At 29.8% G+C, this 89,226-nt stretch carries 78 protein-coding genes, 1 pseudogene and 1 riboswitch; of the genes and pseudogenes, 54 read left to right on the top strand and 25 right to left on the bottom strand.

The features are described from left to right. Nucleotides 1-49 precede the first annotated feature (49 nt). On the top strand, nucleotides 50-556 hold the full coding sequence (locus HMPREF1552_RS04430; protein ID WP_021743897.1) for a hypothetical protein: 507 nt from the start codon (nucleotides 50-52) through the stop codon (nucleotides 554-556). Between the two features lie 35 nt (nucleotides 557-591). Here the strand turns inward: HMPREF1552_RS04430 and HMPREF1552_RS04425 are convergent, their stop codons facing one another. From HMPREF1552_RS04425 to HMPREF1552_RS04415, 3 genes are all read right to left on the bottom strand, one after another. Then, a complete protein-coding gene (locus HMPREF1552_RS04425) occupies nucleotides 592-1,155 on the bottom strand; it encodes a DNA-3-methyladenine glycosylase I (protein WP_021743896.1) in 564 nt (187 codons plus the stop codon). A gap of 64 nt (nucleotides 1,156-1,219) precedes the next feature. Beyond that, nucleotides 1,220-2,315 (bottom strand): peptide chain release factor 2 gene (gene prfB, locus HMPREF1552_RS04420; protein ID WP_196808120.1). Its coding sequence is split into 2 segments (ribosomal slippage): nucleotides 1,220-2,242 and nucleotides 2,244-2,315, totalling 1,095 coding nucleotides; the frame shifts between segments, so codons are not numbered across the junction. Between the two features lie 329 nt (nucleotides 2,316-2,644). After that, nucleotides 2,645-3,685, bottom strand: coding sequence for a 2-hydroxyacid dehydrogenase (locus HMPREF1552_RS04415; protein ID WP_021743894.1), 1,041 nt, complete (start codon nucleotides 3,683-3,685; stop codon nucleotides 2,645-2,647). A 191-nt stretch (nucleotides 3,686-3,876) separates the two neighbouring features. On the opposite strand from HMPREF1552_RS04415, the gene HMPREF1552_RS04410 reads away from it, so the two are divergent. From HMPREF1552_RS04410 to HMPREF1552_RS04375, 8 genes are all read left to right on the top strand, one after another. Beyond that, entirely contained in the window at nucleotides 3,877-5,091 is a 1,215-nt protein-coding gene (locus HMPREF1552_RS04410; protein ID WP_021743893.1) for a saccharopine dehydrogenase family protein, read from the top strand. A gap of 699 nt (nucleotides 5,092-5,790) precedes the next feature. Further along, nucleotides 5,791-12,111 (top strand): autotransporter-associated N-terminal domain-containing protein, encoded by a 6,321-nt coding sequence (locus HMPREF1552_RS04405; protein WP_021743892.1) that lies wholly within the window; start codon nucleotides 5,791-5,793, stop codon nucleotides 12,109-12,111. A 269-nt stretch (nucleotides 12,112-12,380) separates the two neighbouring features. Then, complete coding sequence (locus HMPREF1552_RS04400; RefSeq protein WP_021743891.1) at nucleotides 12,381-13,421, top strand: BMP family protein; 1,041 nt, start codon at nucleotides 12,381-12,383, stop codon at nucleotides 13,419-13,421. A 198-nt stretch (nucleotides 13,422-13,619) separates the two neighbouring features. Further along, nucleotides 13,620-14,924, top strand: coding sequence for a thymidine phosphorylase (locus HMPREF1552_RS04395; protein WP_021743890.1), 1,305 nt, complete (start codon nucleotides 13,620-13,622; stop codon nucleotides 14,922-14,924). Between the two features lie 214 nt (nucleotides 14,925-15,138). After that, nucleotides 15,139-18,279, top strand: coding sequence for a DNA polymerase I (polA, locus tag HMPREF1552_RS04390; protein WP_039901158.1), 3,141 nt, complete (start codon nucleotides 15,139-15,141; stop codon nucleotides 18,277-18,279). A 100-nt stretch (nucleotides 18,280-18,379) separates the two neighbouring features. Beyond that, a complete protein-coding gene (locus tag HMPREF1552_RS04385) occupies nucleotides 18,380-19,099 on the top strand; it encodes an AzlC family ABC transporter permease (RefSeq protein ID WP_021743888.1) in 720 nt (239 codons plus the stop codon). 31 nt (nucleotides 19,100-19,130) lie between these two features. Continuing rightward, nucleotides 19,131-19,478 carry an AzlD domain-containing protein gene (locus HMPREF1552_RS04380; protein WP_369750435.1) on the top strand — a complete coding sequence of 116 codons (348 nt, stop codon included), beginning with the start codon at nucleotides 19,131-19,133 and terminating at the stop codon, nucleotides 19,476-19,478. Nucleotides 19,479-19,538: 60 nt separating this feature from the next. Continuing rightward, nucleotides 19,539-19,886 carry an inorganic diphosphatase gene (locus tag HMPREF1552_RS04375; RefSeq protein ID WP_021743887.1) on the top strand — a complete coding sequence of 116 codons (348 nt, stop codon included), beginning with the start codon at nucleotides 19,539-19,541 and terminating at the stop codon, nucleotides 19,884-19,886. A gap of 16 nt (nucleotides 19,887-19,902) precedes the next feature. Here HMPREF1552_RS04375 and HMPREF1552_RS04370 read toward each other — a convergent pair whose 3' ends face one another. After that, the gene (locus HMPREF1552_RS04370; RefSeq protein ID WP_021743886.1) at nucleotides 19,903-20,412 is read right to left on the bottom strand and encodes a DUF1439 domain-containing protein; all 510 of its coding nucleotides are present in this window, start codon (nucleotides 20,410-20,412) and stop codon (nucleotides 19,903-19,905) included. 280 nt (nucleotides 20,413-20,692) lie between these two features. On the opposite strand from HMPREF1552_RS04370, the gene HMPREF1552_RS04365 reads away from it, so the two are divergent. Genes HMPREF1552_RS04365 through HMPREF1552_RS04350 form a run of 4 tightly spaced genes read left to right on the top strand, consistent with a single transcriptional unit; the run spans nucleotide 20,693 to nucleotide 23,805 of the window. Then, nucleotides 20,693-21,430 (top strand): amino acid ABC transporter permease, encoded by a 738-nt coding sequence (locus tag HMPREF1552_RS04365; protein ID WP_021743885.1) that lies wholly within the window; start codon nucleotides 20,693-20,695, stop codon nucleotides 21,428-21,430. Continuing rightward, the gene (locus HMPREF1552_RS04360) at nucleotides 21,423-22,151 is read left to right on the top strand and encodes an amino acid ABC transporter ATP-binding protein (protein WP_021743884.1); all 729 of its coding nucleotides are present in this window, start codon (nucleotides 21,423-21,425) and stop codon (nucleotides 22,149-22,151) included. Before HMPREF1552_RS04365 ends, HMPREF1552_RS04360 begins: the two co-directional genes overlap by 8 nt. Nucleotides 22,152-22,209: 58 nt before the next feature. Beyond that, entirely contained in the window at nucleotides 22,210-22,953 is a 744-nt protein-coding gene (locus HMPREF1552_RS04355; RefSeq protein WP_021743883.1) for a basic amino acid ABC transporter substrate-binding protein, read from the top strand. A 33-nt stretch (nucleotides 22,954-22,986) separates the two neighbouring features. Beyond that, nucleotides 22,987-23,805: an OmpA family protein gene (locus HMPREF1552_RS04350; RefSeq protein WP_021743882.1), complete on the top strand. Its 819-nt coding sequence runs from the start codon at nucleotides 22,987-22,989 to the stop codon at nucleotides 23,803-23,805. Nucleotides 23,806-23,808: 3 nt separating this feature from the next. On the opposite strand, the gene ytvI is transcribed toward HMPREF1552_RS04350, so the two are convergent. Then, nucleotides 23,809-24,969: a sporulation integral membrane protein YtvI gene (gene ytvI, locus HMPREF1552_RS04345; RefSeq protein ID WP_021743881.1), complete on the bottom strand. Its 1,161-nt coding sequence runs from the start codon at nucleotides 24,967-24,969 to the stop codon at nucleotides 23,809-23,811. A 345-nt stretch (nucleotides 24,970-25,314) separates the two neighbouring features. On the opposite strand from ytvI, the gene HMPREF1552_RS04340 reads away from it, so the two are divergent. From HMPREF1552_RS04340 to nspC, 5 genes are all read left to right on the top strand, one after another. Beyond that, nucleotides 25,315-26,592, top strand: a complete 1,278-nt coding sequence (locus HMPREF1552_RS04340) for a TolC family protein (protein WP_021743880.1) — start codon at nucleotides 25,315-25,317, stop codon at nucleotides 26,590-26,592. Between the two features lie 50 nt (nucleotides 26,593-26,642). Further along, nucleotides 26,643-27,998 (top strand): efflux RND transporter periplasmic adaptor subunit, encoded by a 1,356-nt coding sequence (locus HMPREF1552_RS04335; protein WP_021743879.1) that lies wholly within the window; start codon nucleotides 26,643-26,645, stop codon nucleotides 27,996-27,998. Nucleotides 27,999-28,025: 27 nt separating this feature from the next. Continuing rightward, nucleotides 28,026-28,718, top strand: coding sequence for an ABC transporter ATP-binding protein (locus tag HMPREF1552_RS04330; protein ID WP_021743878.1), 693 nt, complete (start codon nucleotides 28,026-28,028; stop codon nucleotides 28,716-28,718). Nucleotides 28,719-28,723: 5 nt separating this feature from the next. Next, nucleotides 28,724-29,935 (top strand): ABC transporter permease, encoded by a 1,212-nt coding sequence (locus HMPREF1552_RS04325; protein ID WP_039901157.1) that lies wholly within the window; start codon nucleotides 28,724-28,726, stop codon nucleotides 29,933-29,935. 164 nt (nucleotides 29,936-30,099) lie between these two features. Next, nucleotides 30,100-31,287, top strand: a complete 1,188-nt coding sequence (gene nspC, locus HMPREF1552_RS04320) for a carboxynorspermidine decarboxylase (RefSeq protein WP_021743876.1) — start codon at nucleotides 30,100-30,102, stop codon at nucleotides 31,285-31,287. Nucleotides 31,288-31,392: 105 nt separating this feature from the next. On the opposite strand, the gene trpA is transcribed toward nspC, so the two are convergent. The 10 genes from trpA to HMPREF1552_RS04265 form a co-directional block, all read right to left on the bottom strand. Beyond that, a complete protein-coding gene (gene trpA / locus HMPREF1552_RS04315; RefSeq protein ID WP_021743875.1) occupies nucleotides 31,393-32,166 on the bottom strand; it encodes a tryptophan synthase subunit alpha in 774 nt (257 codons plus the stop codon). Further along, nucleotides 32,159-33,406, bottom strand: a complete 1,248-nt coding sequence (trpB, locus tag HMPREF1552_RS04310; RefSeq protein WP_021743874.1) for a tryptophan synthase subunit beta — start codon at nucleotides 33,404-33,406, stop codon at nucleotides 32,159-32,161. Before trpB ends, trpA begins: the two co-directional genes overlap by 8 nt. A gap of 34 nt (nucleotides 33,407-33,440) precedes the next feature. Next, nucleotides 33,441-34,154 (bottom strand): phosphoribosylanthranilate isomerase, encoded by a 714-nt coding sequence (locus tag HMPREF1552_RS04305; RefSeq protein WP_231370748.1) that lies wholly within the window; start codon nucleotides 34,152-34,154, stop codon nucleotides 33,441-33,443. Between the two features lie 116 nt (nucleotides 34,155-34,270). After that, on the bottom strand, nucleotides 34,271-34,996 hold the full coding sequence (gene trpC / locus HMPREF1552_RS04300) for an indole-3-glycerol phosphate synthase TrpC (RefSeq protein ID WP_021743872.1): 726 nt from the start codon (nucleotides 34,994-34,996) through the stop codon (nucleotides 34,271-34,273). 446 nt (nucleotides 34,997-35,442) lie between these two features. Then, complete coding sequence (locus HMPREF1552_RS04290; protein WP_021743870.1) at nucleotides 35,443-36,654, bottom strand: ATP-binding protein; 1,212 nt, start codon at nucleotides 36,652-36,654, stop codon at nucleotides 35,443-35,445. 124 nt (nucleotides 36,655-36,778) lie between these two features. Beyond that, nucleotides 36,779-38,425, bottom strand: a complete 1,647-nt coding sequence (gene trpD / locus HMPREF1552_RS04285) for an anthranilate phosphoribosyltransferase (RefSeq protein ID WP_021743869.1) — start codon at nucleotides 38,423-38,425, stop codon at nucleotides 36,779-36,781. Next, nucleotides 38,426-39,760, bottom strand: coding sequence for an anthranilate synthase component I family protein (locus tag HMPREF1552_RS04280; RefSeq protein ID WP_021743868.1), 1,335 nt, complete (start codon nucleotides 39,758-39,760; stop codon nucleotides 38,426-38,428). It abuts the gene before it with no gap. Nucleotides 39,761-40,129: 369 nt separating this feature from the next. After that, the gene (gene celB, locus HMPREF1552_RS04275) at nucleotides 40,130-41,422 is read right to left on the bottom strand and encodes a PTS cellobiose transporter subunit IIC (protein ID WP_006803813.1); all 1,293 of its coding nucleotides are present in this window, start codon (nucleotides 41,420-41,422) and stop codon (nucleotides 40,130-40,132) included. 151 nt (nucleotides 41,423-41,573) lie between these two features. Then, nucleotides 41,574-41,879 (bottom strand): PTS sugar transporter subunit IIB, encoded by a 306-nt coding sequence (locus tag HMPREF1552_RS04270; protein ID WP_021743867.1) that lies wholly within the window; start codon nucleotides 41,877-41,879, stop codon nucleotides 41,574-41,576. Nucleotides 41,880-42,127: 248 nt separating this feature from the next. Beyond that, nucleotides 42,128-43,327, bottom strand: a complete 1,200-nt coding sequence (locus HMPREF1552_RS04265) for a replication initiation protein (RefSeq protein WP_039901156.1) — start codon at nucleotides 43,325-43,327, stop codon at nucleotides 42,128-42,130. 297 nt (nucleotides 43,328-43,624) lie between these two features. Here HMPREF1552_RS04265 and HMPREF1552_RS04260 point away from each other — a divergent pair, with 297 nt between their 5' ends. From HMPREF1552_RS04260 to metK, 26 genes and pseudogenes are all read left to right on the top strand, one after another. Then, complete coding sequence (locus HMPREF1552_RS04260; protein ID WP_026746104.1) at nucleotides 43,625-43,951, top strand: PTS lactose/cellobiose transporter subunit IIA; 327 nt, start codon at nucleotides 43,625-43,627, stop codon at nucleotides 43,949-43,951. Nucleotides 43,952-44,260: 309 nt separating this feature from the next. Beyond that, a complete protein-coding gene (locus HMPREF1552_RS04255; protein WP_021743865.1) occupies nucleotides 44,261-45,697 on the top strand; it encodes a 6-phospho-beta-glucosidase in 1,437 nt (478 codons plus the stop codon). 221 nt (nucleotides 45,698-45,918) lie between these two features. Continuing rightward, nucleotides 45,919-46,959, top strand: a complete 1,041-nt coding sequence (locus HMPREF1552_RS04250) for a Gfo/Idh/MocA family oxidoreductase (protein WP_039901155.1) — start codon at nucleotides 45,919-45,921, stop codon at nucleotides 46,957-46,959. Between the two features lie 24 nt (nucleotides 46,960-46,983). Then, on the top strand, nucleotides 46,984-47,343 hold the full coding sequence (locus HMPREF1552_RS12760) for a maltose acetyltransferase domain-containing protein (protein WP_021743863.1): 360 nt from the start codon (nucleotides 46,984-46,986) through the stop codon (nucleotides 47,341-47,343). A 30-nt stretch (nucleotides 47,344-47,373) separates the two neighbouring features. Continuing rightward, nucleotides 47,374-47,524 (top strand): annotated as a pseudogene (locus HMPREF1552_RS13005) (DapH/DapD/GlmU-related protein); the annotation flags it as partial. A gap of 1,070 nt (nucleotides 47,525-48,594) precedes the next feature. Beyond that, the gene (gene pyrB / locus HMPREF1552_RS04240) at nucleotides 48,595-49,524 is read left to right on the top strand and encodes an aspartate carbamoyltransferase (protein ID WP_039901168.1); all 930 of its coding nucleotides are present in this window, start codon (nucleotides 48,595-48,597) and stop codon (nucleotides 49,522-49,524) included. A gap of 49 nt (nucleotides 49,525-49,573) precedes the next feature. Next, nucleotides 49,574-50,065 carry an aspartate carbamoyltransferase regulatory subunit gene (gene pyrI, locus HMPREF1552_RS04235; RefSeq protein WP_006803821.1) on the top strand — a complete coding sequence of 164 codons (492 nt, stop codon included), beginning with the start codon at nucleotides 49,574-49,576 and terminating at the stop codon, nucleotides 50,063-50,065. A 34-nt stretch (nucleotides 50,066-50,099) separates the two neighbouring features. Next, entirely contained in the window at nucleotides 50,100-50,399 is a 300-nt protein-coding gene (locus tag HMPREF1552_RS04230; RefSeq protein WP_021743860.1) for a hypothetical protein, read from the top strand. 103 nt (nucleotides 50,400-50,502) lie between these two features. Then, nucleotides 50,503-51,243: an orotidine-5'-phosphate decarboxylase gene (pyrF, locus tag HMPREF1552_RS04225; RefSeq protein WP_021743859.1), complete on the top strand. Its 741-nt coding sequence runs from the start codon at nucleotides 50,503-50,505 to the stop codon at nucleotides 51,241-51,243. Nucleotides 51,244-51,343: 100 nt separating this feature from the next. Beyond that, nucleotides 51,344-51,769, top strand: a complete 426-nt coding sequence (locus tag HMPREF1552_RS04220) for a hypothetical protein (protein ID WP_021743858.1) — start codon at nucleotides 51,344-51,346, stop codon at nucleotides 51,767-51,769. A 111-nt stretch (nucleotides 51,770-51,880) separates the two neighbouring features. Then, nucleotides 51,881-53,152: a dihydroorotase family protein gene (locus HMPREF1552_RS04215; protein ID WP_021743857.1), complete on the top strand. Its 1,272-nt coding sequence runs from the start codon at nucleotides 51,881-51,883 to the stop codon at nucleotides 53,150-53,152. Nucleotides 53,153-53,232: 80 nt separating this feature from the next. Beyond that, nucleotides 53,233-53,862: an orotate phosphoribosyltransferase gene (pyrE, locus tag HMPREF1552_RS04210; protein ID WP_039901153.1), complete on the top strand. Its 630-nt coding sequence runs from the start codon at nucleotides 53,233-53,235 to the stop codon at nucleotides 53,860-53,862. 30 nt (nucleotides 53,863-53,892) lie between these two features. Further along, complete coding sequence (locus HMPREF1552_RS04205; RefSeq protein WP_021743855.1) at nucleotides 53,893-54,135, top strand: hypothetical protein; 243 nt, start codon at nucleotides 53,893-53,895, stop codon at nucleotides 54,133-54,135. Nucleotides 54,136-54,280: 145 nt separating this feature from the next. Then, a complete protein-coding gene (locus HMPREF1552_RS11575) occupies nucleotides 54,281-55,153 on the top strand; it encodes a hypothetical protein (protein ID WP_021743854.1) in 873 nt (290 codons plus the stop codon). 68 nt (nucleotides 55,154-55,221) lie between these two features. Beyond that, nucleotides 55,222-56,076 (top strand): hypothetical protein, encoded by an 855-nt coding sequence (locus HMPREF1552_RS04195; protein ID WP_021743853.1) that lies wholly within the window; start codon nucleotides 55,222-55,224, stop codon nucleotides 56,074-56,076. A gap of 265 nt (nucleotides 56,077-56,341) precedes the next feature. Beyond that, a complete protein-coding gene (locus HMPREF1552_RS04190; protein WP_039901151.1) occupies nucleotides 56,342-57,106 on the top strand; it encodes an SIMPL domain-containing protein in 765 nt (254 codons plus the stop codon). A gap of 92 nt (nucleotides 57,107-57,198) precedes the next feature. Beyond that, nucleotides 57,199-57,771: an elongation factor P gene (gene efp / locus HMPREF1552_RS04185; RefSeq protein WP_021743851.1), complete on the top strand. Its 573-nt coding sequence runs from the start codon at nucleotides 57,199-57,201 to the stop codon at nucleotides 57,769-57,771. 114 nt (nucleotides 57,772-57,885) lie between these two features. Then, nucleotides 57,886-58,194: a DUF4298 domain-containing protein gene (locus HMPREF1552_RS04180; protein ID WP_039901149.1), complete on the top strand. Its 309-nt coding sequence runs from the start codon at nucleotides 57,886-57,888 to the stop codon at nucleotides 58,192-58,194. Nucleotides 58,195-58,272: 78 nt separating this feature from the next. Next, nucleotides 58,273-59,271 carry a hypothetical protein gene (locus tag HMPREF1552_RS04175; RefSeq protein WP_021743849.1) on the top strand — a complete coding sequence of 333 codons (999 nt, stop codon included), beginning with the start codon at nucleotides 58,273-58,275 and terminating at the stop codon, nucleotides 59,269-59,271. Nucleotides 59,272-59,316: 45 nt separating this feature from the next. Continuing rightward, nucleotides 59,317-60,348, top strand: a complete 1,032-nt coding sequence (locus HMPREF1552_RS04170; RefSeq protein WP_021743848.1) for a hypothetical protein — start codon at nucleotides 59,317-59,319, stop codon at nucleotides 60,346-60,348. Between the two features lie 19 nt (nucleotides 60,349-60,367). Continuing rightward, a complete protein-coding gene (locus tag HMPREF1552_RS04165) occupies nucleotides 60,368-60,937 on the top strand; it encodes a hypothetical protein (RefSeq protein ID WP_021743847.1) in 570 nt (189 codons plus the stop codon). Between the two features lie 22 nt (nucleotides 60,938-60,959). Beyond that, nucleotides 60,960-61,841 (top strand): endonuclease/exonuclease/phosphatase family protein, encoded by an 882-nt coding sequence (locus HMPREF1552_RS04160; protein WP_021743846.1) that lies wholly within the window; start codon nucleotides 60,960-60,962, stop codon nucleotides 61,839-61,841. 412 nt (nucleotides 61,842-62,253) lie between these two features. Further along, nucleotides 62,254-63,621, top strand: coding sequence for an MATE family efflux transporter (locus tag HMPREF1552_RS04155; protein WP_021743845.1), 1,368 nt, complete (start codon nucleotides 62,254-62,256; stop codon nucleotides 63,619-63,621). A gap of 81 nt (nucleotides 63,622-63,702) precedes the next feature. Further along, the gene (locus HMPREF1552_RS04150; protein WP_021743844.1) at nucleotides 63,703-65,346 is read left to right on the top strand and encodes a phospholipase D family protein; all 1,644 of its coding nucleotides are present in this window, start codon (nucleotides 63,703-63,705) and stop codon (nucleotides 65,344-65,346) included. 73 nt (nucleotides 65,347-65,419) lie between these two features. Further along, entirely contained in the window at nucleotides 65,420-66,604 is a 1,185-nt protein-coding gene (locus HMPREF1552_RS04145; protein WP_021743843.1) for a sel1 repeat family protein, read from the top strand. 119 nt (nucleotides 66,605-66,723) lie between these two features. Further along, nucleotides 66,724-66,820: riboswitch (SAM riboswitch) on the top strand. Nucleotides 66,821-66,950: 130 nt separating this feature from the next. Further along, the gene (metK, locus tag HMPREF1552_RS04140; protein WP_021743842.1) at nucleotides 66,951-68,105 is read left to right on the top strand and encodes a methionine adenosyltransferase; all 1,155 of its coding nucleotides are present in this window, start codon (nucleotides 66,951-66,953) and stop codon (nucleotides 68,103-68,105) included. A gap of 40 nt (nucleotides 68,106-68,145) precedes the next feature. Here metK and HMPREF1552_RS04135 read toward each other — a convergent pair whose 3' ends face one another. The 7 genes from HMPREF1552_RS04135 to HMPREF1552_RS04105 all read right to left on the bottom strand — a co-directional run bounded on the left by HMPREF1552_RS04135 (nucleotide 68,146) and on the right by HMPREF1552_RS04105 (nucleotide 73,151). Then, a complete protein-coding gene (locus tag HMPREF1552_RS04135) occupies nucleotides 68,146-68,760 on the bottom strand; it encodes a DJ-1/PfpI family protein (protein WP_039901148.1) in 615 nt (204 codons plus the stop codon). Between the two features lie 133 nt (nucleotides 68,761-68,893). After that, nucleotides 68,894-69,406, bottom strand: a complete 513-nt coding sequence (locus HMPREF1552_RS04130) for a ClbS/DfsB family four-helix bundle protein (protein WP_021743840.1) — start codon at nucleotides 69,404-69,406, stop codon at nucleotides 68,894-68,896. Between the two features lie 10 nt (nucleotides 69,407-69,416). Beyond that, on the bottom strand, nucleotides 69,417-70,049 hold the full coding sequence (locus HMPREF1552_RS04125) for a GyrI-like domain-containing protein (RefSeq protein WP_021743839.1): 633 nt from the start codon (nucleotides 70,047-70,049) through the stop codon (nucleotides 69,417-69,419). A 19-nt stretch (nucleotides 70,050-70,068) separates the two neighbouring features. After that, on the bottom strand, nucleotides 70,069-70,542 hold the full coding sequence (locus tag HMPREF1552_RS04120; protein WP_039901147.1) for a GyrI-like domain-containing protein: 474 nt from the start codon (nucleotides 70,540-70,542) through the stop codon (nucleotides 70,069-70,071). 175 nt (nucleotides 70,543-70,717) lie between these two features. Continuing rightward, nucleotides 70,718-71,389, bottom strand: a complete 672-nt coding sequence (locus HMPREF1552_RS04115; RefSeq protein WP_021743837.1) for a hypothetical protein — start codon at nucleotides 71,387-71,389, stop codon at nucleotides 70,718-70,720. Between the two features lie 79 nt (nucleotides 71,390-71,468). Further along, a complete protein-coding gene (locus HMPREF1552_RS04110) occupies nucleotides 71,469-72,362 on the bottom strand; it encodes a YafY family protein (protein ID WP_021743836.1) in 894 nt (297 codons plus the stop codon). A 261-nt stretch (nucleotides 72,363-72,623) separates the two neighbouring features. Next, complete coding sequence (locus tag HMPREF1552_RS04105; RefSeq protein WP_231370749.1) at nucleotides 72,624-73,151, bottom strand: C40 family peptidase; 528 nt, start codon at nucleotides 73,149-73,151, stop codon at nucleotides 72,624-72,626. Nucleotides 73,152-73,941: 790 nt separating this feature from the next. On the opposite strand from HMPREF1552_RS04105, the gene serA reads away from it, so the two are divergent. The 6 genes from serA to HMPREF1552_RS12510 all read left to right on the top strand — a co-directional run bounded on the left by serA (nucleotide 73,942) and on the right by HMPREF1552_RS12510 (nucleotide 77,930). After that, a complete protein-coding gene (gene serA / locus HMPREF1552_RS04100; protein ID WP_021743833.1) occupies nucleotides 73,942-75,534 on the top strand; it encodes a phosphoglycerate dehydrogenase in 1,593 nt (530 codons plus the stop codon). 27 nt (nucleotides 75,535-75,561) lie between these two features. Beyond that, nucleotides 75,562-76,236, top strand: coding sequence for a hypothetical protein (locus HMPREF1552_RS04095; RefSeq protein WP_039901146.1), 675 nt, complete (start codon nucleotides 75,562-75,564; stop codon nucleotides 76,234-76,236). Between the two features lie 31 nt (nucleotides 76,237-76,267). Continuing rightward, on the top strand, nucleotides 76,268-77,161 hold the full coding sequence (thrB, locus tag HMPREF1552_RS04090) for a homoserine kinase (RefSeq protein WP_039901145.1): 894 nt from the start codon (nucleotides 76,268-76,270) through the stop codon (nucleotides 77,159-77,161). 78 nt (nucleotides 77,162-77,239) lie between these two features. Beyond that, the gene (locus HMPREF1552_RS04085; RefSeq protein WP_021743830.1) at nucleotides 77,240-77,422 is read left to right on the top strand and encodes a type II toxin-antitoxin system HicA family toxin; all 183 of its coding nucleotides are present in this window, start codon (nucleotides 77,240-77,242) and stop codon (nucleotides 77,420-77,422) included. A gap of 43 nt (nucleotides 77,423-77,465) precedes the next feature. Next, nucleotides 77,466-77,738: a type II toxin-antitoxin system HicB family antitoxin gene (locus HMPREF1552_RS04080; RefSeq protein WP_021743829.1), complete on the top strand. Its 273-nt coding sequence runs from the start codon at nucleotides 77,466-77,468 to the stop codon at nucleotides 77,736-77,738. Nucleotides 77,739-77,765: 27 nt separating this feature from the next. After that, nucleotides 77,766-77,930 carry a hypothetical protein gene (locus HMPREF1552_RS12510; protein WP_021743828.1) on the top strand — a complete coding sequence of 55 codons (165 nt, stop codon included), beginning with the start codon at nucleotides 77,766-77,768 and terminating at the stop codon, nucleotides 77,928-77,930. Between the two features lie 172 nt (nucleotides 77,931-78,102). Here the strand turns inward: HMPREF1552_RS12510 and HMPREF1552_RS04075 are convergent, their stop codons facing one another. From HMPREF1552_RS04075 to metH, 3 genes are all read right to left on the bottom strand, one after another. Beyond that, a complete protein-coding gene (locus HMPREF1552_RS04075; RefSeq protein ID WP_021743827.1) occupies nucleotides 78,103-78,480 on the bottom strand; it encodes a hypothetical protein in 378 nt (125 codons plus the stop codon). Beyond that, nucleotides 78,468-79,007, bottom strand: coding sequence for a hypothetical protein (locus HMPREF1552_RS04070; RefSeq protein WP_039901144.1), 540 nt, complete (start codon nucleotides 79,005-79,007; stop codon nucleotides 78,468-78,470). The genes HMPREF1552_RS04075 and HMPREF1552_RS04070 overlap by 13 nt, the downstream gene beginning before the upstream one ends. A gap of 76 nt (nucleotides 79,008-79,083) precedes the next feature. Continuing rightward, a complete protein-coding gene (gene metH, locus HMPREF1552_RS04065; protein ID WP_021743825.1) occupies nucleotides 79,084-82,593 on the bottom strand; it encodes a methionine synthase in 3,510 nt (1,169 codons plus the stop codon). A 190-nt stretch (nucleotides 82,594-82,783) separates the two neighbouring features. On the opposite strand from metH, the gene asnS reads away from it, so the two are divergent. The 4 genes from asnS (at nucleotide 82,784) to topA (ending at nucleotide 89,058) form a co-directional block, all read left to right on the top strand. Beyond that, entirely contained in the window at nucleotides 82,784-84,172 is a 1,389-nt protein-coding gene (gene asnS, locus HMPREF1552_RS04060; protein ID WP_021743824.1) for an asparagine--tRNA ligase, read from the top strand. Nucleotides 84,173-84,367: 195 nt separating this feature from the next. Then, complete coding sequence (locus HMPREF1552_RS04055) at nucleotides 84,368-85,057, top strand: lipopolysaccharide assembly protein LapB (protein WP_021743823.1); 690 nt, start codon at nucleotides 84,368-84,370, stop codon at nucleotides 85,055-85,057. 18 nt (nucleotides 85,058-85,075) lie between these two features. After that, on the top strand, nucleotides 85,076-86,167 hold the full coding sequence (dprA, locus tag HMPREF1552_RS04050) for a DNA-processing protein DprA (RefSeq protein ID WP_021743822.1): 1,092 nt from the start codon (nucleotides 85,076-85,078) through the stop codon (nucleotides 86,165-86,167). 506 nt (nucleotides 86,168-86,673) lie between these two features. Further along, a complete protein-coding gene (gene topA, locus HMPREF1552_RS04045; protein ID WP_021743820.1) occupies nucleotides 86,674-89,058 on the top strand; it encodes a type I DNA topoisomerase in 2,385 nt (794 codons plus the stop codon). Nucleotides 89,059-89,226: the final 168 nt, after the last annotated feature.

Below are 89,226 nucleotides of genomic sequence, written 5' to 3'. Positions count from 1 at the left end.
TTTTTAGTTTGTCGCAATATATTATACAATCTATAATATAAAAAGAATAATGTCAAAAAATTATAGTTTTTTAGATGATGAATTGCCTAAATTGTCATTTGATAGAATAGACTATACTTTAAGGGATTTGTTTAGGCAGAAAAGAATTTCACATAAAGACGTAAGAGAAATAGTTAATAATCTAGCGGTATATCAAAATAAATTATGCTTTAATTCTTTAGAAATTGGAAAATGGTTTCAGAAATTATATTTTCAGGAAGTAGTAGAGTATTTTCAAGATCCGTTAAATATGTATATAAACACGATGTTATGCAATTTACTGACTTCAGCTTTGAATGAAGAAATTATTCAGCTTCAGGATTTTAATTTTACAGATGAATATATAATAAAAAAAATAAATTCTTCGTCCAAAAAGAAAGAATTGGAAGATATAATAAATAAGAAAAAATTTGATGAATTTTTATTGTTGAAAGAAAAAATAAAAGTAAAAAAAAGATATATAGATCCTTATATACTCGTAAATAACGAAATAAAAAGGATCTCTGAAGTCAAATAAAATATAAAATTTATTTTACAAAATTTTATAAATAATTATTTAGCTGACTTTTTATAAGGACAACTAATTAAATGATCATCAACTATTCCGATTGCCTGTAAGAAAGAATAAACGATTGTAGAGCCAACAAATTTAAAGCCACGTTTTTTCAAATCTTTGCTGATTTTATCAGATAATTCTGTAGTAGCAGGTGCTTCTGATATCTCTTTCCAGTTATTAATAATTTGCTTGTTATCTGTAAAATTCCAAATGTACTTGTCAAATGAGCCAAATTCCTTTTGTACTTCCATAAATGCAAGGGCGTTTTTAACAGAAGCGGCTATTTTTAATTTATTTCTCACAATTCCATCATTTTGAGCCAGTTCAGCCAACTTAGTTTCATCATATTTTGCAATTTTTTTATAATCAAAATTATCAAAAGCCTTTCTAAAATTTTCTCTTTTATTCAAAATAAGATTCCAGCTAAGTCCTGCCTGAAAGCCTTCCAATATTAGCATTTCAAAAAGATAATTATCATCGTGGGAAGGTACTCCCCATTCAGTATCATGATAGACAATGTCATTTTCAGATTTTGCCCATGGACATCTAGTTTTTTTCATAATCTAATCCTTTCAATTTTTTTAGTTAGTATAAGTAAAATTATTTTAAATTTTAAACATGTTATTAGGATTTAGCATATTTTAAATATTCGTTTATAAATAAGTCAATGTCTCCATCCATAACTTTTTCCACATTTCCTTCTTCTGCCTTTGTTCTGTGATCTTTTACCATTTTATAAGGCTGGAAGACATACGAACGGATTTGACTTCCCCATTCGATTTTTGATTCTGTTCCCTTTAATTCTGCCATTTCCTTCTCACGCTTTTCTAGTTCCAGCTCGAATAATTTTGATTTTAATATTTTCATTGCAGTTTCACGGTTTTTTAGCTGTGAACGTTCATTTTGGCATGTAACTACTGTGTTTGTAGGAATATGAGTGATTCTAACGGCTGAGTCTGTTGTGTTTACGTGCTGTCCGCCTGCGCCACTTGCCCTGTAAGTGTCAATTTTCAAGTCCTCTGTACGAATATCAATTTCAACGTCATCTTCTATTTCTGGAGTAACATTAACTGCAGCAAATGAAGTATGTCTCCTAGCATTAGAGTCAAATGGAGAAATTCTGACAAGTCTGTGTACCCCTTTTTCTCCTTTTAAATATCCATAAGCATAATTCCCTTTTATATTTAATGTTACACTTTTTATTCCAGCTTCTTCTCCAGCTAGGCTGTCAAGGATTTCAACTTTAAAATCATGCCGGTTTGCCCATCTGTCGTACATTCTGTAAAGCATTTCAGCCCAGTCACAAGCTTCAGTTCCACCAGCCCCTGAATTTATTGTAAGAATCGCATTATTCATGTCGTATTCCTCATCTAGAAGTAATTTTGTCTTAAAATTATCAATTTCATTTGTCAAATCTTGTGCCTTCTGTTCAAGCTCATTTTCAAACGAATTGTCCCCCATCTCAATAAACTCAATAATAGTGGAAACATCTTCAAAAAGTCCATTTAATTTCTCGTATTCTTCAAGCAACTTTTTCTTTGCACTAATAGTCTTTAATATTTCCTGACTGTTCTCACTGTTCCAGAAATCTGCTTCAAATGTCTTTTTTTCCAAGCCATCAATTTCATTTTTTAAATTTTCAATGTCAAAGATGCCTCCTAATTTCTTCAATGTTAATTTCATTTATTTCATTTTGTTTTTTTATTTCAAATAAATCCATATTTTTAAACCTTTCTTTATACATTCAAATTTTTATCTTTAACTACAAGTAAAATTTTTTTCAAGAAAAAAAATAATTGTTAATTAAATAAATTTATAGTAAAACTTATTTAAAACTAAACTCAAAAGCGATGACTATTTTACTCAAACCATTAATTTATATAATTTTAGCAGTTTAATTTAAAATAGGTTTGAGTATATAATACAAAAAATCTTTTGAATTGAGACTTTAAGTATTTTTAGGAAAATATTAAAAGAAGCTGCTTTTTAAAACAGCCTCTCGTAAAGTTTTCTGATAGTAAAACTTTATATCAAAATTTTAAATAATAATTATTTTTGAACTCTGACACCTTCAACGATTTTATCATTTTCTTCATCGTACCAAACTTCATTTTGTAAAGTTTCTTCTTTTACATAAGATAAAATGTTGTTAAATGTAGCTTCGGCAATGTTATCTAATGCTTCATTTGTTAAGAATGCTTGGTGAGATGTCAATACTACATTGTTGAATGATAGTAATCTTGCTAAAACATCATCTTCTAATACTTGGCTAGATTTGTCGTCAAAGAAGTAGCTTGATTCATTTTCATAAACGTCAAGTCCAACTCCACCAACTTGTTTAGATTTTACAGCGTCAAGCAAGGCTTCTGTCTCAATTAATCCACCACGTGCAGAGTTTATAATAATAACCCCTTTTTTAACTTTTGCAAGGCTTTCGGCATTGATAATATGTCTAGTTTGCGGTGTTAATGGGCAATGAAGTGAAAGAACATCGGCTTTTTCAAGTACTTCATCCAAAGTTGCGTAAGTAAAGTTTTCTTCTTTTGCAGCTTGTTCATTTGGATATAAATCGTATGCAATTACGTTCATTCCAAGTCCATTTAATATTTTTATAAAAATTCTTGCAATTTTTCCAGTACCGATAATTCCAGCAGTTTTACCATGCAAGTCAATACCAGTTAATCCAGCAAGACTGAAGTTTCCTTCACGAGTTCTATTATATGCTTTATGTGTTTTTCTATTTACAGTCATAAGTAATGCTAAAGCATGTTCAGCCACAGCAAATGGTGAGTAGGCAGGTACTCTTAAAACAGTAATTCTGTTTTCACGGGCAGCCTTTAAGTCAATATTGTTATAACCAGCACATCTTGCGGCAATAACTCTTACACCATTTTTTGCAAGTATATTTAATACTTTTGCATTTAAGTCATCATTTACGAAAGTACAGACAACATCTTGGTATTTCGTAAGCATCACATTTTTTAAGCTTAATTTTTCTTCAAAATATGTAATATCTGCTCCAAATTTTTCGTTCCATTTGTCGAAAAATTCAATATCATAAGGTTTTGCATCGAAGACTACAATTTTCATTTTTACATTCCTCCTAAAATTTATTATCTTTTAATTTATTATAGCAAATAAAAATAGCCTAAGTCAAATGATTTTACAAGATTTTTAAAAAAGTAATTTACAGAATAAAAATTTTACAGTATAATAATGTTGAGAAAAAATTCAGAATTAATAAATAAAAAAATAAAATAAATTTGAGGAGGCGAAAATTAATGGAAAAAAAAGCATTAGTAATCGGAGCTGGAGGAGTGTCAAATGTAGTGTGTCACAAATGTGCACAAAATTCAGAAGTATTTAGTTCAATTATGATAGCTAGCCGTACAAAGGCAAAATGCGATGAAATCAAGGAAAGAATTGAAAAAAGTAAATATGCTGGAAGAATTGAGATTCAGACTGCAAAGGTGGATGCAAATAATGTGTCTGAGTTAGTGGCATTGATTAATGAATATAAGCCTGATATTGTGATAAATGTGGCTTTACCATATCAAGATTTGACAATTATGGATGCTTGTCTTGAAACTAAGACTGATTATTTGGATACAGCAAATTATGAGCCTTTGGACACAGCCAAATTTGAGTATAAATGGCAATGGGCGTATAAGGAAAAATTTGAAAAGGCTGGGATTACTGCTATTTTAGGAAGTGGATTTGATCCAGGTGTTACTGGAGTATTTTCGGCATATGCACAAAAGCATTATTTTGATGAAATAAATTACATTGACATTCTTGATGCAAATGCAGGAGATCACGGTTACCCTTTTGCAACAAACTTTAATCCAGAAATTAATATTAGAGAAGTTACAGCTAATGGAAGTTACTGGGAAGATGGAAAATGGGTAGAAACAGAACCGATGGAAATTAAAAGAGTGTACAATTTCCCACAAATTGGTGAAAAGGATATGTACTTACTGCACCATGAAGAATTAGAATCGCTTGCAGTTAATATTAAAGGTATTAAAAGAATTAGATTCTTTATGACTTTTGGACAAAGTTACCTGACTCACTTAAAAGTGCTTGAAAATGTTGGGATGACTTCAATTGAGCCAATAGAATTTGAAGGAAAGAAAATTGTTCCGTTACAATTTTTGACAGCTGTGTTGCCTGATCCGGCTTCGCTTGGGCCTAGAACAAAAGGTAAGACAAACATCGGAAATATTTTTAGAGGTAAAAAAGATGGTGTAGAAAAAACTTATTACGTATACAATGTTTGCGATCATGAGGAATGTTACAAAGAAGTTAGTTCACAAGCTATTTCTTACACAACAGGAGTACCTGCAATGATAGGAGCTGCAATGGTACTTACTGGTGAATGGAAAAAGCCAGGAGTATTTAACGTAGAAGAAATGGATCCAGATCCATTTATGGAAGCATTAAATAAATTTGGACTACCTTGGGTTGAAGACTTTAATCCAACGTTAGTTGACTAATAAAGAAAATATATTTACAGTAAAATAATTTTTTCAAAATCAAACTACTAATTTAAAATTCTTTTGTAGTTTGATTTTTTTTTGACTTTTTAGTGTAATAATTCTTTTTAATAATACTATATCTCCATTTAAATTAATAAATTTTGAAATATAGTTTTTATTTTTTCTAATGGGATTTAGTATCAGATATTTTATTTAATAACAGCTTTTACTATTTTTATTATATTTTTCTCGCAGAATTGCTCATTTCTATAAATTTTACAACTATAGATAGATTATTTTTTATTTGTCTTATTTCAAAACATTTTCTTTAATTTAGAAAAGTTTGTAATAAATTCGTTATTTTAATAGGGATTAGCATAAAATATACAAATAGACAAATATAAATTATTAATAAAAATTAATTTTTTAATTAATAACATAGAAAAATTATTAGGAAATATTAAGTGAAAAGATAAAGTTTTTGGTAAATAATAAAAAAATGGCGTTTATTATTAATAATAGATTAATAAATTGATGTTTTTTCTTAAAAATACTTGATTTTTTTAAGATATGATGTTATTATGAATTTGATTATGATAACATTAATGGAAATCATTATTTAACAGTTATTTTAAAGGGAAATTAAATATTATAGTTCATAGTAAATTCTTACTATGTTTGAATAATTTATAATATATCAAGAAAGGTTTGAAACAAATGTCAAATGAATTAAAGCAATTGAGAAAAAACTTAAAAAGTTTTGCAAAGAAATGCAAGAACTTTAAGTATACAGATTCGGCATTACTCACATTTTTATTGTGTGGAACAGTAATGTCAAATAATTTTTTAACAGCAGAAACAAAGGAACCTTCTGTTGAAAATTATAGATATGAATTTTTAAAATCTATAAATAAAATGCAGGAAAATGTGAAAAAATCAAAAAAAGAAAACAAGCGATTGTTAAATAGCTCAAATTTAGAATTAATTCAATTAATGGAGCAGGGAGACCATGTTGTAAAATCACCTTGGATTAATTGGCAATTTGCTAATGGTGGATATTATAACGATTGGCACGAAGCTTATAAAGGGATTGGAGACAAGAATGAAAAATATCCGTACGAAGGAATATTTGAAAGAAGTCTGAATCTTTATGAAAGAACAATATCTCCAAATAGTGATAATTATGAGCTGCTTGAAAGGACAAGAAGATTAGCTTCTGCTACAGGATTAGCAAATGGTTACGGACTTATAAGTGTATATTCAGCTACCGAACCATTAGTAAGTTTTGAAATAAGTGCCGGAATCAGGCCAAGAAGAGTTAATAAATCTCCACTTTCAATAGCTGATAAAACAGCAATCATACCTATATTACCAGAACCTATCAGATTTACGCCACCAAAACCAGTAATAAAGTTACCAGTACTACCAGATCTACCAGCACCTCCAACTTTTAACATACAATTAGGTTCTTATCAAAATCCTATGGGATACATTACACTGCCCGGAATAAACGGTTCATTTTATAATAATCCTGCAATTGGAACACCTAGAACATATACTCAAGCAAATACCAGTATAAATGATATTACAACAAATAATCCCTCTTTAAGGTATGGATGGGCTTCTCAAGCTGGTGGAAAAAGTGCGCTTTTTTTCATTCATTTTGATGTTATATCAAATGATACTAATGGTTCTACTGTTCAATTAAATAATAATTTAACTGTAACTTCTAAAAACCCACTTAATACCAGTCAAAGACAGGACGAGATCAATGCGGGAAGAAATTATAATGGTCAAGACTTCTTGGTTGGTGGTTCAAGAGCTGCTACAGTAGATAATGTTATTGATGTTGATTTGGAGAATAATAGTACTATAAATTTAATAGGACCCTTAGTTGTGGGATTTGAAGCTCAGACGGATACTTATTTGAAACAAACTCGAAATTTTGATCAAAAGGAACGTAAGATAACGAATGGTAACGGTGGAGTAATAACAGATGCTTTGGAACCAAGCGATAGCGAATTGCAATCTTTGATTCCATTAAATACAGAAAGATCATTAATTCCTGGAATGTTTGCAAACCGTCCTGCGTCGATTGAGATAAAAAATAAAAACGGATATGTGGGACATAAAGTAGGATTAATACTGACTTATGAAAATAGAGACGAATATCCTAATTCGAATTATTTTTTGACAAATAATGGAATAATAAGATTTTTTGGTGAAAAATCAATTGGAATGCAAGTATTTGCACTCTCTTCTCCAAGCAGAGTCACAATGTCAAATACTGGCTCAGGAACAAAAGGAATGTTTATGGGTGGTATTGAAAGTTATGCCATGAAATGGTCATCACGAGTTGCAAATAATAGTACAATGAACAATAGTGGTACTATTGAAATATCAGGAGATGCAGGCACACACACTTCAGCTGGAGTTACAACAGTTTTAAATTCATTGTCATCAGGAATGGCAGTTATAGAAAATGGAATCACTGAAGGAAAAGCAGCATTTTCTATAAGAGGATATAATGGAAAAGTTACAAATAGCGGAACAATTAATGTTTCTGGTGGTAAAGGAAATACTGGAATGGTTCTAATTGTAAATGCAGCAGACGACATAACAAATGCATCAAAGGGGACAATTAATGTTAGTAGTGTAGCAGGAAGACAAAATATTGCTATGAGAGTGGATAAAGGAACAGTCACGACAGATGCTCCTGGAACACCTAAAGCAATAAATGACGGTAATATTTATTTAGATGGAGATTCTTCGATGGGAATTGTTGGAACAAATGCTGATGTTAAGAATAATAATGGTAAAAAGATTGCAACAAAGACAAATCTGACAATTATTAATGGAGTTGGAATGGCAACTCGTGGTGGAAACCTTGAAAATGAAGGTGAAATTGATTTAGAAGGAACAGGAGTTTCGACTAATATTGGTGTTTATATGACAAAAGGTACTAATAATCCAACTGGAACATTTTCTAAAACAAGTGTTATCAAAGTAAAGGGAAATGATTCGACAGGAGCGTTAATATCGAATGGTACATTAAATTATGGTGGAAATATTACAGCTGTAGGAGATGGAGTTTCTGGATTAATAATAGGAGATAACAAATCAAATACTGCTGATGTGACAGTAAAAGCTAATGGAACAATAACCGTAAATAACGGATTGCAATCTGCTGGAATTTATACTTATACTGACAGTTCATCAGGAAAATCTGTAACTGTAAAAAAAGGATCTTATGGAATTGTTGTTGGTAAAAATTCAAAACTTGTAAGTGATGGAAAAAATAATGTTGATGTGAATGTAAGTGTTAAAGGGGCAGAATCAATAGGGCTGTATGCTGGAGAGAATGCTAAGCTGGAAGTCAAGGATCATACTGTAAATGCAGATGATGGAGCGGTAAATTATGATGCTGATAAAAATTCAACTTTGACATTAAAAGGAACAGGAACAGCGCGTACAGGGAAAAAATCATTATTATTTTATCTTGGAGAAAATGGAACCGGTAAAATTTCATTGGGTGGAACTATGAACGCAACTATTGAAGGAGGAACGACTCCTGTGGAAAGAGGTAACGCATTTTATTATGTAGGAAATGGAACTACATTTGGTACCTCAGAAATTGAAAACTGGGCAAAAAATAATTTTGGAGATGGTAATACTTCAACTTTAGGGAATTTAAATTTGACAATGAATACAGGTTCAAGGCTGTTTATAGCACAAAATGTTGGGATGAACTTGTCTGATACAACAGGAGACACAATTTCAAGTGCTACTGGAGCTAACATAACTGGGACTGATTATAAAACGTTTATGCTTTATTTAAGCAAATTAACAATTAATCAGAATGTAGATTTGGACGATACTTCTGATGCATATAATCATTTGGAAATTTCAAATTCATCAATAAAAAATAAAACTGCTAAAGTTATGGCAGGAACAAATGATAATCAGGTTGCAATGGCTCAGGAAAATAATAAAGATCTATACTTACGAAATAAAGTTACATTGGAAAATGAAGGCGAAATTAACTTAAGTGGTACGAGGTCTACAGGAATTTATGCGAAATTTGGAGAACTTTATAATAAGGCATCAGGTGTTATTACAGTAGCTAATAAATCAACTGCAATGTACGGAGTAGGTGATTCTTTGCTTGAAAATATTGGTAAAATATCAATAGGAACTAATTCAATAGGAATGTATTCGGAAGGCTCTACGACACAGGCTATGAAAAATAGTGGAATTATTCAGCTTTTTCAGACTGACTCAGTTGCAATGTCATACAAGCCTGATTCATCACTTGCCGCTGGGACAATAGTTGAAAATGTGGGAAAAATAGAACTAACAGGTGATAGAAATACTGGAATCTATGCTTCAGGAACATCAGCATACAAAGCTAGAAATAGTGGAATTATAACGTTATCGGATTCAGCTGTAATCAATAATCCCAATGTAGGATTATACACTAATAATAAAGCTGCAACTCTTGAGAATACAGGGGTATTAAATATTGGAAAAAATTCAATTGGAATTTATGGATACGAAGCTAAAAACAGTGGAAAACTAAATGTTGGAAATGCTGGAATTGGAATCTATTCTCAAAATGGTGATATAAGTTTAACTAATGGAAAAATCACAACTGGAACAGATGAAGCAGTAGGAGTTTACACAGTAGGAACTAGTCAAAATATAACAAATATGGCAACTTCTTTTGAAATTGGAGATAATTCATTCGGATTTGTAAATGTTGGAACAGGAAATAAAATAACTTCAAATATAGCAAATGTAGGACTTGAAAATAAAAATGTGTATGTTTATTCAAATGATACAGCTGGATTAATTTTGAATAATACAAATATTACATCAACAGGAGAAGAGAATTACGGGATTTATTCAGCAGGAACAGTAATAAATAATGGAAATATAAATCTATCAAGTGGTAAAGGAAGTGTTGCAATTTACAGTATTAGAGGAGGAACTGCGACAAATACAGGTATAATCAATGTAGGTGCTTCTGATGTAGTGAATAAGCTTTATTCAGTAGGAATGGGTGCAGGATATGGGACAACAGATACTGGAAATGTTGTAAATAGAGGAACGATTAATGTAAATGGTAAAAGTGGAATTGGATTGTATGCAAGTGGTTCTGGAAGTACAGCAACAAATACAGCAATAATCAATCTAAACGAAAACAATACAACAGGAATTTATGTTACAGATGGGGCGGCAGCTGTGAATAGTGGTACAATAACTACTGGACCTGGAACTTATCGTAATGTTGTTGGAGTTTATCTGGGAGAAGGTTCTACACTTAATAATACTGGTACAATAAATATAAATGCTAGAAATGGTAAAGGAGTTTATTTAAAAGGTGGAACGGTAATTAATTACGGAAATATAACGGTAAATGGTGAAACAGATATAAACAGGACTGTAGTCCCATTTACAACACCAGATACAGGAAAAGAACTAGGGGGACTTATAGTTACAGCACCATCTGGAGTTTTATCTGCTACAATTACCGTAAATGGAGTTCCTCAAATACCAGTAGTCATAAATACGGAAGCTAGAAATCCAATATCAGTATCAGCTTCAAGTATCGGAATGTATGTAAACACTTCTGGAATAAGCTTTACAAATGTAATAAATGGTTTGGAAAATCTAACAAGTGAGGCGGATTTAATAATTGGTACCGAAGCAGCAGAAATTACAAATAGTAAATATATCCTGATAAATGATCCAAGAATATTGGATACCTATAGAAATGCAATGGAAAATAACCCAAATATAAAATGGACTGTTTATTCATCTTCATTGACATGGATGGCTACCCCGACACTAGAATTAGGAACAAACAGAATAACAAGCCTATACTTGGCAAAAGTGCCTTATACAGCATGGGCTGGTAGAGAATCAACGCCTGTAAAAAGTACAGATACATACAATTTTGCAGATGGATTGGAACAAAGATACGGTGTAAATGCTTTAGGAAGTAGAGAAAGAGAAATATTTACAAAGCTAAATTCAATTGGGAACAACGAAGAAATTCTATTGTATCAAGCATTTGATGAAATGATGGGACATCAATATGGAAATCTTCAGCAAAGAATTAATTCGACGGGAAATACTTTAAATAAAGAATTTGAACATTTACAAAAAGATTGGAGAAATCCATCAAAACAAAATAGCAAAATTAAGATATTTGGAATGAGGAATGAGTATAATTCAGATACAGCTGGAATAATTAATTATACAAGTAATGCCTATGGTGTAGCCTATGTTCATGAAAATGAAACGCTAAAACTTGGAAATTCAGTTGGCTGGTATGCTGGAGCTGTAACAAATAAATTTAAATTTAAAGATATTGGACATTCAAAAGAGAAGCAAACAATGGTTAAAGCAGGGATTTTCAAGACAATATCACCAAGTTCTGATTATAACGGAGTATTAAAATGGAGAATATCAGGAGATATATTTACTGGAATTAATGAAATGAATCGGAAATATTTAGTTGTAGATGATGTGTTTGAAGCAAGTTCAAATTATAATTCTTATGGTATGGCAATTAAAAATGAACTGGAATATGACATAAGAATGAGCGAGAAAATACACTTACGTCCATATGGCTCAATAAAAATGGAATATGGAAGATTTAATAGCATAAAAGAAAGAAGTGGACAAATGAAGCTGGAAGTAAAAGGAAATGATTATATTTCAGTAAAACCAGAAATTGGAGCAGAATTTAAATATATTCAGCCATTGGCAGTAAGAACTAATTTATCAATAGGATTAACAGCGTCTTATGAAAACGAATTAGGAAAAACAAAAAACAATAAAGGAAGAGTAAGAGGTACACAAGCAGACTGGTTTGGAATAAGAGGGGAAAAAGAAGATAGAGATGGAAATGGAAAATTCGATTTAAAAGTAGGGATAGATAATACAAAATTTGGAATAACGCTAAATGCTGGATACGATATAAAAGGAAAAAATACTAGAGGTGGAATTGGATTTAGAGCTATTTACTAATAGTTTGATTATTTTAGAATGATAAACATAAAAGATCGGAAGAATTGTTTAAAAAGTATAGATTGTCTTCCGATTTTTTATGATAAAAATATTATAAAATTTTAGAGTTATCTGATTTTATCAACTTAATATAAAAAAAGTCTTTATAATTTTAAAGAAATTTTAGTATACTTAAAAAATTTTTGAAAAATTTATGAGACACTATTTTAAAATTTAAAAAAATAGGGTATAATAAAACATAAGAAAATAAAAATTTTTAGGAGGAGAAAATGAAAAAAATTATAACAATTTTTAGTGTAATTTTTGCATTAATGTTAGTTGTAGCTTGTGGAAATAAACCAGCTACAGGAGAGCAGGTAAAAGATGGTAAAACATCTGCAGATGCAACAAATTCTAAAAAGGCTGTTGCAGTAGTTTATTCTACTGGTGGGAAAGGTGACAAATCATTTAATGATGCGACTTTTAGAGGTTTAGAAAAGGCTCAGAAAGAATTAGGAATTTCTTTTAAAGAATATGAGCCAAAAGACCCATCAACAGAAGCAAAGAATGCTTTAACACAATTTGCAGAATCTGGAGAATTTGAGTTGATTATTGCGGTTGGATACAGCATGAAAGATTCATTAGTTGCTGTAGCTCAAGCTTTCCCTGATCAAAAATTTGCAATAATTGATGAAACTGTAAATGGATTGCCAAATGTTGCTTCTATTTTGTTTAAAGAACAAGAAGGTTCATTCTTAGTAGGAGCGTTGGCTGGAATGATGGATAAAACAGGAAGTATTGGATTTGTGGGTGCAAACGAATCTGAATTAATTAAAAGATTCTATGCGGGATATACACAAGGTGCAAGATACGTAAAACCAGATATTAAAGTTTTACCTGTATACATTGGAGGAAACAACTCATTTAACGACCAGGCATCAGCAAAAGCTAAAACTGAAACACTAATCCAACAAGGTGCGGATGTTATTTATCATGCTGCTGGAGCAAGTGGACTAGGAGTATTCCAAGCAGTTAAGGAAAAAAATGTTTATGGAATTGGTGTGGATTCTAACCAAGATAATTTGTATCCAGGAATAATTTTGACGTCTATGATGAAATATGTTGATAATGCAGTATTCGATGTTGTAAAATCTTCTATAGATGGAAAATTTGAAGCAAAATTACAAGTTTTTGGAATCAAGGAAAATGGAGTAGGAACAACTAACTTTGAATTTACAAAAGATAAAATTGGAGAAGAAAACATCAAACGTCTTGAACAAATTAAACAAGATATTAAAGATGGTAAAATTCAAGTGAAACCTACATTGTAATTATAAATATTTTTCAAAGTGCAAAAATTTATAAAAATGGTTGTTTGAGAATTGATAAATTAAATATCATTCTTTTACAACCTTTTTATCTTTTCTTTAATTTTTTATATTTACAATTTTTTATTGGACTAGTAATTTATGATTTGGAATATTTTGATTTCCAAGCCATAGTTTAAGAAATATTTAGGAGATGATTTTATGAGAGCAGTTGATATAATTGAGAAAAAACGTGACAACCTTAAACTATCTGATACAGAGATAGAGTTTTTATTAAATGAATATTTGGCTGGAAATATTCCTGATTATCAGATGTCAGCATTTCTTATGGGAGTTTACTTTAATGATATGACACAGGAAGAACTGTTGAAATTTACAATGGTAATGAGAGACTCTGGAGATGTGATAAAATTTGATGAGATAGATAGATTTCTTGTGGATAAGCATAGTACAGGAGGTGTTGGAGATAAGGTTACAGTAATACTTTCCCCTATTTTATCAGCACTTGGGATGGGAAATGTGAAGTTATCTGGAAAAGGACTTGGGCATACTGGAGGAACAATTGACAAGTTTGAGTCAATTAAAGGATTCAAGTTTTCAACGACAAAAGAGGAACTTGTAAAAATTGCTAATAAAACTGGAGTTGGGCTGATGGGATACAGCGACAAGATAGTTCCGCTTGACAAGAAACTATATTCTTTACGTGATGTGACTGCAACTGTTCCAAGTATTCCGTTAATTGCCAGCAGTATTATGAGTAAGAAATTAGCAATTTATTCAGATGTTATAATTCTTGATGTAAAAGTTGGGGATGGAGCCTTTATGAAAGATTTGGGGCAAGCTAAAAAATTGGCTGAAAGAATGATTGAAATTGGAAAAGGTGCTGGAAGAAAAGTTAAGGTTGTACTTAGCAATATGGATGAACCGCTTGGGCATGCAATTGGAAATGCAAACGAAATTATAGAAGCAATTGAATTTTTAAAGGGAAATGGTGCTTCTGACGTAAAAGAAGTTGTTTATACGATTACAGGACTTGCCTTGAAAGAAAAAGGTGAAATATCAGAATTGAGTGAGGCAAAAGAAAAAATTGATGAAGTAATAAAAAACGGAACAGCATTAAAGATATTGGCAGAATTTATTGGGGAAAGTGGTGGAAACAAAGACCTTATAAATGACTATGGATTACTTCCAAAAGTTAGATATGTAATGGAAATTTTTTCTGAAAATGAAGGATATATAAAAAAAATAAAAACAGAAGAAATTGGAAAAGCAGCAATGATTATTGGTGCAGGCCGTGCTAAAAAAGAAGATGAAGTTGACCATGCAGTTGGAATAAATATCTTTAGAAAAGTTGGGGAAAAAATAGAAAAAAATGAAAAAATTGCTGAAATTTACTATAATGATGATAAAAATGTGAACGAATCTAAAAATATGGTTATAGATGCATTTGTAATAACATCAGAAAAAGTTGAAGAGCCAAAGGCAATTTTTGAAATAATAGAATAATTTGCTTATAAGAAGGGCTGGCTTAGGATAAAATCTAAGTACAGCCTTTTTATAGATTAAAAATTACTAATTTGAATATATAAAATAAAATTATTAAGATTTAGGCTGTTCTATTAAATTAAGAAAAAATGCTTTGAGAAAAAATGTAAAAAATGGTAAAATATATAAATATAAATATTGTTAAAATTAAAAAAAGAAATGAGGAATAATTAAGTTGAAAAGAGCGGTTATATTGGATACGAGTGCGATTATGTATAGAAGTCATTTTGCACTAATGGGAATGAGAAATAGTAACGGAATGTCTACTGGAGCAACATTTGGGTTTATTAATACGCTGGAAAGTGTGATTAGGGAGTTTAGGCCTGATTATTTAGTGGCTTGTCTAGATGTGAAAAGAAGTGAGCTGGATAGAACTGGGGAGCTGGAAACGTATAAGGCACATAGGGAAAGTATGCCTGAAGAACTGGTTATGCAGATTGATACTATTATGAAGGTATTGGATGGGTATAGAATTCCGAAATATAAGAAAGCTGGGCAGGAAGCGGATGATGTTATTGCCACTTTTGCCACTAAATTTTCTAATGATGAAGATGAGCAGATTGAGGTTTTTGTAATAACTGGGGATAAGGATTTGGCACAGCTTGTAGATGGAAAAATTAACATTGCCTTGCTTGGAAAAGGGGATAAAAATTCTGCATTTAAACATATAAAGACGGATGAAGATGTAGTTGAATATTTGGGAGTTACACCTGATAAGATTCCTGATTTGTTTGGGCTTATGGGAGATAAGTCGGATGGGATTCCGGGAGTTGCTGGGATTGGGCCTAAAAATGGAGTGAAACTTATTACGACTTATGGAAATTTGGAAGGAATTTACGAAAATATTGACGAAATAAAAGGGAAACAGAAGGAAAAATTGATAACTGATAAGGAAAATGCCTTTATAAGTCGGGAACTTGCAACTGTGAAAAGGGAGCTTGATGTTGAATATGATAAAAATAAATTGAAATTTGAGGAAAAGGATTTTGACAGTCTTTTAAAACTTTATGAAGAGCTTGATTTTAAAAGATTTTTTAAAGCTGTTGAAGAAGAAAAGGAAAGATTCTTGCAAAACGGTAATCAGAAGGAACTTACTGAAGAAGAGAAGTTAGTTTTAGAAAAAAATAAAAAAATTACTGAAGAAAAATTGGAAAAAGAGAGACTTGAAAGAGAAAAAATTGAAAAGCAGGAATTGGAGTATGATAAGGAAAATCCGATTTTTGATGGAATTTCACATTTTTATGAGCATGTGGAGTATGAGCATAATTCAGAAATAGACAAAAAAATTGATGAAATTCAAGTTTTAAAAGAAAAATTGGCAATGGAATACGAGGCTCAGAAGAAAAAGCAGGAAGAGACCGCACTAGAAAATCAGAAAACTGAAAAAACCAAGAAAATTAAAGATGAAAAAGTGTATTTTGAGAAAAATTATGGAAAAGTTGTGAGCTGGAATGATGCTTATTCTGTGATTGAGAAAATGGATAAAAAAGTAGCAATTTTTGAGAATATGCTTGGACTTTCTATTTGTGATGAAAAAACGAATATTGTGCTTTTGGATAGTGAATTGAAAAATATTTTACAAAATGAAAATCACGAAAAATCAGGAGCTGGAGTTCAAATTAACTTGTTCAGTTTAGGTGAGAATACTTATGAAAAGGAAGATAATAAAAAAAATATTGAGGATATTTATAAATTATTGAGTGAGAAAGAAATTATTGCCTATAATGTGAAAGAGTATATGAAAAATGGGGAAAGTGAGTATTTTGGATATTCTGTTGGTGGAAAAACTTATGGGATAAATGAAGAGAGATTCGGGATAAAATGTACGGAATATTTTGATATTTTGCTTGCAAGATATGTACTTGGGACAGAAAGTTTGCAGGAAATCGAGGAAATAATTTTAGATGAGTTTGGTGTTGAGATTGCAACTTTTGAGGAGCAATTTAAAAAGGAACGAAGAAAGAAGGATTTTAGCGATGTTTCTGATGATGTGGTTTGTGAGTTTTTATCGAAGAGAACATTCTTTATTTATAAATTGGAAACAATTTTTAGAAATAGGTTACAAAATGAGCAGTTTCTAAATATATTTGACAAGCTGGAAAGTCGATTAATACCAGTATTGGCACAAATGGAAGAAACTGGAATAAAAATTGATAAAAAATATTTCAGTGAATTTCAGAATGAGCTGGAAGAAAAGATAAATATGCTTCAAAGTGATATTTATAAACTTGCTGATGGAGAATTTAATATTGATTCGCCACAACAATTAGGGGAAGTTTTGTTTGAAAAATTGCAGATTCCGTCGGGGAAAAAGACAAAGACTGGATATTCAACAAATGTGGAAGTTCTGGAAATGATTGCAAACAATGGAGAATTGACAGAAGACAAACGGATGATTGGGAAAAAGTTGCTGGAATACAGGGCTTATAAGAAATTATTGTCAACATACATTGAGCCAATTCCAAAACTGGCGGATAAAGAGGAAAGGATTCATACTACTTTTAACCAAAATGGGACATCTACTGGACGGCTTTCGTCAGCAAATCCAAATTTACAGAATATTCCTGTGAGAACAGATGATGGAATAAGGATTCGTACTGGTTTTGTTGCAAAGAGAGGGCATAGCTTGATTTCATTTGATTATTCACAAATTGAATTGAGAGTTCTGGCTGAATTATCAAAAGACAGGCATTTAGTACAGGCGTATCAGGATAATCAGGATTTACATGACTTAACGGCAAGAAAGATATTTTTCAAAACCGAAGAAGATGAGATTTCACGGCACGAGAGAAGTATTGCAAAAGTAATTAATTTTAGTATCCTGTATGGAAAAACACCGTTTGGACTGTCGAAGGAACTAGGGATTACAGTTCAAGAGGCTTCTCAATATATAACGACATATTTTGAGGAATATCCGAGAGTCAGAAAATTTTTGGATATTGTGACAGAAACGGCTAAGCTTCACGGTTTTGTAGAAACTTTTTACGGTACGAGAAGATACATTAACGGAATTAATTCAACAAATAAAAATGTACAGGCACAGGCTGTAAGAATGGCGGTAAATACTGTTGTTCAAGGAACAGCGGCAAATATTATAAAAAAAGTTATGATTGAACTTCATGAGGAGTTTAAAAATGATGAAAATATAAAAATGCTTCTTCAAGTTCACGATGAACTGATTTTTGAAGTTCGTGATGAATTTGCTAAGGAATACATGGAAAAAATTGAAAAAATTATGGAAAATACTGTTGAATTTAAGAAAGTTCCATTAAAAGCGAATGGAAGTGTGGCTAAAAATTGGGGATTATTAAAATAATAATATATTTTATATATGATAGAAATATATATTATATATTTGACTAATTGTTTTGAAATTGTTAGAATAATACTATATAAGGAAGGAATCAGAACAAAAAATGGCACAAATAAGAAAACTGGAAAATTATTTAAAGGGATTAAAAGACGGTACTGGAATCGGAATTGCCTATATACCCTTTGGAGTTGCAATTGGACTGATTTCAGCCAAAAGTTTTTCCCAAATTTTGCCAATGATTGGGCTTACATCGTTTGGAATGTATGCAGGAGGGGCTCATTCATTACTGTTAAAGGTACTTTATGTGATGAAGTCGCCTCCAGTTGAAGTGATTTTATCTATTGTTCTTATCAATTTAAGATATTTATTGTTAAATATTGTTATTTTTAGACAGCTTGGTGAAAAAACTCCTATTTTTCAGAAGTTTCTGGTAGGCGTGGGGCTTACTGATGAAACTGTAACATATCTGACATTGAAAAAGGCAACAAATGCGTGGTATATGATGGGAGTAAATACAATTCCATATTTTTGCTACTGTTTTGGTACAATTTTTGGAGCAATATTTGGTGAAAAATTGCCAGAATCACTTATGACTAGTATGAATTTTGTGCTTTATTCAATATTTTTCAGTATGTTAATAATGGCTTTAAGCCAAAATTTTAAATATATAAGAATTGTTTTGCTGGCACTTGTTATAAAAATGGCATTTTCATTTTTGCCTATTTTAAATAAGGTAAGTTCAGGATGGGTTATGATTTTAACGATGTCTTTGGCAAGTTTTATATATGCGCAGCTTTATTATAATGAAAATCCTGAAAAGTAGGAAAACGATTAAATTAATAAAGGGAAAGGAAGTGATAAGATTGAATTATAACGAAAATTTAGGGATTTTAACAATGATTTTGATGACACTCATAATCATGACGGTAATACTGAGGACATTGCCAATATTTGTAAAAATTCCAGAAAACAACCTAAAAGTTAATAAATTCTTTGAAGCACTTCCTTATACAGTACTGACAGTATTAGTATTTCCAGATATTTTTACTTCTACTGGAAGTACAAATTTTGACATAATAAGAGTTCTGATTGGAATGGCAATCGTGGCATATTTAACTTTTAGGAAGACGAATCTGGGAATAATAATAATTGTTTCTATTGCAGTGATATATTTTTTAGGAATGTTAAAAGGAAGTTTTTAAATAAAAACAGAAAAATTTTAAAGAAATATAAATTAAAATTGATATTTAAAAAGGATTTTTATGAGTTTAGATAATTATAAAAAATTTTTAGGACAAAAAATACATGTAAAGATGGATAGAAAAATGGGAGAAAGGCATCCTAAATATAATTTTTTATATCCAGTAAATTATGGATATATTCCAAATACTATTAGTGAAGATGGAGAAGAAATAGATGTGTATATTTTGGGAGTTTTTGAACCTGTTGATGAATTTTGTGGAATATGTAGAGCTATTGTGTATAGGTATGATGATGAAGAAAATAAACTTATAGTAATTCCAGATGGGAAAAATTATACAGTTTCCCAAATGGAAGTACTGGTTGAATTTCAGGAACGTTTTTTCAAACATAAAATTTTAACTGAATAATAATTAAAATTATTTTTTATTTAACAACAGTCAATTTATTATTTTCAATTTTTATATCCTTTATCATTTGAAATTTTTCAACTCCTGATAAATTCAGAATTTCTTTTTTTTCAAGCTGACTAAAAGCATAATTTAAGCCTGTTCTGATAATAGGTTTTTTATCAAGATCAATTTCTTTATTTTCTTTTGTAAGTCTTACAATTTGGAAGTCCTCGAGATAAAGATTTGATTTCATTGGATCATAACGAATGTCAGTTGCAAAGGTCATTGTTCCGCTAATCTGATCATTTAATGCATCATTTAGGTATTCTGCTTCAATAATTAACTTATCATTCTCAAAATGTACTTTTGGATTAAATAGTTTAATTTTTCCAAGGGGATAGGATTTTTCTATTGGAAATTTCGAAGCAACAGCACTTTTTACCATAGAATCTGGAATTTTTAACTGATTTTGAGTGTAAATGTAGTAACCTAAGCCTGCAATTAATACAATAACTGAAAAAAATAAAAATTTAAATAATTTCATAGTTATAACTCCTTTTTAAATTAATTTTCGTTTTGGAAATTTTACTGAATTTATAAACATCATTTCCAAAATCAAGTAACTATATCACTTAATTATTTAAAAATATTTTGAAAAAATATTTAATCTTCTTTGAAAATGAATAAAGATAAGAAAAGTACTAAATTAAATAATAAAATAAAAACTTTTTATTGAAAAACCTATAAATATTAGGTATAATAATATTATAATAATTTTTAATGGTAAGGAGGATATGAACAAAAATTAAAGTTCATTAAATATAATGGAAGAATTGGAAAAAACACGAAAAATAGTAAAAACATCATTTTTTATAGCAGTTGTAACTGTTGCTGTACTTCTTGTGTTTCCATATGATATGAAACCAAAAGAGTGGCAAATTTATGCGAACAGTTACTTTATAACTACATTGGGGCTTACAGTTGGAGGAGCTGCTATTGGTATTCTTTTGGGAATGTTTTTAGCATTTTTAAAATTTCAGAAAACCAATATAGAAGTTTTAGATATGATAAAAGACGTTATTATTGATGAATATGTTGATATAATGCGAGGAACTCCTATGGTTTTGCAACTTTTGACACTATCTTTTGTAGTTGTGATATTTAATAATTACTGGATTGCATTAATTGCTTTAGGACTTAATAGTGCAGCTTATGTAGAAGAGACAATCCGTTCTGGAATTGAAAGTATAGACAAAGGACAAATGGAAGCTGCAAGAGCAACTGGGATGCCTTATAGAATGGCAATGAATGAAATTATAATGCCGCAGGCAATAAAAAATATTTTGCCAGCACTTTTAAATGAATTTATAAATTTATTTAAGGAAACAGCCGTTGTGGGATATATTAGTGTCGTAGACATTACAATGAACAGTAAAAGCTTACAAGCTGTATATTATAGTGTAAAACCAATATTGTTTACTGGTTTGGTTTATTATATCAGCGTAAAATTATTCTCATTTATTGGGAAACGATTGGAGATGAGATTAAAGGAAAATGATTAAGATAAAAGATTTGAAGAAAAAATATGGCGAATTGGAAGTTTTAAAAGGAATTAGTACAGAAATAAAAGAAGGAGAAGTAATTTCGATTATAGGACCTTCTGGAAGTGGAAAATCAACATTCTTACGTTGTATAAATAGGCTTGAAGAACCTACATCAGGAGAGATTAAAATAAATAATAAAAATATTTTGGAACGTAAGGCGGATATAAATAAAATTCGTGAGGAAGTCGGAATGGTGTTCCAGCACTTTAATTTGTATCCACATAAAACTGTACTGGAAAACATTACTTTGGGACCAATTAGATTAAAAAAAATGCCAAAAGCTGAGGCAGAAAAACTGGCAATAGAATTACTGGAAAAAGTGGGACTTGCTGATAAAAAAGATGTTTATCCAAATAAGCTGTCTGGTGGACAGAAACAAAGGGTTGCAATTGCAAGGGCATTAGCAATGAATCCTAAAGTAATTCTGTTTGATGAGCCAACATCCGCACTTGATCCTGAAATGATAGGGGAAGTTCTGGAAGTTATGAAGGAGCTTGCAAATGCGGGAATGACAATGATTGTGGTAACACACGAAATGGGATTTGCAAGAAATGTAGCTAATAGAGTATTTTTTATGGATGGAGGATATATTCTAGAAGATGCAAGACCGCAGGATTTATTTGACAATCCAAAAACAGAAAGAGCAAGAGAGTTTTTAGAAAAAGTGTTAAATCACTAAAAGATTATTAGTTAAAACGATTTTAAATAAAATTAAATAGAGAAAGAGAGGAAAAAATATGAAAAAAATATTTTTGATGATAACATTAGTAATTTTTGGAATTATATCGTGTGGAAAAAAAGATAATGGGGAGAAAAAATTAAGAGTAGGATTAAATGCAGTTTTTGCTCCATTTGAATATGTTGAAAATGGACAAGTTACTGGATTTGATGTTGATCTTATAAATGAAATTGGAAAAAATCTTGGATATAAAGTTGAAATTATTGACCAATCATTTGATGGATTGATTCCAGCATTGAAAGCGGGAAAAATTGATATTATTGTATCTGGTATGAGTTCAACTGAAGAAAGAAAAAAATCAGTAGATTTTACTGATGATTACTTTGTTTCAAAAGAAACTTACATAAGAAAAAAAGGTAATACTGCAGTTACACCAACTACATTAGGTGGTAAGAAAATTGGAGTTCAGCTTGGAACAATTCAAGAAATAGAAGCAAAAGAGATTAATGGAGCAACTGTTGTACCAAACGAAAGTACAGTAAATACTATTTTAGATTTAAAAGCAGGAAAAATTGATGTAATTATTCTTGAAAAAGCAGTAGCTGAAGAATACATGAAGAAAAATCCTGAAATGGAAATTTTTGATGAAAAATCAGCTAAAATCGGAATGGCAATGGCTCTTAATAAAGGAAAAAATCAAGAGTTGGTAAAACAAATAAATGCTGAATTGAAAAAAATGAAAGAAAATGGAAAATATAATGAATTAATTAAAAAATATGGTCTTGAAAACAGTCAAAAATAAAATACTTTATTAAAATAGGAGGAAGAGCAAATCATGAAAAGGCCTACATTAGTTGCAGTTTCTTCATTGGTTGCAATGGCGGTACCTACGGTATCTGAAAAAATGACAACTTCCGATATGAGAAAGGATATAATTCGTGCGAATGTGGCAGATATACAGCAGGAAACGGTAAATGAGGTTCCTACACTTGATACACCAAATCCACAAAAAACGGCTGTAACAACAGATAATCCTGATTTAATTACGGTTGCTTTGACACAGGACGGAACAGGAACAAAGATAGTTAATAACAGAATTCAAGCAACATATTATAATACTGAAAAAAATCATGTTAGCCAATCGCAACAAAAAACACAGGCACAATCTGTTCAAAATGTTAAACCTGTAGAAGTAGTTTCAACACAAACTGAAACAACAGAAGAGACAACAGCAACTATTTCTGAAATTCAAGAAAGCCCAATAAATAATCCAGAAAAAGTACAAATATCAAAATCAGAGATTATAACTCTCAGATCAAACGATTTGAACTTTCATAAAAATAGTACAGATTTAAAGAAAGAAGCCTATCCTGTACTGAGAGACATAAAGGATTATATCGAGAAAAATGATTTTCTTGTGTCAATTATTGGATATACTGATAAAAGCGGTTCGTCTTCGTATAATAAAAGATTATCATTAAGAAGAGCAGAAAAGGTTAGTTCAAAATTGATAGAGATCGGGCTTTCGAAAGATAGAGTTGTGGATTTAATAGGACGCGGTGAAAACAATCCAATCAAGACAAATGATACGGAAGAGGGAAGAGAAAGAAATCGAAGAGTAGAATTTAGATTTGTAAAAAAAGGACAAGTGTAAAAACTATGTCCTTCTTTTTTTAATATTTTCTTTATTCTTTTTTTCTAAATTAAGTTTACTATTGTCAGAGGGATCACCAAAAATATCTCTGAAAAATCCGACTTCCAGTTCTCTTGAAAATACATTTTTCAAAATAATCATTACAACAGGCCCAATCAGGAATCCCATTACACCAAAAATTTTGAATCCTGAGTACATTGAGATTAGTGTAATTAATGGATGGACTCCTAAATTTTGGCTTACCAGCTTTGGTTCTAGCATTTGTCTTACAGAAAGGACAAATAGGTAAATTATTATTAGGGCAATACCTAATGTTATGTCAGATAGTGCAAAAGAAATTACTGCCCATGGGATTAAGACTGTTCCTGCTCCTAATATTGGGAGTGCATCGATTATACAGATTATGATTGACATTAATAGGGGATACGGTACATTTAGCCCTAAAAATGATAATAAATTTAAACATATTAGAAGTTCAAAAAAACATATTGTCATTAAAATAATCTGTGCCTTAATATAAGAGCCAAGAACTGTAAACATATCAGTTTTTATATTGAAAACCTTATCTAGCCAAGACTTTGGGAGCTGCTGCTCTAGGAAAGATACAATTTCATCCCTGTCAAGACTTATAAAGAAAGTTGCAAGAATCGTTATACAAATATATAGAATTACAGTCGGAATAGATGTAATAAAACTTATCAGCCCTTTTATAAATCCTCCAAGTTTTGAAGAGCCTGAGGAAATAAAACTGTTTATTGTATCATTTACCTGCTTTGTGAATCCTGACGGGAAATTTCCAAGATAAGTATAAACTTTTGCCATGCTGTCAGTCCATAATTTTTGTGTAATCTCGCTATAACTATTAAGATTTTGCGATAATTTATAAATTTCACTTATCAATTTTAATGATCCCCAGCCAATAATTCCAAAAAATATTAATAAAAATGTTACAATAGAAATTATCGTAGACAGCTTTTTTGAAAGCTTTAACCTTTTTTGTAAAAATCGTGTAAACGGCCGTGTCAATATTGAAAAAAACAATGCTATCGTAAATGGAAACAAAAATATCCCAAGTTTAAATGCTAAAAATACAACTAGCAGAATTAAAGCAATATAAACGAGAAAATATAATTTTTTAAAGTCAAAATTTTTGTAACTTGCCATATAAATACTCCTTTTTTATTTTTCAAATTTATTATTTATAGATTATTATATAATAAATATATCGAATTGTAAATAGAGTTATTCTATAATGGAGATTCTTAAATTTTAAGATAAGAAATTAAATACTATAGAAATAAAAATAATTTAAAAAATGGTTTATTCATTATTGATTTTATTATATAATTATTATAGTGTAGATAACCATAATATTTATTAAATTTAAAAAAGAAATTAAAATTAAATAAAGTCATAATTTTGTCAAAAAAAAATGATATTCTATGAAATAAGTGTTATAATAGATTTTGATAAAAAATAAGCTGTTTATTCTAGAAGAAAGGAGATTACATGGTTGGGATATTTTTGAATTTTAAAAATAGAAAGATACAGATTTTATCAGCATTATTTACATTTAGTGCGATGAGTTTTGCAGTTAATGTGGATGATTTGATCTCTCAGTATGAAAAAAATTCTTATACGACAAAAATTAATGAAAAAAATATGAGAAAGTTTGATATAAAAGAGAAATCTTTGAAAAATGGGGAGTGGAATGAAGTCAGTGTAACTTCAGATAATAATTATACGTTACACGGAGCAGCAAATGGTCTAACTATGCAAAATAATGTAAAGTATGGGATGTTTTATTATAGGAATGCATATAATTTTAGAAGCAGTGAGCTTACAGAAAATAAAATTGGTATTTCTAAAACTTTAAACGATTATTTTGGTTACAGTGATAATAATTATAATAAAAAAACTAATCAAATTTCACGAAATATACAGAAAATTAACAATGAAACTACTAAAAATTCTGAAATACGTGATTTGATTGATTTATATAAAAATTATAAGAATAAACAGAAGGAAATGGAACAGGAAGCGCTTGCGTTAGAAGATACTAAAAAAGATTATGCTATTCAGGCTAAAAAATATGAGCTGGGGACAGCATCACAGTATGATTATGAACTAGCAAAAACAGAATATGAAAATTCTCAGCTAAAATATGAAAATCTTGGGCGGGAACTGCAAATTTTAGGAGAACAATTTACAGTTTACAATGTAACTTTACCTGAAAAAGAGAAGCTTGATGACCTGAAAAAAATTGAACTGAAAAAGGATGATTTTTATGCTCTTAGACTCTCAGAAGCTGAAACAATAGAATTGAATTCGCAGCTTAACAGTGAACAGCTAAGAAAGGAAAATATTGATTACAAGTATCCTAAATTATCAGGAGATATTGGATATTCCTTAAAGGATCATTCTGTTGTTGTTGGGTTATCTGTGTCAAAAACTTTTAAAAGATACAATGATACTGTTGAAGATCTAAAAAATGAAGCAGATAAATTGAGATTACAATATGAACAGAAAAAAAATGAACTGGTGTCAAATGCGGGACAGCAGATGATAACTTACACAACCTATCAGACAAATGAATTAACAGCACAAAATACAATGAATATCAAGAAAAAAGAATATGAAATTTATGCTAAGAAGTACGAGCTGGGAGTTGACACGTATTCCAACTATGTGGAAAAACGGAATAACTATAAAAAAGCTGTAATAGATTACGAAACAGCCAAAAATGAACTTGCAGCATTTACTAAAAAAATAAAATATTATAAATAGAGATTATTAATATGAAAAATAAAAACGAAAATTAGGAAAGCGGTGATTTTGTGGAAATAAATACAGAATTTTCTGAAATAGCTAAAACTATTGAATCAAAGAGGAAAGAGTCAAAAAATAAAAATTATTTTTATAAATTTATGACAATATTTGCTGTAATATTATTTGCTGCAGTTTCATGTGGAAAAAAAGAAGCTGAGCCGGAATATGAAGTGACAACTGTTGATAGGGGAGATATTTCGTTATCAGTTTCAAAGAATGGACAAGTTGTGTCAGATAATGCGGTTTCAGTATTTACAACTTCAAGTCAAAGAGTAAACAAAGTGTTCTTTAAAAAAGGAGATAATGTGAAAAAAGGTGATGTAGTGCTGACATTTTATCCAGTTGATAAAAATGAAACTTTGAGAAAAATACAAATGAAAACTTTGGAAATTCAAAAATATGAAAGAAATATAGCTGATGCTCAAGGCTCACTTAGAAGAAAAAAAGAGTCGAAAAGTTTAGAAATTCAACAAAAATCAAGAGATTTGCATAACGCAGAAGAGTTATATAAAGTTGGTGGGGAAACAAGGGTTAATGTAGATGATGCAAGAAAGGCTCTAAGAAATTCAAGACTAGATTTGGATACAGTTGACAGTGAGCAGAAGGCTAGCATTGAAGATGCAAGAACATCATTAAAGACAGCAAAATTAGAATTGGCAACATTACAAGAAGATCTGGCACTTATAAAAGATGAAATAACAAGTCCAGTTGATGGTGTTATTACAGAAATGACTGCAGATGAAAATTACCGTGTAAATACTGAAACGACTTTGTTTAAAGTATCAGATTCAACAAACATGAGGGTAGAGGTAAGCCTTTCAGACAATGAGGTAAAAAATATTCAAGTTGGGCAAAGAGTTGAGATTACTTCAGATTCATTGCCGGACGGAGAGAAAATAGAAGGCTCTGTTTTGCAAATTTCTGGAGTGGCTGAAAAGAGTTCGTCTCTTGATGAAAGTAACACTACTGTAAAAATTCAGATAAATGAAACTAAGGGATTGAAGCCTGGTGCTACGATAACAGCGACTATTTTTTACAAAGAAAGTAAAAATGTACCAAGACTTCCATATAGTTCAGTTATAAATGAAAATGGTAAATATTATGCTTTTGTTGTAGGAAAAGGTAATAAAGTTTCAAAAAGAGAAATTAAAGTTGGAATGAATGATGATACATTTTATGCTGTGGAATCTGGTATATCAGTGGGAGAAAGAGTAATCACTGTTGCGGATGAGAGATTGAAAGATGGACAAAAAATAAAAATTGCCGATCCGTCAAAACAGAAAGTAGCTCCTAATGGTGTAATGTTTAAGGAAGAAAAACAAACAGGAAAAGGTGGAGGACCTGGTGGACCACCACCAAGATAGAAAAATAAACTTTAGAGGTAAATTTTTATGATAAAAGTGAGCGATATAGTAAAAATATATAAAAACGGAAGCATGGAATTAAAAGTTTTGAAAGGGCTTAATCTTTCTGTAAGTGAAGGAGAATATGTAGCTTTTATGGGACCATCTGGAAGTGGAAAATCTACTCTTATGAATATTTTGGGGTGTCTTGACAGCCTTACATCTGGAACTTATATTTTAGATAATCAAGATGTTTCAACTATAAAAGGAGATGCACTTGCTGAAGTAAGAAACAAAAAAATAGGGTTTGTATTCCAAACTTTTAACTTACTTCCAAAGATGACGGCAGTTGAAAATGTGGCTCTTCCAGCTTTGTATGCAGGAGTAAAGAAAGCTGAAAGGCTAAAAAGGGCAACTGAAGCATTGGAAAGTGTGGGACTTGGTGAAAGAATCCATCATAAGCCAAATGAGATGTCAGGGGGACAAAGACAGAGAGTGGCAATAGCAAGAGCGATAATAAACAATCCTAAAATACTTCTTGCAGATGAGCCAACAGGAAATCTAGATTCAAAATCTGGAGAAGAGGTTTTGGAAATTTTTAAAAAATTGAACGATAACGGAACAACGATAGTAATGGTTACGCATGAGGAAGATGTGGCAGAGCATTGTAAAAGAATTATCAGATTAAAAGACGGTGTAATAGAAAAGGATGAAATTGTTCAGCATCGGAGAGGAGTGTAGTGTAAATGGATTTTATGGAATTGCTAAAATTATCAGTATCAAATTTATTTAGCTATAAGGTACGTTCCTTCTTGACAATGCTTGGAATAATAATCGGTATATCTTCAGTGATAATGATGTCTTCATTAGGAGCAGGAGTTAAGGAAAATATTACTGGAGATTTGAATAAGCTAGGAGTATCAAACTTTGAAATATCAATTGACACTTCTCCAGGACAGACTTATAAATCACAGGATTTACTTACCCAAAAAGATATTAAGGAATTAAAGAGTATAGAAGGTGTCGAAGCAGTTACTCCTACTTCCAGCACTTTTGCAAGATTATCTTCAAATGATGGATCAGATAAGATGTTTACTGGAACTGGAGTAACAGAAGATTATTTTAAGATTTCAAATTACACAATAATAAAAGGACGAAAATTTTTGCCAAATGAATATAGAAAAGATGGAAAATACGTAATAATTGACAATACAACCTCAGATCAGTTATTTCCTGGCGAAAATCCTATAGGAAAGAAATTGACTTTAAATTTTAGAAAAAATAGTCAGATAGTGACAATCGTTGGAGTGTTTAAAAATCCGTATGCAAGTCTAGGAGGTGGAGATCAGATGCCTGCAATGGGACTTCTGCCAAATAATTACTTAAATCATTTAGAAGGAAATGAGCAGAATAAATATACAGCTTTGCAGGTAAAAACTACTGATGCCAATGAAATGGCTAGAATAATGGAAATTGTAAAAGAAAAAATGAAGACAAGAGGAAGTGAGCCTAATGTTTATAATGTAAATTCAACAAGTCAAGGCTTGGATGAATTTAATAACATTCTTAACATGCTTTCACTTTTCATAAGTGGAGTTGCTGCAATTTCGTTATTTGTAGGTGGAATCGGAGTTATGAATATAATGCTTGTAAGTGTTACCGAGAGAATAAGGGAAGTTGGGCTAAGAAAGGCTATTGGAGCCAAAACAACACACATTCTTATACAATTTTTGATAGAAGCTGTGATTTTGACATTTTTTGGTGGTATAATTGGAGTTGTAATTGGATATTCATTAGCACTTTTAGTTGGCATGTTTATACAGACATCGCCAATATTAAGTCCAGTTATAGTGTTTGTGTGTATATTTGTTTCGACAATGATAGGATTAGTTTTTGGAGTTTATCCAGCGAAAAAAGCTGCCGCATTGGAGCCAATGGAAGCACTGAGAACAGATTAGAATTATGTTTAAATAAAAAAATTGATTATCTTAAAAAATTAAATTTAGGATAATCTTTTTTTATAGATTTTGAGAAAAGTGTGATATAATAAGGAATAAATTTTAGATACATTTGAATTATAATATTGATAAGAGATGTAAAGTATAAAAGGAGATGATAAAAAATGTCAAAAAATAAGTATCTTGATATGGATATAACAAATTTGCCAACACCAGCCTTTATAGTTGATGAAAGGCTGCTAAAAAGAAATCTTGAAACATTAAAAAGTGTAATTGATAGAACAGGATGTAAAATATTGCTTGCACAAAAAGGATTTTCGATGTTTTATTTCTATCCGTTAATTAGTGAATACTTAAATGGAACTACTGCAAGCTCACTATTTGAAGCAAGACTTGGGTATGAGGAAATGGAGTTAAAAAATCCTAACAAAAAATTGGAAACACATATTTTTAATCCGTCTTACAGGGAAGATGAGTTTGATGAAATAATGGAAATAACAAATCATATTGTTTTTAACTCTTTTAATCAATGGAAAAAATTTAAGAATAGAGTAAAGGAATTTGAAGAAAAAAATGGTAAGAAAATTAGCTGTGGACTTCGATTAAATCCAGAATTTTCAGAAGTTGAAACTGAGATTTACAATCCAGCGGGAAGATTTTCAAGATTTGGAGTAACACTTGAAAATTTTAAGGAAGATGAACTTGAAGGATTGGATGGATTTCATTTTCATGCACTTTGTGAACAAAATTCGGATGCCCTTGAAAATGTATTAAAAATTTTTGAAGAAAAATTTGGAAAGTATTTACATAATATGAAATGGCTTAATTTTGGTGGGGGACATCATATTACAAGAGAAGATTATGATATTGAAAAACTTGTAAAATGCATAAATTATATAAAAGAAAAATATGATGTGGAAGTGTATTTAGAACCAGGAGAAGCGGTTGCCTTGAATACAGGATTTTTAGTTTCGGAAGTTTTAGATATTACAAAAAATGAAATGGATATATTGTTAATGGATACTTCAGCTTCGTGTCACATGCCTGATGTAATCGAAATGCCATACCGTCCATTTATTTTCGGCTCAGGAATGCCAAATGAGAAGAAATACACTTATAGATTGGGAGGGCCTACTTGCCTTGCTGGAGATGTAATTGGAGATTACTCTTTTGATGATCCTGTAAAAGTAGGAGATAAGCTGATTTTTACTGATATGGCACATTATAGCATGGTGAAGACGAATACTTTCAATGGGATAAATTTGCCTGTGATTGCAGTTTATACAGAAAAAGGTGGAGTTGAGGTTATTAGAAAATTTGAATATGAGGACTTTAGGAATAGATTGTCATAATTAAAAAAAAATTACCCCTAGATATTTGATATTATTTAGGGGTATTTTTTTAATTTAGTCAATATTACAAAAAAGACAGTCATTTCTGACCATCTTCACCAATACCTATTTAAACAGTTCATTAATTTTTTGAATCACATAATCCACATCATTTTTCTGGGTAAACTCAACGATACTTGTTCCAACAATCACCCCATCTGCATATTTTCTCATCGTATTCACATTATCATTATTTTTTATTCCAAATCCTAATGAAACTGGCAAGTCTGAAACTTCTCTAATTTCATTAATAAAAGACTCCAAACGTGGTAAATCAACTTGTTTTGAACCTGTAACTCCAAGAGAACCGATTGCGTAAATAAAGCCGTCGCCTTGAGAAATAATTTTTTTCATTCTGCTTCCAGAAGTAACGCTTACAAGAGGGATAAGAGCGATATTGTTTTCTTGTAGCTTTTCCGACATTTCAAAGGCTTCCTCATAAGGCAAGTCTGGAATTATCATACCTTTAACATTAGCTTCACAGCATTTTTTGATAAATTCATCAATTCCGTAAGCAAAGACTAAATTGTAATAAACTAGAAAAATTAGAGGTTTTGAAATATCATTTTTTACTTCTGTTAACAAGTCAAAGACTGTATCGGTAGTAACTCCAGCTTCAGAAGCAAGAAATGAAGCGTGTGAAATTAATTTTCCATCGGCTAGAGGGTCGGAGTAGGGAATTCCGATTTCAAGCATATCAAGAGCTGTATTATCCAAATTTTGTAAAAATTGTTTTGTAAAATCAACACTTGGATAGCCTGCGACAATATAACCAATGTTTACTTTTTCTTTTTCTCTAAAAATATCAATAATTTTCTTATCTAATTTTTTTTCACTCATTTTCTAAACCTCCATTTAACTCATAAATTCCATTTTTTCCGCCAGTTTCCTTGTCTTTTAATACAGAAAAAACAGTGTGCATATCTTTATCTCCACGTCCAGACACATTTACAATGATAGTTTCTCTCTTGTCTTTAGAAAGTGCAGGACATAATTTTTCAAGATAGGCTAACGCATGGGAACTCTCAATTGCTGGAATAATCCCTTCTTTTCTTGTAACAAGCATTAGAGCTTTCATTGCCTCATCATCGGTAATTGGTGCGTAAGTTGCTCTTTTTGTATCAAATAGATGTGAATGTTCGGGACCTACTCCTGGATAGTCAAGCCCAGCGGAAATTGAGTGAACTGAACTTATTTGTCCATATTTGTTTTGAAGAACATAAGTTTTCATTCCATGAATAATTCCAGGTTTTCCAAGTGTCAATGTAGCAGCGTGCATATCTGTGTCAATTCCGTATCCTCCAGCTTCGACTCCATAAAGTTTTGTTGAACTATCTTCTAAAAATGCACTAAAAATACCAATAGCATTACTTCCACCACCAACACAGGCAATAACATGATCAGCATGCTTTCCAAGTTCCTCCAGCTGTGCTTTTGCTTCGTAACCGATAATTGACTGAAAATCACGCACGATAGTCGGATATGGATGAGGCCCTACAACAGATCCGATTACATAAAACACAGTTTCTATCTCTGCAACCCAAGACTGAATAGCCGCAGTTGTCGCTTCCTTCAAAGTTTTAAGCCCGTCTTCAATCGAAATAACTCTTGCTCCCAAAAGCTCCATTCTAAAAACATTTAATTTTTGCCGTTCAATATCAACAGCTCCCATGTAAACGTCACACTCCAAACCTAATAGAGCGGCCGCAGTAGCAGTAGCAACTCCGTGCTGTCCAGCCCCAGTTTCAGCAATAACTTTTTTCTTTCCCATTTTTTTAGCAAGTAAAACTTGCCCAAGCGCATTATTAATTTTATGAGCACCAGTATGGTTCAAGTCTTCTCTTTTCAAGTAAATATCGTGGTTATAATGTTCACTCAAATTTTTGGCATAATAGAGCGGAGTTTCACGTCCAACATAATTTTTTAGCAAATTATCAAATTCTTCAAAAAATTCCTTGTCATTCTTTAGCTTTTCATATTCGGTTTCCAGTTCCGATAGAGCAAACATCGCAGTTTCAGGTACAAATTGTCCACCAAATTGCCCAAAATATGCCTTTTCATTAAAATGTTTATTTCCCATATTTCTTTCCTTTCACATTTATTTTTTTAAATTATTATTTTCCCTTTTTTACTAAATTTACAACTTCCTCAACTAATTTTTTATTTTTTTTATTATTGACCTCAACCTTACTGTTCACATCCAAAATCGCAGGCTTACATTCAAGCGCCTCACAAATATTTTCAGCCGAAAGCCCTCCAGCCAGCACAAATGAATATTTTTCCAATTTTTTCAAAATATCCCAATCAAAGACAATTCCGTTTCCCCCACGATTTATTCCTTTTGCGTCAAATAGAGGGTATTCAATATATGGCTTGTAGTCAGCAATATTCGGAAGTTCATCAGTCACGCCAAAAACTTTCCAAAGCTTCGTTTTAGCAGGGAAGTTTTTACGTTTTCTAAAACAATTTTTTTCGTACAATTTTTCTAATTTTTGAGTAAGTTCCATGCAATATTCCACTGACTCATCTCCATGCAGCTGCACAATATCAATATCTGTTTCTTTCACAATTTTTACAACATTCTCAATCATCGCATTTACAAACACTCCTACAGTTTTTTTCCCATGCCTGTGTGCAATCCGTGTAATTTTAGCAGCAAGTTCGCTATCCACCTGTCTTTGACTTTCTGCAAAAATACATCCAAAATAGTCAATATACAAAGTTTTCAATTCATTAATTTCAGTAATGCTCCTAATTCCACAAACCTTTAATTTAGTAGTATTTTCTATGAAATTATCAGTTGCCACATTATTTTCTTTTTTCTCCAATTTTTTTCCTTCCATAAATTTAAAGTTATTTTTCTAAGACCAGTTTAACAACCTAAGTTTTTTATTTCCCCAAGGATTTTTGGCTCCTTGTTTCAGAATATTTATTTTATCAAATTCTAAAGAAGCCCTTTCATAAGTGCCTCTCCGATTAGCAGTCCATCCACATTCAAATTTTCTGCATACTCCACATCCTCTTTTGACAAAAATCCACTTTCACTTACAATAGTCAAATTGTTTAAAACATCGCTTGGAATTTCATTTATCAGTTTTTCTGTAGTTTTAATATCAACTTCAAAAGTATTCAAATTTCGGTTATTTATCCCCAAAATCTCCAAATTCGGAATCTTCAAAGCCCTTCTTATTTCCTCTTCATCATGAGTTTCCACCAGAACATCCATTTCCAAATTCTGTGCCAGCTTATGAAGTTCCAAAAGTGTCTTATCATCCAGCATTCTCACAATCAGCAAAATCGCTGAAGCTCCTAAAAATTTAGCATGAGCCACTTGAAACGGAGTATAAATAAAATCTTTCCTTAAAATCGGCATTTCTGGAAATTTTTCCCTTACAACTTTTATAAAATCATTCTCCCCTTTAAAATATTCCTTTTCTGTCAATATCGAAAAAGCTGAAACTCCTTTATCTACATAACTTTGTGCCTGTTTTAATAAATCAAAATCATCTTTTGCAATTTTTCCCTTTGATGGAGAAGCCCTTTTAATTTCCCCAATAATCTGAATTCCCTTTTGATTAAGTGCCTTTTTTAAAGGTGGCTGTTTAAAAGACTTTAATTCATCTTCAAGCTGTATATCTCTTTTAATTTTTATTTTTTCTAAAATATCCATATTTCTCCTTTCACATTTAAAAACTTAATAATGTATTAAAAATATTGTTTACTAAATCAATAGAAAATATTGTAAAAATAATGAGTGCTATTATATTTAATAAAAAAATTATTATCTTTAATCTAATTTTCTCTTTTTTCTTTTTTTCTTCATCTTCAATTTTATTTATTTTTTCAAATTTTATAGAGCAAAAATACATAGTTGTTATTTTAAATAATAACCAAATTAATGGGATATTGAAAAAAATATTATCAAATATACTTTCAAAAACATAAAGAGGCAGTATTACATATACTGCTAATATTGAAAATTTGAAGAAAAATATAAACAATAGTATTATTTCTGGGATTATAAAATACCTCAAACATTTTTCTTTGTATAAAGTTTTTAACATATTTGCACCATTCTTTCTAAAAATTTTAATTTATAAATATTTTCAGTTTTTTTTAGTCTTTCAATAAAAAATCAATAATATTCAAATGTTTTATCCCATTTCTTGACATATCAAATCTATCCATAGAAATTACATATTTTGGATAATTATCATTAATTTTTTCAAATGGTAAAAATTCCCTTTTTATAGTGTCTTCGGAGGCAAGTAAATATGCTACCTGAATATAAATTTTCTCATTATTTGTTTTTGTACAGACAAAATCTATTTCTAAATTATTCAATTTTCCGATTTTTATGTTATAGCCTTTTCGTAATAATTCCATATATACAATATTTTCAAAAATTTGATTTATATCTCTTTCGTTTGTTTCTAAAATCGCTTCTCTTATTCCATGATCTGCAATATAATATTTTTCACTCACATTTAGAACTTCTTTACCTTGTATTTCGTAACGAGGAACTTTGTGAATCAAAAATGCGTTTTCACAGGCTTTTATGTAATTTAGCACAGTATCTACTGCAACTTTTCTATTTTCGCTTTTAAAATATTTTGAAATTGAATTTGCAGAAAATGTATTCCCAATGTTCATTACGATGTAATTGATAATTCGCTCTAATAATTCAGTATTTCTTATATTGCTTCTTTGAGTAATATCTTTTAATATTATTGATGAATATATATCTTTTAAATATTGCATGCTTGATTCCACTTCATAATTCAAATTATGTAAAAATGGCATCCCACCTAGTTTGACATACTTTTCAAACATTTCTTCTTTTGAAATATTTTTATTTATATTTTGGTATATTGAGCAAAACTCTTTAAATGAAAAAGGGTAAATTTCAACTTTAACGTATCTTCCTGCAAGGTAAGTTGCAAGTTCTCCCGATAATAGTTTAGCGTTGGAACCTGTTATATAAATATCAAATTGCTTATCTTCTGTTCTTAATGAATTTATACACTTTTCCCATTCTTTTACTTCCTGAATTTCATCCAAAAATAAATAGAATTTCTCTTGAATATTTTCTGCTTTTTCCAATATATATTCATTCAATGTATCCGCATAGCAAAGATGTTTATTTCTTAAATTTTCAAAATTGATATAAATAAATTGATTTTCATTAACACCGTTTTTTTTCAATTCTTTCATAATCAATTTTAACATTACAGATTTACCGCTTCTCCTTATTCCTGTCAAAACTTTAATAATATCTTTATCTATAAAGGGTTTAATTTTTTCAAAATAAATTTTTCTTTCTATCATAAAATCACCTCTATAAATATTTTATCATACTTACAACTAATAAAAAAGATATTTTTTAAATTTTTATCAGTTATAATCTATAAAAAAATACAAATTAGTAATTTTATCAATTATATCCAAAAAATTATTTTGTGATTTTCACATAATCTTTATAAAACTCATAAACCTTCCCACTTTCAATTGCTTCTAAAACCATATCCTTTGCTTTTGCAGGGTGATCTACCACATCCGCAGTATAAAGTGCAAACATTGCATTCAATACGACAATATCAAATTTTGCTGATTTTTCTGCGCCTTTTAAGATTTTTATCAAAATTTCAGCATTTTCCTCTGGAGTTCCGCCTTCAATTTCAGAATGGAAAGCCCGCTTAAAGCCAAAACTTTCAGGCGAAATTGTATATTCGAGAATTTGTTCATCTTTTACTTCAATAATTTTAGTGTCATCACAAATTGTTATTTCATCAAGCCCATCATTTCCACGAACAGCTAATGCATGTTTTCTTCCCAGTAATTGTAATGTTTCAGCGTATAATCTGTGTACAGGCTCGTGGTAAAGTCCAACCAATTGGTATTTTAATTTTGTGTTTGGGTGAAGCAGTGGACCTAAAATGTTAAAGACAGTTCTGATTCCAAGACGGCCTCTAACTTCTCGTACTTCTCCAACTAATTTGTGGAAAAACGGGGCATGAAAGAAAGCAAGATTTTTTACGTGCAGTTTTTCAATTTGATTTGCAAGCGAATTTTCAAGAGGTACTCCTAGTTTATCAAGTACATCACTGCTTCCACTTTTACTCGAGATTGCACGGTTTCCATGTTTTGCGACATTTACTCCCATTGCTCCCAGAATAAATGAGACAGCTGTTGAAATATTTATTGTCTTGAATCCATCGCCACCAGTTCCGCAAACATCAATCATATCAGAATCATCTTCAAAAGTTGTGCTATATTCTAGAATATTTTTTACAAATGCTGTAAGCGATTCAGGATAAAGGCTTTTTTCCGAAATTAGTACAAGCAAGGCTCCAAGCTGTACGATGTCATAATTTTTGCTATCAATAATTTTACAGATTTCACGAAAATCAGTATCTGTTAATGCAATATTTTCCTGTAATTTTTTTAAATATTTATTCATATCTATAAAGTTTCCTTTCTCGTTATTATTTTTAGAATTTTCATTATTTTGCAAAGTTTCTGAAACTTCAATATTCAAGAAGTTTCGTATCATATTTTTTCCATATTCAGTAAAAATTGATTCTGGATGGAACTGTATTCCAAAAATATTTTTACTTTTGTGTTCCACAGCCATCGCAACCCTATCCTCAGACTTTGCTGTAACTTCAAGATCTTCTGGAATATCGTCAACATAAAGTGAATGATATCTCATAACTTTAAATTTTTTTGGCAAGTTTTTAAATAATACAGAATTCTCGGATAAAACTGTAATTTCTGAAGTTTTACCATGCAATGGATTTTCAAGCCTTTTTATTTTACCGCCAAAATTCATTCCAATTGCCTGATGCCCAAGACAAATTCCTAAAATTGGAATATTTCCAAGTTCATCAGTATTATTTAAAATTTCTAGGCAAATTCCACTGTCCTTTGGATGTTTTGGACCTGGAGAAAAAATTATTTTACTAGGATTCATTTTTTTTATATCATCAATTGTTATTGCGTCATTTCTAATAGTGATAACTTCATCATCAGTCATTTCCTTCAAATATTGCTCAACATTAAATACAAACGAATCATAATTGTCAATCATCAAAATCATTTATTTCACATCCTTTCCACTTTCATTTTTATCATTTTTATTTTTTTCTTCATTACAGAATTTTTTAAAAATGTTTAGCACAGAAGCTCTTTTATGGCAAATTTCATCATATTCCTTTTCTTTTACAGAATCAAATACAATTCCTGCTCCAGCTTGAATAAATACATTCCGAACCTCATCAACTTTATTCAAGTCGTAATTTTTATTTTCAAAAAATGCAGTACGAATAATAATCGCAAGCTGAACATCTCCATTAAATCTTAAAAATCCAATTCCGCCAGCATAAACATTTCTTTTAAATGTCTCGAGTTCTGAAATGATTTGCATAGCACGAATTTTTGGTGATCCAGAAAGCGTTCCCGCTGGAAGAGCCTGAGCAATAACTTCAAATATCGAAACATCTTTTCGCTTTTTCCCATAAACATCCGTCACAATGTGCATTACATGCTCATAATTCTTAATATGCATAAGATTTTTTACAACAACTGAGCCACTTTCCGCAAATTTCCCAATATCATTTCTAGCCAAGTCAACAAGCATCCTATGTTCAGCACATTCCTTTTCATCATTTAATAAGTCGTTTGCTAAAAATGCATCTTCGTTGGCATCTTTTCCTCTGGGACGAGTTCCAGCGATAGGAGCAATATAAATATTATCCGATGAAATATCAACTAGTATTTCTGGACTAGAACCAACAATGTCCCCATATTTCGTAGGAAAATGGTACATATACGGACTCGGATTTGCCTTTGATAATTTTTCATAAAAATCAAGAGAATCCATATTTGACGTAAGTTTTAACTGCTCGCTTAGTACAACTTGAAAAATATCTCCAGACTTAATATATTCCTTCGCTTTTTCAATAATTTCATAATAATGTAATTTTTCCTCTTCAAAATCTGTTTTTATATCATAAAATAAATCAGAATCATTAAATTTTTCAGAAATTTCATCATTTAAAAAACTAAAATATTTTTCTTCATCTCCGTAAAATGAAAATTCCTTGCTAGTCTTAGAGTAGTGTAAATATGCCTTTGCATTGGCAAAAATAAACTGTGGAAATTTAAATTGCTCTTTTTCAATTTTTTCAATTTTTTCAAAAAAATGTATTGACTCATAAGCAAATGTCCCAAAAAGTCCTGCAAAAGGGGAAAGTCTTTTCTGTTTTACAAAAGAATTGTATATTTTTTTTAACGAATCATAGCTATATTCATTAGAATCAAAATATTCACAGTCAATCCCAACAATAACTTGCCTTTCATCTTCAGCAAAATAGGAATTGCTAAATTTTTTTCTGATAATAGAGTAGTAATAAGTAGGTTTATTTGTTAACATAAAATATCTCACTTTCTATATTATTGTATTTTTCTTTCCAGTATTTTTTCTTTTTTAGTTGAAATTTATAAAAAAATTCTCTTAAATCGTTTTACCGACTAAGAGAATTGTATAAAATAAAAGCATTGATTTTGTTTCACCAATGCTTTTTTCACAATATTTAATAATAGTAATTACAATAAATTTCAACATAGCTGGCAAAAAAATATTAAATTTTATTTAATTTTTTCCACCAAATCCAAGTTTGTTTAATCATTGTAATCACTCCTTAAAATTTTTATTTATTATTTTAATCTACAAATAATATACCACAAAAAATGTATTTTGTAAAATATATTTTATTAATTTAACCATAACTTTTGCTAATGATTAATTTGTACTTGCTGTACCGTTTTCTTCCTGCAATTTTTTATCATCCCATATTTTAAAGAATGGATAGTAAATAGCCGCTGTTATGAAGAAGTTTACTACTTGTATGGCTGCTCCTGTCCAATGGCTCGTTGCGAGAAAACCAGATATGAAAGGCGGCGTTGTCCAAGGCAAGGCAACTCCAGTTACTTTTGCAACTAACCCTGAATACATCGCTAGGTAAGTAACCATTACTGTAACTAACGGAGCCAGTATAAATGGAATGATTAAAATAGGGTTCATAACTATTGGAAGTCCAAATAAAATGGGTTCGTTAATATTGAAAAAAGCAGGACCAATTGCTAATTTACCAATTTCTTTAAGCTGTTTACTCTTAGAAAGGAAAAGAAGCATAATAGCAAGAGAGAAAGTTGTTCCAGAACCTCCCATATTATGAAAAATATCAAAGAACTGAGTTGTAACTATATTTGGAAGAGGTTTTCCAGCACTAAGTGCAATTCTATTCTGATCCATTAATGTATCCAGTACAGGTCTTGCTATACCTCCTGTTACTAGGTTTGAACCATGTATTCCAGCAGTCCATAGTAAATTAGTTATGAAAGAAAGTCCCATCATTCCAAAGAAAGATCCTCCTAATGCTGTAAGCGGTTTAGTTAATACCATTTCAACAACCTTATGAATATTTCCAAATGGAGAAACTTCAAATAAAATTCTTATTATTAATGAAATTAGAATAACAAAAAATCCTGGAATTAATGCCGCAAATGATTTTGATACTGCAGGTGGCACAGAATCAGGCATTTTAATAATAATGTTCTTTTTCACGATAAAGTTTACAATTTCTATTGCCAAAAGTGACATTATTATAGCTACAAATAATCCTCCGCTTCCCATACTAGGCAGTGGGATACCATTATGAAAAGGAGTTACCAGTAAAAATGCTAAAACTCCTAAGATTGTACTAGAAATTTCATCTAATTTATAATGTTGAGCCAATTTATATGAGATACCGATACACGCAATAAAGCCTAATAAATTAAATGTTACATCAACAGGATAGGATAACCATTTTGCGATAATTTGTCCAACTGCATTATATTTATAAAAATTAGCTAATGCTGGTATCGGCAAGTTTCCTAAAATCAAAAATACAGATCCTGCTATAATAAATGGCAATGTAATAACCATTCCATCTTTGATTGCCGCTAAATGTCTCTGATTAGCCACTTTTACAGCTACAGGCATTAATTTTTCTTCTAAAAATTGTGTAAATTTGTCCATAATGTTTGCCATATTAATTCCTCCTAAAAAATGATTATTCTAAAATTTAATATCTTCAATATGAAAAATAAATTTTCTTTTATAAAAACAAACACCGGTATCCATGGTTTAAAATCATTTTTACCGATATTTGAACTCTAACAAAAGTATAGTATAAATTGAGCTATTTAATTAAATTTAACGCTTGATCCAGAACTTTTGCCCCATTCATCATTCCATAGTCAACCATGTTAATTACATCTATATTAATGTTGTTTTCTTCAGCGATTTTTTTTGCTTCAGGTAAAGCATATTTAACTTGTGGTCCTAATAGAATAACATCAGCTTTTGGAAATTCTTCTTTTGCCTTATCAAGAGGCTCTGCCCAAATTTCAGCTTCAATTCCTCTTTTTTCAGCCTCAGCTTTCATTTTGTTTACTAATAGACTAGTAGACATTCCTGCTGCACAGCATAATAAAATTTTTTTCATTTTTAATCATCCTTTCTTCTTTCTTCTCTAAATTTATTTTTATTGTTTTATTTTCTTTCACATTCATAGTATACCACCAATTTTTTAGAAGTCAAATTTTATGAAAAAATAATATTTTTTCGTCTATAATCTGTTTTAAATATTGGAAAAATAAGTTTTTATAAAATAAAAACTAGAATAAACGATAAAAAAATATATATTTTTTCGTTTATTATTTTAAATGATTATTCCAAAAAAAAATAAAATTTTTATAGGAATTTTATGATTTTTATTTGGCTTTTAGCATTTTGGAAGTACTTTATATAGATTTTGAAGTCAGTAAAGCTCTGTTCCATTATCTGTTCATTTTTTAAAGTAAGAATTTCGTTAAAATATCCATCGTCAACTAGTACTCTAAGTTCATTTTCCAAATGATTCTGACGCATGAGATTGGATATATCAAGCTGAAGAAAAAAAGGAGTACGGTATTTTCTTTTTATGTTCAAAACCTCTGATTCATGTTTTAAGTTATTTTTTAAGGATTGTCCCAAATCAAGCAGCAAAACTTTTTTTAACTGCTTTTCTATATTGTTTTTAAATTGCTTTTTTGTAAAAATAACATTTGTATAAACGTAATCGTAATTTTTCTTCAAAATATACTTTTTTATCAATTCATAAGTGGCATGAAAATCTTTTATATCATTTTTTATCAAGTCCATAATGCTGTTTATATGCTGAACAAGTTCCCTGTTTTTCTCTTCGGAAGATTTACTGTTATCAATTATCTTAAAACGGATTTTTTCCACTTTATTATTTACATGTTCTCCAACCTTAATTTTTTCATAGACAACCTTAATGTCAGAAAAAAGATTTATAGTTTCAATTGCTTTTTTTAAGATCTGTTTCTCAAAGTCAAAAAAACGCTCATATTTATCCCCAGTATCAAACATTTCTTTTAGTCTTTCTAATGTAATTACAGTATCATTATTATAATTTTTATCAGAAATTAAATAAGCATAAAAATTATAAGTAGCCTCATCTCCCATAAAAACCAGAAAATCAAATCTAAGAAGTGAGAATAAAGTATTATTTTTCCTAGCATTTTGAATTTCTCTTGCAAATTGAAATTCAATTTTGGAATAAACAATATTGTAAGACACCAAAATTGGAAATCGTCCGTAAAGTACAATTTTATCATTACTAAAAATTGAGAACTCCAGCTTTTTCACTTGTAAATTATCCAAAAATTTTTTCAATTGCTCAAATGTAGAAAATTTAAGCACATCTAATATTTCATTTAAATCAACATCTTGTAAAATAGTCGCTTTCTCAAATTTTTCCAGCAACTTATATTCCATAAAAAGAAACTTTAAAAAATATTTTTCTTTTTTATTCAATACTTTTGAAAATGAAATTCTTATTTTTTTATTTTCTAAAAAATGTTTGTTAATTGGTGCATAAATATCCATAATATGATTTTTCTCCTTTAATAAAGATTTTGTGAAATATTTTATTATAAATTTATATTTTTTTAAAATTTTCAATATATATTATACACGAAAAAAGATGTAATTGTAAATCGTTTATTTTCATAGAATATCGGATTTATGCTTTAATTAATAATAAAATTAACAAAAATAGACGAAAAATGAATTAAAAGTATGAAAAATTGACATACAGGGAAACGTGTGTTATAACAAAATTAAGAAGAAATTTTAATATAAAATTTGATAAAACTAAAAAATAATTATTTAGGAGGATTTACTATGGCTGAAGAAATATTGGATATTGAAATGATTGCAATGACATTGATTGGACAGGCAGGAGAAACTAAAAGTTTGGCTTATCAGGCTATGAATGCGGCGAAGGCAGGGAAGTTTGATGAAGCGGAAGAATTTATGAAGCAATCTACTGAGGAAATGCTGAAGGCACATGAATTACAGACAGATTTGATTGTAAGGGAAGCTGGAGGAGAAAAAATTGATGTTGGATTAATTATGGTACATTCACAGGATCATTTGATGACGGCAATTTTGTTTAAGGAACTGGCAAAAGAATTTATCGAAGTGTACAAGAGATTGGAACAAAAATAGTTTTAGATTGAATCTTGAAATATATCAACAGGACGATTGTGTATAAAAATATTATTTTATGTGTGAGTACCCTGTATTCATAATAAAGGGATTTAGATTAAACATCGTTGAATAAGAAAGTTATTAAAGACTTTTTTAACAAGGGATAAAAATCAATATTCCAAAATAATTAAATATAACTTTTTTAAATGGGAAAGTATTAATCAGAAGGTAATAAAAGGAAGTAAAAATTGAAAAATGGTGTACTAATAAAAGTTGATAAATTTTTACAAAATGCTATCTTAACAAATACAATTTAGGAGGATAAAAATGATAAATAAAGGATTTCCAGAAGGATTTCTGTGGGGTGGAGCGGTTGCGGCACATCAACTTGAAGGTGGATGGAATCAAGGTGGAAAAGGACCAAGCACAGCGGATGTAATAACTGCTGGAGCACATGGAGTTCCCAGAGAAATTACTGATGGAATAATAGAAGGAAAAAATTATCCAAATCATGAAGCAATAGACTTTTATCATAGATATAAGGAAGATGTGGCATTGTTTGCGGAAATGGGATTTAAATGTTTTAGAACTTCTATCGGATGGAGCAGAATTTTTCCTAATGGAGATGACGAACAGCCAAATGAGGCAGGACTTCAATTTTATGATGATTTGTTTGACGAATTATTAAAATATGGAATTGAGCCTGTAATTACATTGTCGCACTTTGAGATTCCGTATAATCTCGTAAAAAATTATGGCGGATTTAGAAGCAGAAAAGTAATTGATTTTTTTGAAAAATTTGCAATTACCGTTTTTGAAAGATATAAAAATAAAGTAAAATACTGGATGACATTTAATGAAATCAATAATCAGGCTTCAGATCTTGATGTTGATATATTTGCATTCACTTGTTCTGGAGTTACTTACAAAGATGGCGAAAACCGTGAGGAAACAATGTATCAAGTCGTTCATAATGAGTTTGTTGCAAGTGCGAGAGCCGTAAGAGCTGGTAAAAAAATAAATCCTGATTTTGAAATTGGATGTATGGTTGCGTTCGTACCGATTTATCCATATTCATGCAATCCTGACGATATGATGAAATCTGTAGAAGAAATGCATAAGAGATGGCACTTTCTTGATGTTCATGTAAGAGGAGAATACCCTGCCTATACTAAGAAAATGTGGGAAAGAAAAGGATTTAACATACATATTGAGCCGCAGGATCTGATTGATTTGAAGGAAGGAACTGTTGATTATATTGGATTCAGCTATTATATGTCGTCAGTTGACAAGGCAGATAAATCAGATGTGGAAAGTGGGGACAAATTAGTTGGAAGTGTTAAAAACCCATACATAAAAGAATCTGACTGGGGCTGGCCAATTGATCCTGTTGGACTTCGATACGCTCTTAACATAATGTATGAAAGATACAACAAGCCTTTATTTATTGTAGAAAATGGTTTTGGAGCAATTGACGTAAAGGATGAAAAAGGCGAAGTTCACGATGATTATAGAATTGATTATTTAAGAAGACACATTGAAGAAATGCAGAAAGCGATTGAAATTGATGGTGTGGAACTTTTGGGATATACTCCTTGGGGATGTATTGACTTGGTTTCATTCACAACTGGGGAAATGAAAAAACGTTATGGATTTATTTATGTGCATAAAAATAACGATGGAAGCGGAACGCTGGAAAGAAGCAAAAAAGACTCATTTTACTGGTATAAGAAAGTAATTGAAAGCAATGGAAAAGAATTGTAAAAGATACTAAAAAATTATAAATTGTTTAAAAGGGAAATTTTTAGAATAAAAATCATTTTGTGATATTTTATTTGAATTTTTCTCTTTTAAATTATATAATATTTTAAAAGAAATCTTAGTTTAAAGTCAGAGTAGAGAATTAGGCTATATACAGCCAATTCATTTTTTTATGTATTTTTTACTCTAATTTTTTATAATACTGATTAGAAAGGATGATTTTTATGATGACGATAGGAATTATTGGAAATGGAAAAAGTGCAAACAGATACCATCTGCCATTTTTAATGCAAAGAAAAGATAAAATAAAAGTGAAGACCATTGTTACAAATAATTTGGAAAATAAGACTTGGGAGAGAATAGACGGGATTCATTATACCGATAAAATTGAAGAATTGTATAATAATCCTGAAATTGATTTGGTTGTTATTTGCCTAAGATCTGACATGCATTATAAATACGCTAAAGAAGTGCTAGAACATGGAAAAAACTGCCTTGTGGAAAAGCCTTTTGTTGAAACATTGGAAGAAGCACAGGAGTTATTTAGGTTAGCTAAGGAAAAAGGGCTAATTGTTCAGCCTTATCACAATAGAAGATTTGACAGTGATTTTTTGACTACAATGAAAGTGATTGAAAGCGGGAAATTAGGAGAAATTTTAGAAATTGAATCTAATTATGATTATTACAGGGCAGAAGTGCCTGAAAATGTGAAGGAATATGATGGGAAACAAGCAAATACATTTTTATATGGGCATGGGACGCATGTCTTGGATCAGATAATTTCACGATACGGCAATCCTGATAAAGTTCATTATGATGTAAGGCAGCTTCTTGGGACAAATCGGATGAATGACTATTATGATATGGACTTGTTTTATGAAAGAGAAAATGGCAAAAGTTTAAAAGTAAGTTTAAAAGGAAGCTATTTTAGAATAAAACCTAGAGCATCATTTATTGTATATGGGACTAAAGGGTGCTTTATAAAAGAAACAGAAGACAGGCAGGAAGAACATTTGAAGTTGTTTTATATGCCAGATAATGCAGATTTTGGAATAGATTTGCCAAAACATTATGGGACGTTAATTTATTATGATGAAAAAGGAAATTATCATGAGGAAAAAGTAATTTCTGAAAAAGGTGATTATGGTAGAGTTTATGATGATTTATATGAGGCAATAAAAAATGGTAAAGAAAAAACTATTAAAGATGAGGAAATAATTTGTCAAATAAAGATTTTGGAAGAGGGAAGTAAGTACTTAAAATAGTTTTTAAAAAGTAAAGGAGGGAAAATGACAGAACTGGAAAAATTAAAAGCGGGACTAGAATATAATTTTTATGATAAAGAAGTGGCAGGTATAAAAGGAAATGCATTGAAAAAATGTCAAATACTCAATTCGATTGATCCGATGGATAATGAAAAACAGCTTGCCGCTATAAAGGATCTTTTTGGAACAGTAAAAAATAATGCTTCTGTGCAGCCATTTTTCAACTGTGATAATGGGAAAAATATTCATGTGGGAGAAGATTTTTTAGCAAATTACAATGTTACAATTCTGGATATTGCAGAAGTTAGAATTGGAGATTACTGTATGATTGGGCCTAATACATTAATAACAACAGTGGGACATCCGATTTCTCTAAAAGGATGACGGGAAAGAAAAGCACAGGGAATGCCAGTAAATATAGGAAATGATGTTTGGATTGGTGGAACTGCACAATTTTGCCTGGTGTTACGATAGGAAATAATGTTGTTATTGCGGCTGGGCAGTTGTTACAAAAGATGTACCTGATAATAGTGTTGTGGGTGGAGTTCCTGCGAAAGTTATAAAACAAATTGAAAATGATTTGTAAAATGGAAAAAATACGACTATTGAATAGGAGAATAAAATTATAATGATAATAAAAAAATAAGTGAAATTTTAGAAAAGCTATACTCTTTTCTATTAAAAAGAAATAATATAAAAAGAAATTTCATAACTATTATTTTTTGGTTTATTATTTTTAAAACTTTAGATAGTGTCATACAAGAATATAGTAAATATTTTGTTTTAAAAAAAATGGGCATTTTTTTATATATAAGTATATTTTATTTAATTTTAGTATTAAAGCATATTTTGTTAAAAAAATTCAAACTTACAAATAAAGAGTTAATATTAGTAATAGTAGTAGCTTTTTTGCCATTAATGATGATGTTATTAAAATAGTTTTTTTATAGAAAATAAAGAGGGAGTTTTAATTTTTCCCTCTATTTTTATTTGTATCAAAGTTTTTAAAGTTATACTAAACCTCATTTAAATAAGGAATTTATTACAAATTTTTCTAATTAAAGGATATAAACTTAATATTTTCAAATGATTAAAACATAATTTTCACTTTTTAAACAGATTCTAGTATAAATTAATCCGTCGGAGCATTTTTCTGTGCTGGCAAAACTGTCTGAGCATAGCGAGTTTTTTGTCAGTGCAGAAAGTGTCGTAGACTAGCCAATAGGTTATTGCGTAGCAATTCTTGCCATAATTTTGATTATTAGGACAAACCTTTACTGCAAGATAAGGTTTTGCGGCAATGAGCAATCCTACGAAAATAAAAAGGCAATAGCAATCCTACGAAAATAAAAAAGAAAAAACATAGTAATATGAAAAAATATTTATTAATAAAATGTCCAAAAAATAATAAAAAACAATTTAGTTGAATGATTATGAATTAATTATCAAACAACTCTATTATAAAAATTTATTCCTATTTTCAAAAGGGGGCTTAGTATTAAATATAGTAGTTATGATTATTTAATTTTATCCAAGCATATAAAAAAATTATTATTCAAAGAAAAGTTTGCAAATGGTATTAAAATTTGTTATCATAAATTTAGGAAAAAATAAGAATTCAAGGGAGAGATAGTGGTGGAAAATATTATTTCTATGAATGATATGGGGAAAAAGGAAATTCTTGATATTTTAGAGCTGGCAAGGAAGATTGAAGACTGTTCGGAAGAGGAAAAATTTAAGTTTTTGCGTGGGAAAATAATTTCTACTTTGTTTTTTGAGCCAAGTACACGTACTAAAATGTCGTTTGAATCTGCTGCAATGCGGCTTGGTGCAAATGTTTTATCATTACCGCCTGTGGAGCAGTCGTCTGTAAAAAAAGGGGAATCCTTTAGAGATACAATAAAAATGGTGGAAGCATATTCAGATGTAATAGTTGTAAGACACCCGTTTGACGGAGCAGCGCGGCTTGCCTCAGAAACATCACAAAAACCTGTAATTAATGCAGGAGATGGCTCTAATCAGCACCCTAGCCAGACTTTACTCGATTTGTACACAATTTTAGAGGAAAAAGGGACACTTGAAAATTTACAAATTGCATTTGTTGGGGATTTGAAGTATGGAAGGACAGTTCATTCATTAGTAAAGGCACTTACACATTTTAAATCAGTAATTTATTTTGTAGCACCACAAATTTTGCAAATGCCTGATTATTTATTGGAAGATCTGAAAAAAAATGGGATAAAATATGAAATTTTAGAGGATTTCAGGGATTGTCTTGATAAAATTGACGTTTTTTACATGACTCGGATTCAGAAGGAAAGATTTCCAGATATTGAAGATTATGAGAAAGTAAGGGGTATTTATGTTATAAACCGTGAAAATATCGAAGGAAAATGTAAAGATGATATGATAATTTTGCATCCTTTGCCAAGAGTAGATGAAATTGATACAAATTTAGATAACACAAAATATGCTTTATACTTTAAACAGGCTAAAAATGGGATTCCTGTAAGACAGGCAATGATGATGGCTGTTTTAAAAAAAGATAAGGAGTTTTTTCTGTAAATTTATTATTTTAAAATAGAAAATTTATATTCTAAGAAAGGAAAAGGTTATGTCTGAAGGAAGAGAATTACTGATACGGGCAATAAAACATGGAATTGTAATAGATCACATCCCGTCAGAAAAAGTTTTTGCAATTGTAGAAATTTTAAAATTAAAGGAATATAGTGAAAGAATCACAGTCGCAACAAATATGCCAAGCAGCTCACTTGGGAGAAAAGGGATTATAAAGATTGAGGAAAAAATATTAGAAGAAAAGGAATTAAACAATATTTCACTGCTAGCTCCAAATGTCACAATAAACATAATTGATAATTATGAAGTTGTAGAAAAGTCGAAATTAGAAAAATTGGATAAAGTTATCGGACTTATGAAATGTGATAATCCAAAATGTATTTCAAATCACGAAAATATTGAAACAAAATTTATTCGTATAAAAGAAGATTCTGAAAATTTAGATAAAAATAATTTGGAAGAAAAATCGAAATATAAATGTTTTTATTGTGAAAAAGTAATTTTGGAAGATGAAATACAAATTCAATAATTTAAGAATAGTTTATTAAAGAAAGGAAAGATCAATGCCTAAAATAATTATAGAATCAAAAATATCTTCTAATAGTGCAGGAGATAGGTTTAAATTAAAAATAAATGATGAAAAAATTGTAGAAGTAAAATTTAATGAAAAAACAGAAATTGATGTAGACTATGGAGAACAGACACTTCAAGTATGCAATAATTTTTTAATAAAAACTCCTAAAAAAGTTATAAATGTGGAATCAGATAATCAAAACTACAGAATAACACTTCATTTTAAAGCATGGGGAATTATTTTTGTCTTTCAGATTTTAATGGCAGCATTAATTATGAATATACATTAAACAGCTGTTTTTATTGCAATTCCAATATTTATTTTAGAAATTTTGATTCTAATTTTTATGGGAATGTTTGAAATAAAGGAAGTTAAAAGGAAGGAAGATTAGAATGGCTAGAATTGATGAGAGAGCAAAAGATAGAATATTTGTTGCACTAGATTATGATAACATGGAAGATGCGAAAAGACTTGTAGAGAAGCTTGGAGATAATATTTCAATGTATAAAGTTGGACTTGAGAGTTATCTTAATACAGATGGAAAATTAATAGATTATTTGCACGAAAAGGGGAAAAAGGTATTTTTGGATTTAAAATTTCACGATATTACAAACACTGTAAAAATGGCTTGTGCGAATGCTATTAAAAAAAATGTATTTATGTTTAATATTCATTGTTCAAATGGAAGCAAAACTATGAGAGAAGTTGCTGAATTGGTAAAGGAAAGTAAATCAGAAAGCCTTTTAATTGGAGTGACAATTTTGACAAACTTGGGAGAAAATGACATTTTTGAAATGTTTAAAAGTGACTCGAAATTAGAGGAAATTGTTTTGAATCTTGCAACACTTGCTAGAAACAATGGAATGCATGGAATTGTGTGTTCACCGCAGGAGGCAAAGGATGTAAAGGAAAAATTAGGAGAGAAATTCGTAACAGTTTGTCCTGGGGTACGTCCTAAATTTACATTAAATGCTGATGGGAAAAGTAATGATGACCAGACACGAATTATGACGCCAGCAGATGCGATAAAACAGGGGGTAGATTTTCTTGTAGTCGGGCGTCCAATAACTAGGGCTGTAAATCCAGCAGAAAGTGCAAAATTAATTTTGGAGGAAATTTCAGAAGCATTATAAATTTTATAAATTTTTACAAAAATAATTACAAATATTGTAAAGATATGGTAAAATAATAAGTAAACTTATAAAAATAAAATGATATAGAAGGAGAAAAATTATGAAAAACAAAGCATTATTACTATTATTAGGAGTATTTTTAACAAGTCAGGCAGCATATAGTGAAATTAAGAATACAAAAGCTCAAACACCAAAGAAAATAGAAGTAAAACAAGTTCAAAATGAAGAAACTGAAAAATCTACTGTAGAAGAAGTCTCTAAAGTACAAAAAAATTATGAGGAAGTAGAAAGTGCAACTCCAGAAACATTGACTTCATCACCAGAAAATAATGAAATAAAGGCAGAAGATATAAGATCAGCTGCACCTGCAAGAACAGAAAAAAAGAAAAAACCTGTTAAGACAAAACGACAAAAAGCAGAAGAAAAAAGTAGAAAAAATACAGAAAAAGATCTTTCTGCAGATGAAAAAATGAGACTTCAACTTATAAGAATGGAAAGAATGTTAAAAAGTTTAGAAGGAAAATAAAAAACTCGATACTCTAGTAAAGCTCCTTCAGTATATTCAAAAATAAATTTGTTTAATTTTATTGTATAATTAAAGGAGTTTGAGTCTATTTTATAAAATTTAGGAGCAAAAATGGAAGATGATAAAATTATCATTCTAAAAAATGGAATAGATATTTTTGGAAAAAAAATTGAAATTTTGATAAATGGAGAAATTATTGAAAAAATTTCTGAAAATATTGATGAAAGTAGATTTAAAAATAATGAAAATGCACGAATTATTGATATTGAAGGAAAGTTAGTAATGCCAGGAGTTATAGATGTGCATACACACATGAGAGAGCCGGGAATTACGTACAAAGAGGATTTTACAACAGGTTCACGTGCGTGTGCCAAAGCTGGTATTACGACTTTTTATGATATGCCAAACACAATTCCGACGACCACAACGTTAGAAAATTTGCTGGAAAAGAAAAAATTAGCAAGTAAAAAGTCAATTGTAAATTTTGGATTCCATTTTGGTGGAAGTAAAAATGATAACATTGAGGAAATAAAAAAGGTTTTGAGAAATGGCGAAGCAAACACAGTAAAAATTTTTATGAATGTAACAACTGGAGAGATGCTTATTGAAGATGATAAAATTTTGAGAAAGGTATTTGAAAATTCTGAATTGGTACTGGTTCACGCTGAGAATGAAATGATTGACAAAGCAATAGAATTAAATAAAAATTGTGGAAAAGGGCTTTATGTCTGTCATATCCCATCAGAAAATGAATTGAAAAAAGTTATAAATGCCAAAAAAAATGATGATTTGAATACAAAAGAACATCCAATTTATGCTGAAGTTACCCCTCATCATTTATTTTTAAATACTGAGATTCGTGAAAGTACAGAGCGGAATAAAATGCTTCTAAGAATGAAACCTGAATTAAGAGAAAAATCTGATAATGAATTTTTGTGGGAGGCAATAAATCAAGGAGAAGTTGATACAATTGGAACAGATCACGCACCACATCTAATAAGTGAAAAATTGGAAAAAATTACATTTGGAATGCCAGGAGTCGAAACTTCACTTGCACTTATGATAAATGCCTCTAACGAAGGGAAAATATCACTTGAAACAATACAAAAGTTAATGTGTGAAAATCCTGCAAAAATAATGAAAATTGAAAAAAGAGGAAAGCTGCAGGAAGGTTTTTTTGCTGATATAATTGTAGTTGATACACAAAAAGAGTGGATTGTCGGTGTAGATGACACAATTGAATCAAAATGTGGCTGGACTCCTTATGAAAACTGGAAATTAAAAGGAAAAAACACAATGACAATTGTAAATGGAAAAATTATTTATGAAAATGGAAAAATTAATGATATTCATAAAGGAAAAGAAATTAAATTTTCAGAGTAAATAGTTTACCTATATGTTAATAACTAATAAATAGTCTTAGAAATAAAACAAAAAATCAAAATTTGAAAGGAAATGATAAAATGGCTAATTTAACATTGGAAGAAAAAGTGGCAAAGGCATTATTTGATGTGAAGGCAGTAAAAATCAATGTAGGAGAGCCTTTTACGTTTGCATCTGGAATAAAGAGTCCAATTTATTGCGATAATCGTTATGTATTAGGATTTTCAGACGAGAGAGATATAATTGTAGAAGCATTTGTTGAAAGAATTGACAAAAATGTGGATGTGATTGTAGGAGTTGCAACTGCTGGAATACCTTGGGCTGCATTTATTGCTGACAGAATGAAAAAACCTCTTGCATATGTGAGAAATAAACCAAAAGATCATGGCGCAGGAAAACAGATTGAAGGTTCAGAGGTTAAAGGGAAAAAAGTCGTTGTAATTGAAGATTTGATTACAACAGGTAAAAGCAGCCTTATTGCAGTTGATGTGCTTCAAAAGGAAGAAGTGAAGGAACTAGAAGTAAAATCAATTTTTTCTTATGGATTTGATAGTGCAAAAGAAAATTATGCAAAATATAATTGTAAATTTAGTTCACTTTCAAATTTTGATGTTTTAATAAAATTATTAGCTCAAACAGATTATTTGACACAGGAAGAAGCGAAAGTTGCTTTGGAATGGAGTAAGAATCCTGAAAAATGGGGAAGATAATATTTCTTAAAATAAATTATTTAAAAAATTTTGAAAATCCAAAATAAAGTATTAAAAGAAGCACAACAGCTAGCTGGAAAATCAAATGATGAAGTGGATAAACAAAGTATTAAATTTTTAAAAGAAGTAATAAATGAAAAATTAAATTACAACAATTTAAAGTGTTTAGAAGAAACATTTGATATGGTATATGTAAAGCAAAATGGAAATTGGGAATTAGAAAGAGACAATCCACAATTTAATAGAGTGATGTTATTCAATTATCAAATGTAGAATACAATTATCTAATTTTTTCTAATTAAATCAATTATAATTATTACAGTAAAAAATATTCTGTTATAATAACTTGAAAATTTTAAGACATTATGGTATAATAATTACTGTAAAAGATGGATATGATTTTTAGGAGGAATATATTATGGATAATAAAAAATTTAATGAACAATCAAAAGAGGAATTAGAAAAAGAAATTCAAGAATTAAAACGTCAGAAAGAAATACGGGAACTTCAAAAACAAAAAGAAGAACTTGAAAAGACAATGTTTGGAAGCATAGGAGGAAGTACAGACGAAAAGCATGAAGAAGTCAAGGAAAAAAATGAAGTGAATGAAAAAGAAGAAATAAAATCATTCTCGAATAAGAAAATTATGATTTTATTTGGTATAGCGGCATTATTTATCGTTATTATAGGTTCAGGAATTTTTTATATTAATGCACAAAACAAGAAAAAAAAGGAAAGTGCAAAAAAATCAGCAGTTTCGACAATCTTACAAAGTCAGAATATGGCAAGTATAACAACATCGCAAACAAATACAGCTGGAGGAAGTGGAAAAGAAGCGGCAGAAAACACATTAAAAGAAGTGATTAATATTTTACAGAAGGGTGATTATTCATCGATAACAACAGATAAAAATGAACTTGATTCAATGAATTTATTTAAGGAAGCATACAAAAAAATTAACTACAAAATAAATAATGCAACTGAAACTCAAGGAAAAGTTGTTTTAAATGTAACAATGAAGTATCCTGATTTATCAGAAATAAAGACACTCGTTAATAAAAAAGCGGCTGATAATGCACAACAGTTGAAAGGGAAATCGGAAGAGGCAATAGAACAGCAAACGATGAAATGGATGAAGGAATTAATTGACCAAAAATTAAATGATTCCAATTTAAAATATTCTGAGAAAACGTTTGATTTGACATATACAAATGTAAATGGTGAATGGACTCAATCTGATGAAGCAAATTCAGATTTTAATAAAGTGATGACATTTAACCTGGATATGTAGAAGAATCTAATGATTACAGTATAAAAATTACTGTTATTAAATATTGTTAATCTTTATGGGAGGATATTATGGATGACAACCAATTTGGTGAAAATGTAAAAGAGCAGTTGAAAAAAGAAATAGAAGAATTGAAACGTCAGAAGGAAATCCAGGATTTACAAAAACAGAAGGAAGAGCTGGAAAAAACAGTTTATGGTGGTGGTGCAGGAAGTAGTGCTACAAATACAAGTAAAGCGGAAAAACCTATTAGAAATACAAGTGACCCAAAAGGAAATGAGCAGGAAGATGAAGAAGAGTATGTTGAAGAAAAATATATTTCAAATAGAATGACAACAATTTTAGCAGCTGCAGTTGCAATATTTATTGTTTTAGTTGGATCTGGAATTTTTTATCTAAGAAGCCAGAATAAGAAGAAAAAAGAAAATCTGAAAAAAGAAATGGCAGCAATATCACAAAATCAAAATATACCAGCTGTAACAAATATACAAACTCCTGAAACTGTGCAACAGCAAGAACCAAAAAAAGTAGAACAGCCAAAAGTTGAAGAAAAAAAAGAGACACCTAAGGAAAGTAACGAAAAATTAGTTGTAAAAAGTCCAGTAGGTGTAAAAAAAGGAAGTTATTGTATAAATCCTAGTGCCAGTGAATCGGCATTCGATACTGATACTGTAGAAGATTCGTATGCACAGCACGGATATATGGCTGATATTTCATTTCAGGACTGTGTAATTAATAATGGAAGTTCTTTAAGACATACAGGGCCTGTAACAGTAACTGTAAATCTTGCTGAAGAAAAAAATTATAACGCTGTTATGAATAGAAACAAATGGTATTTGGAAAATGGCCAAATTAGAAGAGTAAGTGGAAGTGACAGTACATCTTTATATTTTAATGGATGGCTAATGTATAAACAAAGTAATTAATCAAAAATAAAATTATAAATCAAGGGTAGAAGTTATTGCCCTTGTTTTGTTATATAGGTTTTAGAATTTTTAATAAAAAATTTTGATATATAATTGACTTTTTTTTGAAAATAATCTATAATTTGATAGAACTCTTGCATATATAATTTAGTATTGGATTACTGAAATAAAATAATTTTGGTAAAAATTTTAAAAATAAAATTAACATAGTTTTAAGTAATTTAAATTATGTAGCAGGTTTTAAAGTTCAGAAAAGGAGTAAAAATTGAAAAAAATACAATTTATAATAATTCCTACGATATTGTCCTTTGGATTAATAATATCTGCGGCATTAATTTCAAATGCCATGAACAAAGCAAATAAAGATGAAAACAGAATTACAGTAAAAGGAGTAGCGGAACGTAGAATAAAAGCAGATAAGGCACTCATAAATATCGTAATTTCTGATAAAAATGAAAATCTCGACGAATTGAAAAAAAGTATATCAGAAAAAGAAAAATTGGCAACAGATTTGATTAAAAATCTAAAAATTGATTCAAATGATTATAGTATTGGAAATTTAAGAATTCAGCCAAATTATATTGAAGCTTCATCGAATGTAAAACAGCAGACAACAGCAATTTCTACTCCAATTATGCAAAATGCTAAAATTTCAGATTATGAGGGAGTTGAAACAATTTCAATTGTAACGAAGAATATTGACAAAGTCGAAGAGTTTTTTCAAAAATTATTAGAGTTAAAGCTACAAAGTAACAATATTCAGGTAAATGAGCCGGAATTTTTTATAACAAATATCGAAAGATATAAAAAAGATATGGTAGTAGATGCTTCTCGAAATGCAGAAATAAGAGCAATTGAGATGTTAAAAGTAAACAATAATGAAATTGGTGGACTAAAAAATATTAGTCAAGGGCAATTTGAGATACTAGAAGATACAGAAGATGTGAGAAAAATTAATGAAAATGAGGCTAATCAAATTTATAAAAAAATGAGAGTAGTAGTAACTGCAACTTATTTGATAAAATATTAGTTAGGGAAATCAAGTTTATTTTTAGAATAAATAGTAAATTAAGTTAAAAAATAAATCATAAAATAAAGTAAAAATTTAGGAGGAAAAAATTAATGAAACCAGCAGCAGAATTAAGACAAGGAAGCACATATAGAAAGGATAATATTCCATATTTAATACTAAAAGCTGAAAGACATCAGTCAACATCAGGAAAAAGACAAAGAGCAGCAGAAGTAAAATTTAAAACAAAAGAGTTAATCTCAGGAAAAATACAAGAAATCACAGTTTTAGCAACTGAACTTATGGACGATATTATTCTTGATAGAAATCAAATGCAATTTTTATATGAAACTGACGGAGAATATAATTTCATGGATCAGGAATCTTTTGAGCAAATTACTTTATCAGCTGAAGATTTAGGAGATGCAGTAAATTTCTTGGAAGAAGAAATGATTATTCAAGTATTGATGTATGAAGGAATTCCAGTTGGTGTAGAATTGCCAAATACAGTAATTAGAGAAGTAACTTATACAGAACCAGGATTAAAGGGTGATACAATTGGACGTGCAACAAAGCCAGCAACTGTATCTACAGGATATGAATTGCAAGTGCCTCTATTCGTAGCAATTGGAGATAAAATCAAAATTGACACGAGAACTGGTGAATATATTGAAAGAGCAAATTAATAGCAATTTAGAATTATAATAATAAAAATGTAGCTATCGAAAAAACGGTAGCTTTTTTTGAAAAGACAAGAAAAAATTAATAAAAAATTAAAATATAAAAAAGAGGTAAATTTTATGAAAAATGATAAAATAAAAAGAGTTGAGGAAATGGAAAAAATTATGGATAAATCAGTGGATATTTTTAGAGAGTTGAATGAAGCATTAGACAAATTGGAAGAAAATTTGCCAGATTATAAAAAACTGGATGAATATTACAGCAGCGAAAACTGGTTTTTAGATGTAGAAGACTTTAATAACGGTGTTTTGCCACAAGACTTGAAATGTGGAGTTTTGAGCGAAGACGGAGCTTATAATTTGTTTGGGGAAAACCATGAACTGGCAATTAGGATGGTGGAGATTGCAGCTAAGATGTTGAGAAGATAACAAACTCTGAATTTATGAAGATTTGAGTGAATATAATTTAGAATATTTTTAAATTTAAATAGGAGTTTTTTAAAAAATATGGAAAAAACATATCAAATAAAAATATGGAAAATTATTCAAATAATATTTTATAATCTTTTGGTATCTTTTATACCGTTTGTAATTATTGGAGAGTTTTTATTGCAGATTCCTCAAATTTTTCCTGTTACATTTTTAGCTATAATTTTTTATACTTCGATAAGTTGTTTTAGAAAAGAAATTATCGTAAAGCGTAATAAAATTAGTTATTTTAATTTTGCCGGAGAAGAAAAAGTTTTAGATATTATAAAAAATGATGTGCGGATAGTGGAAAGTGTAGAAAGTCATATAAAAAGTTTAAGAATAAAAGTAAAGAGATATTTGAAATTTACAGAAAATGGAAAAATATATTTGAAAAATATTTCGTGGATAACTTCAAAAGAAGGAAACGAATTAAAGACATATATTTGGAAATATAAGCATTTATTTAAAAGAAAAGTTGGAAAATATGAAAATGATATTTTGGAAGAGAAAAATTTTAATATTCCGAGAGAAAAACTTTCAATTTTAAAGGAAATGGATATAAAAATAAAATTTTTTGTAATATCAATCATTAATTTTGTAATTTTTATATTTTTTTCAGAAAAAGGAACTGAAAAATTTATAATTCATTTGATTTATGCTATTATTGTAGAAACTATTTTAATAATTTTTTATATTGCGTATTATTCGAACATGAAGGAAAAAATTCATAAAAAACTTCCTCAAAATATAACGATAGATAATTTAAAAATAACAATAGGTAAAAAAGAATTTTATAAATCTGATGTAAAAAAAATAACTATGACAGGATTAAAAATTATGGAAAAATCATATTTTAAAATTTTTGATGTTCCAAAAGTATTGATAATAGAAAGTAGTATCAGGAAACAGAAATTTCTTATTGTGCCAAGTGGAGTAAATGCGAAATGGAAATATCCTGAATATGTGTTGCTGTTTAAGAGTATTAGAAATTGGTGCTTTGAAAATAGGGTTGAATTTATAATAAATGGATATTAAAATTTTTCTAAAATATAAATTTTGAAATTATGAAAGTTGAGACAAATGGATAAAAAAATTTATGAAATATCATTTTCTGAAAAGAAAATTATAATAAAAAATGAAATAATTTATTATTTTGAATATGATAAACTAAAAGAAACTGTTTCGATTGAGGAATTTGATGAAAGAACTATCGAAACAGAATATGTGTATAAAACAGGAATTAGTCTGTTTTGGGAAATTATAAAACCTCATCCTAGAAATGTAGATAGAAATAGGTACAAAAAATTAGTGAAGTATAGGAAACTAAAATTTTTAAATGGCAATAAAATTGATGTAAGTGAATTGGATGATTACGAGTTCAAAAAATTGGGGGATTATATCGAAAGTTTGAAAACGAAAAGGCTGATTTTGGATGAACAAAAATTTCATATGAAGGATAAATTGATAAATGAGTGGATTTGGAATCATGAGTCAAGAAAAATGAGCAGGGAAAAACTTCAAGAGAAATATAATGAGCAGATAGAAGACAATGAGGCACGAGAAAAATTTTTATCAAATTATGAGAAAAAAGTTTTTAAAATCAGAAAAGATGAACTTTTGAGTGATTTTAAGAAAAATTCTGGATTTGTAAATTTTCTAAATTTATCGTTTACAGAAGTGTTTTATTATGTTTTAACATTGCTAATTCTTGCATATATAAAATTTTTAAATCCAGCTATAGTAACAATAATTTTTTTTATAATAATTGTAAAATTTTTTATTAAAAAAAATAATTTAAGAAAAAAGCTGGAAGCAATGATTTACAGTATAGCTTTTTATCAAGATAGAATAGTTATAAACTTTGGATATAATATTAACAGAATAAAAGCTGAGGAAATTATGAGTATGGCTGTGGATAAAGCGAGCAAATATAATCTGGAGTTTAGAATATCTAAGAGAAGAGAGGAAATACGTTGTAATTTCGGTGTAACTTTTACAAAGATGCTAGATTACGAATTGGTTAAGAGGGAGCGAAAGAAATTTTTGGAAATTTTGGAAGAAATACCAAAATGGTGTGTTATGAATAATATTGAATTTAAGATAGAAAAATAAGAAAAGAAAGGTGAAATTTATGGAAGAAAAAATTTTTGAATTAGGAGATTATTCATTTTTAAAAAAGAGTAAAATACAAAGGTCTAATTTAATAAAGGTTACAGTTTTTTATATAACATCAGGAATCATAATGGCTTTTATTACATTTTTTGGAGTAATTGCCTTAGATTTTAAATTAACGATACCAATTTCTGTTGCAGAATTTTTATTCTATAGCGTTCCGATTTCAACATTTTTATTTTTTGCATATCAAGGTTTTAAACATTGGAAAAGATATTTTCAGATAATAAATTCTCCGAGCAGATTAATTTTAAATGACTATGAAATTATGATTGATAAAAAGAAATTTTCTTATGAAAATATAAATATAATAAAAATGACACATCCAAAACCTTTAAATGATAAAAGAATAGTAATAATTCAAAAAAATGGCAGTAAATATAAAAATTTTTTGTATTTTTTTATAAAAAGAGATTATTCTCAAAATTATTTAGCAATTTTTTTACAAATACGAAAAATATGTCAGGAAAAGAAAATAGAATTTGTTGTAGAAGAGAAAGGGTATAATAATATTTTAGAAAATAAATAAAAAAATTAAGGGGTTGATTGAGATGAAGAATAAAATAATTAGAGGGTTAGTTTTTATATTTTTAGTTTTTGGAATATTTTCTTGTTTTAGAAAAGAAAAGATAAACGAGACAATTGATGTAAATAGAGATAAGAATAAAATTTTAGTTGCGTCATTTAATGCTATGCGTCTTGGTGAGAAACAAAAAGATTATCGGACACTTTCAAAAATTTTAGCAAAGTTTGATTTAATTGGACTAGAAGAGGTCATGAATGAGAAAGGAGTTAAGAAAGTCCAGGCGTATTTAGAAAAGTTGACTAAAGAGAAATGGGATTATATTATTTCAGAAAATTCTGTAGGAAGTGAAAATTATCGTGAATATTTTGCATTTATTTATAGGAAAAGCAGATTTTCTGAGGTAAGAGAGCTTGGATTTTATAAGGAAAAGGATGAGAATGAGTTTATGAGAGAGCCGTATGGTGCTTATTTTAAGGCTGGAAATTTTGATTTTGTGTATGTGATTGCACATTCGGTTTTTGGTGATAAAGAAAAGCAGAGGCTATTGGAGGCGGCAAATTATGTCAATGTTTATGAATATTTTTCTAAATTGACAGATGAGGATGATATAATTATCGCTGGGGATTTTAATACGCCTGCTGACAATATGGCTTTTAAAAATATGGCTGATAAATATAACGTCAAGTATATTTTAAATCCTGAAGAAAATTTGACTACACTTTCGGATAGTAAACTTGTAAGTTCTTATGATAATTTTTTCATAAATTTTGAAAAAACAAAAGAATTTACTGGAAATTTTGGAGTTTATAACTTTATAAAAAATAATAACTATGCTATAATAAAGAAATATGTGTCAGATCATTTGTTGATATTCTCAGAATATTCAACATTGGAGGATTTAGATTAAATAGATTTATTAGTAAATTACTTTAAGAATTTATCTTTAAAAACTTATAATTGTTTTTTATTAATTTTATTTATATTCAAATTTATTTTAAGCAGAGGTATCAGACACTATATCTCTTATTTCGTAATAACACTTATTTTAACATCTTTAACTAGTTATCACTCAATAGTTGTGGCGAAAGTTCTACGAACTACTCCAGTTTGACGCAAAACTTTCTTTAACGAAATTTTGCTTGATAAATTTTTTATTGAAGTAGTCACTATAATCAAATTTAAAATTATTATATTTTTAAAAAGAGTGATGACTGATTTTTTAAAAGAAAAAATATAAAAATTATAGAAAAGTTATTGTAAATCAAACTAAATTAATTAAGAAAATCTAAAAAAATATCAATAAAAAAGAAAGGAAATAAATGAAAGAAAAAGCATTAAATAAAAAATTGGTTTATAAAAAGGTTATTAATATTGGATTGCCTGTGGCAATTGAAAATATGATTTACGCACTCATGAACTTTGTTGATATGTTTATGGTGGGGAAAGAGATTGTAACTCTTGGGCTTGGAACGATTGCTGTTGCAGGATTAGGTTTTGCAAATCAGGTGTTTATGATTTTTATGACATCGCTTTTTGGGATGAATAGTGGTGGAGGAATTTTAGCAGCACAGTATTTTGGGAATAAGGATTACAAAAATCTGAAGAGATGTCTTGGAATAACTGTTATTGTCGGTTTTTTATTTTCGTTGCTGTTCCTTTTTGCTGGGTTATTTGTACCCAAACTTGTAATTTCAGTATTTACAAATGACAAAGAAGTTATAGAAATTGGAGCTTCATATTTAAGGATAGTAGCTTGGGCTTATCCACTTGTGGGAGTAGGATTTGCATTTAATATACAGCTCCGTGCAATTGGAAAAACAAAATATTCTTTCTATTCAAGCGTTGTTGGACTTTTGATAAATGTGGTTATTAACTATGTTCTAATTTTTGGACATTTCGGATTTCCAGCAATGGGAGTGCGTGGTGCTGCAGTTGCAACAGTTATTGCAAGAATTATAAGTACTTTTTATATAATTTATGTGATTTATAAGTTAAAATTGCCAATTGCAGGGAAAATAAATGAATTATTTGATTTATCAATGGATTTTTTTGTGAAAGTTATGAAAATATCACTCCCTGTGTTTATTCATGAAATATTGTGGGTACTTGGAGCAAGTGTATATGTAATGATTTTTGGAAGAATGGGAACAAATTTTGCAGCCGCAGTTCAGGTTGTAAAATCAATTAGCAGTCTTGTATTGACATTGTTATTTGGACTTTCGAGTGCAACTTCGGCTATAATTGGTAACGAGATTGGTGCTGGAAGGGAAGAAAATGCTTATGACTATTCAATAATTTTATTAAAGGTAGCTGTTATTTCAGGGATTATTATTGGAGCAATTGTATTTGTTTTCAGTCCATTTATACTGCAGCATGTAAATGAAAAAAGTTATCCGTTAGCAAAAGAGGTTGTAAAGGCAGAGGTATTTGTAATTTTTGTAAAAGCAATAAGTTTACAGCTATTAGTTGGAATTTTACGTTCAGGAGGGGATACGCTTTGGACAATGTTTGTTGATTTGATTCCGCTTTGGTTTATTGCGATTCCAGTAACATATTTTTCTGGATTGTATTTAGGATTCCCAGTTGTATTTGTATATTTACTTTCATGCAGTGATGAAATTATAAAAATATTTCCGTGTATCTGGAGATTGAAGAGCAAGAAGTGGATAAATAACCTAGTTAGTTAGAAATTTTGGTAAAAATGAAAAAGGATGGTTAAATTGAGAATAAAAAAATAAATTTAAAATGGTGAAAGAGAGAATAAATTAATGAATTTAAGAAGAAAAAAGTATTTATTAATTGGTATTTTAACAGCCTTTACAATTTCATGTTCCACAATAAAAACTCCTCCACTTGGAGTAAATTATGAAGGTCCATTGAGAGATAGCGATAACGTTGAGTTTCATTATGATTTGACTTATCTGGATAAGGATGGGAATATTCGATATGACAGAAAGATTTGGGAGGCGACTTATAAGGTTGTGGATGAAGCAAAGGATTATTTGATTGTGGAGATGTTTTTGTTTAATGACATTTATAATAAGGATAAGGAGCATTTTCCAGAGTTTGCTAAGGAGTATACAAGAAGGCTTATTAAAAAGAAGATGGAAAATCCTGATTTGAAGGTATATGTGCTTTCAGATGAGAATAATAATTTATACGGGGCTTTTGAGCATCCATTTATTACAGATATGAAAAATGCTGGGATTGAGGTTATAATGGTGGATATTTTTAAGCTCAAGGATACGTTTCCTTGGTATTCGCCAATTTGGAGAACATTGATTGCACCTCATGGGAATCCACAGGGGAAAGGATGGATTGGAAACTTTTATGGGCCTATGTGGCCTAAATTGACTTTGAGAAATTTATTGAGGGCATTGAATGTAAAGGCGGATCACAGAAAAATATTTTTGAATGAGGAAAATGTTGTAGTTTCAAGTGCTAATATTCACGATCCGAGCTATTTTCATGAAAATGTAGCAATATCAGCTAATGGAGAAATTACAAAAGATGTTTTACATGGATTACAGCTTGTGGCTGGATTTTCAAATGGAAAAATTGATGTTATTCAAAAGCAGAAAAATAAAATAGATAATAACCAAATTGGATATTCAACTGAGAATGAAAAAATTGAGGTAGACAGTTTTTCTGAAACTGAAAAGCAAATTAAGGAAATTGAGAAAAAAAAGGAAGAGTTTGTGGAAGAGGAAACCAAAAGGTTTGCACAGATTGGAGAACTTCCTGAAAAAAGTCAAAATTCTGAAAATGAAAATCATAAAAATGAGGATACGATTACAAGATTTGATGATGAAAATAATAAATATAAGCTACAATTTGTGACAGAGGCAAAAATTGGGGAACATCTGGATAAAGACATTGATAGTGCCAGAGCTGGGGACGAAATACTTATGGGTATGTATTTTCTTGCTGATAAAGGTGTTGTCGATAGATTGATAAAAGCTGCAAATCGTGGTGTAAAAGTTCGGATTATTTTTGATAGAAGTAGAGATGCTTTTGGAATGAGTACGAACGGACTGCCTAACAAACCTGTTTCTAAGAAATTGAAGAAAAAAACTAAAAATAAAATAGAAGTGAAATGGTATTTTACAAATAATGAGCAATATCACACAAAGATAACACTAATCAAAAAAACAGATGGCAATGTTATAATACACACAGGTTCGGCTAATTTAATCAAAAAAAATATACGTGGTTACATAATGGATGCTAATTTTAGAATTTTGACAAATAATAATTCTAAGCTGACAAAAGATATCTATACATATTTTGATAGATTATGGGAAAATAAGGATGGTTTGTTTACAGTAAATTTTGATGATGAGCCAACCACGAAGGCGAGCACAGATTTTATGTATAAAATATTGGATGCAACACAATTAGGATCGTTTTAGATGCAAAAAAATATATTAAATTAAAAATTATAAATAAAATAAAAAGAATTTGAAAGAGAGGAATGAGAAACGAATGAAAAGAAAAATAATGTTTGTAATAGTAATTTTAGCCATTGGAATGATGTCAGTTTCTTGCTTTAAAAAGAAAAAGGATGAAAAGAAGGATAATCAACAGGTGCAACAGCAAACAAAGGATATTAATACAGATATTTTTAATCTTGGAGGACAGGCGCAGGGGAATCCTGAGATAAGAAACTTGACTCCTGAAGAGCAGCAGAACTTGATTGATAATCAGATTGACCCTTTAAAAGTTTCAGAAGCGTTAATAAAAGCTGAAAATGGGGATAAAGAAGCGATAATGTCCCTTGCTCAACTTTACTACAACTTGAAAAATAATGAGAAAGTAAAACAAATTCTTCAGTATGGGGTAAACAGAAATTATCCTGAAGCAATTTATAACCTTGCAGTGATATTAAAGCAGGAAGGAAATAATGAAGAGGCTAATAAATTAATCGCAAAACTTCCAAAAACAGCAGCTACACATGAAGGAAGACAACAGATGCAGATGAGACAAATAAAAATGCGTCCAGGAGCAGAAGCATATAATAGAGGAGTTGATTTAATAAAAGCGAAAAGATATAGTGAAGCCAAAGCCGAGTTCGAAAAGGCATATAATGCTGGAATTAAGGAAGCTGATATAAGGGTTGCACTTTTGAATAAGCAGTTAAAAAATAATTCTGAGGCTGTAAGATGGTTTCAAAAAGCTGCAAATCGTGGTGTGAAGGAAGCAAATATTGAAATAGGAGCAATACTGTATGATGGAGGAAAACAGTCTGAATCACGGCCATATCTATTGAAAGCCTATAATGCAGGAAATAAAGCAATGGCTATGCCAATCGCATTGTCATACCATAAGCAAAACAATATGGCAGAAGCTCTTAAATGGTATAAAATAGCTGCTAAGAATGGAGATAAAAATGCCGCTGCTACAGTTGAAAGAATTGAGAAAGGCGGAGTAATTAATGAAAAAAAATCAAACGAAAAACAAGCAAAGGCTTTCCTTGGAAATGGAAATTCTTCTCAAAGCCTTACAGAAAGTACTCTTAGCAATGTAAAGAGTAAGAGTAAAGCTGAAGAGGCTACGAAAAATGAGGCTAAATCGGAAAAACAACAGACACAAACTCCAAAACCTAATAATAAATCTTCAAATTCAAGTATAGATGATATTATGAAGAAAAAAGCGATGGAGTACAAATAAATTTATATTGACATTTTGAGAAAAATATTATATACTTATTTTACAATAAAAATATTTGAAATTCAAAATTAAATTTATGTTATTTATAAATATGTTTAATGATAAAAATAATTTAATAAAACTTATCAAGAGAGATACTAGGGACCGGCCCATTTGAGTATCCAGCAACCTGTAAAAACAAGGTGCTAAATCCGGCATTGAATGCAAAGATAAGAATTTTAATTCTCTTCCTTGCAGGAAGAGTTTTTTTATTTTAAAATAAAGTTTGAATTCAAATTTTTTAGAGCGAATATGTTTTTAAAATAATATTCTTAAATAAAACTAAAAAAAATTAGGAGGAAATAAAATGGCTAAAAAAATTTACTTTACATCGGAATTCGTATCACCGGGACATCCAGATAAAATCTGTGATCAGATTTCAGATTCAATATTAGATGCTTGCTTAACAGATGATGAAAATTCAAGAGTGGCTTGTGAGACATTTGCAACTACTGGGCTTGTAGTAGTTGGGGGGGAAATTACGACTAAGACTTATGTGGATGTGCAGAAGATTGTTAGAGATAAAATTTATGAAATCGGATACCGTCCAGGAATGGGATTTGACTCTGACTGTGGTGTGTTAAATACTATTCATTCACAGTCGCCTGACATTTCGATGGGAGTAGACACTGGTGGAGCTGGAGATCAAGGGATTATGTTTGGAGGGGCAGTTAATGAAACTGAAGAATTAATGCCTTTAGCGCTTGTATTATCCCGTGGAATTATTCAAAGATTAACTGAAATTACAAGAAATGGAACACTCGCTTGGGCAAGACCAGATGCAAAGGCACAAGTTACGTTAGCTTATGATGAAAATGGAAAATTGTTAAATGTTGATACAGTTGTTTTATCAGTACAGCATAATGAAGATGTTACAAATGCGCAAATTGAAAAGGATTTGAAAGAGCTTGTGATAAAACCTGTGTTGGAAAAATATAGCTTGAATATTGAAAATGTAAGAAAATTCCATATTAATCCGACTGGAAGATTTGTAATTGGAGGACCTCACGGAGATTCTGGACTAACTGGAAGAAAAATTATAATTGATACTTATGGTGGATACTTTAGACATGGTGGAGGAGCATTTTCTGGAAAAGATCCATCAAAGGTTGACAGATCGGCAGCTTATGCGGCAAGATGGATTGCCAAAAATATTGTTGCAGCAGGCTTTGCTACAAAATGTGAAGTTCAGCTATCTTATGCGATAGGTGTTGTTGAACCTGTGTCAATTCGTGTAGAAACATTTGGAACTGGAACAGTTGAAGAAACAAGAATCGAAGAGGCTGTTGCAAAATTATTTGACTTAACACCAAATGGAATCCAAAAATCATTAAACTTGAGAAAACCATCATTTAGATACCAAGATTTAGCGGCATTCGGACATATTGGAAGAACCGATATTGATTTACCTTGGGAAAAGCTGGATAAAGTTGAAGGATTGAAACAAGAATTGGGAAAATAATTCAAAAATAGGGAGTGAATAAGTCACTCCCTTTAACTTTTTATTCATCGGAATGTTTTTCAAAAGCCTTTTCAAATCCAATTGTATACATATCAAAAAAGAAATTTATATTTTTTTCATGAATATCGCCTAACGCTTTCATCACATTTTTTGCAAAATGAACAGGACTGTCACCTCTTGCAGTTACCGTCTTTCCATCGATTACTGATTCTGCTTTCACAAAATTTTCAGAATTTGTATAATTTTCATTATCCTTTATTTCTGAAAGATTGTTTACAGTATGTTTGCAATCATTTAGAAGACCATTAGTTGCAAGGAAATAAGCGGCATCACAAATTGCTCCCACAACTTTATTTGGATTATTCTTAAATTTTTTAACAAGTTCAATAATTGTGTAGTTTGTTTCAAAACTCTGATTTCTCCAAGTTTTTCCTCCAATTAAAATCAATCCATCAGTATTGTCTTCTGTGATTTCTTCTAATGTCATATCAGGCAGCATTTTTAAATTACCCATTGATACTTTAACATCCTTATCGGTTGAAGCATAACTGACTGAATAATTTTGAGTTATATTTTTTTCATTTAATGCCGAAGCCAAAAATGCAGTTTCCCAGTCTGCAAATTCATCTAAAATTAAAAAAACTATTTTTTTCATTATCATTTTGTCCTTTCTTAGTTGCAATTAATTTTCTATTTTAAAACCAAATAAAATTATTTCGTTTTTAATAGTTTAATTTTAAAAAGTTTTAAAAGAATTGAAAATATTATAAATTATAATACAAAGAAAGTCAAATTTTTAATTTTTTCCATTTTCTTATTTTTGTCCTGAAAGTTTTAAAAGGAGCGACTGTATTTATATGAATCCATTTCCAGATTGGCCAGTTGCTTGGCGTGGAAGAAGCCCATTGTCGTTGATTTTGCTCAAACAACTCCTTTTCTGTGTAAATTTCAATTAAATCAGTTATTTTTTTTACGGTTATATTAAATTCTGCAATTAATTTTTTTATTGAATAATTTTCATACTTTTTATAAAATGATTGATAAAGCCCACCTAAATTATTCCATTTGTAATTTTCTGAAGGAGTAATAACTGTTTCGTCATTTTTATTTTTCTCTTCCCATAAAAGTATTAAATTCATCCATCCCAGCTGGTAAGCAATCATTTGAACAGGACTTTTCTCAACTTCATCTACAAAAGTATCTTTATTTTCATCAGTAATTTCTGAAAATTCATTAATAAATAATACAGCTCTTTTATTTATTTCATCTATCAATTCTTTTTTACTTGAATATCCTTGCATAATTTTCTCCCTATTTTTTAACAGGCTGTCTTATCACTGTCTTCAGTTTATTTATATCTGCCTTTCTTGGATCACTTAAATAAATTTCATGATGATATCTTTTTTCTGTTAATTCTATATTATATCCATTATTTTGTGCAAATTCATTCATTCTTTGGATAGTTTCAGGTTCATCATTGTAGCTTCCTGTATGCATACATTGTACACAAAGTCCTTCGTTATAGCTGAAAAATTCAACTTTTGAAAAATCCTTTTTCTTTTTTTCAGTAGCACACTTTATAGCCCATTCCACATCTTCCTTTTTAATAAAATCAGGCACTCTAATTAAAGAAATCCAGTTAAATAATTCCTTGTTTAGCAGATAATTTTCATGCTTTACATTTTCCTGCCACCAGAGTCCTTCCAACGGAGGAACAACATATTCAAAAAATCCTTCAATTTTATATTGTGTCTTGTAACTCATTTTAAGGGTATAGGCAACTCCATATAACATTTCAACTACTTTCTGATACTCGCCATCTTTTTCGTTGGGATTTCCTTTTCCTCGCACTGCTATAAAATTCATTTTAGGGATTTCTATAATTTCAGGTTTTTCTGACGGTTTATAAAATTTTTTAAATTCCTTCTTAAAATCAAATGCCATAATTATAATCTCCTAGTTATTATTTTATGCTGATATAAATGTGAATTTCCATATTTTCATAATCATTACCTGCTATATATTCTTCAAAATCATATGTATAATTTCTTATATCAGATTTTTCCTTCCCAAATTCTTCCCAGAATTTATACCAAAATTCTCCAACAGCCTTTACAGGATTACCAAAAATCACAAATTTTGCATATTTTCCTTCAGGAATTTCTAGACTTGTCATATCTTCAGGAATTTCATCAATTTTATTTTTCACTTCACAGCCTGTAAGACAGTCGTACTCAAAGCCATTTTCATTACTGTAATTATAATAGACTCCAATAGCATTATTGTTAATTCTGTCCTTTATATTTTTGGCACCTTTTTCAGAATACAGTTTTTCCCATAAATTTGAAATTTTTTCAGACATTGTTTCATCATCTTTCACTCTTGTTTTAAATCCAACAAGAGTTTTTTCTCTAATTTCTACTATTTCATATTTCATAATTATACCACCTTTTTTATCAATTTTTATTAAATCAATTATAGCAATCATAATATGACAAGAGTATGTCATATTAAAAAATAAAATTTTGATTTATAAAAAATATATTTGTTAAGAAAAATTTAAAAAAAAAATACGACAATAAAATATTGCCATATTTATTAATTTTTATAATTTATCTCATCAATTCTGGACCATAACCAAAACCAAGATATTTGTAAATAGCATTATTTATGGTGTAATCTTGAATTACTCCCCATGTATTAGGATATTTTTTTACATATACTTTGATATCGTTTTCCATATATTGTAAATTATTTCTTTTAACTAATTGTAAATAAAATTCAGAACCTTTTTCTAGCAAAAAGTTTTGATATTGTTTATTGTTCATTTTTGAAATTTTTTTCTTTTCTTCATTGCTAATTTTTTTTATGTAATTTTCTAATTCAGAGGCATGAGCTGTAAAATTAGGACCTTTAATATGCACAGTTAGGACAGCTGTACCATTTTTAATTTCGGCATCCAATACTTTATATGAAATTTTTGAGTTTGCAATTATTAAATAATCTGCAGAATTTTTTAATGATTTATTTGTCTGACTTGCTGCAATATCTTCTAAATTTTTTTTACGTTGATTGCTTACATTTTTTCCCCAAATTTCATTTGTACCTTCCACAGAGTTTGTAAAAACATTCTTCTTGACATTTTCAGGACTTGTGTGAAATTTCATAAAATCATAAAAGCTGTTAATTACGGCTTGTTTTTCATCATTCGAAGCATTATTTTTAGCATTAGAAAATCCAAAGATGCTAAAAAATAAAAATGTTACTGTTAAAAATTTTTTCATTTGAACACTTCCTCTCGTTTTTAATATTTTAGAAAATTATAGCATTTTATTCTTGAAAAAAACTTTGAAAAATATTTTCCTATTTATAATTTTCCTTCATTTTTATAATTTTTTCAAACAAAATTTTCTTTATTCTTTCTGGCTCTTTTACCTTCAAATGTTCTCCAAAAGATAGAAGATAGCCGTAAATCCATTCATTTTCAGGATATTCCATTATAATTTCAAAATCGCCATTTTCCATTTTGCTTATATTCTCTTCAGAAAATTCATCATAGACACGGTATGCTTGTGATTTATCTATTTTGACTATGATTTTTGTATTTTCTACCGTATTTTTCTTGTTATTTATTTCAAAGTCTTTGATTGTTTTTTCAAAATATTCGTTTGTTAAAGTCAGATTTTTAATTCTTGTTATTTTAAATTGACGAATATCATTTTTTTTGTGGCAATAGGCAAATAAGTACCATGCTTTTTCTTTAAACCATAAATTTAAAGGGTCTGCTGTTCTTTCATAATGTTCGCCTTTTGTGTTAAAATAGTTAAATTTTACGGTTTGTTTAGTTAATATTGCCTCTTTAATTTTTTCAAATAAAGTACTATCATCGCAATTATATCTTGAAAAGTCTATTTTTATCCAGTTGTCTGACTTTTTGTTAAAAATAGTGCTTAATTTTGAAAGAGTTTTATTGTTATTAGGATAATTAGTAGCGTTTAAGCTTTGAAGTGCATAAAGTATCTCATTTTGTTCGTTTTGTGAAAGTAGCGATTTATTTATGACGTAGTTATCCATTAGTTTTATTCCACCAGATTTTCCCCTTTGAAAATAGACTGGAATACCAGCAGAAGTGAGAACATCAATGTCTCTATAGATTGTTCTAACTGATACTTCAAAATATTCAGCAAGATCTTTTGAAGTAATACTATTTTTTTCAAGTAATAAATAAACAATTTCAAATAATCTATTGATTTTCATAATGAGGAACTCCTTAATAGCATAATTTGTATATAACAAAGGTATTTTATTCTTTGGAGCTTGATTTTAATTCTTTTGAAAAAAAATTATAGTTGACAAATAAATAGAAAAAAAAAGGAGAAATGCCTATTAACAGACAAAACTCCTTATTCCAAAGTTTTTTATAATTTTTTTTAATCATTTATATGATTTTATTATTTCCTGTTTATACAAGAATTATATGTAAAGAATATATTTATTTATAAGAAATTAATTCATAAATTAACTAAATGGATTAATTGCCCATCTAAATGTCTTGTTGTAAAAATTACTGTCTAAACTAGAAACTGTTACTCTTCTACTTCCAGAAGAAGCGTGAATGAACTGTCTATTACCCATGTAAATTCCTACGTGAGAAATACGACCTTTTCCAGTTGTTTCAAAAAATACCAAATCACCTTTCGTCATATTCATTGATGAAATTCTTGGTTTAAATGTTGCTTGTGAGCTTGAAACTCTAGGTAAGCTTACATTAGCAGCTTTTTTGAATACGTAACCAACGAAGCCTGAACAATCAAAACTGTTAGGACCAGTTGCTCCCCAAACATATGGTGAACCTAATTTTGTTTGTGCAAAAGAGATAATTTGATCTCTTACTGCTGTGGAAGAAGTTCCACTACTACTCACCTCTTTTGGTTTAGGTTTTGATACAACTGATAAATCTATAGTCTTATTGCTATAATGATTTTTGATTGTACTTTGTAAATCTGCAAAAGATACAGCAGAAATAATTAAAGCTCCGGCTAGCATCAATATTTTCTTCATTATAACCTCCAATCTACCTTTGAACTTTGGTATTATTATTATACCAGCAATAACTTTAATTTCAATTTTAATAATATTAAAATATAATTAATTTATTAAATGGATTTAGAGCTGAAATAATTAAATACTGACAAAATACATGACATAAAATCAGTTCATATAGATGTGTAAATTTGAATATATTAATGAAATTAATATTATTTGCAAGAGAGGAATACTTATTGCCAGGCTTTATTAAATAATTTGAGAGAAGAACGTTCAAAACGCAAAGAATAAATATTTTTTAGGCTTAATAATAAAGAAGTCTGAGAGAAATATTGAAAAGAGGATATTTTTATACAGATGATAGGAAAATAAATAAAAAATATTATTTTACAGATATACTAGAAATATTGAGAGACTAATCATGGTCATTTCTTATTGAAAATTTATAAAATCAATATCCTAAAAGAAGAATTGAAAAAAACAAGATTGTGTCCAAAATTTTAGACAATGATTTGAAAAATTATTAGGAATAATAGTTAGACAAGTTGCATGATAGCGTAATTTTGTAAAAAAAATTCTTTAATTATATGAATTTTTTGATTCTTTCTGTTTAAATGGAAATAGTATTAGATAATCGTTGTGAAAAGCAGCGGTTATTTTTATTTGTGTAAAAATTTTTTAAAATTAATTTATTTTGATCTAAAAAAGTGATGTTATTGAATTGTACTGGAAATTATGGTAATATATTAATTAAATAAATGTGTTGATTAGAGTTGAGGAGGAGAAATAAATGTATAAAGTATTAGTTGGAGAATATATTGATGATGAGGCGATTGCGGGGTTGCAGGAAGCTAGAGATGTGAAAGTTGATGTGAAAGTTGGGATTTCACGTGAAGAAATTTTGGATATAATTGGTGAATATGACGCTCTTATTGTTAGAAGTGTTATAAAAGTAGATAAGGAACTGCTGGATAAGGCAAAAAATTTGAAAATAGTCGGACGTGCTGGAAATGGTACAGATAATATCAATATTCCTGAGGCGACTGCGCATGGGGTAATTGTGGCGAATACTCCTGATAGCAATACGGTTTCGGCTTGTGAAATTGCGATTGGGCTAATGCTTGCCTCTGCGAGAAATATTGTTGCGGCAAATAATTTTATAAAAAGTGGAAAATGGGAAAGAGAAATATTTGTAGGAAGCGAGATGTTTGAAAAAACATTAGGGATTATCGGACTTGGAAGAATTGGTGGTCTGGTTGCTACGAGAATGAAAGCGTTTGGAATGAAACTTGTTGCTTATGATCCGTATATTTCGGACGAGCGTTTTAAGAGATATGGCTGTGAAAAGGCTAAAACATTGGATGAACTGTTGGAAAAAGCAGATGTGATAACTATTCATACGCCTAAGACTAAAGAAACTGTGGATATGATAAATGCTGAAAATATTCACAAGTTAAAAGACGGTGTAAGGCTTGTAAATGCTGCACGTGGAGGATTATTTAACGAGGAGGCTGTAGCTGAAGGATTAAGAAGTGGAAAAATTGCGAGTTTTGGATATGATGTTCACACAGTTGAGCCACGTTCTGAATGTATTCTTTATGAATTTGAAAATGCAATTACAACACCACATATTGGAGCGACTACTTATGAAGCACAGCGAAATGTAGGAACTCAGGTTGTAAAACAGGTATTAAATGGACTTCGTGGGGAAATAGTTGAAACGGCTGTAAATCTGCCTGCAATTGGAAGAGAAGAATTTTTAATTGTAAAACCATATATAAATCTGGCTGAAAAATTAGGAAAAATTTATTTCCAAATTGAAAAAACTCCAATTACAAATGTCGTACTTAATTATTACGGAGAAATTGCCGAGCAGGAAACTGCACTTGTGGATTCGACAGCAATAAAAGGGATTCTAGAGCCAGTTTTAAAAGAAGAAGTTAATTATATTAACTCAAAGCCGCTTGCTGAAAAAAGAGGGATTAATATTTCAGTAAATAAAAAGGAACATAAATATAAAAATTATTCATCAGCAATAGAATTTGTAATAACAAATGAAGAAGGCAAGAAAATATATGTTGTCGGAACAATTGGAATGAACAACGAGGAAAGAATTATCAGCATAAAGAATCACGATGTGGATATGGCAATTTCTGACAATATGATTTACTTAGGAAATGAAGATGTGCCAGGAGTTATCGGAGCTGTGGGGGCAACACTTGGAAAAGAAAAAATAAATATTGCTACAATGAACGTAGGTAGACGTGAAAATAGTGCAATTATGCTGCTTACAGTTGACAGTGAAGTTGGAAGAAAATCATTGAAGGAACTTAGAGGATTGAGTCAGATAAAATGGGCTCATTACTTGGATTTGACAATATAGTATTTTGTGAAAGCAAATAAATGGCAGATGAATGTAAATGAATATTTTAAGAAATTGAAAAATTTAATAAAGAAAATAGATTTTTTAGGTTATTTAAAAATAATTTTTATAGCAGTATCAATTGTATTATCTAAAAATAATTTGTTTTTTATAACAAATGCAGCTTTGATATTTTCTGTTTTAAATTCTTTTGTAGGAAAAGAAGATAGTAACTCTGAAAATAAGTTTAGTTTTGATTTTGAAATTTTCATTTTTCAATGTTTTACTTTATTTTATTTGAATAGACAGACATTATTAATGGGAATAAAGTTGTTTGACATTGAATATTTTTCAAAAATTATATTAAATGCAAGGTATTTAAACGGCGAACTTCTGTTTTTGATACTATTTGGCTTGCTATATATATTTATAAGAAAGAAGAGCAGGGCATATAAATCTTATGTTTGCATAATAGTCTTATATTTCTGTTTATTTGAAGACGTATTTTATACAGGATTTTCATTAATAGGAATAGATTATTTTATAGGTTTATTATTTATTTTTGTAAATACAATATTTTTACCGACATTTATTGATTTTGTAATTATTTCATTAGCTGTACTGTATTTTGTGAAAGAAAATAAAAATTATAAATTGGTATATTTTTTGTTGGTATTTTGCTGTATTTTTAGATTAAGTTTTGCAACATGGTTCTTCTTGTAGAGATTATGATGATAAAATGAAAGGAATAGATATGGGTTTAAAATTTAGAGTAAAAGTGCCGGGAACATCGGCTAATATTGGTGTAGGATATGATTGTCTGGGAGTTGCGCTGGATTACTTTCTGGAACTGGAAGTGGAGGAAAGCGATAAAATAGAATTTTTGGAAAATGGAGAGCCGTTTTCGGTTCCGATTGAAGAGAATTTGATTTTTGAAGCGATAAAATATACGGAAAAACATTTAGTAAAAAACATTCCTAGTTATAAAGTGAATGTTGTGAAAAATGATATTCCAATTTCACGTGGGCTTGGAAGCAGTTCATCTGCTATTGTTGCGGGGATTATGATTGCAAATAAATTTGCTGGTAATGTGCTGGATATTAACGAGGTGGCAAAATTGGCTGTGGAAATGGAAGGACATCCTGATAATGTAGTGCCTGCAATTTTCGGAGGAATGGTGCTTACTGCACATGATAAGGAAAACCTTGTCTACAGTTCATTGATAAATTCTGATGATTTATGTTTTTACGTAATGATACCAGATTTTAAATTATCGACAGAAAAAGCAAGAAGTGTATTGCCCAAAACCTACTTAGTTTCTGACGCAATAAACAACATTTCAAAGTTAGGATTGCTTGTAGATGCCTTTAACAAAGGAAAATACGACAATTTGCGTTTCCTTTTAGGCGATAAAATTCACCAGCCTTATAGATTTGCATTAATAAATGATTCAGAAAAAATCTTTGAAGCCTCTAAAAAACACGGTGCATTAGGAGAATATATAAGCGGTGCGGGGCCTACATTGATTTCCTTGAATTACGACAATGATGAATTTTTGAAAAATATGAAAAAAGAACTTGCAGAATTATCAGATAATTGGACTATCGAAAAGAAGAAAATCAATTTGAAAGGTGCGGAGGTTTATTAATTTTATAAAAAATTAATTTTTCAAAGCTTATTTACATATTTAAAGATGTGTGCTAAAATAGTTTTGTTAGGAGGATAAATGTCTTCAAAGGAAATTATTAAAATGTTGGAAAAAGATGGCTGGATATTAAGAAAAATAGTTGGTAGCCATCATCATTTCAAACATCCTAACAAAATTGGAAAAGTTACTGTTCCTCATCCTAAAAAGGATTTAACGGCAGGAATAGTAAACAGTATCTTGAAACAGGCTGGCTTGAAATAGCCAGTTTGTTCCACTAAAATAGCTTAAAAGGAGTGATAAATCTATGAAATATAATTATTATGCAGTCTTTGAAAAAGAAAAAGATGGGAAATACAGTATTTATTATCCTGATTTACCAGGTTGTTTTTCATGTGGAGATAATATGGAAGAAGCATTATATATGGCAAAAGATGCTTTGGAAGGGTATTTATTAATTTCTGAAGAAGATAACGAATTTATAAGAGAGCCAAGCACATATTACGAACTTGATAAAAATTTAAAAGAAAATGAAATATTACAATTAATAACAGCAGATACAGAATTTATAAAAAGTTAAATATTTAGTGAAAATGGAAAAATTATTATGTCAATAATTGTCAAAAAAGGACAGTTAGAAAAAATAAATAAAGAGATTGCAAAAAGAAATTTGGCTGAAAGACGTACTTATACAGTAAAAGAATTTCCAAAAAGTAATCTTTCAAAAAAAGCTGAAGAAGCCTTGAATAAAATATTTTCATCTATAAAATAAAGTTATTAGGGGTGTCTGAAAACTCAGAATTTATATTATTTTTGATACTTGGAAGACTTATATAAATTTATTATTTTGACAATTTTCAGATACACCCTCATAAAATAGCTGATTCAATGAAATGAAATTTGTTTCTGTAAAATTTAATACGAATTTTACTCTCAATTTTCTTTTAGATATCAATCACTTCGAATTTTTCTCTTTTCCACAGAACAACAATAAGAACCCCAGCAAAAGTACCTAAGTGACTGGCTTCGACATCTGAAAGTAAAAATAATTTTACAATAACTGCAAATATTGGAATTACTAAAAATACAGTAATTAATCTAAAAAAATCATATTTTATTTCTATTAAAATTTCTTTTTTATCTTCAAGATCTATTCCTAATCTTCTATTTTTAGCCCTGTTTTCTGAAAGGATTACATACTTTTCATCAGTTTCAAAAATAGTTTCAGAATTTGATTTTAATTTTATCTTTTCATTATCAATCCAAAGTGTTTTTGGGAATATCCTAAATTTTAATTTATCACGAATTATTATTTTTGCCATTTATCTCTATTTTCCTTTTCTATTCTTTTCTGATTTTCAATATATTCTTTAATATTTTTAAAAATATTTTTTGAACAAAATAAAACAGTACAATAAATGTTCCAAATGAGAGAACTATATATTTCCTTTTTAAAAATAAACATTAAAGATATAAATATTAAGAGAATACTTAAAATAATTATCCACTCAAGTTTTGAAAAAGGTCTAGTATTATTGTCATCCATTCCAACATCGGTTGTAATGAGAAGATGAAGGATATAAACGCCGATTAATTTTATTAATTGCCAAAAAAATGAAAAATTTTCTAGAATAATCTTGTTTCCCGCTATATGAAATAAAATAATCATAAGAAATTCAATTATAAAAAATTTTTTCTCGTCATATAAATTTATAATTCCGTTAATTAGTGACAAAACAAGCATTATTTCAATAATATGTATTGTAAATCCGTTTTTATCCAATTTTTGAATATCAATATAATCCATAAAAATTGAACTTAATAAAATCATTTTTATTATTTGATACATTTTATTTCTCCTTCCATAAGAAAAGTGCATTATATAAGTTAAAATAATACACTTCACTTATAAAAAATTCAAAAAACTACATATTAAAATATTTACAGAACGGTTGTGAGAATACAATCGCACTTACTGTAGCTTCTGGATACATCATAAACTCTTCTGTTAGAGAGATTCCGTATCTTTCTGGTTTTAAAAGATTAAATAATTTTCTCTGGTCACTTAAATCTGGGCAGGCTGGGTATCCGAAAGAGTAACGGTTTCCTTGATACTGGGCATTTAGAATTTCGTTCAAAGTAATGTCTTTATCTATAATTCCTACATCCTGACGCATCATTTTGTGAATGTATTCTGATGTTGCTTCAGCAAGTTCAAGTCCTACAGAGTTTACAATATGCCCTCTGTAAAATTCACCTTTTTCTTTAAGTTCATTTGAAACAAGTCTTGATTTTTCTCCTGCAGTTGCAACGAAGAATCCGATGTAGTCAATTCCGTCTGGGCTTACATAGTCATTTAATGATAAATACTGTCCATATTTTTGTCTTGGGAAATCAAATGTTTCTAAAACAGTTGACAAGTCATCTGATAAAACTTCGATTTTGAAATCTTCCTTTCTTTCTCCAGCTTTTCGACGTACAGGGAAAAACTTGTAGATAGCTTTTATATCAAAGTATTCATCGCCATTTTCGATAATATCCAAAATCTCATTGTATAATTTTATTGTTCTAGGGTCTTGCTTTTCAATTAGATTATTTACAATCCATTTCATTCCAAGGTGTTTTCCAATTAGCATTTGTAAATTTATGAATGGGAATACATCTTTTGCTTTTATGTTTGTTATAATTTGTTTATTTAATGTTTGTGGCTTATAAATTTTTTCAAAGTCATATTTTGGAAGTTCAACTTTTGAAAAATCAAATGTTCCGTCAGCATCTTTAATATCACTTACTGTTGGTTTAACTTTTAACTGCTCAAGTTTTTTTGCATCTTTAATTGTTACAAGCTCTCTACGCTTTTGTAAATATTCCTTAAATTCTTCAAATTTTTTCTCATCAATCATTTTATTCAAGTCAGCAAGGGCAGTCATTGCATCCCTTGAGTAAATTACAATGTTGTTTTTGTAGGCAGGCTCAATTTTATTTACAGTAAATTTTTCTGTAAGTGCCGCACCTCCTACAAATATTGGAATATCAATACCAGCTTCATGCAGAACGCCCATAGTGTTCACCATTTCTGTGGCAGATTTTACAAGAAGTCCAGAAAGACCCAAGAAGTCTGCTTTATGTTCAATAATTGCTTCACGGATTTTTTCAGCAGGCGTATTTATTCCCAAGTCAATTACTTCGTAACCGTTATTTCCAATAATTATCCCAACCAGATTTTTTCCGATGTCGTGAACATCCCCTTTTACTGTTGCCATAATTACTTTTCCTTTTACAGATGATTCATCTTTTTCCATAAATTGTTCCAGATGAGAAACAGAGGCTTTCATAACTTCTGCACTTTGCAGCACTTCGGCAACAATTAAGTCATTGTTGTTAAACAGCCTTCCAACTTCATCCATTCCAGTCATCAGGGGACCGTTTATTATGTCAATTGGAGAATATTTCTGAAGTAACTCATCAAGATAGACAATCAAATCTTTCTTACTTCCTTCAACAACTAAATTTGAGACTTTTTCTTCGGTAGTTAAGTTGCTTGTATCGACTACTTTTTGGATGGCTTTTTTCTCACGGTAGAAGTTTGCAAATTTTGATACATTTTCATCGTTTGTATGGAATAATAGATTTTCTGCCAATTCCTTTTCTTCATCCGAAATTTCGTCCATTGGCATAACTTTTTCAGTATTCACTATTGCATAGTCAAGTCCAGCTTCGTAGGCTTTTTGCATATAGTAAGTATTCAAAACTTCTCTTCCTGCGACAGGAAGTCCGAATGAAACATTACTTACCCCTAAAATTGTCTTTACATTTGGCATTTCAGCTTTAATTTGTCTGATTGCCTCGATTGTTGCTGTGGCAGAGCCAATATACTTCTGATCTCCTGTAGCAACTGGGAAAACTAATGTGTCAAAGATTATATCTCTTTCATCAATTCCATATTTTTTCGTAAGAAGTTCGTAACTTCTTCTAGCAACTTTCAATTTTTTCTCAACTGAAACAGCCATTCCTTCCTCATCAATCAGGCCTACAACGACAGAAGCCCCAAAATCCTTAATAACTTTTGCCATATCAGCAAATTTCTTTTCCCCATCTTCAAGGTTAATTGAATTTATAATTCCTTTTCCTTGCAAGTAAGTAAGACCTTCTTTAATGACATTTATATCAGTTGAGTCAATCATAAGCGGAACTTTTGCAAATTTTGCCACTTTATCTAAGAAAGCTTTCATGTCTGCCACTTCATCCCTGTCTGGATTTGCAAGACAAATATCAATTACATCTGCACGCCCCTTAATCTGAAGTCTGGCAACTTCTGTCGCCTCATCAAATTTCTCGCTTGCAATTAAGTTTTTAAAAATACGTGAACCAATTACATTTGTACGTTCTCCCACGTAAATTGGACGGTTTTTTGGAGTTTCTAGAGTAATTAGTCCTGATACATCATTAAAATCTTTGTTTTCGTCAATAATTCTTGGAGAATAGTTTACACTTTTTTCCTTAATTTTCTGAATATGTTCAGGCGTAGTTCCACAGCATCCTCCAACAATATTTAAATAATTATTTTGGAAAAACGGCTCAATTTTTGCCGACAATGTGTCTGGAGTTTCCTCATATTCCCCATCTTCGTTAGGCAGTCCAGCATTTGGATAAACTGAAATATATGTATTTGAAATATTATTTAATGTCTTTAAAAATTGTGTCATAAATTCAGGCCCTGTTGCACAGTTCAGTCCCACAGAAAATGGATTCATATGATTTACAGCGTAATAAAAAGCGTCTGCTGACTGTCCAGCAAGTGTAGTCCCTGTACTTTCGATTGTGAACGATAGCATCAACGGTACAGTATAATTTTCTTCCATTGCCTTTTTAAGTCCTAAATATGCAGCCTTCAAATTTCTTGTATCCTGAATTGTTTCAAATAGAATCAAATCCACACCACCAGCAAGAAGTCCTGAAACAGCTGTATAATAACTATGGATAAGTTCCTCGAAAGTAACTCCACCAGTAACGCTGATAGACTTGTTAGAAGGCCCTAATGCCCCTGCAACATAAAGATTTCTAGTTACTTCAGGATGTTCTCTTCTATATTCAGCAATAGCTTCATTTACAAGTTCCGCTGCAGCTTTATTCATTTCAAAAGCTTTATCTTCCAAGTCATAATCCTTCAAGACAATATCCAAAGCCCCAAAACTGTTTGTTTCAATAATATCACTCCCAGCTTCCAAATATTTTTTATGAATATTTTTAATAACATCAGGTTTTTGTAATACAAGATAATCGTTACACCCTTCATATTTTTCTCCACCAAAATCATCAGCAGTTAGATTTTCCTGCTGAATCATCGTTCCCATTGCTCCATCCAGCAATAATATTTTATTTTTCAAATCATTTTGCAATAAATTGTAAGAATTTTTGTATTTATTTTTTGTCATTTTCTCAGCTCCTATTTTAAAATTACATTTTATTATTTTATCATAAAAAAATGTATGTGTATATAAAAAATAGAAAGATATTTCAAATTTGTTATTAAAATATATAAGAAATTGTGCTATAATGTGAAAATATGAATATAAATAAAAAATAGAATAAAAATAATTTTTAGGAAAAGGAGAACAACAACATATGTTATTAGAATTAAGAGAACTTCAAAAAAATACGAAGGAGTATCTAGGTAAAGAAATTGAAATTAATGGATGGGTAAAAAAAATTAGAAGCCAAAAGAACTTTGGATTTATCGAACTGAATGATGGAACTTTCTTTACTGGAATACAAGTTGTATTTGATGAAGAATTGGAAAATTTTGAGGAAATTTCTAAACTTACAATTTCTACTTCTGTTAAAGTTACAGGAATTGTAGTTGAATCATTAGGAAAGGGACAAGCTTACGAAATTAAAGCAACAAAAATTTCTGTTTATCAAAAAGCTGATTCAAATTATCCATTGCAAAATAAAAGACATAGTTTTGAATTTTTGAGAACAATTGCACATTTACGTCCTAGAACTAATGCTTTTTTTGCAACATTCAGAGTGCGTTCAATTTTATCTTATGCAATTCATAAATTTTTTCAGGAAAAAAACTTTGTATATGTTCAAACACCTATAATTACTGGAAGTGATGCTGAAGGTGCTGGAGAAATGTTTAGACTTACAACACTTGATATAAATAATGTTCCGAAAACTGAAAATGGAAGTATTGACTTTAAGCAGGATTTCTTCGGAAAAGAGGCAAATCTTACAGTAAGTGGACAGTTAAATGTTGAAACATTTGCAACAGCGTTTAAAAATACATATACTTTCGGACCTACATTTAGAGCTGAAAAATCTAATACTCCAAAACACGCTGCAGAATTTTGGATGATGGAGCCTGAAATTGCATTTGCAGATTTGGATGTAAATATGGATATTATTGAAGAAATGATAAAATATATTGTAAATTATGTAAGAGAAAATGCTAAGGAAGAAATGGAATTCTTTAACCAATTTGTAGACAAGGACTTGTTTAACAGGCTTGATACTTTAGTAAACAATGAATTTGGGAGAATTACTTATACAGAAGCGATTGAAATCTTGAAAAATTCAAAACAGAAATTTGAGTATGAAGTGGAATGGGGAATTGACCTGCAAACTGAGCATGAAAGATACTTGGCAGAGAAACACTTTAAAAAACCTGTATTTGTAACTGATTATCCAAAAGACATAAAAGCATTTTATATGAAGTTAAATGAAGATGGGAAAACTGTAAGAGCGGTTGATTTATTGGCACCAGGAATTGGAGAAATCGTAGGTGGAAGCCAAAGAGAAGATGATTATGATGTTCTTTTAGGAAAAATTCATGAAATGGGATTAAAAGAGGAAGATTACTGGTGGTACTTAGACCTTAGAAAATATGGAAGTGTGCCACATTCAGGATTTGGACTTGGGTTTGACAGAATGCTTATGTACATTACTGGAATGACTAATATAAGAGATGTAATTCCATTTCCAAGAACAACTAAAAATTTGGAATTTTAATTTAATCTTCGGTTCCTCAGATTCAGCTTGACAAAATATTAAAATTATATTCAAAGAAAAGCCAATATAAGAGGTATGTCTTTTGTGTATAATTATAAGTGAAAATACTTTGAAATTCTGAAATTAAAATTTTTGAATAAATAAATTTATTTGATTTTAGATATAATATTAAAATTATACAGTCAGGAGGGAAAAATGGAGAAATTAAGACGAATAATAATGGGAATATTAATCCTTTCTTTTGCAACTGTAGTAAAGGCAAACTACTATATTGCAGAAAAAATAGGAACTAATAGTGGTGGGGATGCAACAACTATTGAAGAAGAAAGAACGCCAGTAGTGCCACCGACAACCGAAGCTGATGACAATACAAAAAAGGCTCTTGAACAAGGAAGTGAAAAAGACAAGCCTAAAGAGGAAAAAAAGACAGTTGACACAGGAACTATGCCCGCAACACAGACCGAAGACATCTCAACTGAGGCAAAATACAATTCCTATGCAAATTATGAAAATGCGACACTTGCTAAAAAAAGTTCATCAGCTACATTCAGAATGGCACAGCTTTACTTTCGTGACGGACTTTACGAAAAAGCAGTAAATTTGGCATTAAAGGATGAAGCACCTGATATTCCTGTAATGTATGTAATTGCGATTGGCTCACGACTAATGGGGGATAATGACAAGTCAATTGATTACTATACTAGAATATTATCGCAGGATGAAAATCAGGCGGAAGCAAAATTAGGAATAGGCATTGCCTATAAATCAAAAGGGGATTTTTCAAAAGCGTTAGGATATTTGAAGGACTATAATTCAAAACATTCTGATGATGAAGTAAAAAAAGAAATCGCAGTATTAAATGAAATATTAGCCGGTTCAAGATAAAAATTAGGGGGGATTATTGTGGAATGGCTTAGATTAAAGGAATATGGGATGAAAAACGCCCATATAAAAAAACTTATGTTAATTTTTCAAGATTTTGAAGAGTTATTTTATGAAGAAAATTTTAAATTGTTTAATGATGAACTGAAAAATCAATTGGAAGAAGCAATGAAAATTGATTTGAAGGCAAGGCTGGAACTCTACGAACGAAACAGAGTTAGAATAATAAGTGCAAATGATAAGGAATATCCAAAAAAACTAAAGGAAATAAAAGATTTTCCAGTTTTTTTATATTTGAAAGGAAAAAAATTAAAAGATTACGACAAAATAAAAATGGATAAAGATAAAATTTCAGTGGACAATAGACGAAATATCGCAGTTGTAGGCACGAGAAGAGCAACAAAATTTGGAAAAACTGCCTGCGAGAAAATAGTAAATGAGCTAGTAAACTATGATGTAACTCTAATTAGCGGACTGGCAGACGGAATTGACACAACCGCCTTAAAAACTGCACTTGATAAGGAAATTGAAGTTGTCGCAGTAGTAGGAACAGGACTGGATGTTGTCTATCCTTATGAAAATCGTAATCTATGGGAAAGAATATCAGAAACAGGTACAATCATAAGCGAATATCCGCTAGGGACGCAGCCTACAAGGTGGACTTTTCCTAGAAGAAACCGAATTATAGCGGGAATGTCAGACGGAGTCCTAGTAGCCGAAAGTTTTAAAAAAGGTGGTGCATTAATTACAGCAGAATTAGGATTTAGTATGAATCGTGAAATTTTTGCTGTGCCAGGATTCATCAACTATCCTTCATTTGAAGGTTGTAATAATCTAATAAAAAGCAACAAGGCAAAATTAGTAACAAGTGCAGATGACATTGCTGAAGAATTCCTATGGGATATTCGTAAAGAAAAAAGCAAATTACAAAAATTAACAGAAGAAGAGCAAATTGTATTTGAAACAATAATGGAAGAAGTAAGTTTTGAGCAAATACTACAAAGCGTAAAAGAAAAAATCGAAAAAAATAAATTGTTTTCAATAATTATGAGTCTAAAAATTAGAGGATTAATTACAGAAACAAATGGGGCAAAGTACATAAGGATAGTATAATTCAATACTAAACCCCGTTTAAAAACTAGAATAAATTTTTATAATGGAGTTTTCAATAGTTAATTCATAATTATTCAATTTTATAAATATTTTTCTCTTTGATTTCTATATTTTTCTTTTTATTTTCGTAGGATTGCTCATTGCCGCAAATCCTACAACCTATGGCTAGTCTACGACACTTTCCTGCACTGGCAAAAAACTCGCTATGCTCAGACAGTTTTGCCAGCACAGAAAAATGCTCCGACGGATATTAATTCATGTCAGATTCTGTTTACAAAATAAAAATGCTTAGACAAGCCAGGGATAGTGCATAGCACTTTCGCTGTTATCTTTAAGTAGTATTCAGTTAAATATGTTAAAATAACTGTTAGTACGAAATAAAGGGAGATGGCGTTTGTTCTCCCTGCTTAAAAACTAAATATAAAAAATAAAAGAAGCAATTATTAAATAAAATAATTTTAAAATAAATACGAATAAATAGATAAAGAAATAAGGAGAAAATAAAGTTGGCTAGAAAGTTAGTTATTGTTGAGTCACCGTCGAAGGCAAAAACTATCGAAAAGATACTTGGTAGGAATTATGAAGTTGTTGCATCTTACGGACATGTGATTGATTTACCAAAAACAAAAATTGGAATAGATGTAGAAAATAATTTTGAACCTCAATATAAGGTTATAAAAGGAAAAGGTGAGGTTTTAAAGAAATTAAAGGAAAAAGCGAAAAGTGCAAACGCTGTTTACCTGGCATCAGATCAGGATAGGGAAGGGGAAGCGATTGCTTGGCATATTTCTAATTATATTAAGCAGCCTGATAAGGTAAAGAGGATAGAATTTAATGAGATAACGAAGACGGCTGTAAATAATGCGATTAAAAACCCAAGAGATATTAATGATAATCTTGTGAATGCACAGCAGGCGAGAAGACTGCTGGATAGAATTGTGGGATATAAGATAAGTCCGCTTTTATGGAAAATAATTAATCGTAACGCCAGTGCTGGTCGTGTACAATCAGTTGCATTAAAGCTGATTTGTGACCTGGAAGACGAGATAAATGCGTTTGTGCCTCAAAAATATTGGGAAGTAAGTGCATTAATTGAAAAAGATATTAATCTTAATTTAGTAAAAATTGCAGATGAAAAAGTGGATAAAATCTTTGATGAAAAAGTTGTAAAAAAATTGAAAAAAGATTTGAAAAATGAATCATTGACGCTTGAAAAAATAGAAGTTAAGAAAAAATCGCAAAGACCACCACTTGTATTTAAGACAAGTACACTGCAGCAGCTTGCTTCGTCATATCTTGGTTACGGTGCAAGCAAAACAATGAGAATTGCACAGCAGCTTTATGAAGGACTTGCAATTAATGGCGAAAATAAAGGGCTAATAACGTATATGAGAACAGATTCCACAAGAATTTCTGTTGATGCCCTAAATATGGCAAAAGATTACATTACAAAAAACTATGGTGAAAAATACGTTGGAAAATATATTGTAAAAAATTCAAAATCAAATGTTCAGGATGCCCACGAAGGAATCCGTCCATCTGATATCAACTTAGTCCCAGACAATATAAAAGCTTATTTGACTAATGATCAGTACAGATTGTATAAATTGATTTGGGATAGATTTCTAGTTTCACAGTTTGCAGCTATGCAGTATGAGCAGATGCAAATTAACGCTGTGAATGGGGATTATAATTTTCGTGGGACTATTAACAAAGTAATTTTTGATGGATATTACAAGATTTTTAAAGATGAGGATGAAATTAAGACTGGAGATTTTCCAGAATTAAAGGAAGGCAGTGTTCATCCAATAGACAAATTAAATGTGGAAGAAGGAATAACAAAGCCTCCAACAAGATTTTCCGAAGCGACGCTTGTAAAAAAACTGGAATCAGAAGGAATTGGACGTCCATCAACTTATGCTTCAATTGTCGAAACGCTTAAATCAAGGGAATATGTTGAACTTATTGAAAAGCGTTTTCATCCAACATATTTGGGATACGAAGTAAAGGATGAACTTGTCAAGAACTTTAAGGACATTATGAATGTGAAATTTACGGCGAATATGGAAAAGGAACTGGATAAGGTTGAAGAAGGGACAGTTGAATGGATACAGCTTTTGAGAACTTTTTATGATTCGCTTGAAAAGGACATTGATAAGTTTGAGAAGGAAATTGATAAAATAAAAAATCGTAGAATTGTGTCGGATGTACTGGATTCTGAGGGAAATCCAATGATTTTAAAAACGGGGCTTTATGGAAAATATTTGATTAGCGAAGCAAATGAGAAGGAAAAAATCTCGCTAAAAGGGATTGCTGTATCGCCAGAAGCTCTTAAAAAAGGAGAAGTTTTTGTAAAAGAAGAAGTAGAGAAACTTCAAAACAATAAAAAGGGAATTTTGACTGATTATCTTGATGAAGATGGAAACAGATATGTGCTTAAAGTTGGACGTTTCGGAGAATATCTTGAAAGTGAAAATTATGAAAAAGATGAAAAAAGAATGTCGTTGCCAGCTGAATTAAAGCAAAAATATAAAAAAGGCGCTGTAATAGAGCTGGATGGAGTATTGCAAATAAACGATGAAATGAAACGGTTGCAGGAAATTGACAGAAAAATAATAGAAGAAGCAGGAGAATGTGAATTTTGCGGGAAACCGTATGAAATAAAAACTGGAAGATTTGGAAAATTTTTGGCTTGTACAGGCTACCCAGAATGTAAGACTATAAAAAATATAAAAACTGGGAAAGTTACAAGAGTAACTGAAAAAGCAGAAAAAGCCAAGAAAACTACAAAAAAGGCAACTAAAAAAACAACAGCTAAAGCAAAATCTACATCTATAAAGGCTAAAAAGGCAGTAGTAACTAGAAAATCTACAGTAAAAAAGTCTAAATAGCTAGAAAAAATAATTAATTTATTAAAATTTAAGTATAAAATCATTTTGTTTTTTATTATCGGACTAATAAATTGAATAATATAGAGTGTTATAGATTTTAAATACGATTTTAGATAATTTTTAAATAAAAAATAGAATTAATCTGTATTGCTGTGAATGATTGTGTTA

The organism is Leptotrichia sp. oral taxon 879 str. F0557 (assembly GCF_000469385.1).
Taxonomy (GTDB): domain Bacteria; phylum Fusobacteriota; class Fusobacteriia; order Fusobacteriales; family Leptotrichiaceae; genus Leptotrichia; species Leptotrichia mesophila.
Note: the sequence above shows the minus strand (reverse complement) of the source record. Positions and strands in the feature narration are given on the sequence as shown.

What these genes read in the sequence shown, in the direction of transcription:
- HMPREF1552_RS04115 (WP_021743837.1), bottom strand. Translation starts at nt 71,389, where the DNA reads ATGAAAAAATTTTTAACAGTAACATTTTTATTTTTTAGCATCTTTGGA.
- HMPREF1552_RS04055 (WP_021743823.1), top strand. Translation starts at nt 84,368, where the DNA reads ATGGAGAAATTAAGACGAATAATAATGGGAATATTAATCCTTTCTTTT.
- HMPREF1552_RS04165 (WP_021743847.1), top strand. Translation starts at nt 60,368, where the DNA reads ATGGAAGAAAAAATTTTTGAATTAGGAGATTATTCATTTTTAAAAAAG.
- HMPREF1552_RS11575 (WP_021743854.1), top strand. Translation starts at nt 54,281, where the DNA reads ATGGATAATAAAAAATTTAATGAACAATCAAAAGAGGAATTAGAAAAA.
- trpB (WP_021743874.1), bottom strand. Translation starts at nt 33,406, where the DNA reads ATGGGAAATAAACATTTTAATGAAAAGGCATATTTTGGGCAATTTGGT.
- HMPREF1552_RS04250 (WP_039901155.1), top strand. Translation starts at nt 45,919, where the DNA reads ATGATGACGATAGGAATTATTGGAAATGGAAAAAGTGCAAACAGATAC.
- HMPREF1552_RS04135 (WP_039901148.1), bottom strand. Translation starts at nt 68,760, where the DNA reads ATGAAAAAAATAGTTTTTTTAATTTTAGATGAATTTGCAGACTGGGAA.
- HMPREF1552_RS04105 (WP_231370749.1), bottom strand. Translation starts at nt 73,151, where the DNA reads ATGCTAGCCGGAGCTTTAATTATTTCTGCTGTATCTTTTGCAGATTTA.
- HMPREF1552_RS04195 (WP_021743853.1), top strand. Translation starts at nt 55,222, where the DNA reads ATGGATGACAACCAATTTGGTGAAAATGTAAAAGAGCAGTTGAAAAAA.
- HMPREF1552_RS04375 (WP_021743887.1), top strand. Translation starts at nt 19,539, where the DNA reads ATGAGTTTAGATAATTATAAAAAATTTTTAGGACAAAAAATACATGTA.
- pyrI (WP_006803821.1), top strand. Translation starts at nt 49,574, where the DNA reads ATGTCTGAAGGAAGAGAATTACTGATACGGGCAATAAAACATGGAATT.
- HMPREF1552_RS04125 (WP_021743839.1), bottom strand. Translation starts at nt 70,049, where the DNA reads ATGGCATTTGATTTTAAGAAGGAATTTAAAAAATTTTATAAACCGTCA.
- HMPREF1552_RS04130 (WP_021743840.1), bottom strand. Translation starts at nt 69,406, where the DNA reads ATGCAAGGATATTCAAGTAAAAAAGAATTGATAGATGAAATAAATAAA.
- HMPREF1552_RS04120 (WP_039901147.1), bottom strand. Translation starts at nt 70,542, where the DNA reads ATGAAATATGAAATAGTAGAAATTAGAGAAAAAACTCTTGTTGGATTT.
- HMPREF1552_RS04410 (WP_021743893.1), top strand. Translation starts at nt 3,877, where the DNA reads ATGGAAAAAAAAGCATTAGTAATCGGAGCTGGAGGAGTGTCAAATGTA.
- efp (WP_021743851.1), top strand. Translation starts at nt 57,199, where the DNA reads ATGAAACCAGCAGCAGAATTAAGACAAGGAAGCACATATAGAAAGGAT.
- pyrE (WP_039901153.1), top strand. Translation starts at nt 53,233, where the DNA reads ATGGCTAATTTAACATTGGAAGAAAAAGTGGCAAAGGCATTATTTGAT.
- HMPREF1552_RS04270 (WP_021743867.1), bottom strand. Translation starts at nt 41,879, where the DNA reads ATGAAAAAAATTTTATTATGCTGTGCAGCAGGAATGTCTACTAGTCTA.
- HMPREF1552_RS04365 (WP_021743885.1), top strand. Translation starts at nt 20,693, where the DNA reads ATGGAAGAATTGGAAAAAACACGAAAAATAGTAAAAACATCATTTTTT.
- HMPREF1552_RS04350 (WP_021743882.1), top strand. Translation starts at nt 22,987, where the DNA reads ATGAAAAGGCCTACATTAGTTGCAGTTTCTTCATTGGTTGCAATGGCG.
- HMPREF1552_RS04145 (WP_021743843.1), top strand. Translation starts at nt 65,420, where the DNA reads ATGAAAAGAAAAATAATGTTTGTAATAGTAATTTTAGCCATTGGAATG.
- HMPREF1552_RS04280 (WP_021743868.1), bottom strand. Translation starts at nt 39,760, where the DNA reads ATGTTAACAAATAAACCTACTTATTACTACTCTATTATCAGAAAAAAA.
- HMPREF1552_RS04155 (WP_021743845.1), top strand. Translation starts at nt 62,254, where the DNA reads ATGAAAGAAAAAGCATTAAATAAAAAATTGGTTTATAAAAAGGTTATT.
- HMPREF1552_RS04260 (WP_026746104.1), top strand. Translation starts at nt 43,625, where the DNA reads ATGGCTGAAGAAATATTGGATATTGAAATGATTGCAATGACATTGATT.
- HMPREF1552_RS04170 (WP_021743848.1), top strand. Translation starts at nt 59,317, where the DNA reads ATGGATAAAAAAATTTATGAAATATCATTTTCTGAAAAGAAAATTATA.
- trpC (WP_021743872.1), bottom strand. Translation starts at nt 34,996, where the DNA reads ATGGATATTTTAGAAAAAATAAAAATTAAAAGAGATATACAGCTTGAA.
- HMPREF1552_RS04415 (WP_021743894.1), bottom strand. Translation starts at nt 3,685, where the DNA reads ATGAAAATTGTAGTCTTCGATGCAAAACCTTATGATATTGAATTTTTC.
- metK (WP_021743842.1), top strand. Translation starts at nt 66,951, where the DNA reads ATGGCTAAAAAAATTTACTTTACATCGGAATTCGTATCACCGGGACAT.
- HMPREF1552_RS04425 (WP_021743896.1), bottom strand. Translation starts at nt 1,155, where the DNA reads ATGAAAAAAACTAGATGTCCATGGGCAAAATCTGAAAATGACATTGTC.
- HMPREF1552_RS04160 (WP_021743846.1), top strand. Translation starts at nt 60,960, where the DNA reads ATGAAGAATAAAATAATTAGAGGGTTAGTTTTTATATTTTTAGTTTTT.
- HMPREF1552_RS04385 (WP_021743888.1), top strand. Translation starts at nt 18,380, where the DNA reads ATGGCACAAATAAGAAAACTGGAAAATTATTTAAAGGGATTAAAAGAC.
- HMPREF1552_RS12760 (WP_021743863.1), top strand. Translation starts at nt 46,984, where the DNA reads ATGACAGAACTGGAAAAATTAAAAGCGGGACTAGAATATAATTTTTAT.
- HMPREF1552_RS04175 (WP_021743849.1), top strand. Translation starts at nt 58,273, where the DNA reads ATGGAAAAAACATATCAAATAAAAATATGGAAAATTATTCAAATAATA.
- HMPREF1552_RS04290 (WP_021743870.1), bottom strand. Translation starts at nt 36,654, where the DNA reads ATGATAGAAAGAAAAATTTATTTTGAAAAAATTAAACCCTTTATAGAT.
- trpD (WP_021743869.1), bottom strand. Translation starts at nt 38,425, where the DNA reads ATGATTTTGATGATTGACAATTATGATTCGTTTGTATTTAATGTTGAG.
- HMPREF1552_RS04085 (WP_021743830.1), top strand. Translation starts at nt 77,240, where the DNA reads ATGTCTTCAAAGGAAATTATTAAAATGTTGGAAAAAGATGGCTGGATA.
- ytvI (WP_021743881.1), bottom strand. Translation starts at nt 24,969, where the DNA reads ATGGCAAGTTACAAAAATTTTGACTTTAAAAAATTATATTTTCTCGTT.
- HMPREF1552_RS04075 (WP_021743827.1), bottom strand. Translation starts at nt 78,480, where the DNA reads ATGGCAAAAATAATAATTCGTGATAAATTAAAATTTAGGATATTCCCA.
- HMPREF1552_RS04330 (WP_021743878.1), top strand. Translation starts at nt 28,026, where the DNA reads ATGATAAAAGTGAGCGATATAGTAAAAATATATAAAAACGGAAGCATG.
- HMPREF1552_RS12510 (WP_021743828.1), top strand. Translation starts at nt 77,766, where the DNA reads ATGTCAATAATTGTCAAAAAAGGACAGTTAGAAAAAATAAATAAAGAG.
- thrB (WP_039901145.1), top strand. Translation starts at nt 76,268, where the DNA reads ATGGGTTTAAAATTTAGAGTAAAAGTGCCGGGAACATCGGCTAATATT.
- HMPREF1552_RS04220 (WP_021743858.1), top strand. Translation starts at nt 51,344, where the DNA reads ATGAAAAACAAAGCATTATTACTATTATTAGGAGTATTTTTAACAAGT.
- HMPREF1552_RS04395 (WP_021743890.1), top strand. Translation starts at nt 13,620, where the DNA reads ATGAGAGCAGTTGATATAATTGAGAAAAAACGTGACAACCTTAAACTA.
- metH (WP_021743825.1), bottom strand. Translation starts at nt 82,593, where the DNA reads ATGACAAAAAATAAATACAAAAATTCTTACAATTTATTGCAAAATGAT.
- HMPREF1552_RS04370 (WP_021743886.1), bottom strand. Translation starts at nt 20,412, where the DNA reads ATGAAATTATTTAAATTTTTATTTTTTTCAGTTATTGTATTAATTGCA.
- nspC (WP_021743876.1), top strand. Translation starts at nt 30,100, where the DNA reads ATGTCAAAAAATAAGTATCTTGATATGGATATAACAAATTTGCCAACA.
- HMPREF1552_RS04095 (WP_039901146.1), top strand. Translation starts at nt 75,562, where the DNA reads ATGAATGTAAATGAATATTTTAAGAAATTGAAAAATTTAATAAAGAAA.
- HMPREF1552_RS04255 (WP_021743865.1), top strand. Translation starts at nt 44,261, where the DNA reads ATGATAAATAAAGGATTTCCAGAAGGATTTCTGTGGGGTGGAGCGGTT.
- HMPREF1552_RS04215 (WP_021743857.1), top strand. Translation starts at nt 51,881, where the DNA reads ATGGAAGATGATAAAATTATCATTCTAAAAAATGGAATAGATATTTTT.
- HMPREF1552_RS04400 (WP_021743891.1), top strand. Translation starts at nt 12,381, where the DNA reads ATGAAAAAAATTATAACAATTTTTAGTGTAATTTTTGCATTAATGTTA.
- pyrF (WP_021743859.1), top strand. Translation starts at nt 50,503, where the DNA reads ATGGCTAGAATTGATGAGAGAGCAAAAGATAGAATATTTGTTGCACTA.
- HMPREF1552_RS04070 (WP_039901144.1), bottom strand. Translation starts at nt 79,007, where the DNA reads ATGTATCAAATAATAAAAATGATTTTATTAAGTTCAATTTTTATGGAT.
- HMPREF1552_RS04265 (WP_039901156.1), bottom strand. Translation starts at nt 43,327, where the DNA reads ATGGATATTTATGCACCAATTAACAAACATTTTTTAGAAAATAAAAAA.
- HMPREF1552_RS04230 (WP_021743860.1), top strand. Translation starts at nt 50,100, where the DNA reads ATGCCTAAAATAATTATAGAATCAAAAATATCTTCTAATAGTGCAGGA.
- HMPREF1552_RS04325 (WP_039901157.1), top strand. Translation starts at nt 28,724, where the DNA reads ATGGATTTTATGGAATTGCTAAAATTATCAGTATCAAATTTATTTAGC.
- HMPREF1552_RS04080 (WP_021743829.1), top strand. Translation starts at nt 77,466, where the DNA reads ATGAAATATAATTATTATGCAGTCTTTGAAAAAGAAAAAGATGGGAAA.
- asnS (WP_021743824.1), top strand. Translation starts at nt 82,784, where the DNA reads ATGTTATTAGAATTAAGAGAACTTCAAAAAAATACGAAGGAGTATCTA.
- HMPREF1552_RS04110 (WP_021743836.1), bottom strand. Translation starts at nt 72,362, where the DNA reads ATGAAAATCAATAGATTATTTGAAATTGTTTATTTATTACTTGAAAAA.
- HMPREF1552_RS04150 (WP_021743844.1), top strand. Translation starts at nt 63,703, where the DNA reads ATGAATTTAAGAAGAAAAAAGTATTTATTAATTGGTATTTTAACAGCC.
- HMPREF1552_RS04360 (WP_021743884.1), top strand. Translation starts at nt 21,423, where the DNA reads ATGATTAAGATAAAAGATTTGAAGAAAAAATATGGCGAATTGGAAGTT.
- HMPREF1552_RS04180 (WP_039901149.1), top strand. Translation starts at nt 57,886, where the DNA reads ATGAAAAATGATAAAATAAAAAGAGTTGAGGAAATGGAAAAAATTATG.
- trpA (WP_021743875.1), bottom strand. Translation starts at nt 32,166, where the DNA reads ATGAGTGAAAAAAAATTAGATAAGAAAATTATTGATATTTTTAGAGAA.
- celB (WP_006803813.1), bottom strand. Translation starts at nt 41,422, where the DNA reads ATGGCAAACATTATGGACAAATTTACACAATTTTTAGAAGAAAAATTA.
- serA (WP_021743833.1), top strand. Translation starts at nt 73,942, where the DNA reads ATGTATAAAGTATTAGTTGGAGAATATATTGATGATGAGGCGATTGCG.
- HMPREF1552_RS04355 (WP_021743883.1), top strand. Translation starts at nt 22,210, where the DNA reads ATGAAAAAAATATTTTTGATGATAACATTAGTAATTTTTGGAATTATA.
- HMPREF1552_RS04340 (WP_021743880.1), top strand. Translation starts at nt 25,315, where the DNA reads ATGGTTGGGATATTTTTGAATTTTAAAAATAGAAAGATACAGATTTTA.
- HMPREF1552_RS04430 (WP_021743897.1), top strand. Translation starts at nt 50, where the DNA reads ATGTCAAAAAATTATAGTTTTTTAGATGATGAATTGCCTAAATTGTCA.
- HMPREF1552_RS04405 (WP_021743892.1), top strand. Translation starts at nt 5,791, where the DNA reads ATGTCAAATGAATTAAAGCAATTGAGAAAAAACTTAAAAAGTTTTGCA.